119 protein-coding genes and 1 pseudogene (1 of these 120 only partly in view) are annotated in these 108,842 nt (G+C 62.3%); 41 read left to right on the top strand and 79 right to left on the bottom strand.

The window, feature by feature from the left end; translation table 11 throughout:
* Positions 1 to 50 precede the first annotated feature (50 nt).
* The 3 genes from JLDANKMP_RS09250 (at position 51) to JLDANKMP_RS09240 (ending at position 1,587) form a co-directional block, all read left to right on the top strand.
* On the top strand, positions 51 to 818 hold the full coding sequence (locus JLDANKMP_RS09250) for an NAD(P)H-dependent oxidoreductase (RefSeq protein ID WP_212560940.1): 768 nt from the start codon (positions 51 to 53) through the stop codon (positions 816 to 818).
* Between the two features lie 68 nt (positions 819 to 886).
* Positions 887 to 1,324: an acetyltransferase gene (locus JLDANKMP_RS09245; RefSeq protein WP_212560939.1), complete on the top strand. Its 438-nt coding sequence runs from the start codon at positions 887 to 889 to the stop codon at positions 1,322 to 1,324.
* A 56-nt stretch (positions 1,325 to 1,380) separates the two neighbouring features.
* Complete coding sequence (locus JLDANKMP_RS09240; RefSeq protein WP_005410107.1) at positions 1,381 to 1,587, top strand: hypothetical protein; 207 nt, start codon at positions 1,381 to 1,383, stop codon at positions 1,585 to 1,587.
* Between the two features lie 22 nt (positions 1,588 to 1,609).
* Here the strand turns inward: JLDANKMP_RS09240 and JLDANKMP_RS09235 are convergent, their stop codons facing one another.
* Positions 1,610 to 2,116 carry an N-acetyltransferase gene (locus JLDANKMP_RS09235; RefSeq protein WP_012480627.1) on the bottom strand — a complete coding sequence of 169 codons (507 nt, stop codon included), beginning with the start codon at positions 2,114 to 2,116 and terminating at the stop codon, positions 1,610 to 1,612.
* A 274-nt stretch (positions 2,117 to 2,390) separates the two neighbouring features.
* On the opposite strand from JLDANKMP_RS09235, the gene JLDANKMP_RS09230 reads away from it, so the two are divergent.
* From JLDANKMP_RS09230 to JLDANKMP_RS09220, 3 genes are read left to right on the top strand one after another with little or no spacing between them, the layout of a single operon-like run.
* Entirely contained in the window at positions 2,391 to 3,047 is a 657-nt protein-coding gene (locus JLDANKMP_RS09230) for a hypothetical protein (protein ID WP_249336833.1), read from the top strand.
* A gap of 43 nt (positions 3,048 to 3,090) precedes the next feature.
* Positions 3,091 to 3,744, top strand: coding sequence for a hypothetical protein (locus tag JLDANKMP_RS09225; RefSeq protein ID WP_005413833.1), 654 nt, complete (start codon positions 3,091 to 3,093; stop codon positions 3,742 to 3,744).
* Positions 3,741 to 5,069 (top strand): XVIPCD domain-containing protein, encoded by a 1,329-nt coding sequence (locus JLDANKMP_RS09220; RefSeq protein ID WP_005410111.1) that lies wholly within the window; start codon positions 3,741 to 3,743, stop codon positions 5,067 to 5,069. Before JLDANKMP_RS09225 ends, JLDANKMP_RS09220 begins: the two co-directional genes overlap by 4 nt.
* A 49-nt stretch (positions 5,070 to 5,118) precedes the next feature.
* On the opposite strand, the gene JLDANKMP_RS09215 is transcribed toward JLDANKMP_RS09220, so the two are convergent.
* From JLDANKMP_RS09215 to JLDANKMP_RS09125, 18 genes are all read right to left on the bottom strand, one after another.
* Entirely contained in the window at positions 5,119 to 6,219 is a 1,101-nt protein-coding gene (locus tag JLDANKMP_RS09215; protein WP_212560937.1) for a hypothetical protein, read from the bottom strand.
* A gap of 97 nt (positions 6,220 to 6,316) precedes the next feature.
* Positions 6,317 to 7,321: an XVIPCD domain-containing protein gene (locus tag JLDANKMP_RS09210; RefSeq protein WP_099588500.1), complete on the bottom strand. Its 1,005-nt coding sequence runs from the start codon at positions 7,319 to 7,321 to the stop codon at positions 6,317 to 6,319.
* A 57-nt stretch (positions 7,322 to 7,378) separates the two neighbouring features.
* Positions 7,379 to 7,915: a hypothetical protein gene (locus tag JLDANKMP_RS09205; protein WP_005410114.1), complete on the bottom strand. Its 537-nt coding sequence runs from the start codon at positions 7,913 to 7,915 to the stop codon at positions 7,379 to 7,381.
* A gap of 317 nt (positions 7,916 to 8,232) precedes the next feature.
* Entirely contained in the window at positions 8,233 to 8,769 is a 537-nt protein-coding gene (locus tag JLDANKMP_RS09200; protein WP_249336832.1) for a DUF4189 domain-containing protein, read from the bottom strand.
* Between the two features lie 1,109 nt (positions 8,770 to 9,878).
* Complete coding sequence (locus JLDANKMP_RS09190; protein WP_223846428.1) at positions 9,879 to 10,397, bottom strand: DUF4189 domain-containing protein; 519 nt, start codon at positions 10,395 to 10,397, stop codon at positions 9,879 to 9,881.
* 14 nt (positions 10,398 to 10,411) lie between these two features.
* Positions 10,412 to 11,569, bottom strand: a complete 1,158-nt coding sequence (locus tag JLDANKMP_RS09185) for a type IV secretion system protein (protein WP_099484038.1) — start codon at positions 11,567 to 11,569, stop codon at positions 10,412 to 10,414.
* Positions 11,570 to 11,643: 74 nt separating this feature from the next.
* Positions 11,644 to 12,444: a hypothetical protein gene (locus tag JLDANKMP_RS09180; protein ID WP_123958716.1), complete on the bottom strand. Its 801-nt coding sequence runs from the start codon at positions 12,442 to 12,444 to the stop codon at positions 11,644 to 11,646.
* Between the two features lie 51 nt (positions 12,445 to 12,495).
* Entirely contained in the window at positions 12,496 to 14,943 is a 2,448-nt protein-coding gene (locus JLDANKMP_RS09175) for a VirB4 family type IV secretion/conjugal transfer ATPase (RefSeq protein ID WP_024958424.1), read from the bottom strand.
* 84 nt (positions 14,944 to 15,027) lie between these two features.
* Positions 15,028 to 15,336 carry a VirB3 family type IV secretion system protein gene (locus JLDANKMP_RS09170; protein ID WP_012480639.1) on the bottom strand — a complete coding sequence of 103 codons (309 nt, stop codon included), beginning with the start codon at positions 15,334 to 15,336 and terminating at the stop codon, positions 15,028 to 15,030.
* Positions 15,329 to 15,751: a TrbC/VirB2 family protein gene (locus tag JLDANKMP_RS09165; protein ID WP_212560935.1), complete on the bottom strand. Its 423-nt coding sequence runs from the start codon at positions 15,749 to 15,751 to the stop codon at positions 15,329 to 15,331. Before JLDANKMP_RS09165 ends, JLDANKMP_RS09170 begins: the two co-directional genes overlap by 8 nt.
* Before the next feature lie 73 nt (positions 15,752 to 15,824).
* Complete coding sequence (locus JLDANKMP_RS09160) at positions 15,825 to 16,790, bottom strand: lytic transglycosylase domain-containing protein (protein WP_012480641.1); 966 nt, start codon at positions 16,788 to 16,790, stop codon at positions 15,825 to 15,827.
* 3 nt (positions 16,791 to 16,793) lie between these two features.
* Complete coding sequence (virB11, locus tag JLDANKMP_RS09155; protein ID WP_012480642.1) at positions 16,794 to 17,837, bottom strand: P-type DNA transfer ATPase VirB11; 1,044 nt, start codon at positions 17,835 to 17,837, stop codon at positions 16,794 to 16,796.
* Between the two features lie 14 nt (positions 17,838 to 17,851).
* Positions 17,852 to 19,105, bottom strand: coding sequence for a TrbI/VirB10 family protein (locus tag JLDANKMP_RS09150; RefSeq protein WP_012480643.1), 1,254 nt, complete (start codon positions 19,103 to 19,105; stop codon positions 17,852 to 17,854).
* A complete protein-coding gene (locus JLDANKMP_RS09145) occupies positions 19,102 to 19,881 on the bottom strand; it encodes a TrbG/VirB9 family P-type conjugative transfer protein (RefSeq protein WP_012480644.1) in 780 nt (259 codons plus the stop codon). The genes JLDANKMP_RS09150 and JLDANKMP_RS09145 overlap by 4 nt, the downstream gene beginning before the upstream one ends.
* Complete coding sequence (locus JLDANKMP_RS09140; protein ID WP_043034645.1) at positions 19,878 to 20,924, bottom strand: type IV secretion system protein; 1,047 nt, start codon at positions 20,922 to 20,924, stop codon at positions 19,878 to 19,880. Before JLDANKMP_RS09140 ends, JLDANKMP_RS09145 begins: the two co-directional genes overlap by 4 nt.
* A gap of 89 nt (positions 20,925 to 21,013) precedes the next feature.
* On the bottom strand, positions 21,014 to 21,460 hold the full coding sequence (locus tag JLDANKMP_RS09135) for a hypothetical protein (RefSeq protein WP_012480646.1): 447 nt from the start codon (positions 21,458 to 21,460) through the stop codon (positions 21,014 to 21,016).
* A gap of 424 nt (positions 21,461 to 21,884) precedes the next feature.
* Positions 21,885 to 23,564, bottom strand: coding sequence for a type IV secretory system conjugative DNA transfer family protein (locus JLDANKMP_RS09130; RefSeq protein WP_212560934.1), 1,680 nt, complete (start codon positions 23,562 to 23,564; stop codon positions 21,885 to 21,887).
* Positions 23,565 to 23,600: 36 nt separating this feature from the next.
* Positions 23,601 to 23,858, bottom strand: a complete 258-nt coding sequence (locus JLDANKMP_RS09125) for a hypothetical protein (protein ID WP_005410128.1) — start codon at positions 23,856 to 23,858, stop codon at positions 23,601 to 23,603.
* 130 nt (positions 23,859 to 23,988) lie between these two features.
* Here JLDANKMP_RS09125 and JLDANKMP_RS09120 point away from each other — a divergent pair, with 130 nt between their 5' ends.
* Both JLDANKMP_RS09120 and JLDANKMP_RS09115 read left to right on the top strand, forming a co-directional pair.
* On the top strand, positions 23,989 to 24,408 hold the full coding sequence (locus JLDANKMP_RS09120) for a phosphohydrolase (protein WP_212560933.1): 420 nt from the start codon (positions 23,989 to 23,991) through the stop codon (positions 24,406 to 24,408).
* Between the two features lie 126 nt (positions 24,409 to 24,534).
* A complete protein-coding gene (locus JLDANKMP_RS09115; protein WP_005410130.1) occupies positions 24,535 to 25,746 on the top strand; it encodes an MFS transporter in 1,212 nt (403 codons plus the stop codon).
* Between the two features lie 16 nt (positions 25,747 to 25,762).
* Here JLDANKMP_RS09115 and JLDANKMP_RS09110 read toward each other — a convergent pair whose 3' ends face one another.
* On the bottom strand, positions 25,763 to 26,242 hold the full coding sequence (locus tag JLDANKMP_RS09110) for a MerR family transcriptional regulator (protein ID WP_212560932.1): 480 nt from the start codon (positions 26,240 to 26,242) through the stop codon (positions 25,763 to 25,765).
* 89 nt (positions 26,243 to 26,331) lie between these two features.
* Between JLDANKMP_RS09110 and JLDANKMP_RS09105 the strand changes: the two genes are divergently transcribed.
* From JLDANKMP_RS09105 to JLDANKMP_RS09075, 7 genes are all read left to right on the top strand, one after another.
* Complete coding sequence (locus JLDANKMP_RS09105; RefSeq protein ID WP_212560931.1) at positions 26,332 to 27,570, top strand: NADH:flavin oxidoreductase/NADH oxidase family protein; 1,239 nt, start codon at positions 26,332 to 26,334, stop codon at positions 27,568 to 27,570.
* Positions 27,571 to 27,664: 94 nt separating this feature from the next.
* Positions 27,665 to 28,141 carry a membrane protein gene (locus JLDANKMP_RS09100; RefSeq protein WP_005410133.1) on the top strand — a complete coding sequence of 159 codons (477 nt, stop codon included), beginning with the start codon at positions 27,665 to 27,667 and terminating at the stop codon, positions 28,139 to 28,141.
* A 133-nt stretch (positions 28,142 to 28,274) separates the two neighbouring features.
* On the top strand, positions 28,275 to 28,919 hold the full coding sequence (locus JLDANKMP_RS09095; protein WP_212560930.1) for a hypothetical protein: 645 nt from the start codon (positions 28,275 to 28,277) through the stop codon (positions 28,917 to 28,919).
* Positions 28,920 to 29,005: 86 nt separating this feature from the next.
* Positions 29,006 to 29,275 (top strand): hypothetical protein, encoded by a 270-nt coding sequence (locus tag JLDANKMP_RS09090; RefSeq protein ID WP_005410135.1) that lies wholly within the window; start codon positions 29,006 to 29,008, stop codon positions 29,273 to 29,275.
* A gap of 124 nt (positions 29,276 to 29,399) precedes the next feature.
* The gene (locus JLDANKMP_RS09085) at positions 29,400 to 29,645 is read left to right on the top strand and encodes a hypothetical protein (protein ID WP_005413847.1); all 246 of its coding nucleotides are present in this window, start codon (positions 29,400 to 29,402) and stop codon (positions 29,643 to 29,645) included.
* 97 nt (positions 29,646 to 29,742) lie between these two features.
* Positions 29,743 to 29,991 carry a hypothetical protein gene (locus JLDANKMP_RS09080; RefSeq protein WP_005410137.1) on the top strand — a complete coding sequence of 83 codons (249 nt, stop codon included), beginning with the start codon at positions 29,743 to 29,745 and terminating at the stop codon, positions 29,989 to 29,991.
* 181 nt (positions 29,992 to 30,172) lie between these two features.
* Positions 30,173 to 31,876, top strand: coding sequence for a PAS domain-containing sensor histidine kinase (locus JLDANKMP_RS09075; RefSeq protein WP_212560929.1), 1,704 nt, complete (start codon positions 30,173 to 30,175; stop codon positions 31,874 to 31,876).
* 8 nt (positions 31,877 to 31,884) lie between these two features.
* Here JLDANKMP_RS09075 and JLDANKMP_RS09070 read toward each other — a convergent pair whose 3' ends face one another.
* The gene (locus tag JLDANKMP_RS09070; RefSeq protein ID WP_212560928.1) at positions 31,885 to 33,408 is read right to left on the bottom strand and encodes an FAD-dependent monooxygenase; all 1,524 of its coding nucleotides are present in this window, start codon (positions 33,406 to 33,408) and stop codon (positions 31,885 to 31,887) included.
* A gap of 82 nt (positions 33,409 to 33,490) precedes the next feature.
* Here JLDANKMP_RS09070 and JLDANKMP_RS09065 point away from each other — a divergent pair, with 82 nt between their 5' ends.
* The 3 genes from JLDANKMP_RS09065 (at position 33,491) to JLDANKMP_RS09055 (ending at position 36,721) form a co-directional block, all read left to right on the top strand.
* Positions 33,491 to 34,135 (top strand): TetR/AcrR family transcriptional regulator, encoded by a 645-nt coding sequence (locus JLDANKMP_RS09065; RefSeq protein WP_212560927.1) that lies wholly within the window; start codon positions 33,491 to 33,493, stop codon positions 34,133 to 34,135.
* A 73-nt stretch (positions 34,136 to 34,208) separates the two neighbouring features.
* Complete coding sequence (locus JLDANKMP_RS09060) at positions 34,209 to 36,362, top strand: TonB-dependent receptor (RefSeq protein ID WP_212560926.1); 2,154 nt, start codon at positions 34,209 to 34,211, stop codon at positions 36,360 to 36,362.
* A gap of 161 nt (positions 36,363 to 36,523) precedes the next feature.
* The gene (locus JLDANKMP_RS09055; protein ID WP_005410142.1) at positions 36,524 to 36,721 is read left to right on the top strand and encodes a hypothetical protein; all 198 of its coding nucleotides are present in this window, start codon (positions 36,524 to 36,526) and stop codon (positions 36,719 to 36,721) included.
* 110 nt (positions 36,722 to 36,831) lie between these two features.
* Here the strand turns inward: JLDANKMP_RS09055 and JLDANKMP_RS09050 are convergent, their stop codons facing one another.
* From JLDANKMP_RS09050 to JLDANKMP_RS09040, 3 genes are all read right to left on the bottom strand, one after another.
* The gene (locus tag JLDANKMP_RS09050) at positions 36,832 to 38,154 is read right to left on the bottom strand and encodes an XVIPCD domain-containing protein (protein WP_212560925.1); all 1,323 of its coding nucleotides are present in this window, start codon (positions 38,152 to 38,154) and stop codon (positions 36,832 to 36,834) included.
* A gap of 18 nt (positions 38,155 to 38,172) precedes the next feature.
* A complete protein-coding gene (locus JLDANKMP_RS09045) occupies positions 38,173 to 39,036 on the bottom strand; it encodes a hypothetical protein (RefSeq protein ID WP_212560924.1) in 864 nt (287 codons plus the stop codon).
* 151 nt (positions 39,037 to 39,187) lie between these two features.
* The gene (locus JLDANKMP_RS09040; protein ID WP_005410145.1) at positions 39,188 to 39,535 is read right to left on the bottom strand and encodes a helix-turn-helix domain-containing protein; all 348 of its coding nucleotides are present in this window, start codon (positions 39,533 to 39,535) and stop codon (positions 39,188 to 39,190) included.
* Between the two features lie 101 nt (positions 39,536 to 39,636).
* On the opposite strand from JLDANKMP_RS09040, the gene JLDANKMP_RS09035 reads away from it, so the two are divergent.
* Both JLDANKMP_RS09035 and JLDANKMP_RS09030 read left to right on the top strand, forming a co-directional pair.
* Positions 39,637 to 40,626 carry an MDR family oxidoreductase gene (locus JLDANKMP_RS09035; protein WP_024956405.1) on the top strand — a complete coding sequence of 330 codons (990 nt, stop codon included), beginning with the start codon at positions 39,637 to 39,639 and terminating at the stop codon, positions 40,624 to 40,626.
* A gap of 146 nt (positions 40,627 to 40,772) precedes the next feature.
* Positions 40,773 to 41,093: a hypothetical protein gene (locus tag JLDANKMP_RS09030; protein WP_005410147.1), complete on the top strand. Its 321-nt coding sequence runs from the start codon at positions 40,773 to 40,775 to the stop codon at positions 41,091 to 41,093.
* An 88-nt stretch (positions 41,094 to 41,181) separates the two neighbouring features.
* On the opposite strand, the gene JLDANKMP_RS09025 is transcribed toward JLDANKMP_RS09030, so the two are convergent.
* Entirely contained in the window at positions 41,182 to 41,574 is a 393-nt protein-coding gene (locus JLDANKMP_RS09025) for an ankyrin repeat domain-containing protein (protein ID WP_212560923.1), read from the bottom strand.
* A gap of 298 nt (positions 41,575 to 41,872) precedes the next feature.
* Between JLDANKMP_RS09025 and JLDANKMP_RS09020 the strand changes: the two genes are divergently transcribed.
* Positions 41,873 to 44,626 (top strand): UvrD-helicase domain-containing protein, encoded by a 2,754-nt coding sequence (locus JLDANKMP_RS09020; RefSeq protein WP_212560999.1) that lies wholly within the window; start codon positions 41,873 to 41,875, stop codon positions 44,624 to 44,626.
* Between the two features lie 518 nt (positions 44,627 to 45,144).
* On the opposite strand, the gene JLDANKMP_RS09015 is transcribed toward JLDANKMP_RS09020, so the two are convergent.
* From JLDANKMP_RS09015 to JLDANKMP_RS09005, 3 genes are all read right to left on the bottom strand, one after another.
* Entirely contained in the window at positions 45,145 to 45,612 is a 468-nt protein-coding gene (locus tag JLDANKMP_RS09015; RefSeq protein ID WP_212560922.1) for a tetratricopeptide repeat protein, read from the bottom strand.
* Positions 45,605 to 49,900 carry an RHS repeat-associated core domain-containing protein gene (locus tag JLDANKMP_RS09010; RefSeq protein WP_212560921.1) on the bottom strand — a complete coding sequence of 1,432 codons (4,296 nt, stop codon included), beginning with the start codon at positions 49,898 to 49,900 and terminating at the stop codon, positions 45,605 to 45,607. The genes JLDANKMP_RS09015 and JLDANKMP_RS09010 overlap by 8 nt, the downstream gene beginning before the upstream one ends.
* A 939-nt stretch (positions 49,901 to 50,839) precedes the next feature.
* A complete protein-coding gene (locus tag JLDANKMP_RS09005; RefSeq protein WP_005410150.1) occupies positions 50,840 to 51,634 on the bottom strand; it encodes a M15 family metallopeptidase in 795 nt (264 codons plus the stop codon).
* A gap of 253 nt (positions 51,635 to 51,887) precedes the next feature.
* On the opposite strand from JLDANKMP_RS09005, the gene JLDANKMP_RS09000 reads away from it, so the two are divergent.
* Complete coding sequence (locus tag JLDANKMP_RS09000) at positions 51,888 to 53,339, top strand: adhesin (RefSeq protein WP_005410151.1); 1,452 nt, start codon at positions 51,888 to 51,890, stop codon at positions 53,337 to 53,339.
* 308 nt (positions 53,340 to 53,647) lie between these two features.
* Positions 53,648 to 53,824, top strand: coding sequence for a hypothetical protein (locus JLDANKMP_RS08995; protein ID WP_005410152.1), 177 nt, complete (start codon positions 53,648 to 53,650; stop codon positions 53,822 to 53,824).
* Between the two features lie 114 nt (positions 53,825 to 53,938).
* On the opposite strand, the gene JLDANKMP_RS08990 is transcribed toward JLDANKMP_RS08995, so the two are convergent.
* Positions 53,939 to 54,721, bottom strand: coding sequence for a hypothetical protein (locus JLDANKMP_RS08990; protein ID WP_139338722.1), 783 nt, complete (start codon positions 54,719 to 54,721; stop codon positions 53,939 to 53,941).
* A 139-nt stretch (positions 54,722 to 54,860) separates the two neighbouring features.
* On the opposite strand from JLDANKMP_RS08990, the gene JLDANKMP_RS08985 reads away from it, so the two are divergent.
* Positions 54,861 to 55,316, top strand: coding sequence for a GIY-YIG nuclease family protein (locus JLDANKMP_RS08985; protein ID WP_046272095.1), 456 nt, complete (start codon positions 54,861 to 54,863; stop codon positions 55,314 to 55,316).
* Here the strand turns inward: JLDANKMP_RS08985 and mobF are convergent.
* From mobF to JLDANKMP_RS08930, 11 genes are all read right to left on the bottom strand, one after another.
* Positions 55,306 to 58,134: a MobF family relaxase gene (gene mobF, locus JLDANKMP_RS08980; RefSeq protein ID WP_099539816.1), complete on the bottom strand. Its 2,829-nt coding sequence runs from the start codon at positions 58,132 to 58,134 to the stop codon at positions 55,306 to 55,308. The two genes, JLDANKMP_RS08985 and mobF, sit on opposite strands and share 11 nt — an antisense overlap.
* Positions 58,135 to 58,196: 62 nt before the next feature.
* On the bottom strand, positions 58,197 to 60,068 hold the full coding sequence (locus tag JLDANKMP_RS08975) for a helicase HerA-like domain-containing protein (protein WP_049402576.1): 1,872 nt from the start codon (positions 60,066 to 60,068) through the stop codon (positions 58,197 to 58,199).
* Entirely contained in the window at positions 60,046 to 60,804 is a 759-nt protein-coding gene (locus JLDANKMP_RS08970) for an ankyrin repeat domain-containing protein (RefSeq protein WP_228354638.1), read from the bottom strand. The genes JLDANKMP_RS08975 and JLDANKMP_RS08970 overlap by 23 nt, the downstream gene beginning before the upstream one ends.
* A gap of 107 nt (positions 60,805 to 60,911) precedes the next feature.
* A complete protein-coding gene (locus tag JLDANKMP_RS08965) occupies positions 60,912 to 61,139 on the bottom strand; it encodes a hypothetical protein (RefSeq protein ID WP_005410158.1) in 228 nt (75 codons plus the stop codon).
* A gap of 227 nt (positions 61,140 to 61,366) precedes the next feature.
* Complete coding sequence (locus JLDANKMP_RS08960) at positions 61,367 to 61,570, bottom strand: hypothetical protein (RefSeq protein WP_005410159.1); 204 nt, start codon at positions 61,568 to 61,570, stop codon at positions 61,367 to 61,369.
* Between the two features lie 137 nt (positions 61,571 to 61,707).
* The gene (locus JLDANKMP_RS08955; RefSeq protein ID WP_005410160.1) at positions 61,708 to 62,232 is read right to left on the bottom strand and encodes a hypothetical protein; all 525 of its coding nucleotides are present in this window, start codon (positions 62,230 to 62,232) and stop codon (positions 61,708 to 61,710) included.
* Between the two features lie 87 nt (positions 62,233 to 62,319).
* Complete coding sequence (locus JLDANKMP_RS08950; RefSeq protein ID WP_049402578.1) at positions 62,320 to 65,301, bottom strand: TraM recognition domain-containing protein; 2,982 nt, start codon at positions 65,299 to 65,301, stop codon at positions 62,320 to 62,322.
* Between the two features lie 21 nt (positions 65,302 to 65,322).
* Complete coding sequence (locus JLDANKMP_RS08945; protein ID WP_012480689.1) at positions 65,323 to 65,655, bottom strand: hypothetical protein; 333 nt, start codon at positions 65,653 to 65,655, stop codon at positions 65,323 to 65,325.
* Between the two features lie 65 nt (positions 65,656 to 65,720).
* On the bottom strand, positions 65,721 to 66,779 hold the full coding sequence (locus JLDANKMP_RS08940; RefSeq protein WP_076739290.1) for a hypothetical protein: 1,059 nt from the start codon (positions 66,777 to 66,779) through the stop codon (positions 65,721 to 65,723).
* A gap of 61 nt (positions 66,780 to 66,840) precedes the next feature.
* On the bottom strand, positions 66,841 to 67,476 hold the full coding sequence (locus tag JLDANKMP_RS08935; RefSeq protein WP_049402580.1) for a hypothetical protein: 636 nt from the start codon (positions 67,474 to 67,476) through the stop codon (positions 66,841 to 66,843).
* Positions 67,477 to 67,504: 28 nt separating this feature from the next.
* A complete protein-coding gene (locus JLDANKMP_RS08930) occupies positions 67,505 to 67,906 on the bottom strand; it encodes a hypothetical protein (RefSeq protein ID WP_049402581.1) in 402 nt (133 codons plus the stop codon).
* A 765-nt stretch (positions 67,907 to 68,671) separates the two neighbouring features.
* Between JLDANKMP_RS08930 and JLDANKMP_RS08925 the strand changes: the two genes are divergently transcribed.
* From JLDANKMP_RS08925 to JLDANKMP_RS08915, 3 genes are all read left to right on the top strand, one after another.
* The gene (locus JLDANKMP_RS08925; protein ID WP_049419590.1) at positions 68,672 to 69,763 is read left to right on the top strand and encodes an HNH endonuclease; all 1,092 of its coding nucleotides are present in this window, start codon (positions 68,672 to 68,674) and stop codon (positions 69,761 to 69,763) included.
* Between the two features lie 5 nt (positions 69,764 to 69,768).
* Positions 69,769 to 70,665 (top strand): HNH endonuclease, encoded by an 897-nt coding sequence (locus JLDANKMP_RS08920; RefSeq protein ID WP_049419589.1) that lies wholly within the window; start codon positions 69,769 to 69,771, stop codon positions 70,663 to 70,665.
* Between the two features lie 118 nt (positions 70,666 to 70,783).
* Positions 70,784 to 70,930 (top strand): hypothetical protein, encoded by a 147-nt coding sequence (locus JLDANKMP_RS08915; RefSeq protein ID WP_157804755.1) that lies wholly within the window; start codon positions 70,784 to 70,786, stop codon positions 70,928 to 70,930.
* A 40-nt stretch (positions 70,931 to 70,970) separates the two neighbouring features.
* On the opposite strand, the gene JLDANKMP_RS08910 is transcribed toward JLDANKMP_RS08915, so the two are convergent.
* The 5 genes from JLDANKMP_RS08910 to JLDANKMP_RS08890 form a co-directional block, all read right to left on the bottom strand.
* Positions 70,971 to 72,008, bottom strand: coding sequence for a hypothetical protein (locus tag JLDANKMP_RS08910; RefSeq protein WP_226053563.1), 1,038 nt, complete (start codon positions 72,006 to 72,008; stop codon positions 70,971 to 70,973).
* Between the two features lie 71 nt (positions 72,009 to 72,079).
* A complete protein-coding gene (locus JLDANKMP_RS08905) occupies positions 72,080 to 72,649 on the bottom strand; it encodes a hypothetical protein (RefSeq protein ID WP_226053562.1) in 570 nt (189 codons plus the stop codon).
* Between the two features lie 35 nt (positions 72,650 to 72,684).
* Positions 72,685 to 73,281, bottom strand: coding sequence for a ParA family protein (locus tag JLDANKMP_RS08900; protein ID WP_049419587.1), 597 nt, complete (start codon positions 73,279 to 73,281; stop codon positions 72,685 to 72,687).
* Between the two features lie 114 nt (positions 73,282 to 73,395).
* The gene (locus tag JLDANKMP_RS08895) at positions 73,396 to 73,860 is read right to left on the bottom strand and encodes a hypothetical protein (RefSeq protein WP_049419586.1); all 465 of its coding nucleotides are present in this window, start codon (positions 73,858 to 73,860) and stop codon (positions 73,396 to 73,398) included.
* Positions 73,851 to 74,024 (bottom strand): hypothetical protein, encoded by a 174-nt coding sequence (locus JLDANKMP_RS08890; protein WP_158229327.1) that lies wholly within the window; start codon positions 74,022 to 74,024, stop codon positions 73,851 to 73,853. Before JLDANKMP_RS08890 ends, JLDANKMP_RS08895 begins: the two co-directional genes overlap by 10 nt.
* A gap of 165 nt (positions 74,025 to 74,189) precedes the next feature.
* On the opposite strand from JLDANKMP_RS08890, the gene JLDANKMP_RS08885 reads away from it, so the two are divergent.
* Complete coding sequence (locus tag JLDANKMP_RS08885) at positions 74,190 to 75,977, top strand: type II secretion system protein (protein ID WP_099562641.1); 1,788 nt, start codon at positions 74,190 to 74,192, stop codon at positions 75,975 to 75,977.
* Between the two features lie 161 nt (positions 75,978 to 76,138).
* Here the strand turns inward: JLDANKMP_RS08885 and JLDANKMP_RS08880 are convergent, their stop codons facing one another.
* The 13 genes from JLDANKMP_RS08880 to JLDANKMP_RS08820 form a co-directional block, all read right to left on the bottom strand.
* The gene (locus JLDANKMP_RS08880) at positions 76,139 to 76,900 is read right to left on the bottom strand and encodes a hypothetical protein (RefSeq protein ID WP_080355003.1); all 762 of its coding nucleotides are present in this window, start codon (positions 76,898 to 76,900) and stop codon (positions 76,139 to 76,141) included.
* Complete coding sequence (locus tag JLDANKMP_RS08875; protein WP_049402588.1) at positions 76,897 to 77,811, bottom strand: hypothetical protein; 915 nt, start codon at positions 77,809 to 77,811, stop codon at positions 76,897 to 76,899. The genes JLDANKMP_RS08880 and JLDANKMP_RS08875 overlap by 4 nt, the downstream gene beginning before the upstream one ends.
* 88 nt (positions 77,812 to 77,899) lie before the next feature.
* Complete coding sequence (locus tag JLDANKMP_RS08870; RefSeq protein WP_049402589.1) at positions 77,900 to 78,340, bottom strand: DUF6573 family protein; 441 nt, start codon at positions 78,338 to 78,340, stop codon at positions 77,900 to 77,902.
* Between the two features lie 260 nt (positions 78,341 to 78,600).
* Positions 78,601 to 79,074 (bottom strand): hypothetical protein, encoded by a 474-nt coding sequence (locus JLDANKMP_RS08865; RefSeq protein ID WP_049402590.1) that lies wholly within the window; start codon positions 79,072 to 79,074, stop codon positions 78,601 to 78,603.
* Positions 79,075 to 79,133: 59 nt separating this feature from the next.
* Complete coding sequence (locus tag JLDANKMP_RS08860) at positions 79,134 to 79,319, bottom strand: hypothetical protein (RefSeq protein ID WP_049402591.1); 186 nt, start codon at positions 79,317 to 79,319, stop codon at positions 79,134 to 79,136.
* Between the two features lie 349 nt (positions 79,320 to 79,668).
* On the bottom strand, positions 79,669 to 79,902 hold the full coding sequence (locus JLDANKMP_RS08855; protein ID WP_049402593.1) for a hypothetical protein: 234 nt from the start codon (positions 79,900 to 79,902) through the stop codon (positions 79,669 to 79,671).
* A 359-nt stretch (positions 79,903 to 80,261) separates the two neighbouring features.
* A complete protein-coding gene (locus JLDANKMP_RS08850) occupies positions 80,262 to 80,750 on the bottom strand; it encodes a hypothetical protein (RefSeq protein ID WP_139338757.1) in 489 nt (162 codons plus the stop codon).
* Positions 80,743 to 81,102, bottom strand: a complete 360-nt coding sequence (locus JLDANKMP_RS08845) for a hypothetical protein (protein WP_139338756.1) — start codon at positions 81,100 to 81,102, stop codon at positions 80,743 to 80,745. The genes JLDANKMP_RS08850 and JLDANKMP_RS08845 overlap by 8 nt, the downstream gene beginning before the upstream one ends.
* Before the next feature lie 13 nt (positions 81,103 to 81,115).
* The gene (locus JLDANKMP_RS08840; protein ID WP_024956690.1) at positions 81,116 to 81,337 is read right to left on the bottom strand and encodes a hypothetical protein; all 222 of its coding nucleotides are present in this window, start codon (positions 81,335 to 81,337) and stop codon (positions 81,116 to 81,118) included.
* A 38-nt stretch (positions 81,338 to 81,375) separates the two neighbouring features.
* Positions 81,376 to 81,876: a hypothetical protein gene (locus JLDANKMP_RS08835; protein ID WP_049402596.1), complete on the bottom strand. Its 501-nt coding sequence runs from the start codon at positions 81,874 to 81,876 to the stop codon at positions 81,376 to 81,378.
* Positions 81,877 to 82,172: 296 nt separating this feature from the next.
* Positions 82,173 to 82,655 (bottom strand): hypothetical protein, encoded by a 483-nt coding sequence (locus JLDANKMP_RS08830; protein ID WP_049402597.1) that lies wholly within the window; start codon positions 82,653 to 82,655, stop codon positions 82,173 to 82,175.
* 59 nt (positions 82,656 to 82,714) lie between these two features.
* Positions 82,715 to 83,077, bottom strand: coding sequence for a hypothetical protein (locus tag JLDANKMP_RS08825; protein WP_049402598.1), 363 nt, complete (start codon positions 83,075 to 83,077; stop codon positions 82,715 to 82,717).
* Positions 83,074 to 83,946, bottom strand: coding sequence for a hypothetical protein (locus tag JLDANKMP_RS08820; protein ID WP_049402599.1), 873 nt, complete (start codon positions 83,944 to 83,946; stop codon positions 83,074 to 83,076). Before JLDANKMP_RS08820 ends, JLDANKMP_RS08825 begins: the two co-directional genes overlap by 4 nt.
* Before the next feature lie 125 nt (positions 83,947 to 84,071).
* Here JLDANKMP_RS08820 and JLDANKMP_RS08815 point away from each other — a divergent pair, with 125 nt between their 5' ends.
* Positions 84,072 to 84,455, top strand: a complete 384-nt coding sequence (locus JLDANKMP_RS08815) for a helix-turn-helix transcriptional regulator (protein ID WP_049402600.1) — start codon at positions 84,072 to 84,074, stop codon at positions 84,453 to 84,455.
* 96 nt (positions 84,456 to 84,551) lie between these two features.
* On the top strand, positions 84,552 to 84,848 hold the full coding sequence (locus tag JLDANKMP_RS08810) for a hypothetical protein (protein WP_139338755.1): 297 nt from the start codon (positions 84,552 to 84,554) through the stop codon (positions 84,846 to 84,848).
* Here the strand turns inward: JLDANKMP_RS08810 and JLDANKMP_RS08805 are convergent.
* Together JLDANKMP_RS08805 and JLDANKMP_RS08800 are read right to left on the bottom strand one after the other, a co-directional pair.
* Positions 84,845 to 85,633, bottom strand: a complete 789-nt coding sequence (locus tag JLDANKMP_RS08805) for a hypothetical protein (RefSeq protein WP_049429066.1) — start codon at positions 85,631 to 85,633, stop codon at positions 84,845 to 84,847. The genes JLDANKMP_RS08810 and JLDANKMP_RS08805 overlap by 4 nt on opposite strands.
* Positions 85,634 to 85,730: 97 nt before the next feature.
* Positions 85,731 to 86,330: a uracil-DNA glycosylase family protein gene (locus tag JLDANKMP_RS08800; protein WP_223224643.1), complete on the bottom strand. Its 600-nt coding sequence runs from the start codon at positions 86,328 to 86,330 to the stop codon at positions 85,731 to 85,733.
* A gap of 175 nt (positions 86,331 to 86,505) precedes the next feature.
* On the opposite strand from JLDANKMP_RS08800, the gene JLDANKMP_RS08795 reads away from it, so the two are divergent.
* The gene (locus tag JLDANKMP_RS08795) at positions 86,506 to 87,612 is read left to right on the top strand and encodes a hypothetical protein (RefSeq protein WP_139338754.1); all 1,107 of its coding nucleotides are present in this window, start codon (positions 86,506 to 86,508) and stop codon (positions 87,610 to 87,612) included.
* Between the two features lie 144 nt (positions 87,613 to 87,756).
* Here the strand turns inward: JLDANKMP_RS08795 and JLDANKMP_RS08785 are convergent, their stop codons facing one another.
* The 4 genes from JLDANKMP_RS08785 to JLDANKMP_RS08770 form a co-directional block, all read right to left on the bottom strand.
* On the bottom strand, positions 87,757 to 87,954 hold the full coding sequence (locus JLDANKMP_RS08785; RefSeq protein ID WP_046272122.1) for a hypothetical protein: 198 nt from the start codon (positions 87,952 to 87,954) through the stop codon (positions 87,757 to 87,759).
* The gene (locus JLDANKMP_RS08780; protein ID WP_046272123.1) at positions 87,951 to 88,130 is read right to left on the bottom strand and encodes a hypothetical protein; all 180 of its coding nucleotides are present in this window, start codon (positions 88,128 to 88,130) and stop codon (positions 87,951 to 87,953) included. The genes JLDANKMP_RS08785 and JLDANKMP_RS08780 overlap by 4 nt, the downstream gene beginning before the upstream one ends.
* On the bottom strand, positions 88,120 to 88,488 hold the full coding sequence (locus JLDANKMP_RS08775) for a hypothetical protein (RefSeq protein ID WP_046272124.1): 369 nt from the start codon (positions 88,486 to 88,488) through the stop codon (positions 88,120 to 88,122). The genes JLDANKMP_RS08780 and JLDANKMP_RS08775 overlap by 11 nt, the downstream gene beginning before the upstream one ends.
* Positions 88,489 to 88,710: 222 nt before the next feature.
* Entirely contained in the window at positions 88,711 to 88,878 is a 168-nt protein-coding gene (locus JLDANKMP_RS08770; protein WP_153643641.1) for a hypothetical protein, read from the bottom strand.
* A gap of 241 nt (positions 88,879 to 89,119) precedes the next feature.
* On the opposite strand from JLDANKMP_RS08770, the gene JLDANKMP_RS08765 reads away from it, so the two are divergent.
* Entirely contained in the window at positions 89,120 to 90,565 is a 1,446-nt protein-coding gene (locus JLDANKMP_RS08765) for an EAL domain-containing protein (RefSeq protein ID WP_046272226.1), read from the top strand.
* Between the two features lie 478 nt (positions 90,566 to 91,043).
* On the opposite strand, the gene JLDANKMP_RS08760 is transcribed toward JLDANKMP_RS08765, so the two are convergent.
* The 3 genes from JLDANKMP_RS08760 to JLDANKMP_RS08750 all read right to left on the bottom strand — a co-directional run bounded on the left by JLDANKMP_RS08760 (position 91,044) and on the right by JLDANKMP_RS08750 (position 92,711).
* On the bottom strand, positions 91,044 to 91,250 hold the full coding sequence (locus JLDANKMP_RS08760) for a hypothetical protein (RefSeq protein ID WP_153643642.1): 207 nt from the start codon (positions 91,248 to 91,250) through the stop codon (positions 91,044 to 91,046).
* 564 nt (positions 91,251 to 91,814) lie between these two features.
* Complete coding sequence (locus JLDANKMP_RS08755; RefSeq protein WP_032971128.1) at positions 91,815 to 92,429, bottom strand: hypothetical protein; 615 nt, start codon at positions 92,427 to 92,429, stop codon at positions 91,815 to 91,817.
* 48 nt (positions 92,430 to 92,477) lie between these two features.
* Positions 92,478 to 92,711, bottom strand: coding sequence for a hypothetical protein (locus JLDANKMP_RS08750; RefSeq protein ID WP_106468504.1), 234 nt, complete (start codon positions 92,709 to 92,711; stop codon positions 92,478 to 92,480).
* Positions 92,712 to 93,760: 1,049 nt separating this feature from the next.
* Here JLDANKMP_RS08750 and JLDANKMP_RS08745 point away from each other — a divergent pair.
* The gene (locus JLDANKMP_RS08745) at positions 93,761 to 94,282 is read left to right on the top strand and encodes a response regulator (RefSeq protein ID WP_050559897.1); all 522 of its coding nucleotides are present in this window, start codon (positions 93,761 to 93,763) and stop codon (positions 94,280 to 94,282) included.
* Here the strand turns inward: JLDANKMP_RS08745 and JLDANKMP_RS08740 are convergent.
* Both JLDANKMP_RS08740 and JLDANKMP_RS08735 read right to left on the bottom strand, forming a co-directional pair.
* Positions 94,246 to 94,674: a response regulator gene (locus JLDANKMP_RS08740; RefSeq protein WP_065427813.1), complete on the bottom strand. Its 429-nt coding sequence runs from the start codon at positions 94,672 to 94,674 to the stop codon at positions 94,246 to 94,248. The genes JLDANKMP_RS08745 and JLDANKMP_RS08740 overlap by 37 nt on opposite strands.
* A gap of 15 nt (positions 94,675 to 94,689) precedes the next feature.
* Complete coding sequence (locus JLDANKMP_RS08735; protein WP_139338728.1) at positions 94,690 to 95,625, bottom strand: PAS domain-containing protein; 936 nt, start codon at positions 95,623 to 95,625, stop codon at positions 94,690 to 94,692.
* Between the two features lie 119 nt (positions 95,626 to 95,744).
* Between JLDANKMP_RS08735 and JLDANKMP_RS08730 the strand changes: the two genes are divergently transcribed.
* From JLDANKMP_RS08730 to JLDANKMP_RS08715, 4 genes are all read left to right on the top strand, one after another.
* On the top strand, positions 95,745 to 96,269 hold the full coding sequence (locus tag JLDANKMP_RS08730; RefSeq protein ID WP_032971133.1) for an EAL domain-containing protein: 525 nt from the start codon (positions 95,745 to 95,747) through the stop codon (positions 96,267 to 96,269).
* Positions 96,270 to 96,838: 569 nt separating this feature from the next.
* Positions 96,839 to 97,315, top strand: a complete 477-nt coding sequence (locus JLDANKMP_RS08725) for a chemotaxis protein CheW (protein WP_046272126.1) — start codon at positions 96,839 to 96,841, stop codon at positions 97,313 to 97,315.
* A gap of 117 nt (positions 97,316 to 97,432) precedes the next feature.
* Positions 97,433 to 97,666, top strand: a complete 234-nt coding sequence (locus JLDANKMP_RS08720) for a hypothetical protein (protein ID WP_032971135.1) — start codon at positions 97,433 to 97,435, stop codon at positions 97,664 to 97,666.
* Between the two features lie 39 nt (positions 97,667 to 97,705).
* Positions 97,706 to 97,984: a hypothetical protein gene (locus tag JLDANKMP_RS08715; protein ID WP_125892001.1), complete on the top strand. Its 279-nt coding sequence runs from the start codon at positions 97,706 to 97,708 to the stop codon at positions 97,982 to 97,984.
* A gap of 212 nt (positions 97,985 to 98,196) precedes the next feature.
* Here the strand turns inward: JLDANKMP_RS08715 and JLDANKMP_RS22405 are convergent.
* A pseudogene (locus JLDANKMP_RS22405) lies at positions 98,197 to 100,426 on the bottom strand (methyl-accepting chemotaxis protein).
* Between the two features lie 147 nt (positions 100,427 to 100,573).
* On the opposite strand from JLDANKMP_RS22405, the gene JLDANKMP_RS08695 reads away from it, so the two are divergent.
* On the top strand, positions 100,574 to 100,783 hold the full coding sequence (locus JLDANKMP_RS08695; protein ID WP_139338727.1) for a hypothetical protein: 210 nt from the start codon (positions 100,574 to 100,576) through the stop codon (positions 100,781 to 100,783).
* A 96-nt stretch (positions 100,784 to 100,879) separates the two neighbouring features.
* On the opposite strand, the gene JLDANKMP_RS08690 is transcribed toward JLDANKMP_RS08695, so the two are convergent.
* The 6 genes from JLDANKMP_RS08690 to JLDANKMP_RS08665 all read right to left on the bottom strand — a co-directional run bounded on the left by JLDANKMP_RS08690 (position 100,880) and on the right by JLDANKMP_RS08665 (position 104,868).
* Positions 100,880 to 101,263, bottom strand: a complete 384-nt coding sequence (locus JLDANKMP_RS08690; protein WP_032971140.1) for a response regulator — start codon at positions 101,261 to 101,263, stop codon at positions 100,880 to 100,882.
* A 183-nt stretch (positions 101,264 to 101,446) separates the two neighbouring features.
* Positions 101,447 to 101,920: a BLUF domain-containing protein gene (locus JLDANKMP_RS08685; RefSeq protein ID WP_006375647.1), complete on the bottom strand. Its 474-nt coding sequence runs from the start codon at positions 101,918 to 101,920 to the stop codon at positions 101,447 to 101,449.
* 61 nt (positions 101,921 to 101,981) lie between these two features.
* Positions 101,982 to 102,257 (bottom strand): hypothetical protein, encoded by a 276-nt coding sequence (locus JLDANKMP_RS08680; RefSeq protein ID WP_032971143.1) that lies wholly within the window; start codon positions 102,255 to 102,257, stop codon positions 101,982 to 101,984.
* Positions 102,258 to 102,350: 93 nt separating this feature from the next.
* A complete protein-coding gene (locus JLDANKMP_RS08675) occupies positions 102,351 to 102,785 on the bottom strand; it encodes a BLUF domain-containing protein (protein ID WP_006375649.1) in 435 nt (144 codons plus the stop codon).
* A 1,184-nt stretch (positions 102,786 to 103,969) separates the two neighbouring features.
* Entirely contained in the window at positions 103,970 to 104,347 is a 378-nt protein-coding gene (locus JLDANKMP_RS08670) for a hypothetical protein (RefSeq protein ID WP_006375651.1), read from the bottom strand.
* 2 nt (positions 104,348 to 104,349) lie between these two features.
* A complete protein-coding gene (locus tag JLDANKMP_RS08665) occupies positions 104,350 to 104,868 on the bottom strand; it encodes an H-NS family nucleoid-associated regulatory protein (RefSeq protein WP_032971149.1) in 519 nt (172 codons plus the stop codon).
* A 222-nt stretch (positions 104,869 to 105,090) separates the two neighbouring features.
* Between JLDANKMP_RS08665 and JLDANKMP_RS08660 the strand changes: the two genes are divergently transcribed.
* Positions 105,091 to 105,465 carry an HNH endonuclease gene (locus JLDANKMP_RS08660; protein ID WP_076739360.1) on the top strand — a complete coding sequence of 125 codons (375 nt, stop codon included), beginning with the start codon at positions 105,091 to 105,093 and terminating at the stop codon, positions 105,463 to 105,465.
* A 290-nt stretch (positions 105,466 to 105,755) separates the two neighbouring features.
* Here the strand turns inward: JLDANKMP_RS08660 and JLDANKMP_RS08655 are convergent, their stop codons facing one another.
* Complete coding sequence (locus JLDANKMP_RS08655) at positions 105,756 to 106,355, bottom strand: relaxase domain-containing protein (protein WP_076739359.1); 600 nt, start codon at positions 106,353 to 106,355, stop codon at positions 105,756 to 105,758.
* 10 nt (positions 106,356 to 106,365) lie between these two features.
* Entirely contained in the window at positions 106,366 to 107,064 is a 699-nt protein-coding gene (locus JLDANKMP_RS08650; RefSeq protein WP_158229329.1) for an ankyrin repeat domain-containing protein, read from the bottom strand.
* Positions 107,065 to 107,247: 183 nt separating this feature from the next.
* Between JLDANKMP_RS08650 and JLDANKMP_RS08645 the strand changes: the two genes are divergently transcribed.
* Entirely contained in the window at positions 107,248 to 107,529 is a 282-nt protein-coding gene (locus JLDANKMP_RS08645; RefSeq protein WP_032971158.1) for an ankyrin repeat domain-containing protein, read from the top strand.
* Between the two features lie 25 nt (positions 107,530 to 107,554).
* Positions 107,555 to 108,127: a hypothetical protein gene (locus JLDANKMP_RS08640; protein WP_006375657.1), complete on the top strand. Its 573-nt coding sequence runs from the start codon at positions 107,555 to 107,557 to the stop codon at positions 108,125 to 108,127.
* A 506-nt stretch (positions 108,128 to 108,633) separates the two neighbouring features.
* Here the strand turns inward: JLDANKMP_RS08640 and JLDANKMP_RS08630 are convergent.
* On the bottom strand, positions 108,634 to 108,842 hold the final stretch of the coding sequence (locus JLDANKMP_RS08630) for an abortive infection family protein (protein ID WP_099539936.1). It continues 550 nt past the right edge of the window; the window shows 209 of its 759 coding nt (coding positions 551-759); its start codon lies beyond the right edge, outside the window — the gene reads right to left on this strand; the stop codon is at positions 108,634 to 108,636.

Raw genomic sequence — 108,842 nt, 5'->3', positions numbered from 1 at the left:
GCATGCCGGCACCGCGAGGATGGTCGCACACTCCTCGAACACCTCGCCCCATGCGCGCCCTGATCCTGCTTGCCCACCCCGAGCCCCGCTCCTTCAATGCACATCTGGCCGCTCAAGCCGCCGAGCAACTGCGGCATGACGCGCTGCAGGTGGACGTGGTCGACCTGTATGCGGAGGGCTTCGATCCGCTGGAAGCGGCTGACCACCATCCGCATCGCCTGCATCCCGGCCACTTCGACGCCCAACGCGAACAGCGGCACAGCGCCGAGCAGGGCCAGCTGCCCGTCGATGTGCAACGTCACCTGAAACTGCTGCGGGCCGCAGATCTGCTGATCCTGCAGTTCCCGCTGTGGTGGTTCGCGGCGCCGGCCATCCTGAAGGGCTGGCTGGATCGCGTACTGGTGTACGGGCCGATGTACAACAGCCGCCTGCGTCACGAGCACGGAGCGATGCGCGGCAAGCGTGCGTTGCTGAGCGTCACCACCGGCTCATCGGCACGGGCCTGCGCAGTCGACGGCCGCGAGGGAGATACCCGGTTGCTGCTGTGGCCCTTGATGTACAGCCTGCGCTACGTCGGCTTCGACGTGATGGAACCGCACGTGGTGCACGGCGTGCGTTCCGGGCTGGCACCGGAGCGCGTGCAGGCCCACGACGAGGCACTCGCTGCAGCAACCCACCACTACCGCGAACGCCTGGCGCAATGGCCGCAGTGGCCCACCGTGCCCTTCAACGACAGCAGCGATTTCGAGGACGGCATTGCGCTGCGCGCGGAGGCCACTACCTACAGCCCCTTCATCCGCCATCGCAACGCCGGATGAATCCACATCTGCGCGCTGGATCGGGACGCGCCATACTACGCACTCTTTGCAAGCACCTTGGCGAACCCATGACCACCCTCCGCCCCTCTCGCGCCGACGACGGCGCCGCTCTTGTCGACCTCTGGCGCCGCGCCGTCGACGCCACCCACGACTTCCTCAGTGCCGAAGACCGCCAGGCCATCGATGCCGAAGTCGCCGGTTTCCTGCCGCAGGCGCCGATGACCATTGCTGTCGATGCGCAGGATCGGCCGCTGGGCTTCATGCTGATCGATGGCACGCACATAGAAGCGCTGTTCATCGATCCGGACGTACGTGGCACCGGCATCGGCCGGCAACTGCTGCAGCGCGCACTGGCCCAGCATCCGCAGCTGAGTACTGACGTCAACGAACAGAACGCACAGGCGGTCGGCTTCTACCTGCGCATGGGCTTCGTCGAAACCGGACGTTCACCGCTGGATTCGCAAGGCCGTCCCTATCCGCTGATCCACCTTCGGCACAACGGCTGACATCCGTCGGCAGCAGCCACGTGCTAGCGTGGCTGCTTTCGACCAAGGAATGCCGCATGGATGGTGCAAAAGCCCTGTTGACCCTGTTTGCGCTGGGCATCAGCCTGGTCTGGATCCTGGTGCCGTTCGCCATCTTCGCCGTGCGCAACCTGCTGCGTGAAGTACTGGTCGAGCAGCGCCGTACCAATGAACTGCTTGAACACATCGGCGGTTACCGCATTCCGAAGCCGCAACCCGAACCGACCGTCTGGCGCGCGCCCTGAGCAGAAACGTGCCAGGCCCGGATCAGGCCGTCGCCTCGAAGGCCGGTGAGTACTGCACTTCGCCCTGTGCCAACGGAGGCTGCAGGCAAAGTGCCTGGAAGTACTCTGGCGGCACACCCGGCAGCACCAGGCCCGGCTCGGCACAGAAGCCGAAGCGACCGTAATAGGCCGGCTCGCCCAGCAATACACAGCCATGTGCGCCCTGCTGACGCAGTGCTTCAAGTGCGGCATGCATCAGGGCCGCGCCGATGCCCTGCCCCTGCCAGGCGGGCAATACCGAAATCGGCCCCAGGCCAAACCAGCCCGTGCTGCCATCGCTGATCGTCACCGGCGACACCGCCACATGGCCGATCACCTTCCCGTCCATCTCGGCCACCAGCGAAACGCTCAGCTCCCCGCGCGCGCGCAGGGCGTCGACGATGAACTGCTCGGTACGGCTGCTGTGCGCAGCGTTCCGGAATGCGGCCTCGGTGAGTGCATGGAGGGTGGCGTGATCATCAATGGCTTCGGCACGGATGGTGTAGTTCATGGCGTAATGCTCGCTTGCGTGAGAGTCGCGTGAATTGGCGACCGTTGTCACAAATTGGCGGCGAAATGTCGAACGCGAAGCGCAATCGCCTGGCCAACCCCGAATCGCCTGTGCCGCAATCGATTCGGCGACGCTCCCGAACGCTGAATGCGTCAAAATTCCGTCACCGACACCTTGCCGTAGCTGGCGCCAGGTTTCCAGAACACTCCATAATCGATAAACCTGTCACCAGGGAAGGATATATGGACACGGACGCACGATGCAGGATGCCGCCATGGATGTAGCCACGCCGACACGCGATGGACGCCATCTGGTACCGATGGGCCTCTTGATGGCGCTGACGGCCTGCTCGCCTTACGCGGACGCAGAGCGTGACGTCGCCGCAGGTGGACGCGGCCTGGCCAAGCTCAACCCGTCACCGCAGCAGGGCTACGAGCTGGTGCTGACACTGAAAGACGCGCCGGGCCCGTTCGCAATGGTCGAGGGCGTGGCCCAATACGACGCCAGCAACTATGCAGCGTGTGGACGGATCGTGCCTGCAACGGGCACTGCGGGCCGCATCACCAGCCAGGAACCTATCGCGCTGCGCCAGGTGGGCGAGAACGAGTACCGCGGCACGTTCTACCTCGACCGCATGCAGGACGAGGACTACTACGGACGTGGCGTCTGCCATTGGATGCTGACGGGTGTCGGTGCGATGTTGCGTGCGACTGGCGACACCGCAAATACCCGCTTTCTGACGTTTCTCAAAAAGGATCGCATGGACGCAGGTTCACCGTTGACTCTCCACTATCCGAAGGTTGCCTATCCTCGCGCGGCGCTTGCTGCCAATTACCCTGCCAGCGGCAGGGAGAGTCCGTCGGAGTACAAGGAAGAGCTGCGCGACGCGCTGTTCTCAACCACAACCACTGTGCGGCAGCTCTCGCCGTGAGCTGCCAGTGCCACATTTCCCCCTACACACCAGGAGGCCGACATTGCGCCACAAGATGATCCCGTGCCTTGCTCTGCTTCTACTGACCGCCTGCAACCCGGAGACCGCCATGAACCAGGAACGTGCCGCTGCTGAAGCCGATGTCGCCCAGGGTGGGCGCGGCCTCGCCAAGCTCAACCCCAGCCCGCGCAAGGCCTATGAACTGGTATTGCGCCTGAAGGATGCACCCGGCGACTTCGCACTGGTCAAGGGCGTAGCGCAGTACGACGTCACCAACGAGGATCAGTGCGGCCACATCGAGCCGGCCACCGGCACAGCTGCACGTATCACCAGCCAGGAACCGGTGGAGCTGCGCAAGGTCGCTGAGGGCGAGTACCGCGGCACGCTATATGTGGACCGCATGCTGGATGAGGACTACTACGGTCGTGGCGTCTGCAAGTGGGAGTTCACCGGTGCCGGGGCAATGCTGAAGGCGACGGGTGCCGAAGAAGAGACCCGCTTCCTCACCTTCGTCGACGCCAAGCCGCTGACCGAAGGTGGCGCCCATACGCTCTACTATCCGGATCTGGTCTATCCGAAGGCAGATCGCGTTCCCAACTTCCCAGCCAGTGGCGAGCCCGATCGCAGCAACTACGCCGCTGATCTGCAGGACAAGCTGTTTACGATCACCCTCTCCGCAAGTGAGGTCGCGCCGTGACCATCACCTCTCAGGACTACGCCGCGTTATCCAATGACGCCTACAAGGATCGGGCCGTCGGCCGACGTGAACCCGGCCAAGAAGAAAAAGTCACGTTAAACGGCCATGAGTACAAGATACTTGAGCATGTCAACAATCGTCTCAACGGCTATCAGGGCACCGTCTATCAGCGCGTAGACACCAAAGAGATCGTCATTGCGCATCGTGGCACCGAGCAGATCGCTCGCGATGCGATTCTGACCGACGGCGGCATGGTGGTTGCGCGCACCAACGTGCAGGCGCCTGACGCGATTGCTTTGACACAGAGGACGCTCGAAGGCGCCGCGCTTCAATCCCGCTTGAACGGTGTGCCCGCGCCCCAGGTCACCGTCACCGGTCACTCCCTCGGCGGCGCTCTTGCCCAGATCACCTCGCACCACTTCAACGTCAAGGGCGAAACCTTCAATGCCTACGGCGCGGTCAGCCTAAGCTATCGCATTCCGGAAGGCGGCAACACCATGATCAACCACGTCATGGCCTCCGATCCGGTCAGCGCCGCGTCACCGCATTTCGGCCAGGTACGCATCTATGCCAAGCCCGACGAGATCAAGACGCTCGCGGCAAACGGCTTCAGCAATCACGCCCTGCGTGATCTGATTCCGGACCGCCCGATCATCGCGGCCACCAGCTCGTTCGGTGCGCACAAGCTGGGCAACTTCCTCAACGAAGGCTCGGTGCTGAAGCACCCGGAAACGCAGAAGCTGGCGAAAGACAACGCCAAGATGATCGAGGAGTATCGCGACGACGTCGAGTCACTGCGTCGCGGCGTCACCCGCGCTGCACGCGGCATCCCGGGCGGCGCCATCGATCTGTACGACCACATCCGCGGCCCGCTGCAGCCCGGTGAACCGGCACGCCGCGAAGCGGAGAAGAACGGCCATCACACCAGCATGCTGCGCATGGACGATGCCAACCATCTGGGCAACCCGCTGTTCAACGACGCGATCCGCGGCGTGCACGCACATGACGTGCGCGTTGGCCGCGTGCCGGACGTGATGAGTACGCAGCTGGCGGGCAGCCTGGCGGCGGAGATGCACGCTGCAGGCGGCAAGCGCATCGACGAAGTGGTGATGAACGCCGATGCCTCGCGCAGCTTCGCCGTGCAGGGCCAGGGCGGTGACCCCGCCCACCTTCGCGTGTCGGTGGATACGGCAGTGGCGATGAACACGCCACTGGAACAGAGCAGCCAGCGCATCGACCAGCAGGCTGCAGGCCAGCGCCTTGCGCTGGAGCGCGACCAACAGCTGGAACAGCAGCAGCATCAGACCCGCAGCCTGCAGGCCTGATGGACAGCGCGGGAGCCGGTCATTCCGGCTCCCGCTTCAGCACTGCGCCTCAGGGGCTGGTGGTCGCGACCGGCGCAGATGCACTGGCGGTCACGAACAGATCCGGCCCGGAATCCGGGAAGCCGCCGCAGGCGCGATCGCCCGGCGCGACCGGATCACACGGCCACTGGCTGCGCGGGACCTTGTCGCGCAACTCGAAGCGATCGCCGGTCCAGACCACGAAGGCAAGATGCTCGCGGTTCCAGTCACTGAACGCACGCGCCCCACCCTTCGGCACCGTCTCCGGATACTGCACGAACCAACGCATGGCCGGCCCGAACTGCAGCTTGCTGTGATCCAGCGTGATCCTGCCCCCACGCGCCAGCTGGCGTGCGCGATCCGCCTCGGTCACCTGTGGCATGGCCGGCATCGCCTCGGCGGTAACATCCCTCGGCGGCGCATCGCCACGCACCTGGTACACACGCTGGCCCACATAGGCCTCGCGGCAGCTACCCGCTGGCACACGTACCGGCTCCGCGCTGAACTCATCGCGGTTGGCGACCTGGTCGCTGCAGGTGAACGGCGCGGACACCAGGTAGAACGTGCTGTCGGCGTCGCGCCCTTCCAGCGAGCGCACCCAGACGTCGCCCATCCGCACGATGAAGTCCGGGCGCTGGCCGTACCCAGGCACCGCCTTGAACCAGGCCTTCTGCTGTACCTCTCGCTCGCGCCAGTTGCGCGGCAGGTGGATGTCCTGCTCGGGCAGCGCAACCAGCAGAGCGGCCAGATGCGCCGGCATGGTGCCCTGGCAGGCGCCGGTCAGCAGGTCGCCCTGGGTCGCCAGTCGCCCGGCCAGATCCACCGGGCAGCGGGCACCGAGCGCCCGCTCGGTCGCCCGCTCGGGCGACAATGGCACGATGGCCAATGCGGGCGGTGCGGGTGATACCGCCGGAACGGTTGGCTCGGCGGTAGCAGGCGGTGCCGTTCCTGCGGGCGCATCAGCGATCGCCTGTGCCGCGGCGGGCGTTTCCGCGACGGGCGGCGCTGTCTCCTGAGCCTGTGCCGAGGCTGCGGCAAGTCCAAGTGACAGCAGCCAGAGCGGCGGCAGGCGGCGCGCGGATGCATTGCAGCGGGCCGCGGCCTGCCGGGCATTCAAGGGAACGATTCGCATGTGGTGTCCTTACGGGTGGGTATCCATGTCGGCGCCACAGGGCGCCACGCGTCGTACGCAAAACAACGGCGGGCACCCTGCCCGCCGGCATCAAGTGCTACAGGGATCGGGAACGCTGCTCCTGCTCGCGGGCGAGCGCGGCCGTCGGATCCTGCTGCGCAACGCTGGCCGCCAACTGCTGGCTGCTCTGCGCCAGTGGCTGCTGGGAGGCCTGCTCCCGGTCAACAGACGCACGCAGCATGGCCGGATCACCCAGCGCGCCCTGCACTGCAAACAGCGTACGGCCGTCGTTGCCCGCCAGCAGATGATCGATGCGCGACAGGCCGGCCTTCTGCGCCCCCAGCGCCAATGCGCCAGCGGTATTGTCGAGCTCCTGTGCACTGCGCAGTCCACTTTGTGGCCCCATCTGCTGCAGGTGCCGGCGCGCATCCTCGAACAATGCGTTGCCGGGCTCACCGGCATGCGACATGTCGCGTGCAACGGTCTGCGCCGGCGCACCGACTTCGCCGCGATCCAGTCGCGCCATCACGTCCGGCGTCAACTTCTGCTGCCAGACCTCAAATCGTTGCCGGCGCGCCTCGATGCCATTGAGCGCGCCGTTGAGCGCATAAGTTGCTTCGCGCACATCATGGCGCGCCCCCTCCGGCACCCGTGTCTGCCACTGCCATACGGCAATACGGCCTGCGTGCTCGGGCTGCGCTGCCAGCTCCGGTTGATTCACCAGGTCCAGATCCAGCGCCTTGCCGGCACGCTCGTAATTCTCCTTGCCGACCAATGGCAGATAGCCGCGGCCGTGGTACTTCAGCGCGTCACCAGGCGCGTCGTTGCCCATGCGCCCGCCGTACATCAGCTCAGCCAGGTTTCCCGGGCGACCACGCAGCGCTTCCTGGCGGGCGCTCTCCAACGCGGCGTTGCCATTGCGCCACGCAGCCTCCACCGGGATCTGCGAGATTCCCCGGGTGAAGTTGAAGCTCTCGTTGAGCCGGCTCAAGCCGCGCGACTCGTGCCCTGCCTGGGCCATGAAATTGGCCAGTTCAAGCGGGGAGTCGATGCCGGCTTTGGTCGCCTGTCGCAACAGCTGCGACTCTCTATCGGTCGACACAGTGCAACTCCTGAATCTTCATCAGCGCGGATTCCCTTCCGCCGGTTGGAGCTTGGCTCATGGAAGCGACACCTCGGCAACACTGGATGGGTCGAAGTCCTCGAACCTCACCCTGCCCAGCTCCGCCGCCGAGTAATCCCGGATATTGGTCGCTTCGGTCTCGATATCCACGACCTTGCGTCTCACCCCGTCAACCCAGCAGGCCTTGTCCGCGGGCGCATAGCGGAACCGGTAGGTGCTGCTCCAGCGCTCGCGGCTACCGCCGTTGGTGATCACGCTGAAGGTGCCCTTCTCGACCATTGCATACGCAAAAGGGTCGCCGGCCAGGCCACCTCGGGTGGAACACGGCACCAGCTTGTCGTTGCGCGCGGCCAGCTGCCAGCGCCCGCGCCCATCACCGCGCAGCAACAGCAGCACCCGGTTTGGCCCGTGCTGGCCGGGCACCAGCCCTTCCGGCGTCGGCTGGTCGATGACCAGCAGCTGATACTCGATGCCATCGCCGTTGAGTTCGCCCCTTACGGCTTCCAGCAGGTTCGCACCGGACGGAACAAATGCCAGGGCATCGTCCATGTGTGCGCCAACCCTGTCTTCCATCCCCTCCCACTCCTTCAATGTGGTCATGCCGATACCCGCCTCCCTGCCCAGCCGGAACGCGTTCCGGCTTATCCGCGCCTGCGCGGACAGGAATCATAGCCTTGCGTACGGCAAGACCGCGATGATGGCGAGCGTCACCCGACGCAGGGGCTGACAGCGTCCTCATTGGACGGAAGAACCCCTGCATTCGGCGGCACTGGCGCGTCATTTTCATGACGCGTGGGGAGCTTACCGCGAGGCGTTCTGCCGCGTCGAAGTACGAGGAAATCGAAAAGCGGAATTGATCACAGAAAACGGGGCTTAGCGTGAATGGCGCCTTACCTGATGAACAGATCCGCCGTGCAGGCCGTTCTGGCGATCCCGCATTGTCCCTGCGGCAGCTGCTTCCATGCCGCCTTCGCGTTGCATTGCTGCATCGCGACAATGACCGCCCCCTGTTCGGACATGGCGGTGGCAACGCTGGTGGTTTCAGTGCCCAGACCCGCGTGTGCGACTGCCACGCATTGCGCCTGGAACAGGGTCGCCAACGTGCATTCGCCCTGCCCGAACTCCCTGCACTCCTTCATGGAAGCACGCTTGGCCTTGCCCCGCGAACGCATCGAGTTGCTGATGAAGGTATCGCCGCGGGCATCCATTGCCACGCCGCGCACGGTCTGCGCCCAGTTGGGGCGATTGTTGTACGGGGAGCCTGAGCTGCTCACCGGAATGGGCGCACAGCCCTGTACACCCTGACCACCGATGGGATACATGCCCTGCGGGCAGTTGCCTTCGGCAAGCGCGGTGAACGGCAGCAGGCCTGCAATCAGCAGGCACGGGAGAAAAGCGAGGTGGATTCGTTTCATGGGGAGACCCATTCCTTTGCCCATTGTGAGAGGTGGGACGACCTGAGCGGACGATCGTTGCCCACTGTCGATGCTGGAGCCAAGAGAACAAACGGAGCTGCGCCCAAACACATGAAGCTTTCCGCCGCCATCGCGAGTTACAGTCCTCGTATGCAACCTGACACGCCCATCCACCGGTGTCGACGCACGACTGCTGGGCAAACTTCCGCGCTTCGGCGGCGTCCTCGGCGCTGGCCAGCAGGTCCGGGTTCGCGGGCAGTTCCCACTGCTCCAGGAACCGGGGCATACCCGCCAACCCCTTGATCGCCGATGGGTACTGGCCCGCAGGGCATTGGCCCTCCGCACAGGCGTTGCTGGCAACAAGTAATGCAGCAAACAGCAGAGCAGAAATTACGAAAGCTGAATCACCGCGCAAAGATCTGAAGTCGGCCCTTGCCTTGAATCTCCGTGTGATGTCACAACCGATCAGTCTTGCTGGAAGAAAGGCTTGGTACAGTCAGAATGGAAAACGGAGCAAGCCTGACTTCCCAAGTCCTTGCAGTCCTTGGTTGCCCGCTCCTGCGCTTGTTCTTTCGTCGCCCCGGTGTTGAATCTCATGCCATTGTCCGGTCGTGCAGCCCGGACAACCGCATAGCACTGGTTGTAGTAGGTAAAAACGACTGTGCAGTCGGTAGCTCCGCCCTGCCGGCATCGCTCGACGGCTTGGCGCTCTGCCGAAGCCTTGGCCTGATGCCCAGTGGCAGAACCTGCATCTCCTCCAGGCGAGCTGGCGACAGCACCCCATGTCTTGACCCAGTACCCGGGATTCTCCTGCGGGGCGCTCTGAGCCGCGCCGGGTATGGGTGCGCAGCCACCAACGCCCTGGCCGCCAATCGGGTACTGGCCCCCAGGGCAACGACCTTCGGCATTGGCATTTTCAGTAACGACGAGCACGGCAAACGCCAACGTCAAAAACCCAAGAAATGTTACCCAAATGCTCGAATCCGGCCATTGCCAAGACTTTTGGGACATCACTGTTGATCACTCGGTGGTCTGATGCTCCGCACCCGTCATCTTCCTTGAAGCCTTCCGCAGTGCTTCAAGCGACATCCAAAGAACGGGAGGCAACATGATTCGCCATATCAGCCCTCCTGAAAGAAGGGCTTGGTGCAGTCCGAGTGGACGAACGTGCACTCCTGGCTTCCCGAATTCCGACAATCCTGCGTCGCCCTTTCCAGCGCCTGTTCCTTGGTAGCACCCGCGTTGAACATCGTTCCATTGTCCGGCCGGCCGGTTCTGATGGACGCATAGCACTGGTTGTAATAGGTGTACAGAACCTTGCAATCAGTTGCTCCCCAGTGACCGCAGCGCTCGATCGCCTGTCGCTCGGCCGAGGCCTTGGCCTGATGGCCAGTCGATGCACCCGCATCGCCATTCATGGATCCCGCAACGGCTCCCCACGTCTTAACCCAGTGCCCGGGATTCTCATCAGGCGCGCTCCGGCCTGCCCCAGGGATGGGAGCACAGCCGCCCACTCCCTGATCGCCGATCGGATACTGGCCCGGCGGGCAGCGACCTTCTGCTAACGCAGAATTGATGTATGCAGAACCCATAAACACGAAAGACAAGCAAAGATATTTCAGAAAACCGTTGGCGCTCATCGTCAGTCCAGCCTCTAATTTCCTTGATTGGCGTTCGCCGCGCCACGTTGACCAGGTGTGGTTCCTCCCGCCCCGCCCGTGCCGTCAAACACTCGGCCCAGACTGTTCTGAGGATTTGCTGCATTGTGGCCCGACGCGGCCTCCGGAGCCGCCGGCGGCGGAGCCGACATGCCCGGCGGACGACCATCGGCACTCGGCGAGGCACTGGCACCACCGCCTATCTGCGAATATGCCATGAAGGTGCCCAGGGTGCCCTGGAAGAACATCGCTGCCATTGGGGGTGTAGTCAGGATCAACGCGGTGAGGATCAGGCCCATGCCTCCCTGCTGCATCGCCTGGCTGGTCATGCCGTCGGACATGCTTTCCTTGAGGATGAATTCCTGCACCAGCGCTGTGGTCCAGAAAGTGGCCGCCACACGTACCACCATGTCCAGTGCGATGGAAACCATCGCTGCAAGTACGGCCATGGAGAACATCGTGCCGATGCCGTAGAACAGCCAACGTTGGAACAACTGCTTGGTCTGGTCGAACAACAGGCAGAGGATGAACAGGGGGCCAAAGCCGATGAACAGCGCCATGGCGATTTCATACAGCATCAGCATCGCACCAGCGGTGATGGCTGGACCTGCGGTGCCCATGCCGATGAAGAACAGTGCCCGCTTCTTGTCCTCCAGCAGCTCCCCGTCATTCATGATCTGGATGGCGTCGATACTGGAAAGCGCCACCTGCATCCATGCCAGGCTCTTGTCGATCTGAGCTTCGGGTGACTCGTTCGAGCCTGTCACGACCTTCGTGATTTCTGCCTTGACGTCGTGGGTGAGGAAGCTCTGAAGGTTGGTGCCGAAAGCGCCCATCGTGGTGGCCGCGCTGACGATCAACGCCGCACGCGCCATATTGGTCACCAATACCATCATTGAGTCCCGGCTGCGGCCGGTCACGATGCGGAAGCCCTGCACCAGCACCCACAGGGTCATGAGCGTGAGGGCGATGCCGCCGACCCACTGCATCATTTCCCCCATCATGTCGATGCCGAACTTGTTTATCTTGCTTCGCAGGAAGTCGAAGATGAACTTGAAGAACACGAAATCCCCGATCGATTGGACACGTGCAACGTGCCCCATCAAATCCTGGAATCCGCCATTGAAATCAAAATTGGCAATCGACCTGATCATTTCCGCAATCCCTTGATGTATCCCTACCGGACAACCTCGTGGAGCGGGTGCCTATGCACCTGCCCCAAGCGGCGTCAGTCGACGTGCAAAGCGCGTTCCAATGCAGCCGTCTTGACCAGCTGCGAGATGACGCCCGGCTTGCCCTTCAATGCCACGCGCGCCAGCACGCGCTGATTGGCCATCATTGACTCCTGATAGGCGTCGTAGGACCGCATGCGCGCCTCCCACTCCTGCTGCAGCTTGGAAATATCGTTTGCCGTACGCAGGGAGTCACTGTTCACGGCCGAAAGAGTTCCCGCAAGATTGCCATCGGCGCCGCCTCGCCAGCCCATGATCTCAGACAACGACGCGTTGATGCTGGGAATGGTCTTCTCGATGAAATCCACCGTCTCGTTGCGCTTCCGGTTTTCCATCATCTGGATGTTGACGCACAGCTGCTGCTGCTGCGCGTAGAGATCACCGGAGGTATCCAGCACAAACTTCTTCAGCAGGCTGCCAGCGCTGAAGCCCGCCGACGTACGGCAGAGGTCGGCGACCATATAGTCGTCTGGAACCCGCTCCAATGTGGCGCCTGGCGGCAAGCCGAAGTTGTTGATCATGCCCTGGATCTGGACAAGCGCATTTTGGTACTCCTGGAACGTCCTTCTCCACCGAGTTACCTGAGCCGCGTACTCCAGCCCGTCAGCCTTCATTTGCGCCTTCCCTTGGGCAAAGTCCTTCAGCGCCTGCATGAGATTACTGAGGTCGAAGACAGGGTAACCACCGGCCGAAACCGACGTGGTGGAGAACATGACCATGCTCCCCAGCAGGATGGCTGCCAGGCGCTTCTGACGCAGACCGCGGTGGCGCTTGTGATTTCGGGATGTCATGCTCATGTTCTTCTCCAGGGGAATGGATTTCATTCGGCGCTGTCTGATCCAGGGCTTTCAAGCCGCATCGGTTTCGGCAGAGGCCTTGGCTTTACCAGAGCCCTTTCGGTTCTTGTAGAAGTCCTCCAGCCACTGTTCCGGCGTGAGTTCGTCCACGGTGATCCGATTGCGGACTGCAGCCGTCTGCAGCACCCGATGCATGATGTCGATGTTGTCGGTCGAGGCCGAGATCACCGACAGGATGTCGTCCATGCCACGCAGGTTGAGCTGGCAGACACTGGAAGCATGGCCCTGCTTGACCAGGAAGCAGCGCGAGCGCTCGTCCAGTGCCGTGACCACCTTGAACTCCGCCTCGGTCAACTTCAGGCCGTCCATGTAGTCGCTCTTGCTGGCGTTCGGGTTCGGCAGCAGGATGAGCGTGGCGGTCTGCTCGATCAGGGCAGCGGAGATATCACTCTTCAGCGCGTCTTCCGGGCTCTGCGTGGCGAAGATGCCCAGGCCGTTCTGCTTACGGATGGTCTTCTGCTTGTTCTTCGCGAACTCCTTCAGGCCACCCTCGCCGTCCAGGATCTTCCAGAATTCGTCCATTACATAGATCAGCGGTCGACCGTCGATCAGCGATTCCAGGCGGTGCAGCAGGTAATTGATGACCGGCACGCGCACTTCGGGATTGTCGATGATGTCGGTGTAGTCGAAGCCGATGATGTTGGCCTTACTCAGATCCACCGTATCGATCGGATTGTCGAAGACCCAACCCAGCGAATTGCCCGAAGTCCAACGGCGCATGCGCGCATAGAGGCCGTCGTCGCCCATGTTGGGCAGGCTCTTCTGGAAGTTGGTCATGCTGCGCAGGTGCATCGGCGTATCGAGCATGCTCTCCACCGCACGGTAGATGTCCTCTTCCTCGCGGGCGCTGTACTCGCGCTTGCCGGCCAGCACCTTGATCAGGTCGGCCAGGAACTGCACGTTCGCTTCGTTGTTCTCGCACTGGAACGGGTTGAAGCCGGTCGGCGCACCGTTCTCCAGGGCCAGATAATTGCCACCGCAGGCACGCACGAAGATCTCCGCACCACGGTCCTTGTCGAAGAAGAAGATGGTCGGTGACGGCTCGTACTTCTGCACCTGACTGAGCAGGAAGTTGATCAGCGCGGTCTTACCGGTACCGGACTTGCCGATCACCATGGTGTTGGCGATGGCCTTCTCACCCAGCGAATTCTCGGATGGATGGGTGGCATGGAAATTGAAGTAGTACGGCTGGCCGTTGGTGGTCTGCAGCGTGGTCACGCAGTCGCCCCACGGGTTGTTGTGCTGCTTGCCCGTGGCGAAGTTGTGCAGCGGCGACAGGCCGAGGAAATTCAGCGAGCTGACGTTGGCCAGCCGCGTGCGGAAGCGCCAGTTGGCCGGCAGCTGCGAATAGAACGACGAGGTGACTGCCAGATCCTCCTTGGTCGACACGAAACCGGCGTTGGACAGCTCGGCACGGGTCGAGGCCACGTTCTGCGACAGCTTCGCCTGGCTGTCGCCATACACCGCGATGATGAAGTGGTATTCGCCCAGCACGAAGTTGCCTGACGACAGATGATCCATCGCCTGGTCGAGTTCGACGATCTGACTGACCGCCTTGTCGCCCGAGGAGATCATCATACCCTTGGTCCGGTCCAGCACCTTCAATGCGTCCTGGCGCCCCATCGGGCTGAACGAATGGGTGATGACGTACTCGTAGTCCAGATACTTCAGACCATTGAGGATGCCCGGATAGGTCCCCTCGGCATATTCCTTGATATTCAGGATCGCGCCGAAATGGTTAACGCCATTGGGCGTATTGATCACGAAATCGCCGGTCTTGGCCGAGAACATATGACGGCTGACCGGAAGATAGTCTTTCACAGGCGCCGACAGCACCGGTACCGGCTCATCGATGCGGTTGATCAGGTAGCCGAACAGCTCAAGCGTTTCGGAAAACACCACGCCGTTCTTGGCTTCGTACATACCGAGCCGGTAAGGCGCGTAGTCGCGGATCACAGCCTCGACGTTGCCGGCGAGCTCCATCAGCTTCTCGACGGCCTGCTCCTGCTCGGCGCGCAGCTTGTCCACGTTCGCGGACTTCTCCACGAAGCGCTTTCCCGCCACCACCGGGCGATAGATCATCGTCAGGTACAGCTCGTTCTGCATGATGCGCTGGGAGGACAGCATGCCCATGTACTGGTCGGACACATCCTGGTTGAAGCGCTGCTTGTAGTAGCTCTTTCCCTTCAGGGTGCGACGGCGCCGGATGTCATGCACCCAGAAGGCAACGTTGACGAAATCCGGTGCGCGCAGCGTCTGCAGCAACCGGTTGAAGGTGTTGTGCCGATGCTCAAGCTCCCATTCTTCGCGCCCCACGAACGGCAGCCCTTCCAGGTGCCACGTCAACAGGTAGTCGCCGCCCGTGGTCTTCACCACATTCGGAGCCACGTGCGACGACAAGGGGATGAATTCGCTGATGGAGGTATCTGGGTTGAACATACGACTGCTTCCAAAAGGTACTGCCGACAAAGATGCGGAGTTGGCCAGGCGGGCGCTCAACGCCCGCCTGGCCGGATCCAGCCCTCAATCCCTGGGGGCTGGCTTGTTGCGGTAGTGATTCGGGTTGAACACCCACATGCCATCATGCTCCTGCACGTTGCGCACCTTGAGCTTGAACATCAGGCGCAGGCCCAGCAGGCGGAAGATCATCTCGTCACGCTTGGCCATCTGCCGCATGATGAAAATGGCCACCGGGATGGTCAGCAGAAACCAGAAGTTCGTGTACATGCTCAGCAGCAACAACCCGCCCGCCACCATGAAAAATGGCAGGTAGGGAACGCCCAGGAACATCGCTGGGCGCGTGCATCCCCGGAACAGGACGTTCTTATGCACTGTAGTACTGGACGGCGTGCTTGATCATTTCAAACGCCATGCCAGCGCCGTCGCCACCACCGACCTTTTCGCAGCTGCCAGCCTCCTTGCCGAGCAGCATGCGCGCGATCTGGCCTGCTGCGCCGATCAGCACACCGCCGATGAGGATCGGGGCCACGTCACCGATGCGCTTGTGGGCAAACGCAATCTGGTAACCGGCGAAGATCACGGCGATCGTGACCACGGCGATCGAGGCCATGTTCAGCAGACCGTTGATGTTGGAGAAGAAGCCGCAGACCTTGCCATCGGTGCCGCCGAAGTCGGTACCGCCTGCCAGGGCCTGGGGAGCGAACACAGCACCTGCGAATGCGACGGCCATCAGCATGGTCTTCAGCGTGCGCTGGGCCTGGACGAGGTCGAGATTGAATCGCTTCATGGATTGATTTCCTTGTTGATGGACTAACACAACTGAATCGACCAGCCGGGGGACCGGTCGCACCACGACTTCGTCAGAACACGAAGGCCGCATCCCCTGCGGGAATCTGCTGCACCGGCGCACGGGGCGCCGGTGCGTTGTAGAAATTCTGGGTGTCCGCTGCCGGCGCGTTACGCTCATTCCACGGGCGCAGCATCACCGGCGCGTTCGCGCCGGCAGCCATCCCGGGAAGCTGTTGCGGCATGGCTGCCCCGCCCTGCGCCGCACCAGGCTGCTGATACGGCTGTGGAGCCTGCTGCGGCATGTCGTTTCCACGCTGTGCCTGTGGCTGCATCATTCGATCGACCGAGCCCAGCACCACGCGCGATACCGCCTGGTCGGCGATGTTCAGCAGGCTGCCGCGGGCCATCGCACCGGTGGATGGGTAAACGGTGTAGGCCCGGGCCGGGTCATTGGACGGCACGTACACCGGCGCACTGGCCTGGGCGACGATGCGTGCCTGGGCCGGCGAGGCCGTCTGCGGATGATGTTCGACCCTGACCACCCGACGCTCGCCGCGGCTGACCACGTCAATCGGCGCGACGCCGTTGCTTGCGACCTGCTGACCGCGGCGGATCGAGTCGTAGATCTTCTGCACGTACCCGTGACGGAAGCCGGTCTCGAAGTTGCCCGAGTAGTAGCAGCTGAACGACTTGCCCCAGTCTCCACCGGAGCGCTTGTAGCAGTCGGCGAGGATGCGCGAACCAGCCTGCAGGTTCGGGCACTGCTGGAAGGCCTTCTCATAGGAATCCAGCCCGTACTTGCCCAGGTTGTAGCGGTTGACCTGGGCCAGGCCAATGGAGAAGTTGTAGCCCTTCTCCTCCAGCATGCGAACGGTGGCCAGCGCCTCGTCGAGGGCCTTGGGCTGGCGCACCAGGGCGCCGCCGACCACGCCGATGGCATAGGGGTTGCGCGACGATTCCACGTTGATGACGTGCTGCATCACGTCCATCGAGACGGCCATTTCCGGGCACGCCATCATTTCCAGTCCTGGCAGCATTGGTCAGCCCTCCTGCCCCTGGGCACGCCCAGGATTGAAGTCGATGCCGGTGATGTAGCGCGAGCCGGCATGCGCCTTGATATGCACGACGATGTCGATGGTCATCATCAACAGTCGCTTGATCACGTTGAACTCCAGGCCCGAACCCTCGGCCGAGGCCTTCACCATCAGCGCCAGCTGATCCCAGGTCTGCTCCGGGCTACCGGCATGGCAACTGGTGATCGAGCCCGGGTGGCCCGATGCGCAGTTGCGGATGAAGTAGAACGCCTCGTCACCGCGCAGCTCGGCCAGGATGATGCGTTCTGGCTTCATGCGCAGGCAGGCTTCCATGCAACTCTTTGCGCTGACATTGCTGGTGCTCTGCCCGCCCTTGGAGTACAGCAGGTGCACTACATTCGGTTGGGTCAGAAACAGCTCGCGTGCGTCCTCGATCGTGACCAGGCGCTCGTTGTCCGGGATATGATTGACCAGCGCTTTCATGAAGGTGGTCTTGCCGCTACCGGTCGCACCGGAGACCACGATGTTCTTGCGGTACATCACCGCACGACGGAAGAACTCTGCGTACTCGCGCTGCTGGCGCAGTTCCAGCAGCTCGCGGTCCTGCTCGCTCAGACTGCCATCCTGTTCCAGGATCTGGTTGAAGAAACCATCCTCGTGGTACTGGGTGAGCGACTTGGTGTGCTTGGACGGCAGGCGGATCGTGATCGAAACCTTGCCGGCATCACAGGCCGGCGGAATCACAAACTGCGCGCGCTGGCCGGTGGGGAACGTGAGCGAGACGACCGGATCGGCATCGGTGATGCGCTGGCCGGTGTTGCTCTCGTTCACCACTGCCGTGCAGAACTGCCGGGCCCGCTCGAAGGTCAGGCCCGGCACATCCACCCGCTGCCACCCGGCCCGGGTTTCCAGGTACAGCTCACCGGGACGGTTGATGCAGATTTCCGTCACTTCCGGGGATGTCATGTACTCGGCGATGCCCAGCACTTCGTACTGATAGCGCAGGAAATCGCTGGAAACGAGGGCGAGGGGTGACACTTCGGCGTCCATGGTTGTTCTTCGGGTTACCGGCGCGGGTTGAGCACGTTGGTGAAGTCAACGTCCTTGGCGACGTAGACGTTCACGATGGTGCCCTGGTTGATGGTGACAGTCGGCGGGCGATTCGAACTGGTGAGGGCTTCGTTGGCGAGACGCTCCATCGTGCGCGCGGTGGCGCTTTCATAGGGCGAACGAACGGCGAAACCATTGCTGGAAACCGTCGTCGACTCTGGGCCATGTTCGGCTGCGGCGTACTTGAAGGCGTCGGCGATCAGGCTGATCATCAACGCCGATGCAATGCGACTACCCCAGTGCGCGCTGTACTGGCCAGGATGACCAGCACCACCCAGCTGATCCACGCCCGGGCTGGACATGGCCACGTCGATGCCATTGGGCGTGGTGATGCGATCCCAGATCACTTCCACGCGCTTGCCCTTGGGACCGCCACCGTACGCACCATAGATCTTGGACCCCTTGGGCAGCAGCAGGCTGCGGCCGTTGATCGAGTAGACCGGCTCGGTCAACAGGCACGACGTATATCCTGCAAGATCGGTGATGATGCGGGTCTCGAGTACACAACGCAGATAGGTGCCACGCACCAGCAGCGCGTCGGGGCTCCGGATGTAGGAAGCATTGGACACATCCTCCACATCAGGCCCGCGGCGCACCTTGGCCGGCGGAGCATTGCCGTTCTGCGCCTGCAGCGCAGCCAACGTGGCCTGCATATAGGGATCGTCGTTGTCCCCTGCTGCGGCCTGGCCGCCAGCGTCGCCCGTGCCCACGCCTGCGCCACCACTACCGGCAATGCGGCGATCCAGCAGACTCGGGCCACGCTCGACCTCGCGCTCGGGTTCGGCACGAGGAATGAACGTCGGGCCCATCGTTTCCTGCGGCGGTGGCGGCAGCATCGGAATGGGCTCGGCGGCTTCCCGGGCGGCCTCGCGAATCGCCGAGGGTGCAATGATCGGCAGGTCGGGGGTGCTCGAACGTGCAACCTGCGGCGGCGCCTTGGCTTCTTCAGCGTCTTCCTTGCCCTTGCGCAGCAGCAGGAAGCCCATGGCCAGCAACAACACCAGGATGCCGCCGAGGAACAACAGCGCCTTGCGGTTCAAGCGCTGCTCTTCCGCAGAGCGAAGCTGTGGGGCACTGGCATCCAGATCCGGCGCCGCCTCTGCCTGCGCGTGCCCGTAGTAGGGGTTCGCCGATGGCTCCTGAGCCGCAGGCCCCTGTCCGTACGGAGACGGATTCGGATCGTTTTCGGGAGTGTTCTGCTGGCTCATTTCTTCACGTTCCTTCGCAGGCCGACGACGAAGTCGCCGTGGCGGATGACCAGGTACGGGTACGTCCCGTGCACGATCAGCGTATTGCCCTCAACCGTGGTGTTGACCACGAAATCCTCGCCATACTCCTTCTCGCGACCGAATACGGCCGGGAAGATACCGGTCTTGTACTCGGGCGAGTTGGGCAGTTTCAGATAGGTGAAACGGCCATCGTCGTAGGCGTTGACCGGGACCAGCCATCCCATCTTCTTGGCCTTGCTGGTCGAATAGGAGTAGTTGAAGTTGTATTGGCGATCCTTGGCCAGCTCGGTACTGAGCAGCGGCTGCGCCTCCTCCTCGACCGCCGACTGGGCAGGGCCGAACACAGTGTCATTCGGATAGACGAATGCGATCTTGTACTGCACGCCGGCGCGACGGGCCTGCTCAAGCTGGCGCCAGTCGGTGGCAACGACCTTCAGCTCGAAAATGTACGAATGGGTCTCGGTACGCACCATCATGTTGGTGTCGACGTCGACGTTCTTCGGCTTGAGATAGAACACGTTCTCGCGACGGGTGAGTTCCCAGCCGCTGCTGAAGCCGGTGCTGTAGTCGAGGATCTTCTCGTTCGGGCTCAGCTCGATCTGGGTGGTGAGGCCCAGGCCGGTGCGAACCGGGTAGATGCGGTCCTTCTCATACTCGTAGTGGTCAACTGCCTGTGCCATCGCCGCGCTGGAAAACACCAGCGACAGCAACGACAGCAGCGCCCACGCGCTTCCCCTGATTTTTCGACTACTCATCGGTTGCTTGCTCCATCAGCATTTCCGGTGGAATGGTTCGGTGCCGGCATCATTGCCGGCTGTCCCGGCGCGCCCTGCCCCGGCATCGGCTGCCCCTGGACCGGCTGCCCCTGCATGGGCGCACCCTGCATCGGCTGCATCTGCCCATTGGCCGGCACTGCGACAGGCTGACCGGTGGCGGGATCGATCATGGTGGCAGCGGCCGGATTGTTCGGAACGTACATGCCCTGCGCCTGCTGCGCGGCGAGCTGTGCCTGTTGCGCGGCATCCTGGGCCTGCTGCTGCATGGCACCGTCATCCGGCACGGGCACGCCGCGCGCATAGTCGTTGTCGACACGGTACTCCGTGACCTGGAACGCCAATGGGTTGAGCACGCGGTCCTGTTCGGAGAGCGCCAGATTCTGGTTGTACTGGAAGCGCATGGTGACCAGCTGGTTGTCCAGATAGGTCGATGCACCGCTGCGCTTGTCGAGCAGGCTGCGCTGGATGCGCACGGACGCGCCACGGAAGCTGCCGTTCGCCTGCACGCCCAGCGGAGTAATGCTGAGGATCTTGACCCTGATCGCCTTGCCCCGGCCGTACATCACGAACGGATTCTGCGGATTGTTGCTGGCATAGCGCTGCTTCATGCTTGCGGCGACGGCATCACTGGACATGACGAACACCAGCTCCCAGTCGCGCAACCCCATCACCGCGGAGTCGTACGACTCGCGCGCCAGCACGTACTGGGCGACATTGCTGCGGTTGACCGCTTCATTGGTGGTGATCGTCTCGCCCTGGAACGTGCCCCTCAGGCGCGCCACCGTAGCGGTACCCGTGTAGGCATCGGCCATCACCAGGAACGGCACCTTCTCCTTCAGCGGCAGCATGTAGTAGTAGCCGCCCGCCAGGGCGAGCGACATCAGCAATGAGCCGGTGGCGACCCACCAGGCGCGGCGCTCACTGCGACGCGCCATGTCGGCCACGGTGATCTCGTAGCTGACCGCCTTGGCGACCGACTGCTCGACCTTGGGACTATTGCCGGGATCCTTCTTGCGGAACATGGATTCTTCCGTACTGCTGAAACATCAATGGGCGTGGCACCCCTGCGACAGGCGCGGGGAGCGGCACGTTCGATGATTTCGAGGTGGACTCAGGTGCCGCTGTTGGAATCAGCGCCCTGTGCCGACGCGGTCGGCGTCGAGCCAGCGCTCTGCACAACGATCTGGTTGCCAACGATGGAGACGGAGATGCCCTGCGCTGCATAGGCCGCCGTCAGATCGATCACGGCCTGCTGAGCGTTGGTGGTGTCGATGTTGGAGACTGCGCCGTACAGGGTGAAGTCCGAGCTCAGGCGGTAATCCAGCGTGCGTCCGGAATCCTTGGCCCAGCGCTCGAGCATGGCTTTGAGCGTGCCATCCATCGGCGAGGCCTGGTAGACGTAACTGGAGTAAAGCGGGATCTCGGTGGTTGCCGCAGCAAAGCGGTTCACCGGCTTCCAGCGGCCTCCGAAATCGGGAGCGGACTTGGTGGCGCAACCGGCCACCATCAACGCCGCCACTGCGGCGATGGACATTTTCGCGATAAACGCCTGATTCATACGGGCTTCACTTTGACGTACGAAAAAGCAGTCCCGAGCATTGGTCCCCTGGTCGTCCGGCGCTGCGTCGCGCACGCCGGAATCGGAGCGACGCACTGACTGGCAGCACACCCACTCCGGCTCCCCTGCAGCCAACGGCTGCCAACCAAGTCGCGGGGCCGCCAGACACTCCCGGCGACACACCCGCATACCTCACCAACGTCGAAACCATCCATGTTTCATGGCACAAACTCCTGGCCACCCTGCTCTACAACATCTGCCATCCATCACACATTTCTGAACGGCATGCACAGGGTCGCACAACCACGCGTCAATTCCATGTCAGACAAGTCTGAAAATCCATGAACAAATGCCGAATTCTTGACTCAAATCACGTTTTCACGTCAATGAATATGAATATACGTCACAAATTTAACGACATGAATTAGACGTTAAGCATGGGAACGTCGACTTTCGGCAGCAGCCGCGAGGTGAAGTAGCGATCCTTGTAGTAGCGGATCTTGTCGCACTTCACCGGATGCGGTATGCCCTCGTACAGGAACACTTCCTTGTCCGGCCCCATCGCCTTCAGCTCCTGCGGCAGCATCAGTGCCCGCCGCTCCTCGGTGAAGCTGTGGGTCTTCTCGCGGGCGTGCGTGACGTTCTTCTTGCGAATGGTGGTGTAGCCCAGCATGTCCGAATAGTCGTTGGCGTCCTGCTGCTCGCGCGGCGCGTACAGGATCTGCAGCGCGTGGTTGGTGATGATCGTGCGCGAGACTTCCCGGCCGTAGGTGGCATCGAGCTGGGACATGCTCTGGATGATCGGCAGCAGGCGGATGTTGTAACCGGCCATGTAAGACACCGCCGAGGCGATGATCTCGACCTTGCCGATCGAGGTGAATTCGTCCATCAGCAGCAGGCACTGGTACTTCAGGTCCGGGTTGGACTTGGGCAGTTCCTTGGTGTTGAGGTTGATCAGCTGGCTGAAGAACAGGTTGATGATCAGCCGGCTCTCGGCCAGCTTGTTCGGCTGGATGCCGATATAGATGGTCATCTTCTTCTTGCGCACGTCGGTCAGCAGGAAGTCGTTGCTGCTGGTGGCCTTGTCCAGCACCGGGTTGATCCAGGGATTGAGCGGTTCCTTGAAGGTGCCCAGGATCGAGGCGAAGGTCTCGTCGGCCTGGGACAGCATGTTGGCGAACGCCGAACGGGCGTTGCCACTGAGGAACGAACGCTCCGACAAGGCCTTGAGGTACTTCTTCAGATCGGTGCCATCGCCCGATGACAACCGGTAGACAGAACCCAGCGTCGGCGTGCCCGAGCCGCCCGGGAAGCCGCTGCTGCGCTCGTCGTCCCAGTTTTCGAACAGATACAGGGTGAAGGCCATGAACGCGTTGCGCGCCTGGCTGACCCAGAACTTCTGGTCCTCGGCGCCGTCCGGATACAGCATTGCTGCGATGCTCATCAGGTCCGACACCCGGAATGCCGGATCATCGGAGACATAACTGAGCGGGTTCCAGCGGTGCGTGCGCCGATCCTCGGCGAAGGGATTGAACAGGTAGATCTCCTGGCCCTGGCTGGCGCGCCAGCCGCTGGTCAGGTCGAAGTTCTCCTGCTTGATGTCCAGCACCACCAGCGATTCGCCGTATTCCAGTAGGTTCGGGATGACCACGCCCACGCCCTTGCCTGAACGGGTGGGTGCGGCAAGGATCACGAACTGCTGGCCGTCCAGCCGCACCAGTTTGCCGCCATGGCTGCCGACCACGATGCTCTGGCCGGTCTTCTTGAACATGCCATGCCTGGACAGGTCGGCGCCGGTGGCGAAACGCGCGTCGCCATGCAGCGAGCGCTTGTCCTTCTTCAGCAGCAGCACCAGACCGGTCACCAGCAGGACCAGCAGCGGCAGGCCGAAGCCCACGTAGCCGGCCCACTTGATCTTGCCCACGAACGGCGCAACCTGCGGCTGGCCGATGGCGTGGTAGTACTGGTAGTACGTGTTCCAGGTGAACAGCTTGGTGTCCAACCCCAGGAACAACAGGGTCAGGTAGCCGGAAAACACGAAACTAAGCAGCAGGGTCGCCAGCGTGACGATGGCGATGAGCAGATACTTCTTACTGGGCAACACCCGAATCCTCCATGATGCGCACGAGGGCGCGACGGCCTAGCGGCGGCGCCAGCGCGACGCCTTCTTCCGCAGGTTGTTTTCGTTCTCCAGCCCGGGCTCTTCGCCCTCTTCACGCACCCGCTGCAACAGCAGTTGGCGCGCTTCGGCCAGTGATACCAGGTCGGTCAGACGATCCCCATCGTCGGCGACGACCGCATGGCCGACCACATCGCCCGGAGCGTACACCGGCTCGTAGGACACTGCTACCAGCTGATAGCGGCCACGGGTTTCCAGCACATGCCTGAATTCCTGCATCGCATTCCTCCTTGTCGGGGCAACACTGCGTCCCCTGCCCCGCCATGATGCCCATCGCAGTGTCATCGGCGTATGCACAAGCGCTACGGTTTCTGCGCGAAACTGTGTGCGGATATCCAAGGAGACTGCAATGGACTGGGTAGCACTTGCACGCACGCTGGCCACCGAGGCCCACACGGGCCAGACGGACAAGGCCGGCCAGCCTTACATCTGCCATGTGGCGCGGGTGGCGGCCGCGGTGCGCGGCGACGATGACGCCGAAGTGGTGGCCTGGCTGCATGACGTAGCCGAAGACTGCCCGGCGTTTGCCGCACGGATCGAGGTCTTTCCCGCCCCGCTGCGCGAGGCGGTGCAACTGCTCAACCGCGACGCGGCCCCCGACGCGGACAGCTACTACGCGCGCATTGCCGCCCACCCGCTGGCACTGAAGGTGAAGCAGGCCGATCTGGATGACAACGCCGATCCGCAGCGCCTGGCGATGCTCGACGCGGCGACGGCCGGGCGCCTGCGCGGCAAGTATGCACACGCCCGGGCAGCGCTGGGCCTCTGATCGCGCCGCGCGGTGGCGGGTGGGCGAACGTGTCACCGATCAAACGCTGATTTACCCTGAGTGCTGCTGCCCCTTGTTGCGGTGCAGCAGTACAATGACCGGCTCCCCGCCCCCATCGCGCCCCGCATGAGCCCCAACTCTTCCCTGGCTGCGCGGCTGACGCCCCGTCAGCGCACCCTGATCATCCTTGCCCTGTCGCTGGGCGGCTTCGCCATCGGCACCAGTGAATTCGCCAGCATGGGCCTGATGCTGGAGATCAGCCGCGGCCTGTCGATTTCCGAAACCCAGGTCGGCCACCTGATCAGCGCCTACGCCATCGGCGTGGTCGTCGGCGCCCCGATCCTCGCCTTCGTCGGCGCCAGCTTCCCTCGCCGCAAGCTGCTGCTGGCACTGATGGGCTTCTATGCCGTCGGCAACCTGGCCAGCGCACTGGCGCCGAACTACGGCACGATGCTCATTGCGCGTTTCGTCGCCGGCCTGCCGCATGGCGCCTACTTCGGCGTGGCGATGCTGGTGGCCGCCGCGATCAGCCCTGCCGGCCAGCGCGGCCAGGCGATGTCGCGCGTGTTGCTGGGCCTGTCGATCGCGATCCTGGTCGGCAATCCGCTGACCACCTGGCTGGGCCAGCAGCTGAGCTGGCGCACCGCCTTTGCCCTGGTCAGCGTGCTGGCCATCGCCACCGTGGCGATGATCGCGCGCTTCCTGCTGCCGGACCCGGACGAGGTTCGTACCTCGCCGATGCGCGAACTGCGCGCCTTCAACACCACCCAGGTGTGGCTGGCGCTGGCGATCGGCGCCGTTGGCTTCGCCGGCATGTTCTGCGTGTTCACCTACCTGGCACCGACCCTGGTGCAGGTCACCGGCGTGGCCGAATCGTGGATGCCGCTGGCGGTGGGCGTGTTCGGCATCGGCGCGATCATCGGCAACATCGCCGGTGGCTGGCTGGTGGACAAGTTCCACTTCAAGGCCGCCGCGGTGGTGCTGCTGTGGTCGATCGTGATGCTGCTGCTGTATCCGCTGGCCGCGCAATCGGTGTGGACGATCGGTCCGATGATCATCACCGTCGGCACCATGGGCGCGCTGGCGGCGGTGCTGCAGACGCGCCTGATGGACGTGGCCGGCGAAGCACAGACCCTGGCCGCCGCCTCCAACCATGCCGCCTTCAATACCGCCAATGCGCTCGGCCCGTGGCTGGGCGGCATGGCGATCAGTGCCGGCTTCAGCCCGGCCAGCACCGGCTATGTCGGTGCCGCCACCGCCATCGGCGGCCTGCTGCTGTGGTGCGTGGCGGTGATGCTGGACAGGAAGCGCAAGACAGCCGGCGTGGGCAGTCACTGACCTTCGCGCCGGATCGTCAGCTGCTGCCCGCGCGGCGGCGGCGATCCGGCCGCAGCAACGCCGTATCGCCGGCCGCAAGTGTCGGGCGCGCCAGCTCACCGCGCTTGACGCGCTCCAGCACCCGCCGCGAGTTGGCCGCGCAGTCGATGCCCTCCGGCCGCGCCTGGATGTCCTCGATCAGGGCCAGCAGGTGCGCCCGGCTCTCTGCCAGCCGCAACTGCAGCGCCTCGATGTCGGCCACCTTCTGCTGCAGCATCGAGGTCAATGCGTCGTGCTGCCACTGGCCCATGTCCGGTGGCAGCAAGGCGCGTATCTCCTCCAGGCTGAAGCCGGCGCGCTGCGCACCGGTAATCAGCTCCAGCAGCAGCACCGCCTGCTCCGGGTAGTCGCGGTAGCCGTTGGCCTGCCGCTGGACGACCAGCAGCCCAGCCTCCTCATAGAAGCGGATGCGTGACGCCGCCAGGCCCGTGCGGCGGGCCAGCTCACCGATCTTCATCTGCCTGAATCCTCGACATCGGAACCCATTGACCTTCAATAAAACTTGAAGGTTAGCGTAGCGCCATTCCCCTGTCCTGGAGCTGTCCCATGTCGCTGTTCTCGCCCCTGGCGCTGCCTTCCGGCGCCCTCATCCGCAACCGCATCGCCAAGGCGGCGATGGAGGAGAACATGGCCGACGCCGACCACGCCCCCTCCGAAGCGCTGCTGCAGTTGTACCAGCGCTGGGCCGACGGCGGCGCCGGACTGATCATCACCGGCAACGTGATGGTTGATGGCCGCGCCATGACCGGCCCCGGCGGCGTGGTGCTGGAGGACGATCGCCACCTGGAGCGTTTCATCGCCTGGGCCGACGCCGCGCGCTCGCGCGGGATGCAGATGTGGATGCAGATCAACCACCCCGGGCGGCAGATGCCGGCCGCGCTCGGCCAGCCGGCATTGGCGCCTTCGGCGGTCCCCTTGGACATGGGCGCACTGTCCAAACAGTTCGCGCCGCCGCGGGCGATGACCGAGGCGGATATTGAAGACGTGATCGCCCGCTTCATCCGCAGTGCCGAGCTGGCCGAGCGCGCCGGTTTCAGCGGCGTGGAGATCCATGCCGCGCACGGCTACCTGCTCAGCCAGTTCCTGTCGCCGCTGTCGAACCGCCGCGATGACCGCTGGGGTGGCAGCCTGCAGAACCGTGCGCGCCTGCTGCTGGAGATCGTGCAGGGTGTGCGCGCGGCGGTGGCGCCCACGTTCGTGGTGGCGGTGAAGCTCAACTCCGCCGATTTCCAGCGCGGCGGCTTCTCGCCCGAGGACGCGCGCGACGTGGTCGAGATGCTGGCGCCCCTCGGCGTGGATCTGGTCGAACTGTCCGGCGGCAGCTACGAAGCACCGGCCATGACCGGCGCCGCACGCGACCAGCGCAGCGTGGCCCGCGAAGCGTACTTCCTCGAATTCGCGCGCGAGATCGCCACGGTGGCAACGATGCCGCTGATGGTCACCGGCGGCATCCGCCGCCGCGAAGTGGCAGAGCAGGTGCTGGCCAGCGGCATGGCCATGGTCGGCATCGCCACCGCGCTGGCGATCGAGCCGGATCTGCCGCAGCACTGGCAGCGGGGCCGCGATCCGGTGCCGACACTGCGCGACATCAACTGGCGCAGCAAGCCGCTGGCGGCCAGTGCGCACATGGCCGCAGTGAAGTATCAACTGGGCCGGTTGAGCCGGCGCCGCCCCACCGCACCCACGGTCTCACCGGTATGGGCACTGCTGCTGGCACAGGCGGCCGCAAAGTGTCGGACCCGCCGCTACCGGCGCTGGATCGGCGCCCGCGCCATGGCACACTGAGCCGCGCGGTCTTCTCATCGTCGCAGCGATGCTCCACCATCTGCAGGATCGGCGGCAGTTCCGCCGCCGGTCGCAGCATGGAGATGGAGCCCACGTGGCAGCAGGATCGACCAGGAACCGCGAGAAGCTGCTCGATGACCTGCTCTCGCTGGGCCGTAACTGGGCGCTGGCGATCGCCATCGCAGGTGCCGGGGCAGCAGTTCACTACAGCGAGTCGGTGTACGAAGCAGGACTCTGGCGCGGCCTGCTGCCCACGCTCTGCTTCCTGGTCGCGATCATCTGGATCGTGCTCAGCATCATCCGCTTCGACCTGACCCTCCAGCAGCACTTCGAGCGCAAGCGCACGCGCTGGCTCAGCCGCCTGCTCTATGTCGTACTGCTGGGTACCGGCATCACCGCCGTGTTCTTCGTGACCGAACTGGCGTCCAACAACCATATCGCAAGGATGTGCGACGCCGTGGCCAACGAACCGGCCAGCCGGATCCACCGGTCCGCCGAGTGCCAGCGCCTGTACCAGCATCGGGCGGCGTACCGGCAACGGCTGGAATCGGCCGAGGGCGAGTTCGACTGAGCAGATGCGTGGGCGAAGGTGCACGAGGACTCACACAGAGGTCCAGCAAGGGTGGATTCGGAATAGTTGTATGGACTTTATTGCAACGCGACGCCACGCTTTCTTGCCGGAAAGCCGTGATCGAACGCAGTCCATGAAGTCACCCACCGCCCGCTCCCGTCTCCCCGCCCGGCCGCGGAAAATCGGCAGCGAAGTACGCATCTTCAGGCGCTATCACCAGTACGCCATCGTTGCCGCCGGAGCCGGACCACTGGCAATACTCCTGCTTGCCGTCGCACCCGAACTTGGGCCGCTTCCGGCACTGGGCGCGGCAGCGATTTTCACGCTGTCGCCGCTGATTCTCGGCTTCGTTGTCTATTCCCCACAACGGGACCGGGTGGTACTGGAACAGGATCGTCTGGTATTCCAGCACCGTCCTCCTCTCCCGTTCAAGCAGATCCGGTCCTACAACCTGGACGATCATGTCGATCTGATCCTGATCGATGGACCGAGCGTGCTGCTGCAGCGCACGCGGGCATCGATGCATGATTTCCCAACCTTCCGGGACGCACTGGCAGAGGCGCTCGCAGATCGGCCCGCCAACGCTGCCGCGGCTCCGCAACGTCGCCACTTCTTCGGTGCCTGGCCCGCACGCGTTTGGGGTGCGGGCCTGTTGCTGGCGACGGCGGCACTGGTGATCACGGGCGTACTGCATGGCTGGCCGTTGTACAAAGCACCGATGCTTGGGATCGCGCCCGTGGTGGGCATTGGGCTATTGCTGTCGCGCCGCCGTCACTGATCGCGCCGTCGGCGAAGTACACATGGCGTGGATGTGTATTCGGGCACAGTACGCGCGCCGCTCACGCTTGGAACCATCCAGCCACCATGCTCCACGCGCCTGCCCCCGCACATCACGATGCCATCGCCCTGCAGGCGGGCGTGCTCGGCAGCGTGTTGGGCGTGGCTCTGTACAAGGCCATCGCGTTGTCGGCGCTGGCGACCGGATCCTTGATCGTGATCGGGCTGTGGCTGCTGGCCTGCGCGCTGCTGGCTGCCTGGGCACTGGCCGCCTGCCTGGCCTGCCTTGCGCTGAGCCGGCGCGTATTCGTGCTGATGCTGGCGCTGAGCATGATCCTGATGATCTGCGTCGCCTGACAGCAGCAGGCGACGGACTATCGCGCATCTGTTACAGAATAACAAGTGCGGTTGGACGGATTGCTCGTGCCCGGGGTCACGGATTTGAATTCCATGGCCAGCCCGGCACCACCCGAGACTCTCCATGATCCTGCAGCCCCTGCTTCGCGCCTCCCTCACCGCCATTGCCCTGGCCACGCTCAGCGCCTGTGCCACGTACGACGACAGCAACATGCACCAGGCCTGCCAGGAGTCGCCGCATCTGAAGGACCTGCCACCCGAAGTGGCTGCCCGCGAGAGCCGCTGCAACAAGAGCATGGAAGTGTGGTCGAGCGAGCGCAAGGGCAGTGACAGGCCGATCGACCTGAGCGGCAAGAAGAAGGATCTCTGATCCGCCGGGCATCTTGATCGTTCCAATGCATGCGGATGACCAGCCCGTCACGATCGGGGGGGCAGGATAAGGCCTCCCCATCACGACGACTTTCCCGATGCCGGCCACTGGTCACCCTGTCATCCATGCCTTTGAAGCTGTGTTCGACCTGTCTGGCGGGGTGGAGCGCATTACGGCGCTCACTGTCATCTGCCGGCATTGCTCTGAAACCCGCTCGGCCAGCGAAGACAATCTGGTCCAGCTGCCGGGCGGCGCCTTGTTCCGCTGCGACGGATGCGGCAGTCATCAGGCGGTGAGCCATGCGCGGGTTGCCGATTGGCAGGTGAATTCGCTTCTGGGTGTCTGAGGCTGCAATACGACGGTGCCACGACGCAGGCCGTTGGCGCAGGGATGATGGTGCAGTCAGAGGCCGCCCCGTGAGCCACCTCGTCCGCCCGAAGGGCCGATGACGGCCGGGGCAAAGGAACTGTGCAGGGCGCAATGACATCACCTCGGCTAAGCTGCGGCACCTTTCTTCGCGCACGGCCATGCATCCCTTCCCCCTTCCTGTCTCGGCACCCGATCAACTCGCCTACCGACTGCTGCAGGACAGCGACTGGGCCCGTTCCACCGACGCGATCAACGCTCCTCCCGAACTTCGCGCTCTGCTGGCGATGATCCTGGATTCTCCGGAGCCGCTGTGGATCGCATGGGGCCGCGACAACAAGGCGTTCTTCTTCAACGATGCCTACCTGCCGATGCTGGGCGGCAAGCTGCACGGCGCCATGGGCAGCCGATTGGAAGACGTCTGGGCGGACGTCTGGGCCGACGTCGTCGATGCTGTCAACGACGCCTTTGGCGGCACGAGCCGCAGTTTCAAGAACATGCCGTTGATGATGGACCGTGATGGCACGTTGCGCGAGACATTCTGGACGTTCTCCTACTCGCCGCTGCGTGCCGGTTGCGGAGGCGTGGCCGGCATCATCTGCATGGTCAGCGAGCAGACCGAGCGGGTGATCGAACGCGACCGGCACACCCGCCAGGTAGCGGCCATCACCGAGCAGGCACGCGAGGCCCATCTTGAACTGGTACGCGCCCGCGAACAGCTGCGGCAGTCGCAGAAGCTGGAGGCCATCGGCCAGCTGACCGGCGGCGTTGCCCACGACTTCAACAATCTGCTGCAGGTCATCACCGGTTCTGTGGACATGCTGCTGCATACCTGGCCGGCCGAAGATGCGCGCCTGCGCTATGTACAGGCGATCGAAACCGCCGCTGACCGCGCCACTCGCCTGACCGCCCAGCTTCTGGCGTTCTCGCGCAGGCAGAGCCTGTCGCCGCAGGTATTCGACCTCTGCGAGAGCGTACGCGCGCTTTCAGACATCATCACCACAGTGCTGGGTGCACGCATCTCCGTGTCGGTGAACCTGCCCGACGCCCCGTTGCCGGTGCTGCTGGACCGGACCCAGCTCGACACCGCACTGATCAACATCGCGGTGAACGCGCGCGACGCCATCGACGGCCACGGCAAGGTGACGATCGATGTGGAACAGCTGACATCGGTGCCTTCCGTGCGGTTCGCGGCGCCGATGAAAGGCAACTTCGCTGCGATCAGCGTCAGCGACACCGGTGCCGGTATCGATCCGTCCGTGGTGGACCGGATCTTCGAGCCATTCTTCACCACCAAGGGAGTGGGCGCGGGCACCGGGCTTGGCCTCAGCCAGGTGTTCGGCTTCGTCAAGCAGTCCGAGGGCGAAGTGGACGTACAGAGCCAGGCCGGTGTCGGTACGCGCTTCACGCTGTATCTGCCGCTGGCGCAGGCAAACGCCTCCATCGAGCTGCAGACCGCGCAACCGGGATTGCTGCATGGTCACGGATTGTGCGTGCTGGTGGTGGAAGACAATGTGGATGTGGCCGAATTTGCAGTCGGTGCGCTGCGCGAGCTTGAGTACAACGTCGTACTCGCGCGCAATGCCGACGAAGCACTGGCGGAGCTTGAGCGCGACGCTGCCCGTTTCCACGTGGTGTTCAGCGACGTGGTCATGCCCGGGACCAATGGGCTGGATCTGGCCCGCACCATCCGCAGCCGCCTGCCCGATCTTCCGATCATTCTCACCAGTGGCTACAGCGAACTGCTGGCCCGCGATCCAGGCCACGGTTTCACGCTGCTGCGCAAGCCCTACTCACTGAAGCAGCTGGCCTTGGTGATGACCGAGGCCAGCTGTCGCTCGCAGACGATGGTGACTGCGCATTAGCGGGCAGATCACCGGGTCGGACCGGTCCAGGAAGCAAGCGCTGAATCGAGGCTGGACATATCCCCCCGTGTGCCACAGGCCCAGGCAACGATGCCATCCGGGCGCACCAGCACCGCCCCCAGGCCCGACGCCACATCCCCGGTATCTGCGGCGCAGGCGATGGAAGGCTGCCAGCGTTGGCCATGCTGCGGCGGCGAAGACGCCGGGTCGAAAACAAGCAGCGCCCCCTGCCCCGCTCTCAGCAGTTCGCCCAGGCGGCGGCCATCGACCAACCGGAAGTCCGGCGCGCTCCTGCCGACCAGCGGGTGGTCTCCGTCAAGATCCAGCTGCTGCGAAACACCCCAGATCCGCTCGGCCAGATACGTGGCCCCATCGCGGGTGCCGGCCAGGTCGGCCATGATCGCTGCCAGCGCGCGCGAACCGGCCCCGGGTCGCATCAGCGCAACCTGCGCGCGCGACCAGTCCAGCACCTTGGCACCCACCGGATGGCGCTCCGCCTGATAGCTGTCCAGCAGCGCCTCATCGGCCTTGCCCCGCGCTACGGCGGCCAGCTTCCAACCGAGGTTCATCGCATCGCCGATGCCGAGGTTCAGTCCCTGGCCGCCCAACGGCGAATGCATGTGCGCGGCATCACCTGCCAACAGCACACGTCCGCTGCGATAGGCCGTCGCCTGGCGCGCAGCATCGGTCCATGTCGTGGCCAGGTGCAATGCAGTAATCGTTGCCTCGCGGCCAGACACCCGCCGCAGCAACGCTTGCGCGGTGTGCCGGTCCAGTGGCGTGCGATGGCCGGCGCCACCATCGAAATCGGCCAGCGCCAGCATGCCTGGCGGGTTGAAATTGCACATCCCGTGATCGGTGAACTGTCGGCCCGGTGTGAGTACACCCCCATCTGCCAGTTCGACCAGCAGCGTGTAACCGGTGAACTCCGGCCCGGTTCCAGCGAAGAGGAAGTCCGATTGCTTGCGTACCGTGCTGCGGGCCCCATCACAACCGACCAGCCAGCGGCCGTGGACCCTGCCGGAGCCGGTGTGCACGGCAACCTGCGCCTCGTGCGCATCCACCGCCTGTACCGCACGCCCGCGTTCGATGCGCACGCCCAGCGCAGTCGCACGTTCGGCAAACACCGCTTCCAGGGCCTGCAACTCCACCGCCATCTGGGTGCCCACCGGTGTCGGCAGGCGCCAGCTCCAGCGCGCCTGGTCCACATCGTCCAGTGCAAATGGAATACCCGCGAAGTGCCCACCCAGCGCACGCGGCTGCGCCAGCCAATGGGCGGTGCCGGGCGGCGGCGCGCCCTTGTCGGGCTTGAGCACCTGCGTCGCGGCGACCGCGTCCAACAGGCCGCGCCGATCCAGTGCCTCCAGCGTGGGGGCGTTAAGGCCGCGCAGCCCGAATGGCAGGCGCTTCAACGGCGAACCGGCGGACCCGGCCTGTTCCAGCACCAGCACCGAACACCCGGCCAGGGCCAGTTCGCAGGACAGGAACAGGCCAACCGGGCCAGCACCGGCAATGACGACGTCGTACAGCATCGAGATTCCTTGTGAGCGCCGGGTCGGCGCTCTGGCGGACCAAATGTTACACTCGGTGTACGTTTTCACAAGTGCACCGCCCATGACCCCGCCTCCTGGCCGCCGCGAACAACGCAAGGCCGTGACTCGACAAACGATTTCGGACGTCGCCACCGAGCTGATCATCCGGCGCGGCTTCGAGGCCGTCTCCATGTCCGAGATCGCCGAAGCCGCGGGCGTCTCACGCAAGACGGTCTTCAACTACTTCGCCAGCAAGGAAGACCTGGTGTTCGACCGGGATGAGGAGGCGCGCACGCTGCTGCGCGAGGGCATGATGGCGCACAGCGGCCTGACCCCGCTCGCGGCCTTCCAGTCGCTCGTTCGTGAGCTGCTGGAGGCTGGCCATCCGCTGCTGCGCATCAATGCCGGCGCTGTCGCCTTCTGGGGCACCGTGGCGGAGAGCCCGGTACTGGTCGCGCACGCGCGACGGCTGCAGGCGCAGTTGACTGACGATCTGGCGCGATTGATGGCCCACGCTGTCGGCCGGCCCGAACATGACGCCGAAGCGCGACTGGGCGCGGCCATGCTGCTGGCGTCGATGGTGGCGGCCTATGAGAAAGGACTGGCAAGCCAGCTGGAGGGCGAGGACCCGCGTGAGGCCATGCGGCAGCTGATCGTGCGCGGTGCCACCGGGGTACTGGTGGCCTTGGCGGGCACCCCGTATACGGACCCCGGCGCGCGTCCATAGCGCATCCGGGGAATAGGCGCCGAAGTATCGCAAATGCTAATCTTTCTCATTTGCAGACACGTGACCCTCCCCAATGCCCCTGCCCACGCCCCTGCCCACGCCCCTGCAACGCACCCTGTGCCTGACACTGACCCTGCACGTGGCGACCCTTGCGCATGCAGCTGAGCCCTCCGCTGCCGCACCCAGGGATCTGGACAAAGTCGAAGTCCGCGGACGCGCACAGACACTGTATCGGGTAGACGATGCCGCGGTCGGTACCCGCACGGATACGCCGCTGGAACTGGTCCCACAGTCGATCCAGGTCATCCCGCGTGAACTGATCGACGACCAGGCCGCGCGCCAGGTGACCGATCTCTATCGCAGCATCAGCGGCATCAGCTATTTCAGCTATGCCGGGGTTACCCTGCGCGGCTTCCGCCAGGAGAACGTGCTGTATGACGGTCTGCGCGGTGACCCGTATGCAGGATTTTCGGTGCCGCAGCTGTTCAACATCGAGCGCGTGGAAGTGCTGAAGGGGCCGGCAGGTGCACTGTATGGCGGGGGTGATGCGGGCGGTGTCATCAACTACGTGACCCGCAAGCCGAAAGCCAGCGCCGAACGCCGCATCGAGGTCCAGCTGGGCGACAAGGACTTCCGTGCCGGATCGATCGAGGGTACCGGGCCGTTGAATGCCGCCGGCAGCGTACGCTATCGCGCCGGGCTCTATGCCGACAGTGAACAGGGCGTGCGCTGGAACACCGACAGCGAGAGCGTGATCGGCGACGCCTCGCTGGCCTTCGACGTCGGCCAGACCGGCGAACTGGTGCTGCAGTTCACCGACATCACCCAGAACCTTGGCGGCAACCGCCTGCGTGGCGTGCCGGTCAACGATGCAGGCACGTTCCTGACCGACCGCCGCTGGAACCACAACGAGGCCAGCGACTTCCTCGACATGCGCGCCAAAGTGGCGCTGGCGCAGTACCGTTTCGCGCCGAGCGACACTCTGGACCTGGACTTCGCTGCCCGCTGGTTCAGCAACAACGAACACCAGATGTACCACGAGCCGATGGGCCTGATCGATCGTGACCGCGATGGCGTGGCCGAGTGGATGACCCGCCAGCTGCGCAACCAGATACGCGACAACGAAGCATTCACTGCCAACGGCAATGCCGTCTGGCGGGTGACCACCGGCGCGGTTGAGCACAAGGTGCTGTTCGGTGCGGACGTGTACCAGCTGGATGCGGATTTCACTGCACAGACCGCCAACAGCGCTGACCTTGCACGTGGCGCCGGGCCGGTGCGCGGCATCGACCTGTTCAATCCCGTGTACGGCGCCAGTACCTGGCACGACTACAACCTGGCGGCCCTGCCCTGGCGCAGCACATCCACCCGCAGCAAGCGCTCTGGCGGCTACCTGCAGGACGAACTGGCACTGGGCCCGCGCTGGCATGTGCTGGCCGGGGTGCGCTGGGATGGCTTCAAGGATGAGGATCGCATCACTGGCAACAGTGTGGATGGCAACGATCTCAGCTGGCGGCTGGGCAGCACGTTCACCGTGCGCGAGGGCCTGAACGTCTACGCCAACGTCGCCAGTGGTTTCGTGCCGCAGAGTGCCACCAACCAGAACCCGGCCGCTGGCGGACCGTTCGATGCCGAGCGCAGCAAGCAGTGGGAAGTGGGCATGAAGTCGCTGCTGGCCGACCGTGTGGCCTTGAACATGGCGGCCTACCGGATCGACCGCAGCAACATCGTGCAGGCCACCGGCGAGGTGATCGGTGGCGTGAACCAGTTGGCCGCGCTGGGCCTGGTACGCAGCACCGGCATGGAGCTTGACCTGCTGGCCGACCTCAGCGAGCGCTGGGTGCTGAATCTGACGTACGCCTACAACGATGCGCGGGTGAAGGACGCCGGACCGAATGGCATCACCAACGCCTCAGGCGACCGATTCGCCAATGCGCCGCGCAACAAGCTGGGGTTGTGGACGCGTTATGACCTGCCGGCGATCGACTCCGCCATCGGTTTTGGCGCCGATCACGTCGGCGAGCGCGTCAGCCTGGATGGGCAGACCGTCAAGGCCTACACCGTGTTCGACATGAGCTGGAAGACCACGTGGAGGCAGTGGCAGTTTCAGGCCAACGTCAAGAACCTGTTCGACAAGGTGTACGCGGCCAGTGGCTTCATTGAACGCAACGGGCATTTCCCCGGCGAGCCACGGCGGGTGTATGTGCAGGCGGCCTACAGCTTCTGACCGGAAGCACGTGTAGCGCTGATCCACTGCCGGCAAGCAGATCGTTGCCTGGCACTGCTTCACACATGTCCAAAACCGTCGGCACTTCCAGTCACTTGTGCACGATCTCCTCCGCCTGTAGCGTTGCCGTTGCCCAAGGAGGGCTATCAACGGAGTGAAGCATGAAGATTGGATTCAAGCTGTCTGTTGCTATTGCGGCTGCTGCACTGACCCTGGGAATCGGCAGTGCCTCCGCGCAGTCCCGCTGTACCCCTTGCTACACCGCGTATGACGCGTGCCTGGCGGCGGGTAATGGCGAGAAGGTCTGTTACCCGGCGTTTGCTCGTTGCCTGCGGAACAGCGGCTGCACCATCCCGTAAGCCACGCACTGCCGTGATGCGTGCCGGCCCCCATTTCGGGGGCTGGCATTGGCTGGCAGGCGCTGCGCCTTACTACTGAAAAGGTTCCATACGCGACTGGCGGTGTGATTTCATCCCATCCGCATCGCATGGTTCTCGCGCGCCTGCACATCAATTTCCTGCTGGCGTTGCCCGGCAGTCTGCTGGCGCTCCAGGTCGACCGCTTTCATCTGCTGCAACGACTGCGCAACCGGCGTCTGTACTGCTATATCCGTGGGCATTGAAACGCGCAGGTGGGCGGGGTCGGTCATCTCGCCCTGCACCACGAACACGTTCCGCCCTGCGGGAGCGTCGGCCGTCTGGGCGCTCAGCAGCACGTGATCGGCGCGTTCAAGCTGGTTGCGGCGGGCCAAGGCCATCACGCTCGCCACAAGACGCTCACTGTTCTCATCGTGGGTACGTCCCGCGCTGGCATCGATCGCGGCCACGCCTTCGCGCACCTGCTGCAGCAATGTGTACTCACGGTGGCCAGGACCAATGTCGGCCAGACGGGTCGGCGCCTGTGAGGGATCCGGCACGTCGTCCACCGCTGCGGTCAGCGGGCTGCGGGTAATGGTCCGATACGGGTCGTCCGGGTGGAACTGGGTACGTTTTTCCTGGCGCTCCAGACGAACCTCGCGCGCGTCGTTGAGTTCGGCGATACGTGAGGGATCGGTGATCTCGCGCAGCGACATGTGACCGCCGCCCGCACTGATGCTGGCCCATTTCCTGTCCGCCTCGAAGTACATCGCGTAGTAGCTGTTGCCACCGATGACGTTCGGATCGACCGCCGAGCGCCCTTCCAGGGCCTGGGTGGCTTCCAGCACGCTCAACCGGGTGAGGTACTGGCCGCCTTTCGTCCATCCCATCTGGCTGATGGCATCGACGCTGGTGTTGCCTACACGCGGGCCTCCGGCGTAGTCATTGTTGAGCATGTTGGTCCAGATCTGTTCCAGCTTCGCGGGGCCGCTCTTCTGCTCAGCCGCCTGCAGCAACACGCGCGGCGTCCAGCAGTTGGGATCGAGTTCATGCCGTTCAAATGCACGGTCGTGAGCCAGCATCACATCCTTGCCGGGAAGATTCAGTGCCAGGTCTGGGCGGCCCTGCTCCATCCAGTACAGGCGTCGCTCCAGGTCCTGGCGCAGAAGCGTCTGCCCAAACATCTCCCATTGGCGCTCGCTCAGCTGCGCATCGGGAAAGCCGGAGCCCTTGCCCCCCTGATCACGGGCGTAATCCTGCGCGTAGCTGTTTGCAACGCGGCCTGGCAGGCTGTCGTTGCGAACAACACCCAGCGCAAGCGTGCCATAGCCATCCGCATCTGGCAGCTGCGACAGATAGTTCCAGTACAACTCGCGGTTTCCGGCCTTGGCATAGCTGGCCAGAATCTTGAGATTCTCTTGCGTCAATCCACTCATAGCCTGCTCCTGAATTCACTACCGGACGCGGGAGCGCGCGAGAACATCCCGCACCGCATCTTCCATCCGCTTCCAGTCCGCCAGGAAGGCCCGCTTGTAGTTCAGCGAGATGGAAAGCTTGTTCTCCACATCCGAGAAATAGTGGAAGCACCCCGCGGCGGCTTGTCCTTGCTCACTGATGACCTGATCGCCCTGCAGGCGAATGCCATCCCCCCGGAACGCCGTGCTTTCGCATTTGATGAATGTGGTTAGGCCGCCGTTGGGAGCGCGCGCGATGTACCAGTCATCTTCAAAGGCAGGATTGCGCGTGGGCGGTTTTCCATAGCGTGCTTCGTATTCCTTCGAGAAAACCCCCATCCTCGTTTCATCGATGGCGTAAGGCGTCAGGCCCATGACGTCGGGCCGCGCAATACGCAGATCGAGCCGATCCCGAGGATCCCCTCGCTCCACCGATCCTTCCTCGGTGGATGCCTGATTAGAGGACAATCGCTCCAATGATGTTTCGATTGGCGCGCGATCGATGTAATCGATCGCCACAGCAATCTCCTTCCGGAAATCATTCGTACGCGGATTCGCCCGCGCACCCGGCGGTGTCGGCTTCATGTCTGGCCACTCGATGACCAGCGTCACGCCCTCGCCCGGCCACGGTGCGATCTGGCTGTCCAGGTAGTTGGCTGGAATGCGGAAGGTATTCGGCCCGAGCTTCACGTCCACGGGCGCATCGGTATAGGTGTGGCCGTTGATCGTGCGGCCGGTCTGGGTTGCGCCGGACATGGCGGGATTCCTTTCGTGTTCGTTGGACGGTGGCCGCGCACAGGCGCCGGCACTCACTGCAACGGCAAGTGCAAGCGTCAGACAGCGGCTGGGGGACATCACGTGCATGGGCATTCCATTGCAGGGTTCCAGCGCCACTATAGGCAACCGGGCGTCCACGGAACAGGAACCGCATCGCAGCCCTTCATGAAACCAGGCTGCGCGCCACATGCGCTGCCTGCAGTACTGCGGATACTCCTTCGGCACTCCACTCCAGGTCTCAGCCATTGCTGTCCGTGCCTTTATGGCCGCGATAGGTTTCACCCCACTCGCGCATGGCAAGCAGCACCGGCACCAGCGTGCGACCGAATTCGGAAAGCTCGTACTCCACCTTCGGCGGCACTTCCGGGTACACGTGGCGGATCACCACGCCGTCAGCCTCCAGTTCCCGCAGCTGGCTGGTCAGCATGGACTGGGTGGCGTTGGGCACACGCCGCGTCAGCTCCATGAAGCGTCGCTTGCCTGTCATCAGGTGAAACAGAATGATCGGCTTCCACACGCCGCCCATCACCGACAGCGTGACTTCCACCGCGCAACCGCTCTTGCCGTCCCAACGCCTGCTACGCATGCATACTCCGGAAAACCATAGTACCTACGGAAAATCATCGTTCTTGTTGCGATAACGGTGCGAGCCTAGCATGGCCCCATTCCTTGAATGTGAGGCCCAGCATGACGTTCAAAGCACTGCTCACCCGCAAGACGAACAACCAGGTTTCGACCGAGCTGGTCGATTTTGATGAAGCCGATCTAATGGACGGCGATGTTCTGGTGGACGTCGAGTACTCCACGCTGAACTACAAGGATGCGCTCGCCCTGACCGGCAAGAGTCCGGTCATCCGGACGTTCCCGCTCATTCCCGGCATCGATCTGGCAGGTGTGGTGCTGGAATCCAGTAGAGCCGACTTCCAGCCAGGCGACCGCGTTGTGCTCAATGGCTGGGACCTGAGCATGGGACATCACGGCGGGCTGGCCCAGCGCGCGCGCGTGCGGGGCGAATGGCTCAACCGGATTCCCGGCAACTTCAGCACCCGCGACGCCATGGCCATCGGTACCGCAGGCTATACCGCCATGCTGTGCGTACTGGCCCTCGAACATGCGGGGCTGACGCCCGAAAAGGGCGATGTGCTGGTGACCGGCGCCAACGGTGGCGTCGGTTCGATCGCGGTGGCGATCCTCTCAAAGCTGGGCTATCGCGTGGTGGCTGCCACTGGGCGACCTGAACACGCCGAGTATCTGCACAGCCTGGGTGCCGCCGAGATCATCGACCGCGCGCGGCTTTCAGAACCGCGCGAGCGGCCGGTGAGCGCCGAACGCTGGGCCGGGGTGGTGGATGTGGCCGGTGGCCCTACCCTCGTCAACGCCATTGCCGAGACGAAATACCGAGGCGCCGTGGCCGCCTGCGGGCTGGCGCAGAGTGATGAGCTGCATGGCTCGGTGCTGCCCTTCATTCTCCGCAACGTGACGCTTGCCGGTGTGGATTCGGTGAATGCGCCGCAGGACATCCGACAGCGCGCGTGGGACCGGCTTGCCACCGACCTGGATCCGCAGAAGCTCGAAAGTACCGTGCAGTTGATCGGGCTTGCCGAGGTGCTGGACGTCTACGACCAGATCATCCCGGGCAAGGTGCGTGGGCGGATTGTGGTGAATGTGAATGCGTGAGGAGATAGTCTGGATCAACTGCATCTGATGCAGCTTCCATGCTGCGGCGAATGGTGAACATGCAGTGAAACGACGCGGGCGGTGGTGTCCCCAAGCCACTGCCGCTCGCATACGCTCGGGTTCCCATCGCTGCCTGGACACCCGACATGCCAATGACCGCGTTCGCACTTGCCGCTGCGCTTTCGGGCCTGCCCGACATCACCTGGGAGCGCGAGCGCGCCGAGGATGCGCACCAGCTCATGCTGTGCCAGATCCATCGCGATGCGCTGAAGCAGAACGAGGGCAAGGACGATGCCTATCCGCGTGCCAAAGCGGTCTGCGACCTGCTGGCACGCGAGTACAAGGACAAGTGGGATTTCGATGCGCAGGATGCCCTGGCCGCTTCGGCGGTGGATCTGGACGAGCTGATCCGACGCGGTGATGTGGTGGAAGTACCGCCGACGAAGCAGGATCGCGCCTACGAGTGATGGCACGCGATCCTAGCGCCGTGATCTTCTCGGCCTGCCCCAGATTGCGGAGCCACGAGCGCGCCTCAGCACCCACACCTCGCCCACCTCAAACCGCCCCCGGCAGCTCGCTCTCGATCTGCTCAACCAACTGATTGAAGACGGGTCTCATCTTCATGATATCCAGCACCGAATCGCCCACTTCATCCAGGATCATGGGGTCCGCACCACGGGAGAGAAGGTAGACAACGGCCTCGAGGCTTTCACTAATCACGGCGTTCGCCATCGGGGTCAATCCAATATCCCCGAGCACGTCGATATTGGTGACGAACGGCATCAACTCTTTGAGTAGATCCACGTCGTTATTGAACGCCGCTATATGCAGCGGCGTATCGTCGTCGATCCCATGGCTTTCCGGACTGGTCAACTCGCAGCCTTCGAAGGTGTGGCACTCATCGAACCTTGCCAGCAACCTCTTTAATTCCGGATCCACTGCATTCATCGGGGCATTCCCTCCCAGGCTTTTCTCCAAGCACTGCTTCCACTTAACATGCAGTGAGCCGCCAGATCGTGGCACACCATTGCACAGGTGCATAGTGGCACGTACGGAGCCCGCATCCGGGACGCACGCGATAAACGCGGCACCCCGCGACTCCACCGACCACTTCCCGCGCACGCGAAGCCCGTACCGAGGTCAATCCGCGAGCTGACGACCACAGGCAGCTTCCAAGCCCCTTATCATGTGGACTTAGGGGCTCAATAAGCCCTATTGACGCTTGCAAGGCAATATCTGGATGTCTATGGAATGGCGCCCCTCGGGCTGGGGCCGACGCGTGACCCGTTCGCCCCATTGGTCGTTGCGGCTTGATGGCGAGTACGTTGAACTCAGTGTCTCCGGCCAGCAGTACCGGCTGCGCGTGGATGATGATCAGCAGGTGCAGGTCCATCGAGGGGTCTTCTGGTCACGGGTCGAACTGCAGACCGGCGATGCTGCCGGGCTGTGCGTGGACGGGCTCCCCAACGGACCAGCGTCCCGGCTTGCGGGGGCCCTGCAGCACCTGCTCTTTGCGCGAACCACGCGTGGACGCAAGGCCCTGTTCGACACGATTCTGGAGCAGATCCAGTCCTGGTTGAGCGACGCGGATGCCCTCATCGATCGGGGCAGTGCCGGCCGCCGCTGGATCACCCATGAGCAGCAGCAGGCGCTGCTGGCGAAGCGCTCAGACCTGCCCCTGCAGCCGCCTGAGCTGGAGCAGCTGTTCCGCGATGAAGACGTGCATGAAGATCTGCATGCGGACAGCCATCGCGCAGCGCTGGACGCCCTGCGCGACTGGAACCTGGATTGGCCCGCTGCCTGGGCCGAAGCCAATGAGGCCATGACCCTGCGCGAGCTGGTGTTGGCCAAGGGCGTCCTGGGCCGTGTCGAGAGCAAGCCGCTGACCGAGGAACAGGCCCGCGCCGTCATCTGCTTCGACAATCGGGTGCAGGTCGTGGCCGCGGCCGGCTCCGGCAAGACCTCCACGATGGTCGCCAAGGCCGCTTATGCCATTGACCGCGGCTTTGTCGAGCCCGAACGCATCGTGATGCTCGCCTTCAACAAGGATGCTGCCAAGGAACTGGAGGAGCGTGCGCAGCGAACCTTCGATCGACTCGGCATGGGCAACACCGTGGTTGAGGCCCGGACCTTCCACGCCCTGGGCCTGGCCATCATCGCCAAGGCCACCGGCCGCAAGCCCGACATCCCCGAATGGACCATTGACGCCACGCTGGGCTTCAACAAGCTGGCCGAACTGGTGGACGACCTGAAGGATCGCTCGATCCACTTCCGCACCCAGTGGGACATGTTCCGCCTGGTGTTCGGGCGCGACCTGCCGCCATTCGGCACGGAAATGGAGGCCGATGGCTACGACCGCGATGGCACGCCCTACATCCGCACCCTGCAGGGTGAGCGGGTGAAGAGCCTGGAAGAATGCGTGATCGCCGACTGGCTGTTCTACAACGGCGTGACGTACGACTACGAGCGACGCTACGAGTTCGATACCGCGACGGACACCCATCGCCATTATCGCCCGGACTTCTACTACCCGGACGCCCGGCTGTATCACGAGCACTTTGCGCTGGATGCCGATGGCCAGCCGCCAGAGCAGCTTCCCGACTACGCCGAAGGTATGCATTGGAAGCGTCAACAGCATGCGGCACGAGGCACCGCCCTTGTTGAAACCACCTCGTTTGGTCTGCGCAGTGGATACGCCCTGCGGGATATGGCCGAGAGGCTGGGGGGGGCGGGTATCGAACTCGACCCCAACCCCGACCGCGAGCTGCCCGAGCAGGGCGCGAAGCCCATGCCGGACGCGGACCTGATCGGCTTGATGCGCACCTTCATTGCCCATGCCAAGAGCAACGGCCTGACGCTGGACGATATGGCCGAGCGCCTGCGACAGATGCCCGAAGACCAGTTCAAGGAACGGCATCGGCGCTTCCTGGAAATCGCCAGCCCTGTTTTCCAGGCCTGGGACAACGCACTGGCTGACGAGCACGGCATCGATTTCGAAGACATGCTCAACATGGCGGCCGGACTGCTGGAACAGGGCCGCTATGAATCGCCCTACGAACTGGTGATGGCCGACGAATTCCAGGATGCCTCGCGCGCCCGCGCCCGGCTCTGCCGTGCCTTGGTCAGCCGCCCCGGCCGCTATCTGTTTGCGGTGGGCGATGACTGGCAATCGATCAATCGCTTCGCCGGTGCCGACGTTTCGGTGATGACCGGATTCCGCGAATGGATGGGGCATGGCCAGGTGCTGAAGCTGGAGCAGACATTCCGCTGCCCCCAGGCGCTCTGCGATGCGTCCAGCCGTTTCGTCAGCCGGAATCCAGCGCAGATTGCCAAGGCGGTTCGTTCTGCCGCACCGGCAATGGGGCCAGTGCTGCAAGCGTTCCAGATGAGTCGTCGCGAGGAGCTGCAGGATGGCATTCGCCAGTACCTCGCCAAGCTGCATAAGCAGTTGCTGTCCGGGGCAGTGCCGCAAGGGCGCAAGGGACGCGTGACGGTCTTCATCCTGGGCCGCTACCGCGCGGACCGCAGCGCGATGCCTTCGGATTGGAAGACAGTCTTCGGCAGCACGATGGACGTGGAGTTCCTCACGGTCCATCGGTCGAAGGGACGCGAGGCGGACTATGTGATCCTGCCAGGCATGGTCAACCGCAGCTTCCCGAGCCTGCGCTCGGATGACCCGGTGCTTTCCCTGGCAATGCCGGAGGGTGATACCTACCCGCTGAGCGAAGAGCGGCGGTTGTTCTATGTGGCGCTGACGCGGGCGCGACGCTCGGTGGCCATGTTCACCCTACAGGGGAAGCGTTCGCCGTTCCTGGACGAGCTGGTGAAGGACGGAGCAGTGGAAGTGACCGCGATTTCAGGCGCGGCCATCCACGAAGAGCGCTGTCCGGTGTGCAAGATCGGCGTGTTCGTGGACCGCAATGGGCCGCATGGGGCGTTCCGGTCGTGCTCCAGTTACCCGTTGTGCCATAACAAGCCGAAGGGTGGGCAGCGGAGATGAGTGCGTACGCACACCACGCACTTCGCGACGTTTAGCTCGGCGCGGGCTAGGGTGCCCCCGAGATGGAACAGGACGCCGCTACATCAACAGTCCAACGAAGTAAAAGAAATTCTGCAGAAATGAAGAATACACGCGCTGCCACAATCGAGATGTGTAGCTGCACCTGATTCAGCCTGTCAAGTTCAACCAGAACGCCCACATTGGGAGATTCAAAGTGCCATCGTCGCGACGCCTCTCTCAATACGACTTTGGCGCTCTCAATCTTCCCGAACAACCAATTTGACTGAACCCAATCTCCATTGCATCGCCCCTCCAAGATCACGAAATTTGCGCAGAAGAAAATAATTCACGCAACAATCAACCACCCTCTTCAGATTTCCGCCTCTTGACCACCCGCCTCGTGGCGCACACCAAGCCGAGTTACCCGCAAATACGAGCTTCCGACATCGAGCCGATAGCCAAAAATATGTGAAATCATCCATCAATAAACAGCGAGTATCGACAAATAAAAAAAACCTTTATGCAACACCGGCCAAGAATTCAACTGCGGCAGCATCTCCTTCCTCAGCTGATCGCCTGATCCAGCGCATACCCTCCGCGGGTTCACGCTCAGCGCCTTCACCATGAAGGAGCGCCAATCCATACTCATACATTGCTGGAGGAAAGCCGGTTATCGCAGATTTCCTGAATAGATCCACCGCCCTCACAACATCCTTGTCAAGAAAGTCTCCAAACCGCAGATAGCAGCCAAGTCTAAATTGTGCAGGCGCATATCCCAATGAGGCAGATTTACAAACCTGCTCCAGACTACGCTTCTCGAAGTCCGACAAGGGCTCGGCAGAGCTGCTTATGGTCGAAGAAAGAAACAGCGCCTCTGCCAGCCCCGCCCTCACCCCCTCAGCAATAGCCAATGCAGCCCCAGCCAGATCACCAATCTCAACCAGTGAATCAAACTCGGTCGTCAGCAAAGTCGGCAAATTAGCCATGCGGAATAATCCTATCTCCAGTTGGGCTTACACATCTACATTGAACATGGTGAGTCGATTTTGCCCCAAGATTGTCCTTCGCATCTTTTTCAGCCATCCTTTTCGCCTCAGATACGCTCCTCCCAAAACCGTACCCAAACGCGAACTCTTTGTCATCAATTGAGCAATTGCCCTCACTACGCCCATCCCTATTCGCGCGACAGACGCAAGCATACCCCCCTCTTTTTCTTTCTGGCCAAGGGACCGAACGCCCGTCTGTGGATGACGAGGAGAAGGCCTGATTAAGAAGCGCGCCCGCGACAGCTTGATTAACGCCATTAGGGTTCACCCAACCAGCGGGATTTGCCAACTGCCCCATTCCCGCCAACGTACTCAACGTGTCAGACGTCGATGCCCCACCAGGCGAGTAGTATCCACCCTGAAATTCGTTGCCAGCAAACCCTGAAGCTCCGTTCGCGTGGTAGTTGCCCAGCACCCTAACCCGTTGCTGACCAAATCTATCGGTGAACGACGTCGGCGCTCCACCAACATAGCCGTATGTGGAAACGCCCCCAGCAAGCCCAATCGGATCGCTTTGGGAGTAGCGCCCCACTGCTGGGTCATACTCACGTTGATAGTTGTAGAACAAGCCGGTCGCTTCCGTCGCCTGCTGCCCGGGGAAACGAAGTGGAAGGTCGAATGCCACGCCGTCTCCATCTGGATCCATATTCGGCATCTGATTGCCGAATACTTCGCTCTTGCTGCTCCATTCCCATATGGCAGTGTTGCGGACAGGATCGACCACAACGCGCGGCGTTCCGAGGTGATCGGGCTGGATGTAGACCAACTCCGGAGAACCAGCGTCTGCAGAGCTGATCAATGCCACTGGATAGTCATCAAGCCAGATCGCCTGCTGCGACCGACCTGATTCAAAGTGGTCGCCCAGCCATTGCCCGGCTTCGTCATAGAGCGTGATCTGCTTATCACCGCCGAACGGAACGCGAAGAATGCGTTCCCCTAGGTGATTGTATGCGTAGCCCTCAAGCACATTCCCGTCCTGCTTCACCGCTGCCATGCGATTGGCGTCGTTGTACACGTATTCCTTGCCTTCCACGCGAACGGTGTTGCCGGAGGCATCATGATCGCGCCCCACACCATCCACAGCCGTCAGGTGATGACTCGTCGCGGGATAGGTGTAGAGCGAGGTGCCACCTGCGGTCTTCAGCGACGTGCGGTTACCGGTGGAATCGTATGCATAGGTTTCGATGGGCGTTGCGGTGAGCCCATCCTGAGTCTGCGTGAGGCGCCCCAAGGCATCATAGGCATAGCGGGCCATCACCTGCGAGCCACTGCCATTCTTCAGCGCAACGATGGAGCCAACGGGATCGTAGCTGTAGCTCTGGGAGAGCCCCCCGGGAGTCGGATCATTCACAGCCTGTGCGCGATAGTCGAGATCCAGAGGACGATCCAGCCGCCGACCATTGCCATACGTCCAGCCGATCGCCGGACCGAAGGCGGCGTAGGCTACGTCCTTCACCACGACCTGCCGGGCCTGACCAGGCTGGGTCAGGCCGATTTGATTCACACGATCAAAGCCATCCCGGACGTAGTCGACAATGCTCCCGTCCGGGTACACCAATGTCGCAAGGTTTCCGGATGGACTGTAGGAGTATCGCACTGTCCGTGTCAGACCATTGATCGTCTGCACCTTCCGGGTGATCTGGCCAAGCCGACCGTAGCAATACAGCGTACTGCCGCCAGCATGCTGCACCTCGCCGAGCCTCCCCTTTGCAAACCGCTCGTCGGCAGGGCACGACTCTGGCGCCAAGTCATAGCTGTAGCTCACGTCAAGACTGGTATCCGGGTAGGCAATTCCAATCACCCGATCCAGAGCATCGTACCGATACGAAGCAGTAACGCCACGGGCATCGGTGAACGTCCGACGGTTACCGCCGGAGTCAACCGTGTACTGACTGGCACCGCTGTCTGGACTGACTTGCCCAGTCAGGTCGCCGAAGCCGTTGTAGGAATAGGTTGTAGACAGTCCCTTGGGATCAGTTACCCGGGTGACCTGATCCATGGCGTTGTAGTGCGTACGGACTTCCACACCCAAACCGCCAACGTCCTGAAGGGACAGCACAAGGCGATTCAATGGATCGTATTGCTGCCGGCTCCTGCGACCCAGAGCATCGGTCCAGGAAGCTATGTTGCCGTTGGCGTCGTAGGAAAAATCGGTGGGGTTGGCGCCGGAATCTGCCTCTGTGGTCAATTGCCCGAACTGGTTGTAGATCCGGCTGAGCGCTCGCTTCAGCTCGCCATTTACATCCCGCGTCTCTTCCGCGACGCGATTCCCCGCATTGTCCAGGACGAAGGTGATTGAGTTTCCTTGGCTATCGGAAATCGCTGTCAATCGGTGAGCTACGTCGTAGGAGTAGGAAACAGAGGATCCATCTGGCTGCGTTACCCGCTTGACGAGGCCTGTGGGCCAGTAGTCGAGGCGGGTGGTGCGTGCGCCGGCGCCGGACGCGGAATCAAATCTGACGATGGTTGGCCGGCCACGTGGATGGTACGCAATCTCGGTAACGATGCCATTTGGGTCTTTGACAGACGTCGGTCTTCCAGCCCCGTCATAGGCAAGCAGCTCGAAGATGTGACCCGCTGCATTGATGACCTTCCAGAGGTCGCCTTTCCTGTAGAGGCATGAGCCGGAGCCCGTGGCGCAGCCTGCATCATTGCTGGGATAGTAGATATAGGACGTCGCGTCAGTGACATCCAATCGGGGTCCGTCGACCTGAGTAAGCAGACCGAGCAATGGGCACCGCCCTGCGGCCACATCATCCGCTTCGCAGTAGGTGCTCGTTGTGGTTCGCGCCTCGCCCGTCGCCGGATCGATCTGCGTGGCAGCGAGCGCTTGCCCCCGTGCGTTATAGGTCCAGGTGGACCTGGATACCAATACGTTCGCCGCATCAAGAATGCGGCGCTCGACCGGCACCCTCAAACTGGGATGCCAATCGGTCTGCACGGTTCGCCGCAGACCTGTTGCGTCGTTGGCAGCTTCGACACGCTGGACTTCGAGCAGGCGCGCGTTGTGACTGAATGTTGTCTCGTTACCGGCAAAGTCCACCGATGACTGCACCATGCCATTCCCATCATAGGTCTTGGCCCTGGCGGTGTTGCTGCACCCCAGACACAGCTCATCGAGGGACGCGAGCCGGGCGACACGATGCTTCACATCGAAGCCATAGTGGCGCACCTTCCCCAAGCTGTCGGTGACAGTCGTCGTGCCATCGTCATTGAACGCTAGCAAGGTTCTATCGATGGTACCCGTCGCGTAGTCACCGTGGACACTCAAAACACCACGCCGATAGCCATCGTAACCCCAGCTCGCGTAGCGCTGACCACTTTCATCGGTGATGCCCGTCAACGTGTGGGGCTGGGAAACACCAGTCGTCTGATCCAATTCGTTGTAGTGGTAGCGACGGACGGACTCACCGGCTGGCGCTTCCGGATAGGAAACGCTGACCAGATCCCCATCGGCGTAGCCATATCGGATAGCACGCCCGGTTGGCAACGTAACCGATGCGACCATTCGATCCTTGTACGTGAAGACCAGACTTCGCCCTTCGGGGTCGGTTACCTTCTCCAGCCTCTTGATGCCATCCGCATAAGCATTGGACAGTACCTGTCGATGACCGCCAAGATCGGTGATCGATGTGAGCAGACCATCACGATCATAGGTTTCTACAGTGCCGTCGCCGCGCGAATAGGTGAACGAGCTGAGTGCCCCTCCACTCATGAAAACACTGATCCTACCTGCAACATCTGCATCGCTCAGCCACTCATCGCCAACGCGAGTGAAGCTCTGCCGCGCTCCATTTGAGCGCCGCGCAATGATCCGATACATCACATAGTTGCCATCCGTCACCGGATAAAGGCGTGCTGAGTACGAATGCGTCCAACCCGCCCCCATCGGCAGAGGATCACCTTCAAGCGCCCGACCGCTGTTGTATGTCCTCTCCAGGCTCAGCGGGAAGACGCCCGCACCAACAAAGTCGACTTCATGCTGCCGCTTGTTGCCGGTGGCGCTGTCAATGGGATTGCTTCCGTTGCCTCCCGCAATGAGACAATTGCTGTCGCATTTCGGTGAGCCGTACTCGCCAGTTTCAGGATCCTCGAGACCGGGAAGCGGATACTCGGGTGGGCCGTCTTTCTGAACGCATCGCCCTGCGCGCCTGCTCCACTTCTCCTCGGAAGGACACCCAAACCCCCAAGCTGCCACATGCAATCGTGACTGCCCCACAGGACGCATGAAAGCGTGAGGTCCAGGCGGGTTTCCGATCCAACCGACCCCATATCCAGGTGCGCAATAGTTGTGCCCAGCGTATGCAGGCAGTGTTGCCTGGCATGTAGCCATTGCCTGCTGCATAGACGTGTATGCACGCGCTGCAGGGGACATCGCACAGCCCGCCACAAAGAGAAGCGTAATCATCAGCCGAGCGGCAAGCCAGCTGATACCTGCTTCAGAAAGAAATGTACCCGGACTTCCCCGTCGGATCTTCCTCATGACCTTACCTCTTCCTTGAAATTGCCGATCGAACTTGCCTAGCAACAGCATTTCGCAGCGGGTACGGAGGCTTCGACATGTACATAGGACCATATCGATGCAGCGCTGCCCGTCGCTCCGATCCAACTGTGCTGCTATCCATTGCTAACCATCAGCCGATGCTTCCAGTCGGCAGGCGGGGCAACAAGCTTCTTGAGGAAGCTACACGATGCCCGCATCAATGACATTGCCCATAAGCGTCAACTGAGACAATTGGCATCGAATCTGGGCATAGCCGAACGAGATCGACCCACCAGTTCGTGCAGCAATATCCGGCACAACCGGAGTCAGACTGATGACACGAGCCCTCAACTGACGGCATTCGCCCACGAGATCCTTCTCGCACTGTCCGGAAAAACAAAAGAGCCCCTGTTTCCAGGGGCTCTTCTGAACCTCTTGGCGGAGAGAGTGGGACTTCCTTGAGAAGTGCCCTCCCCCCTTGGGCGGCTTGGGTTTCACCAATCTGGGAGGTGCCCTGGAATGTGCCCGCCACGAGCATACCCCTTGCGGTGCAACGGATCCAGCCGTTTTTGCCGCCCTTGGGAGCGTCAATCTCGATCCCCTCCGAACCTGCGCGATCAGGGCAGATGACCCGCTCGCCCTCACTCTCCGCCGAAAAGGGAAGCAATCCGGTGGACCGCTTCCTCATGTGTGCCTCAGGGCAATTGGGGCCATGGGACAGGACGCCTCAGCAAACGGTTCTGGACGGAGTCCTTTCAACGGCGGCCTTACGCCATAGCTCCAGGCCCGGCTCACAGTCGCCCAAGACACACTGCAAAGAACTGACTCGCAGGCCCAGTCCGGCGCCAGCTCAGAATCAACACTCCAAGCCCATCGAGGTGCCTTCGGTGCGTCAGAGACTGACTCCGCCTTGGCAATCACTGTTTGCATTGATCGGCGGGGGGCAGATCCGCCACGAATGGCCACCAGGCACTCGCTGCGCATCTCGACGTGGGGCATGTCCTTGAAGTCTTTCCAAGCGCCGCCCCACCTCAACCCCGCCTGCTGGGCCAACTCCCCGTAGCGCTGGTAGCCCTGCCGCACTTGTTCGTCCTTTAGGTCCCAGGATGGACGGCCGCGCCTGTAGATAACCATATCCGCCGCCCAGCCGTGGTTGTGGCAGCTGCTGCCTGGCCCCACCTGGGTCACGCCCTTTTGGCTAGCGAGCAGCGCGGCCTGGCGCTTTTCAGACCGGTAGCCCTCCATCAGCCGCAGGTCGTAGCCCTCGCCCTTCATCTGCAAGGCGATCCGTTCCAGCGTTGAGCGAAGCTCGGGCTGGACACCGTCCCACTGCGGGGCGTCTTTGTGGCGGTGGAACAGGCGTTTGAAAAACCCTGGCTTCTTCCCGTGGACCTCAACGGAATCGGTGGCTGGCGCGTGGGCGTGAACCATGATGGGAGCGCTGGCCAGTGCCAGCGCAAGCAACAAGCGTTGAATCATGAGTAGGCCTCCTTACTCACATGAGCGATACATCCATGCAAGCGGAGAATCGAAAACGCGCAAGGGGGCTTGTGGAATTTTTTCCCTGTCGTAGAAGAACAGGGGTGGGGAAAAGTCGGCCCCACCGCTTCCCGGCGCAACGGCCCCTCCTGCCGTTGCGCCGGGAAGTTTCGTTGGGGGGCTTGCGCATTCCAGGATCTGATCTATTCGTGAGTGCACACGCTCACTCATTTCAGACCCAGGAGGCCGCCCCATGAAACGCTCCCTCATCCACTGCGCTTTGCTGGCAGGCCTTGTTGCTGGCACGGCGCAAGCCCAGGTTCAAGTGGGCAACGGTGCAGATGCGAGTGAGTTAGGTGCCACGGCAGTGGGCGATCTGGCCGGTGCAAAAGGAGGCGGCAACACCGCGCTTGGCTACTCCGCAGATGCGGATGGTGGGCCCACCCCTACTGGCCACTGCATTGGTGCGACCGCAGCGGGTGCTTACGCCTCTGCACAAGGGTGCAATACCTCTTCTTTTGGGGCTTTTAGTCGTGCGACGGTGGGGAACTCCACGGCCGCGGGAGCGTATGCCGAAGCAACCGCGAGCGACGCTGCGGCTTTTGGTCAGTATGCGAAAGCAACGGCACTCAGCACCTTGGCGGTTGGTGGACACGCCCTTGCTGCTGAAATTGGAGGCACCGCCGTAGGCCCCGGCAGTCAAGCCAACGCAGAAAATGCCGCAGCCTTTGGGCTCAGCGCGAAAGCCAACGCCAAAGGCTGCGTCGCCTTGGGCACGGGCACGACCTGCGAACAAGAGAACACGGTTGCTGTAGGTAACCGACGCTTGACGCAAGTTGCCCTGGGGCAGGCGAACAACGACGCCGTGGTCGTCAGCCAACTGCGGACCGCCGTGGAAACCTTGGGCGCTGGCGCTACCGTAGTAACCGGTGTGATCGTGGCTCCGAATTACCAGCTGATCAGCGGGAAACATTACAGCACCGTTGCCGGCGCCATCTACGATCTCGATGGGCGCGTTCACCAACTGGAGCAGAACCCTGGCAGCGGTGGTGGCGGCACCGGTCCACAGGGACCCGCCGGTCCGCAAGGCCCAGCAGGCCAGGACGGTAAGGACGGAGGAAGCAGCACCACGGTGGCCGGGGCAAACATCGAGGTCACGGACAACGGGGACGGCACCCAAACCGTTGCCTTGAAAGACACCATTGAGCTTTCCGAGCAGGGCTCGGTCCAAGTGGCCAAGGCCATCCACAACAGCGACGGCTTCACCGTCCAGGGCGGCCCATCGGTCACCCGATCCGGGATCAACGCCGGCAACCAGCGGGTAACCGGGGTGGCTGCAGGAGCGATCGCTCCAGGGTCCACGGACGCGATCAACGGTGGCCAATTGTGGGATTACCAGCGGGAGCAAGACGACCGCTGGAACCTGACGGACCGCCGTTTTCGCCAGCTCGGCAAGCGGGTGAGCGGTGTGTGCGCCATGGCCCAAGCCAACGCCCAGATGGCCACCTCGACGTCGGCTATCCACGGAGAAAACCGAAACCGCCTGGCCGTGGGCGTCGGTGGCTGCAGCGGCCAAGCCGCCATTTCCATCGGCTACACCCGCGACGTGACCACCCCACGCGGATCCCCATCGGCTTTCTCGATCGGGGTTTCCCGCAGCGGGCAGGACACGGCCGTGGGCGCAGCCTGGGCCATTGGCTGGTAACGAATCAAAGAATGTCAGCGGCGAAAGGAGGTGATCGTATCTCGGCAAGGGCCCTTCGGGGCCCTTGTTCGCGAACTCCAAGCACAAAAACAATTCAAATACAATTGTTTTCGTTGAAAAGCTTCCTCTTTCGCCGTATAATCGCCTCATCCGAATTTGTGGACAGTTCCGGGTGCGAGTCCTGGGTTGTCGCAATGGTCGTAACGTCGTTTGCCATCGCTCTGAAAGCCCTCAGACGATGGGTGGTTAACCTAAAGGCAAAGGAAGAAGTCAAATGTGTTGATAAAAACAATTACAAGGAACCAAAAATGAAAAAGAAGAATGTTGTAAGAAAGACAATTGAACGCTTCAAGAGCACGATTTATCGCTTAAAGAAGCATCCGCTTGGTGTCGCTATCGGCGTGGCACACGAAGTGGTGTATCAGACGACCATTGCGGTAGCGGCTAGCCAGCTGCCCACCGCACACCCGGTGAACGCGCGTTGAGCCACGCTCCCCGTTGACCGATATGAAAAGCCCGGGCCCAGCCCGGGCTTTTTCTTTGGAACGCTGCTGCTATCCGCAGCGCCTCCGCTCCGGAAGAGCCAAAACCGCCCAAACCTAGCCCCGTCTTTTCTCCGTTGCCACGAACGCACCATCGGAATGAAGGACCGCGAACGTATTCCCCTGGACGTGCTCTGGCCAAACCTGTCCCGGCAGGCCCACGAACTCCAGCGGGAGGTTCGCCTCTTGGTCTGGTTCGAACCCAGCGAACGGGTCAAAGCTCTGCGGCTGCCAGTCCTCGAACTGAAAGTCCCTGTTCCAGACCATTGCAAAGGCCAGCGGATAGGCCTTCAGGACATAGATCGCCGAACTGCCTTTCCCGCCCAAGATGCCCAGTCCGAAGTCTCGAAGAACCGTTCGACCGCTGTAGGGATACACCCAGTAGTGAAGCCGAACCTGGCGTAGAAGATCTGACCGGTCATCGAACAGGTGCTGGCTGTGGCGTTCGTCGTAGCGATTCAAGCCCACCGATGACATGTGGCCCAGAACTCCCCTTGCCACAAGCTGCGGCTGGATGCGGATGCTCTGGTAGTAGGTGACCTTGCTTCGATCACGCAAGATCTCCGTCACCTGTCGACTCATCGATACAAGCGCCTTGTCGTATCGAGAAAGCACCGAGCCGTTGCAGGTCCTGCAGATACTCCTGAAGCAAACACCATTGGGCATCTTGTGCGACCGCGGCTTCTTCTCTCCACTGATTGCATCGGCGACGCTGGACACCCTCAGAGCGATGCCTTGAGCCCACGCCTTGGGCGGCACGTGGTTTTCGGTCAGGTCGGTTTCCTGCCCGCATATGTTGCAACGTCCCTTGGAAGGTCCAACCGGGAACTTAAAGGTCACTCGCCCGCCCCATGCTCGCCATGAACTGCGAAGAGATTACACGCAAGCGACGTGTGGCCTCTCACGTCCTTCGCAGCAGGCTTGCCAACTTCAAATTCTGATCTATTCGTGAGTGGGTCGTCTTACTCACGGAGAGACCATGACCCAGCACCACAACCTGGGACGCAGCGAGAAGTATCACGCCCTGCCCCGCACCCTTTACGCCCTGTTGTTCGACGACGGGGGATGCTACGTTGGCCAAAGCTCGAACCCGCAGCAGCGGGAGAAGCAGCACCGCTCCCCCAAAGGCGGCTGGCACCGTCCCTTCCGGTTCCATGCGCTGGAAGTGGTGACCGCCACCAGGGCGGAAGCCGAAGTGTATGAGCAGGCGTGGCGGGTGAGGGCCTCCCGGGAGGGGTGGCGCATCTACGCCAAGCCACCGGGGATCGTGGTCAACCCCCACCGGCGGGCCACGGCCCACGTGCGCGGGTTGGCCCACCAACGGCGGTGGCAGCTGGGAACACCGGTGAAAGCCCCCTCCGAACACGTGGGGTGGTGGCCGTGGATTGCGGTGGGGGCCATTGTGTTGCTGCTTGCTCGTTGCGTCACCGGGTAAGCGCGATCCCGCGTTGTTTCACCGCTGGCACCTGAGGTTGCGGTTTCAATCCTGCCAACAGCTCTTCTACGTCCTGGACCAGGTTGCGCACCGGAGCAGCCTGGGTCTCGGACAAGCCGACGCTCAGCGCCATTTCCTTGTGCCGTTCGGTGCCCAGCCGTTCGGCCATGCGCTCCATCATCTCGTCGGTCGTATACATGCGGTAGCTGCCCTTGGTGAGGCGGGTGAACGCCACCAAGGCCGACTGCTGATCGAGCATGCCCATGTTCGTGGCCAAGTGGTAAACCTCGGATTTCCCCTGTCCTTGCGCCTTGTGGACGGTCATGGCATACCGGTGGGCCAAGGCATTGTGTTCGCTCGTGTTGAATTGCACGATGCGCCCATTCTCCTTCGGATTCGAGCCCTCGATGCGCACCACCACGTCGTAGCCGCCGGACTTGTCCTTTCGAATGCTCTCCACCGTGCCCTCGGTGCCGTTGATGACACCCAAGTCGTTGTTGGTCGCGGTGAACATCACCCGGTCCCGGCGGGAGAGCGTCAGGTCCTCCCACTGCCCTTTCACGATCGAGCGGAAGGTGAATTCCTCCCTGTCCAGCACGCCTTGCTCCTGGAGCCCCTTTCGGATGCCCGTGGTAAGGGCTTTGACTTCAGAGCGCGTGTGGGCCAGAACCAACTTCTCGTCCATCGGGGTGGGGTCTTTCAGGTAGTCGTCCACCAACGCCTTGATGGCCTGCTTTTCCGTTCCGAAGTCGTCGATGCAATTTCCCTCCTTGAGATTGCGAAGGGTCTGCGCACCCATATCAAGGGTGCCTTGGCGGCTGCGGTGCCCGCGGCGCATGTCCTTGACCTTCCCCTGGTGGTCCCGCTCGTAGAAACTGTTGGCGGTGATCAGGTCACCGGCGTTCTTCTGCCGGCGAATCTCGGTCAGCTTCTTGTCCCCCAAGGCCATCTTCGCCAGCTCAAAGCCGTTGCCCGCGGCGATGGGCTGAAGCTGGTCACTGTCTCCTTGCAGGATCAGCTTGGCGCCCACCCCCTGGCAGTAGGTCATGAGCTTCAAGGTGTCATCGGTAGCCACCATGCCGGCTTCATCGAGCACCACCACAACATTCTTCGTCAGAGCAACCTTGCCCTGCCGGAGCTGGGAAAAGAACTTTGCAACCGACATGCAGGGCATGCCGGACTCTTCTTCCAGCTTAGCCGCGGCTTTACCCGACACGGCCAAGCCCATCAACTGCTTTCCTTCGGCTTCGAAGCACTGCTTGTAGACCTCGGCCACGGTGGTCTTGCCGGTGCCAGCCAACCCCGACATGACCCCCACGCCGGCAGTGCCGTGGGTGAGGTGACCGATGGCGGCTTTCTGCTCCTCTGTGAGGGTGAACCCCTTTCGCTTCTCATAGGCGGCGATCTCCCGGTCTACGGTGGAGCGGAACAGCTTCAGGTCCGTCTCGTTCTCCCGCTCCTTCGAGCGACGGATGATCTCGGCTTCCCATTCGACCATCCAGGTGGCGCAGAAGCGATCCTCCCGGTGCTTGCGTGCCAAACGAGTGCCACGGTCGTCTTTGTGGAGGTGTTCGGCTTTCACGCGCACCAGGTCGTCCTGTTCGGTGAACTCCTTCACCATTTTGAGGATCTCCTCCGCGTTCTTTTGCCCGGCGAACTCCATCCCCAGCTCCCGGACCAGGTCATGCTCGCAGAACATCGCCTCGTTCTCGTGCATGCGCTGCAAGACCTCGTCAAAGGTATGCGGGTCCAGGTGCTGGCCTTGGGTCTGCTTAAGCGACTGGGTGGTCGGAACCAGGTCAGGCCTTTCCTTAGCAATGTTGGCGAAGGTTTGCTGCCAGTCCTTGACCACCTGCTCGAACGGCGGTTCTTCCTTCTTTTTGCGGGTGGCCTTGCAGGCCTCGTCGTGGCTGGCGTTGGGGTGTTCTTTGACGTAGTCCAAGATTTCCTGGCGGCGGGTCTTCGTCTGAAGCACCAGCTCACGGTCGATGCCGGCAATCGTGGTGAGAATCTGGCCCGTCTCGCGCCCCATCACGTCCACCTCGCGCTCCCGCTGAATCCCATAGCCCAGCGCTTTCATCGCGGCGTAGAGCTCCACTTTGTAAAGGTGATCCGCGGCGTGGCGGTGGCGGTAGATCTCGATGGCATCGAACGTGCCCCACTGGCCATCCTCCCCCTTGGAGATCCCGAAGGCCAGGTGATGGGTGTGCAGGTCGGGTTCCACGTTCCGGTTGCTGACATGATCGGCGGCTGTCCATACCAATCCCGCCGTGCCTATAACGTCTACGCCTCCTTGTCCGCGCCGGGTCTCCACTTTGCTTTCGATGTAGCGCATGGCCACGGCGCAGGCCTGGCGGTGGGCCTCCAGGATGGCCAGCTTCTCGCGATCATCCGCCAGGGCAAACGCCACGCTCACGTCCCCGGGGGCGGAAATGGTCAGATCGAACCCCACCCGGTGGCCGCCCTCCCACTTCTCCATCGGCTTGCCGTCGTCGTCCAACCGCACGTTTCCCCAGCGATCCGTCTTGATGACCAATCGGGCCTCCTTGCCCGCGTTTTTGCACAACGGCCTTCCGGTGGGTGAAAAGCCCTTCCCCAGCTTTTCCATCACCTCGCGGGTAACCGGCTGCCCTTCCAGGCCGAGTTCGGCGGCAAGGCTGCCGCCCCAATTGAGCGTCTGCCGCGGATCAGGACCGCTGCCGGCGTAGTAAGCCACGGCGCTATCGATGGACAGGCGCTCGGTGGCCAGCATGTAGTCGAACATGTTGCCGTTGCGCTTGTTGTGGCCGCGGGCATCGATGCGGGTGCAATTGATCACGGGGACCTCCTGGAACGTTGATGGATCCAAGGTCCCAGAAAACGGAGAGTTGGCAAGGCCGATCACCGCTTGAAAAGCGCGTCGATTTCCTCGGGTGTCATGGTCAGCACCCGCTGGACCGTGTCGATGCCTTCTGCGGTGGTTGGGAAGGCCAACGCGTCACCGGTCAAAGGGGGCAATTCAGCTTCTCCCACCACACCGGCCGGCTTGGTGGTCCACGCGGCGGCCACCTGCCCTTCGCGAACCGTTGGATGGCTCCTGCCGGGCCACGTCAGCAACAGCACGTCCCCGCCCATTTGGACGATCGCCTCGATGCCCCACTTCTCGGAACCGTAGCGATTGCCTTTGCGGAAACCCAACCGGTCGGTGAGCTCACCGCTGGAAACCAACGCGCGGCTCTCTTCGTGAATCTGGGCCTTGTCTTCGTGCCCACGCCAGGCGATTTTCCGCTTGCCGAGCTGGCTGGCCAGCTTGTCCCGGGTCGCCCCCATCTGCACTTGGCACACCACGTGGGTGCCCACCAGCGATGAGAAGGCCTGGGCGGTCTTGTCCCCATAAACCAGCTCAATCTGGGAGTGATCCTGGACCGCCATGATGGCCACCACGCCTTTGCTGCGTCCCAACGCCAACAAGGGATCGATGTTCAAGCGCCCGGCGCTGGTCAGCTCGTCGAACACGAAGTAGAGCCCACGCCCGCCCTCGTTGTCCGGCAAACCTGGCCCAATGAGATCTGGCACGGCCACGTTGATCATGGCGGCGATGTAGGCCTTCGTCAGGGTTGGGTCGGGTCCGGATTGAACGATGACCTGCTTGCGCCCGGTGTAGTCGTCCCGTATCCACTCGGTCATCGAGAAACGGCGCTTGCCAACCTTGGGCCATGCGGTGGCCAGGTCGTCGATGAGGCGGGTGAAGCCCCCGAGGGAAGACAGCACGCTGGACGTGGTTTGGCTCTCCGGATCACGCACCAGTGCGGCGCCGCGGGGGTAATGCGGGCGCATGCCTGCGGCCATCTCTGCAGCCGGGCGGCGCACCAAGGCCGCCAGATCGGGCCACCCCCACTGGCCAGGCCGGGTGTTTTGGAGCTCGCGCACGCACCCAATCAACAAGTCCTGGGCGGCCATGCTCCAGAACTTGGCGTTCCCATCGCCCTCCGGAATGATTGAGGCAGCGAACGCCGCCGCATGGGTGGGGGTCCGCACGTCAGCGGCAACGTCCCACACGTGGGACCGCGCATCGAAGGGCGACACGATGATAGGCCTTTTGAAAATCGACGTGAAATCACCCTTGATGTCGTAAAGGAACAGCTTTGCGCCCCTCTTTCGCGTCAGTTGTTCCAGGATGTGCTTGAGGATGACGCTCTTGCCCGACCCCACCGAACCGGTGATCAAGACGTGGCGCGCCCAATGTTTTTTTGGCAACAAAAGATCGGGGTGGAGGGACAGGGCAAAGGGATCCGCCTCTGCTTCCTTGGGTGTCATCGAGCGGTGCCGGGCTTCGTCAACGGCCTCTTTTCTTTCCAGCAACCGCGATCCGGACAGGTGCCAGGTGTTGCTCACCGGCTCGGCTGCCTTAAAGAACATGCGAAGGCCAAGGCCCGTCGCCAGCAGAAGCGACACCCCTATCCGGATCCACGTCTCCGCGGGGTGGTGGTAGGACACCAGTTCGATGAACTCCCGTGCCGGAGCACGTGCCGAGATGCCAGCGGTCAGGAAGTGAAAAGCGGTCACCAGACCACCGTTCAAGGCATCTGTGAAGCGGATGAGCGAGCCATCGGGATTCGGGACGAGCCAGGCAACACCCATGCTCCCCACGTAGGCCAAGCCAAAAACGAATCCGCCGACAAGAACGGCGCGGTGCCAGTAACGGACCGGCTGGGAAGGCGCAACGCTGCCGGGCACGTCACCCAGCGCATCAAAGGGCTTGGATTTGCCCATGTCGGTGCATGCGCGTTGGGGTCCGCCCTCGCCACCCTGGCTGATCAGGATTGGCGCCGTGGGCCATCAGGTGGAGGCAGACCCGGGCGTGCCTGTGAAGCGCGGCAAGGTGGAGCGGTGCCCACCCGAGGGCGTTGAGGGCCGCCACGTCGGCGCCGGCTTCGACCAGCGGGGTGACCAGCGAGGCATGGCCAAACCGGGCCGCATGATGCAGTGGCGTGTTACCGCTGGCATCGGGCAGCCGGGCGTCCGCGCCCATGCCGATGCAGGCCAGCAGTGCCGCTTCCTCGCCCGCCCGGGACGCCCCCACGAGCCAGGCCTGCCACGGTGCGTTCTCCCGCAACCGGTTTGCATCCGACCGCCGAGCCCGCGCCTCCTCTACCGCCATCGCCATGCCTTGGAACAGCGAGGCGTGCTCTGCCATGGACAACCCAGCCACCCTCTCTGCCAGGGTGCTGTAAACCATCGGCTCGTCACGGTCTGCCAAGCGCCTCTCGTAAGCACGCACCAGGTCCCGTGTGGACGCCCGCATGGGCGCGTCGAACCCCAGGCGATGCAAGCCCCAGCGCAGGTCCACTTGCGGTGCCCCATCCTGCTCCCGCTGGCGCACCTGCCAAACCAGATCGCCCAACCGACCCTCAACAGGGGCAACGCTCAGTGCGTGGGCGCGCGCCAACACTTGCGAATCGTGAAAGCCTTTGGATGCGCCGGCTTCGCGAGCGAGTGCGGCCGCCAAGGCCTCCGCTCGTTGGAGGCCCAGGGGACGCAAGAGGCACAACAGAGATTCTTGGATGTCCATCTCTATTGTTGTAAAGCCGAATCCGCGATCGTCAAGAGAACATGTTAGCTGTTGAGGCGAGTAGCCACCGCAACACTGAAATGCCGAAGAATCTCAGTGTCATGCCAGAGCTTCTGCCCTGGGCTACTGCTGTCCAGTTCCTGAAGCACATTGTCCAAGCTTCTTCCAGCCAAGACCTGGGAATCCACATACCCGCCGACCAAGGCGAAAGAACTCAAATGCTCGGGAGCAACGTCGGGAAAACGGTGGAAGTTGGTGTTGTTAATATTCATCTGGTCCTCCTGCAGTGGTAAGCCGATGTGCCTCATCGGAAAGGTCCAGCTCGATCGCTGGTAAACTAACGGGCTAACGCGCTAAACGCTGTCGGGTGGGCCAAGGACGATCCAGCCCAACATGCAGAAAATCAGTGCGGGATAGAACCAGAAATCAAACCCCTCCCAGTCAAACCGGCGCCAACGCTTCCTGCACCTTGCACGCAGCTTGAGCCAGCGCCGGCTGCTCACCGGAAGGAACTCTGGACCACCACCCCGATGGTCACAAAGCCCGCCACCGCCATGGCCACCACTTTGAGCAGAACCGGAACGGCCGGGGGGTAGACGAGAACAGCCGCTGCGAAGGCCGCGGTCAGCAGGAACAAGCTGGTCAGCAGTGGAACCGCGTTTTCGAAAGCGAAGTCTTTGAGGGCATTGAACAACGTGGACATGGTGGCTCTCCTTTTGGCTTTATGAGTAGGTCTACCTACTCTTTACAAAACCAGTAAAGCACCATCAAACTGGACGTCAAGACGCAAAAATGCCCGATTTTGCGCAGAACCGGGCAGATTTGAACATCGATGAAAAGTTACTGTCGGAAGACGTTCGGTTGGGCCTGCTTCTGGTGCTTCTCCCAATCGTAATTGGCAGCGTAGTCCTTCATGAAAGCCGCCTCCTTCAACGAACTGCGGGCGTAATCGGCGTATCCCAGGCGCCCAGGTCCGTTCTCCATCCGCTGCTCACGGGTCAACATGGGAGGGGTCTCCTCCCGCTGGGCCCCGCGTTGCTGCCGCCACTGCGCAACGGTCGCATGAACCACCTGCTCGTGCTTGTCGTCCGGCTTTGCATCACGAACGGCTTTGTCGGCCTCCTGGATCTTTGCCTGGAGCGCGGCGATCTGATCGGGCGAGGCCTTCTCTGCCCAATCCAGAACGCGCTGTCGGCGTTGCTCGATGGCGTCTTGGTCTTGGACCACGTTCTGCTCGAAGTCCGCCCGTGCCGCGCTGTCCTTCTGGGGCGGTGGGCGATCGCCCAGAAGCCGCTCGTTGCGCTGCGCCTGGAGTGCTCGCAGCTCGGTCATTTCTTCGATGGGTTGGGAAAGGGTGTCGCTCATGTTTGTTTCCTCCGCTGGGGTGAATGGGTTCATCGTTGATCAATCCGTGGGTTTGGCAAGGGGGGCGAGCCCCCTTGCCTATCCGCATCAATCCGCATCGGGCAGCAGCTCCGCCAAGTCGATTCGCTTGATGCCGGCACGGTTCAGCGCCACGATGGCGTGACCACGGGGCTCGAGAAGGGCGGAGTATTCTTCCTGCAGGAAGAGCGGCTGCACCTCGCGCTTGCCCCCGGTGGGCATGTCAATGTCGCGCGCGATCTCGTCTTGGCCCAGCGTGTCCTCCGATCCAATCCGCCAGCGGCGGCCCGTCACGGCGTCGATGCGCGAGGCCGTCAATCGCCCGGCCCCTTCCATGCGCATCTTGTCGTAGGCGGACGCGTAGGCATGGTCCGGGTCGTTGAGCACAGAGTGGCGCCAATTGTTCATGCCGCCTTGGTAGTCGATGCCCCGGGTGCGCTGCTTGAATGTGGTCAACGTTGCCTGTCCGAACCGCTTTTCCAGGTATTCGTGGGTATTGTGCGAGCACTTCAGCGCGATCACCGACTGCATCGTATTGGCCATCAGCTCAGCCTCGTTGACCGACCCAAAGGCGTTGACCAAGCTCTCAAACCCTTGCGTTGCAAGCACGGGCATCAACCCCATCAAGCGCGAAACGGAGAACAGGTTGATGTCATCGGCCGTCAACAGCAGGTGGGCCTCGTCCATCATCAACATCACTTCAGTTTGCCCAGGCAACACTTCGCGCCACTTGTCGCCGAATGCACCACGCGCTTTGATTCCGTTCATGACCCGCTGTTTGAGCAGGCGCATCATCATTTCACCCGCTTCACCGAATTGGGTCGGGGGCAAGAAGAGGCCTACCATGGCTCCATAGAGCGCGTCGGACACATCCACCTCGCCCGTCTCAATCGAATGCCAAGGCATGTCCGTCTTGCTGTCACGCAGCTTTTCGCCTCGCAAGAGCTTCTCCAGCAGCCCTCGTGAGTTGAGCGTGAAGGATTGCCTCTGTTCCGGATGCATCGCGGGAATCTCCAGGAACGCCCATTCCAGCGAGCTCTGCAGCTGAGACATGGGACGGAAGAGATCCGGGTGGATGGTCTGCGGAGCGGTCTCTTGACGAAGGCGGTGCTGTTGCAGGTAGGCCGCGTAGGCCAGCCGCCCTTCTTCGTCATGGCTCGTGTCCGCCTCTTCCAGGCCCAAGTATTTCACCACCTCCATCAGCTTTGCATTGGCACGAGGCGCGGGGCTGGCGGGAATCACGCGTTCCACAATGGACAACAACTTGGCGTGGTGGAATGGCGTGTATTGCCATTGCCTGTCGTCGCTCACAGGGATTCGATGGATGGCGATCTGTTCGGCGATCCGCTCGAGCAATGCCTCAGTCTCGGCCACGTCCTCGTCCAGCTTGCGCTGTTTGACCAGCTCAAGCTCCGCATCCAACTGTGCACGCTCCAGCCCTTCCAGCTTGGCCGAACACCAAGACCTGTAAGCCATCTCGTGATCCACGAGCGCACGAAGGATGATGCCGGTGTGGTAGAGAAACGCGTCACCGCCGTCCGTCCAAAGCTTGGATTTCTCGTCCACTCGCCCACCGGCTGCACCGCGCAATGCCCGGACGATCTGATCGGGCGCCAACCCTTCGTATGGCGCCACCCGCATCCCGGGTTTGACGACGATATCGAACAATCCTTCCAAGTCCGAGATGATCGCCCCGTCCTTGCCGTCGGCGATGAGCGCGCCACCGCCGGCAAGCTTCTGCTGCTTCAAGCGCTCCCTTGCATCTGCGTGGCCTGGCGCCGCACATGCCATCGCCAAAGCGGCTCTACGGAACCGACGAGCGATGGGTCTGAGCGCGGCGAAGGATTTGCCAGATCCGATGGCTCCGAACACGAGCAGGCCCTGCTGACAATCCCTCCACGAGAACATCATCACGGTGCCCAGGTCGGGCGAGTAGCCATAGCCCTTGTCGGAAAGGTGTCCCGTCGCGCGCCCAATGGTGATCAGCGGGGTCTTGTCCCGCAGTGCCGCCTCAGCTTGCTGTTCACGCGCCTTGACGTGCGCGTTGATCAGCGCCCCCTGGGTGGCCAGGTTGTTGTCGTTGTTCTGCAGGTAAAGCCGGGCGGCGTTTTGGACAAAGTTGCCTTCGGCGTATTGCATCGCATACATGCATGCCAGCACGTAAGGCGCCGCCTCGCCCAAGCCAAATGGCAGGACCTTGCCGACCACCAGTGTGGCAAAGATGAGCCCCACCCACTTCATCGCTTGAATGAAGCGCGCGGCTGTCCCGCCAATGACGCCCCGGTGCGGGTGCGAGGCCGCCGCCACAAAGCAAACCACAAACAGGATGCCGACCAAGCCAAAGGCCCACCACAGGTAGGTCCTGGCGATCTGGGCATACACAGCCATGCCGCCGGCTTGCATTGCCACCTCGGTGCCGCCCTTGCTGTCCCCAACCACGAACTGAAGCGCCATCGGAACCCATTGCAGCAGCACCAGGGCTTTCAGGGCCTCCTTCATGCCCTCGCCTTGCTTGAGAGCAATGAAATAGGGAATGGTCAGCAGCAGAGCGGCCCAGCCTGCCCAGCCGATGAGGCTCACCAGGAAGGTCGCCAGAACGCCGATCACGGGGAAGGCGAGATACATCAAGGGAGTGGCCAGGCTGTCGCCGCCCTGCCCCATGTCGTTGCCCTGCAGGAAGCCCTCGGCACGCCGTCCAAGCTTCGTCGTGATGATCCGCGATTGGGTGTCGCGCAGATCCTCCGGAACCTTTGGCCACCACTCCTGGAATTCGTCCTCGCTGCGTCCGTCGGGCACCTTGAACACCTGGGCGTTCTCGTCCCAGACGGCGCCGCACTCCAGCGCGAAATCCCGGTCAGCCTCCGGCACATCGAGCTCTCGACTGCGAACGCGATCGGTCACGTCAAAGCGCCCCACCAGGTTTTCATACTCCTCGGCGGATTTGACGATGATTTCTTCCTTCACGCCCGAAGGCTCGCCGCTCTTCCGGCGGAACTTGCGCCCCAGGCCGCTCGTCCAGTCCAGAACGTTGAACAAACTGATTGCTGCCATCTCTGTTCCCCCCCTGTTAAATCAACGAAGCCAATGCGCCAAGACGGCAAGCACCAAGCAAAGCGGCGCGCACGCCAGAAAGCCCGCTTTGGCCACCCAGCGCTCTGCGACCTGCTCAACCTTGCTCGCGTAGAGCCGATCCTTGGTCCATGCGTCATACGCGGCGTCGTCTCTGACCGGCGGTCTGCGATCGGCGCGCAAGTAGTAGAAAGTGCGGCGGACGCCTTCGCTCAGGTGGCCCATGCCAAACGATTCAGGGCTGCCAAGGAACAAGCGTCCGTGCAGGTTCAGCCACTTTGAGCCGAAATGAAGTTTTCCGGGTTCCCGGTATTGCGTGAACAGCCACTTGAACATGATTCCCCCTTATTCGTGAGTAGGTCACTTCTTTCTAGATCGAATCCGCGAATGCGCAAGGGGGATCATTCGATGCCTGACTTCTTCGCCCAGGCGTCCAGGTCTGCGTCGGCTTTTTGCTGCCAGTCGTTCCTTGGGTCGGCGGCTGGTGCGGAGGTCATCCTCGGCAAGGGGGCGGTCGCACGTTTCTGCGCAGGCTTGGGCTGGGTCGCAATCGGCGCTGACGCTTTCACATGGAGAGTGGCGTCCGGTTCTGGCTTCTCTATCGCAGGTTCTGGCTCGGCCTGCTCTGGAAGCACTGCTGGAGCAGGCGCAACCACGGGGGCTTCCACCACCTCGGGCAACTGCTCGGGAGCGGCTGGAGTGGCTACCGGTGCCACGGGCTGCGGTGTGCTCGGTGGCACCTGATCGCCTTTCCCATGTAAGAAGTAGATCGTCCCCCCGACCAATGCCACCGCCACCACGCCGGCCACAACCAAGGGCCAGCGAGAGCGGGGAATGGAATGCAATGTCGCTCGCGCTGCCTCTGAAGCCTTGGCGTCGGGTGAGGGGCCAAGCTCCTCTGCGGCAATGGCGGCCAACTCTCCCTGTCCTGTCGAAATGTCATCGGTCACCTGCAGCTCATTGACAGCATCTGCTGGCTGATACGATGGGGCGTCCGCCTCCGGTGCAAATCTGGGCGCTTCCACGACAGGCGATTGTTCCCTCACTCTTGGCTCAAGATTCGCTTCGCTCACGTCAACCGCTTCTGCTTCGACAGCAATTGCCGCTGGCTCCCGGGCGGACAACGCACCGACCAGGTCCTCGGCTTCCGTCGGCTGGACGGTGGGGCCAGACTCGGCTTCTGTTGCCTGAACTCTTCCCTCTGCGCTTCTTGCCCGCTTGGCGTCTACGGTCGCCTTGACCTCCTTCGCCTTCTCGGCACCGGCAGCAACGCCCTTCTGGGTCAACTCGGCAGTGCGTTTGCTGATCACCCCCGCCCAGTGACTGGCAGCTTTCAGGTTCTCTTTCATGCCGTCGGAGATCAGCCGCTCTTCCTGCGTGGGCGAAGCGGTCGGGGTTGCTTTGGCACGCTTCAGCCACTCGTCCCGCTTGCGCTTCTGGATTTTTTCTTCTGGGGTCATGTGGGCTCCTGGGAATGGGGGAGGGAAGCCCGGGCTTCGCAAGACACCCGGGCGATTGGCGTCAGCGGACGTCCGGCACCGGGGTCACGACGATCACGGGCTCACCGCTGCCGCAGCGGTCGTCCACCGTGACCTTGGACAGCGCGCCACGCTTGGCCAGCTCCACGATGGGCACTTGGCAGGCGGCCTTGTCGGCTCCTTGGAACACCACCGTCAAACCGTTGCTGGACTTGTTCAAAAGACCCGCGAACTTGTCGAGGAAGGCCCGTGTATCGCTGTCCAACCGCTTCATGTCGGTGGGGTTGTAGTTCAAGCGCAACGAATCCAGGACGGCTTCCTGCTTGCCCTCCACGGTTTCGGTCTTGGTGACCACTTCGGCCTTCATGCCAGCCGCACGGGCGGCCTCGGCGGCCTGCTCGGCGTGCTCCCGCTGCTGCTTCACGTAGGACGCGGAAGCCCCCACGGCAGCACCCGCGGCGCAAGCACCCAGGGCTTTGTCTTTCTTGCCCGTGAGCAAGGCGATGGCTCCGCCGGCCACGCAACCGATGCCACCGGCTTTGAACAGGCGCTTCTTATCGGCCTTGGGCTTGCCATCGTCCGCCGCGGCATGCACCGCATCAGGGGTGGCCTGGGCGGAAACCTGGAGCGGCATGCAAGCCACCAGGCAGAGAGTGAGAGGAAGGGAAAAACGTTTCATGGGATGGATCTCCTGCTGTGGGGGAAAGTTAGGTGCGTGGAGCAGTCATGGGTCCGGCTGCGGGCACCTTGGCCGCACCAGAACCTTTGGGAGAGGGTTGCGAGAGGGCCGCCGTCACCACCTTGCGAAGCGCTTCTTCGTAGCGCTGGATGGCGCTGTCCTGCGCCGCCTTCGTTTCGTCTCGCAGCCGCCGCAGGTCCTCCTGGAGCGCACTCCGGAACAGCGCGTTCTCTTCCCGCAGCTCGTCGATGAGCTGCTCCAAGTGAGCGCTGGAGTTCTCCAACACGCTCACCACTGACGTGGCGGTGTTGTGTCGCTCCAGCGCCTCTCGCACGTAAGCGCTGAACCCACTGCCCGATTCACGGGCAAGCCGCTGAGCAAGTTTCAGCTGCCCACGGTCGAGGTTTACGTTTTGACGAACGAACGCCATTGGTCGAGTAACTCCGTTTCGGGATTACTCCACCGATACCGCGAATCTCGGAGTTGGCAAGGCCCCACGTCATGAGCCTGAAAAACATGGGCCAAACGAGCTAACAAGCACTGACACTGTCTCCATTCGGTGGTGACATGGCCAGGCCTTGATTGCATTGAGGTTTCGGCAGGCGTTACAGCGATTCTTGGGCGAAAAACGCACTCCCACTTCAGTGCGTCATGTGTATGACGACTCTGGGGAACCGTCCGGGCTCCTGCTTCTCTGCCACTGCCGACATTGCTTCCACCCACGTTGGGCTCTTGCAGTTGCTTTTCGGCGGCCCCTTGCGTGTTGCCCCAGGTGCGCTATTGGTGGTCTACGCCCCCTCGCCCCACAGGACCACCACCCACGCCATGCCCACGCAACGCTCCCGCTCTTCCACCCCTCACGCCCACCGATGCCCCACCCCGGGAATCCGTGCGGAGTTTTCCAGCCCACCGTTTCGCATTGCCCCCAATCCCCAGGACAGGTTGCCCTCGCCCACCCGCAGCACGCCCCAAGAAACCCAAATCACATTGGTTTTAGTCAAACGTGTGCAGTGCCCTTGGATACACCCACAGCGCGTTTCCCGAATCACAAGTGGGGAGCCAAAGAACCCCTGGAAGGAAATCGCAGATCCCTCGCCGCATTTCGTTTTAGTCAAGCGAGGGTGCGCGCCATGGCCTTCATTCACCGCCATTGGCCAATCAATGATCCACCTGCTTTCGTTTCAGGAGTGCTCTCATGAACACCGCTGACCTGGACGCGTTTGCCCGTCGCGTGCTGGCCTTCCATGCCGCCCGTGGGCCTGCCACCCCACGCTGGGCGCTGGACGTGGCCCGCCGCTCTGAGAACCCCGCGTGCGCTTTCTGCACCGCCCCTTTGAACGTGGATCATCGCCATTCGTGGGGGCTTTCACCCCTCGTTCCGTTGAACCAGGGCGGCCCGGCGGACACCGAAAATCTGCTCATGGCCTGCAAACGCTGCATCGCTGAACGCGGCAGCCGAGACCTGTTGGCCTGGCCCGAGTTGAGCCAGCGGCTGCCACCAGAACCCTTGGACGCCCTGCTGGCCGACCGGCTGCTTGTCCTCCAGCGCTCCGACAACCACCTGGTCGAGGTGGGGCGCTTTGCCAAGCCAGCCACCGTCCTTGCCCAGCTCCAAGAGCGCTGGATACACCCCCGGTTCGTCGTTCACGCCCAGAGGCATTCGGACGGCTGGATAGTGGGGTGGCCACTGGCCCACCGTGCCCATCTGACGCGAAACGACTTGGCCGCGCTCTTGCGCAACGTGCACCAAGGCGAATGGCTGGAACACCCCGAGGTGGTGGCCTTCCGGTTGACCGAGGATGTTTTTCAATCGGCGGTGTGGCAACTGATCGCCCTCCACGCGTTGGTCGTCCCCCTGCATCTGGGGACTGACACTCCTTCCGACCGCTCCTTTGAGAACCGGTGGATGGCCCGGTATCCAAGCCTGCGCCAGATCCGACTGCGGCGACAGGGCACGCACGAAGCACCGTGGCCTAGCCAGGCCAAAGACCACATTCCGGCTTACAGCGACAAGCCCAACGCGGTTCGCATGCGGACACAGCGCCAAGCCGCTCGTCAGGAGGAAATCAAGGCACAGTGGCTCAATGCCCGGCGCCGTTTAGCGAACCGGGACGCTGGGGTGGCCAGTGGGACGTTGAGGGCATGGCTGCCTGGGGAACGGTCCGCGCTGCAGGCCGACGTGGACGATCTGGCGGCGGCGTGGTTGAAAGCCCGCAAGCGCCAGCCGAAGGGGCGCCCGGACACCAGGTATCCCTTACCATTGAGGCAAGCTCAGACAACCAATTGACCGACATGGACGAAAAGGATCAGGACAAGGGAAGCGACAGTAAGGCTAACCGGAGCCCGTCGAAGCCTCAGCGGCGAAAGAAGAAGTGGAAGGAGCAATTTAACAAGCCTTTCAGCAGCCTGTTCACCATTCGCGATAACGAAGATGGAAACCCGCCGGAGCTGGAGGAATACCTGGTTCGTCAACACCTGCAAAAAGGGCTGAGCCACCTCCGGATGAGCAGCCGTGATGTTAGGTCAGCGCTAAAGGTCTTGAGCTTGGGCGAGCTGAACCAACTTTGGAGCATGCGCGAAAAGAAACTCAAGTATGTGGAGGACGCCGCCCTTCTGTTGGCGCACATCCGGCACCGGTCCGGGATTGACCTTCAGTTGCGCTCGGCATCGGAGCTTTTCAGTCACGATGTGATCCAAGCCCTTCAGGGCGTCCTTGAGGAGAGCGGGCGATTAAGGCTAGAAAAGCCACTGCCGCCGGCTCCTGATGCTGTCGCAGCAGAGGGAAAGCGAATGGAGCAGGTCCTCCGGGTGATCCGAGAGGGCCAGGCCGAGTTTCGCAAGCGCCTAGTCGCTCACTATGGAGCGGTGTGCATGGTCACCGGGACCGCCCTGGCCAGCGTTATCGACGCCGCTCACATCGTCCCTTACAACGGAGCTTCCACCAACGCTCTGAACAACGGCCTATTGCTACGAAAGGACATACACGCGCTGTTCGATGCAGGCCTGTTGACCATCGGGCCGGACCTGGTCGTTTACGTCAGCTCTGGGGTAGACGATCCGTTCTACCGTTCGTTGGACGGAAAGGAGCTCACGCTGAACGCCCCGCCCAAGATGTCCAAGGAGGCGCTGAGAAAGAGGCTGAATGGGCACGAGTCATCCGAGTTGAGCAACACGTCCCTACTGAAGTGAAACCCTGTCTTGGCCCTGATGTCTCAGGAGCTGATCAAACTCCCAAGATTTCTAACCAACTGTCCTGGCTCTCCCTTCTAGGCTGACCGCTCACCCAGCCTCCTGGAAGGAGAACACAATGAGCAGCAGCAAGAAGACCCCAATGACACAGGCCGCCCAGCGACGCATCCAAAGCGCGGTGGATCGCCAACCCAACCCCTCTCCTCAACAACGTGCGTTCAAGGCCAAAGCAGCCTCAGTTGTTGCGAAGCGGAACGGCAAGTGAGCCATGGCGGCTTTACCTCGAAATGAGGGGAGCCGCTTCATCACCTGCTTTGCGAGAACTGGGACCAGTAGGGTTGGACCCATGGGGTCTTCACCCGCCCCTGGTTGCACAGAGCGTTCCACCATTGGTTGTAGCGCTCACCGGCCAGCATTACTGCCTCCACACCCTGCTCTTCCACCCGTCCCCAAGCTTGGGCGGCGACATAGAGACGTCGCATCGTCCATGACACGTCTTTCCCCGTAGAGTGTCCGACATGCGCGATCACCGATAGCACATCCTCTTCTCGAAGCGCTTTGGTTCCATTGCGCCAACGCACCACCCAGGACTGGCCACCGGATTCGGGCGGGCCGCCCATGAGCACGCCCTCAATCTCTCGGACCTTCGGCAAGCTCTCTGGCAGGTCACGCCCGGCCGCAGCAAGCGCCAGGGCGTAATAGATGTCCAAAAGTCGGTGCTGAACCCGCTTCCTCGCCCCACTCCCAGGCGCATCAATCAACAGTGCCACCAAGCTGTTGATCTCACCCGCGTTAGCCATCAGAGGAGTGGTGAGGTCGTGATCCATCTGAGCCAATAGCAGGAGCAACGCATCCAAGCCTGGATCCAGCCGACTATCCGGCTGCATAGCTCCCGCGGGCAGTCCAACCACTTCTGCTGCCGCTTTGACCACTGCCGCTGACATACTGTCCCTGGACAACCGCCCATGCAGGACGTCGGCGGAAACCTCGTCGAATGCAACCGCCAGTGCTTCCAGCCTATCTCCGCCTGCGATACCAAGCGTGTGGTGGAAGAAGTTACACGGGGGGAGCGTTGGATGTTCGGACAGAGCGCGTGCACCTCGCTCCATCGCACGGGCTTGGCGCTCCGCACACTCCGGCATCAGCTCAGCGTGGCTTTGCCGGACGTAAGCAACCAGGCCATCACAGACCTGCTGCCGCTTCTTAGGCCTGCGCGGAATCCCAGCCTCCCAAGTTTTGGCGGACACCTTAAAAATCTTGATTAACCGATCGGAAAGCGTGCGCTTGTCTGCCCAGATTCCCGTCGAGTGAAGCAGCCAACCGGTCAGCGGTTGAGCCGTCATGCCTGGGACGCGCCAGATTTTGGCCCAAATGGCGTGCTCTTGATCAGCAGTCAGAGGGCCAAGTGCCACGCTCAGTAGATCTTTCCGTTCTTGCTCATCCCCAGATTCCGCACCGCCACCCTGGCGGCCTTGCGGTCCTCCGCGTGTTCGTCCTCGGGCGAGCTCACGATCAACAGCGTCTTGTCCTTAATGAGCGACGCGGCCGCGTAGTCGGCCAACGCCACCATGGCGGTGGTCAACGCGACTTCACTGCCGGCGTCCTCCGAATCGTCAAAGCCAAACAGCTTGGCGATGTTCTCGCGGAGCTTTGGCGGGATCGTCACCATGGCCCGGTGGTGGCGCAGCCCGTCCTCCCGACGGCGGTAGTCGTGCAGGGTGACCGATCGGGGCATGACCATGTGAACCCGCTTGCCTCCCACGCTTCCCGCCTTCTGGCTGTCGTCGTAGTCAAAGTAGGACTTGCGCTCCGGGTAGTCGCCCGGCCCCAGCAACAGGTGCTCCGGGATGCGGGCAATCGGAACGCTTGCCGCTTTGCTGGCCCGGCGGGGCTTGGCATGGGTCACGTCCTTGACGTCATCCAAGGTGCGCTTGACGGCCTTCTTCGTGGCAGCCTTCTTGGCAGGAGCTTTGCGAGTGGCCATGGGTAGGTCTGGGAGGGAAACCAAGGGAAGCTCCATCATGCCGCAGCCCTCCGGCCTGCACCAGCGGCCAAGGTATCGCGCACCCGGACAGCCAGGGCGTGAATCTCCTCCTGGGCCACCCGGGCCCAGCGGCCGTTGGCGTCGAACACGGTCTTTCCCTCCTCGTAGCAGTCCGCAAACAACGCACGATCCCGCACCAGGATAGCGCCCGACATCTTGGGGTGCTCCAGGCGGCGGCGATGGGCTGCCCGCTTCTCGTTGGTCCGGTTGGCGATGGGCAGGTAACGCTTTCCCTTCTTTTCAAGCACATCCACGGTTCGCAGGAAGATGAGAAAGCTGGCCCCATCGAGCAACGTGGGCACCAGGTAGAGATCGGCCTCGGGGATCACTTCGTTGTCCGGCAGACGCGGCGGGGTGTCGGTGATCTCCACGTCGAAGCCAGGGGAGCGCGATCGCCCGACACTGAACGGTGTTTCGTCCGACAGTGAGGCAAACGCGCAGGCCCCGCCTTGGGGGTCCCGGTCATTGACCAGCACACGCAGGCTGGGGTCACGGGCATAGCACCCGGCTAGATTCAGGGCCAGCGTCGTGCGGCCGACGCCACCCTTGAGTGAGAAGTTGCACAGTCGCATAGGGCATCCTTTCGTGAGTAGATAGGGGTTCCCTCCGAATCTACCCCGACGCTGCCATTGCGCAAGTGTATGTTTTTGCAACCCTTTCGGGCCGTTCAGCCCTTGGATTCTTTTCTATCCTTCCGACAAGGCGGCTGGACGACGGCAGTCCCACCGCAGCGTGTGGGCGGTGTTTGACGCCGAGCAATGCAGATCGAACGGCTGAGAGGCCATCCATGCTTTGACAGACGGTGGCGCAGCGCCATGCAGTGCTTCGATGATCGTCCAGCGTTGTTTTGCCGGACCGAACTCCGCGAACACGTCCGCCCCTGCTTCGGCCAGCAATCCGGCCATCTTGTCGTAGCACTGCCGCTTGGCCGGGTCATCCTGGTTCACGTGCCACGCCATGCAAGCGACGTGGAAAGCGGTGATTCCGTTGGGCCCCACCGGGTGGTCCAAGGACGGGAAAGCCGTCAGGCCCCTCCACGCCTTCAGACGTGCCTCGCGGATGGCCGCAATGGTTCTCTTCAAAGCCTGTGTGTTGCGGTGCTCGATGGCATCCAGAAGCCGCTGAGCACGCCGGTCGGTGGTCATTTCCATTTCAGCTCCTTGCGCAGCTGGCGCTCGAAGTGGCGTTGCTCGCGCGCCAGGCGGGCTTGCCGGCGAAGCTTGCCTTCGGGCAGGAACGCGGGAACCGTGGGAGGGATGTGCGCGAAAGGAAGGCCAGCGATGGGGCGGGCCGAGCGGGTGGGGCTTTCAATCATGGCGACGGTCTCTTGGGTTATTTAAAGCGGTCTTCGTGAGTAGGTCGCCCCACTCCCTTAACCCCATGCAACCAGACCACCACGCAATGTCAAGATGAAAAATCCAACTTTTTTTGACTAAAAACAGGGGCTTGCGGAATCCCAGGTGCATCGCATGCTGAATGCATGACGCACACGACCCGCCCCCGCTGCTCGCCTACCCTCACCCGCCTTTCCAAGGGCGTGCGCAGCGCGCTGGGCTTCACCCTCACCGAGACCTTGCTGGCGCTGGGCGTTGTGACCGCCGCCACGGGCGCGATGTTCCTGTTCTTCGGGCAGGTCGATGCAAAGGCCAAGCTCGCCAGCGAAACGCGCAACCTGCGCGAGCTGTCCCGACGCATCGAGAGCAGTTTTGGGATGGTGGGGACGTTCCGCGGGGTGAGCACCACGGCCATAGTGGTCGATGGTTTGGCCCCCGAATCCCAACTCGGCGTCGGGGAAAGCGTCTTGACCAACGCGTGGGGCGGCGCAGTGAACGTCCAGTCCTACACCGTCGAACGCTTCGGGGATTCGTTCTCCGTCAGCTACGCCGGCCTTCCTCGCCAAGCGTGCGTGGACCTGGTCGCGGCCAACGCGGGCGGGGTGTGGGACGCGCAGGTGTCGGACGTGTCGGTGATTCGAAACACCGGCGGCCAGCTCGACGTGGGGTTGCTGGGTAGCACGTGTGCGGACAAATCGCGCGTGGTCTTCGTCTACCACAGCGGATTGTTGGGGGGCGAATGGACCGGATCGCCGCTGGTGTTGCCACCCGTCACCCCCTCGGTCACCCCGCCCGTTTCTCCACCCGTGGGAACCCCAGTAGGGCCCGTGGGGCCGGTCGCGCCTTCCACGCCGGTGTCGCCACCATCCGCCCCGCCGCCTAGCGCCCCACCTGCTACACCCCCACCGACCACTCCGCCCGCTCCTCCGGTGAGCGTGACGCCTCCGGCCCCGCCCACGTCACCGCCGGTCACGCCGCCGCCGACAAGCACGGTGCCGCCGTGTCAGGAGTGGAGCGAGAACCGAACCATCAACTGCCCATTGGGCCAAGTGGGCCAGGTGTTCCAGAACCGCCGTCACCACTGCGGAACCGATCCGAGCGTTTACGAGGCGTGGGCTGGCTCCACGACGGCCGGCAGTTGGACCACGACCAACAGCACCTGCGCGCCGTGCCCTGCTCCCGAGACCCGCAACGTGGGATGCCCTGCAGGTCAGTTTGGCTCGATCGGCCAGCGGCGGACCTTCTCGTGCACGGGCACCGGTTCGTGGAGCACATGGACCCAGACCAACACCACCTGCGCGGCGTGCCCAGCGCCTTTCCCACAAGCGGAAACCCAGTGGATCACCACGGCGGCCGCTTGCCCGGCAGGCCAAATTGGATCGCACACGTGGCAGGCCGAGCAGCGGCGGACGAGGACCGGGTCATACAACTGCCCGGCCACCACGTGGTCGCTGCCCAGCCCGACGTTCACCACTTGGACAAATTGGGCGGAGACTGGGGTTCGTCGCAACGAGGCCATTACATGCACCCCCAACGCACCACCGCCGACGTTTCCCGAATACACCGGGCGATCTTGGCATTCGTGGGGAGACGGAGGGCACTACGGCTGGGCGATCTTCTGCAACGCTCCCCGGACCCTGGCCGAGCTTCAAGCCACCTCGTTGGCCTGCACTTGGCAATACGAAACGAACGACACCCCCACGTTTACGCCAGAGCCACCTGGCGTGACCCGCCCAACACCGGCTTTGGAAGCCTGTGTCTACGCGCTGCGCGCCAACTTGACTCCGATGCCAGGTTACGGCTTCGTCAACCACCCAGGCACCGCGGTTTGGCCGGCGGCTTGCTCGTGCAGCGTCGTGGGTCCAGGCGCGCGGTTCTACTGGCAAGACCTGGGAGCGAGCGACTGGGTGGGCTTTGAATTCAAGTGCCCTTGACGGCAAAGAAGGCGGGGGCATCCCTCACGTTGGAAGTGGCAAAGCTTCGGATTTCCAAAACCGACCGGAGGCGATGCCCTCGCACCAAGCGTGCTTTCCAGAAGGCAGGTGGCTTGGCCACCTGCGGCGGCTTCTGGGCTCTTCGCTGTTGTGCCTCGAAGTCAAACCCCAGCCAAGGTTTTCCACATCGCCTTGCCCTGGGCTTCGTGAACCGATGCGTATTGCTGTGGATCCCAGCTGGTCCCGGTCAGCAGCAGCCCCAGCTCTGCCACGATGGCCTGACAGCGATCGCCAAAAGCCAAGACCTCATTGAAGGTCAACCCAAGCGTGTTGATGTCAAACGCGCCAGGCTCCTCGTCCAGCTTGCGCATTTCCAGGTGGGCATGGTGCTTGTCCCGGAGGGTCTTGATTTTCGCTGCTACGGGATCAGCCGAAAGGATCACCATTTCATTGGAGACCCTTTCCCAGCCACTATCGAAGCGCGAGTAGTTCTCGTCCCGATCGTTCTGTCTGAACTTCTCCTGGAAAACAGCCGAGCTTTCGGGCGGCAGGTCACTGATCGGTTCGTCGTGGAAGTGATCGAAGATGCGACCGTAGCGCTCCCGGTAGTGCTCCCTGATCGCGGGATCTGCTTGAAGCTTTCGCCAGAGGTTGGTCAGGCTACCGGACCGCCAATGGTTGTCGAGGAAAAGCCGAGACTGATCGCGCACCAGGTCTTGCCCAAGAAGCGGAGCCAAGTGGTTCCACGCATTGGCGCCGGGGGTCTTATCCAGTTTGGCTTTGAGCCCTGCCTGGATCGCGGGGTCTTGAATGAGTGGGGACAAAATGTGCCGGCGCTCGTCGAGGATGTGGCACTCCTGCGTGAGCACCCGAACGAATCCATCGATTTGGCGAATACGTTGTTCCAGTTCCTCAGGCTTCATTCTTGCTCCGCCTCCAGCGGCACCTGCTGGAAACGCACCTGCAGCCGCTTGATGAGCGCACGGGTTTCCGCGTTCGGAGCGCGCGTGGACACCAGCACCGCCTCCCCGTTGGGCACGTGGCGGATGGCCTTCTGCTCGGCCCGGAGAACGGCGCGGTATTTCACCGCTTGGTATACGCCTCGCTGGAGTTCGTCTTCGCTGCACCGGCTGGTCTTCACCTCAACGGCTAGACGGTGCTTGCCGTTGTCGAAGTGGGCATCCAACCGATCACCGGAGCTCAAGAGCTTCTCGTTCGTGCCCGCGGTGAAGTCGCCGTAGTCCATGAACTCTTCCGGATGGTTGGCCACCCAGCGCTTGAGGGCTTGATGTTTGGCGCTCTCTGGGCCGCCTCCCTGCTGGACCTTGGGGAGCGGGATGACGCGCTGCGCCTCGTTCTGAGGCTTCTCTCCAGCATCAGGCTCCACAACGGGGGCGCCCAAGGCGCGGGCAACCCTGTCCCAGTGTGGGTAAGTGAAGACATCCTGCTTGGCTTCTTCAAACTGCGCCTTGCGATCTTCTTCGGTCGCCATGGGCTTGCCATCGAAATACGCCGGAACGATGGTCACCGCCCCATCGCCCGGAACTCCCTTGTTCTTGTTGATCACGATGGCATGCAAGGGAGGAATGGGCTCCCCCCATTGCTTGCTCAACCATTCGATGGCTTGCGCCACCCCACCTGCCACCCGCCCGTAGTTCAGGACGTGCTTGATGGAATGGCCGTTGCGGTCGTGGAGCTCACGCGCCAGATCGGTGTAGGTGTGGTCATCGCCTTCCTTGGCCCATCGCAGCAGGATAGGAAGTGCGTCAGGCACCAGCGGTCCCAGCTTCTCGCTCTGCGCCAACGGAATCAATTTCCAGCTGAACTTCTCCATCCCCTACCCCTCCCCTGTCATCCCACCATGGTAGCGGCGGGACCAGCACGGGAAAACGATGAGGGCCGGTGTCCTGCCCCCTCCCTTCTCAATCCTCGTTGGGCAGCATGATGCTGACCACCGGTTCCAAGGCGTCCCCGGGCCCGCACAGCGCTTTCAAGGTGATCTGGCGATGGGTCGACCGCGTCAGGCCCGACCCGGTCGCCGGGTGGGCTTCGTTCGACAACCAGTCGCCGGCGTCGGGCAGAGCCACGTGGAGCTGGTAGTGGATCTCCGAACCGTTGCCCTGCTGCCGCTTGATGGCCACGTGGAGCATGAAAAGCACGTCCCAGAGCCGGCCGTCCACCGACTGGCCGCGCAGTTCCAACCCTCTGGGCACTTCCACGTAGCGAGACCACGCAGCGCGGGTGATGGTCACGGGAAGCTTGAAGCCGGCTTCTTTGGCCACATCGGACACGTCCACCAGGACGCCGTCCTCGATTGCCTGGGCGCGGGTGTAAGAATGGATGAGGTCGGAAGGCTCGAACATGTTGTTCCTCGCTTGGTAAGTGATGGCCCGCCCAGGGCATCCGGTCGGGATGTCCTGGAATGGGAAACCCACCGCCCCACCGCTCGGCGCGGTCAAGGGAGGAAATGGAAGGGCTGGCGCGGCCCGCAGCGCAGCGAGGACACGGGCCCTGGAATGGCCCTTGACCGGAGGAGCCGGGAGATGGGGCCGCGCGGAGCGCATGAAGCTTGATGACGTGCCGTGAACGGCACACCGATTCAGGGTTGAACTTGGGAATGCCGTCAGGCCTGGGTGCAGGCCACAGGGACCCGGTCCATCCACGCGCTCTGGCCTGCCGATGCTTGAGCGGTGAGCGGGCCCAAACCTCGGATGAAGCGAAGAGACGCAAGTTGGACATCGTCTTGGGGCCAGTAGGGACCATCCGGCGAAAACACGAAGTGGTCCCCTTGAAGGGCCCCGCAGGTGGTGCAATGGTGGGCCAAGTAGGTTTGCCCTGACGTCCGGGTGGCGTCGAAGCGAAGCCAGGCCGCGTGGCCCGCCACGAAAGCGGCAGTGTTCTCGTCCAAACGCTCGATGTAGCGCAACAAGGCACCGTCCCCCTGATCTGCCATACCTTCGTCGTCGTGCTCCTCGAACGAGGGCACCCAGACCGCGGCGGTGGGGGTCGAGGCGTGGCAGAAATGGCACTCGGTCCGGCCGAGCAGCAGGCCGTAGGCCGGGGCGTGGAGGATGGATGGAGGGGCTTCATGGGTCATGGAGCCATTTTGCCCTTCCGCTGTGTCAGACGGTGAGACGTATTCCGGTCTGCTTGGCATTAGAGGCGCACACGCGACTGAGGGAACTGCACACCCTCTGAAAGCACTTCATCCAGGCGAGCTTGATGTGCTCGACGAGCGGCCTCCTCTGTGAAGGCGCGGATATCACACGAGTAGTCACTCTTGACTTCATGCACGACTGAATCCTTCAAGTTCCAGCCGATGTCATGGACGAATTCAGCCATCGCTTTGCCTTAGCGTGAACGAGGGCCTTGGTAGCGATAGTCGGCGAAGTGGCTCGCACGGACTTCAAACGTCTTTGCGTATCGGTGACTGGCTCGCCCCAACCTTTCCTCAAACTCCCACGCATTGGATAGAGAGAGATAGCCGGTCTTAAGGAGCTCCTTGAGCACCTCCTCTCCTCTCGACAAGTCAAAACGAATGAGGGAAAGGAAGACTGGAATACCGCGATCCTCGCACATCGCCCTTACTTCAGCGATAGCGAAGACTTGATTTCCATCTGTGGCAATGTGAAGAATTTTCATAGGGTCCAGATTGTAAATGGGGGAGTAAATTCGCCGCGCAGCTGAGTGTCTAAGCAACATCAGCTTGCCTGACCATCGGACGGTTCGCGCCCAGCCATGCCAACTGTTTGTATTCGTCGCTGCTGAGCAACTTGGACACCCCTAGCCACTGCACCAGGTGGTAGTGCGCGATCGTTCGTGGGTAGCGCTGAATTCCCTCGTGCAACAGTTTTGGCAGGTAACACACAGAGCCATCGCGGCGCTCGTATGCGTAATAGCGGTGGCGGGCGGCACGCGAGCTCATGGCGTTTTCCTCAGTGCGCCCAGAGGGCGCGGTCGATACAGCTTTCAAGGCGCTGTGCCAACCAAACGCTAAGTGGAAGGGCGATGGGGGCGGCGATGGCGAGAAGAGAAAGGGTCATGTCGGCGGTTCCAGTCGGTGGAAAAAGCGTTGCGTTCTTCCTGATCCCAAGGTAGATCGCCCTAGAGATTTGTCCACGGTTGCAGTGGACAAAATCTTGACTAATTTCTAGAACTGCGGAGCTAAGACCGCAGTTATTCCTAACATCACTTCTCGCGCCGAAGGCGTCACCTGCTCTTTTCCACCCCTGCTTTTACAGAAACCGGCGCGCAGCGACCGGTGGCGGCGCTGGGCCGTTGGCTCTACAGCCTTGCCCGCTTTGCACCGACACTTCCCCGGGCTGCCCACGCCTGTTCCAGGTGGATCGCGCGTTGTTCGGCTTCCACCCTGGCCACCACGTGCGGCATCGCCGCCTTCAGCGATGGCGTGTTCCAGAACGGGCTGCCTCGGTGAGGGTTGCCGCCCAGCCGCAACAGCAGCAACGCCGTCTGCTCAAATCGGCTGCGCTCGTCGGGGTCGTCGCTCAACTGGTAGTCCGCCGCCAGCTTTTCCAACGGGCGCTCGCACCAGTGGTTCCTCTCTTGAGGGTGCGCCCCAGCTTGCAGGAGGGCTTCGACGATGCGGGGCCAGGCAAGTGCGGAATGGAGCGCGGGGCCTTCGTTGAGACGCCACGCGTTGGCGTTGGCGCCCTGCCGCAGGGCCTGTAGAACGCCCAAAAGGCTTCCTTCGACGCACGCGTGAATCAGCTCAGCGCTCGGGCTTCCAGCCGGTGGTGGGCGGCGGTCAGCCATGGTGGCTGCCCCGAACGTGGTTCCGTATCAGCTGTCCTTCGACGTAGTCACGGATGATCTGGCGCACCGCTTCTGCGGTGGAAATGCCCGCGTTCACCGCGCCGTGCTCCACCGCCTCCAAGACGCTGCGCTGCAGCGGAAGGTAGGCCAGCCGCACGTCCCTCTCCCCACCCAGCCGACGCTTGCTCAGTGGGTAAGGTTTGGCGGCATACATGGCGAGGACTTGGCGCACGGCTTCGTTGCGCGTGACCTGCGCGCGTGCGGCGGCCGCCTGCAAGCGCTCCAAATCACGGGAGTAGCCACGGGAGGACGGAAGGGTGACAAGTTTTGGGGAAGGGACAGGTTGAAGCACGTCGCGCTCCGGCTTAGGACGCCGCGTCCAACGGCTTGGCGGCCGCCTCTCGAACCACCGCGATGGCACGCCAACGGTTGATCGCAGCGCCGGCGAAATACAAGGCGTCCACCAGTTCTTGCGCGGCCCCCTTCTCAAGCAGGGCCCGGTTGCAGGAGGCGAACCCTGCAAGGATTCCGTAACGGTCCGCGTCGTCTTTGGCTTTGTTCATGGCTTCCGCAATTTGAACGTTCATGTCGAATCTCCTGATTTTTGCTGGTGGGTGATCGGCGGTTACAGGCGCACGCGCTGACGGGGAGCTTCGAGAACAGCCGCCGGAGCTTCGCTGTGCGCCTCTTGCCGTGGGTTCCAGACCTGCCCACCGATGACCATGCTCGGACCGCCTGCAGCAGGAAGGACCTGCGAAAGCCTGGCCTGCTTCGCCGCGGCGTTGATCGCACGCACGGTGCCCTCTTCCATGCCTTTGGCTTCGTAGATCACCTGCCCCTCCAGGTGATCCCGCGCTTCGTCCACAAGGGCGGCAAGGGTTCGACCGAACTTTGACTTTGGCCCCTGGTTGCGAGCATCGACGTCCCAACGCTCGATCACTTCGAACGACTTCTCATGACGGTGGCCAGACCTGTTGAGCTCGCCAAGCGCCGCTTCAGCATCTTTCACGTTGAAGCGAATGGCGGAGAGCTTCACCGGGTGCATGTAGTGCCCACCCCCACTCGACGCAGCTTCAGTGATAGCGACCGCTTGGTTTCCATCGCTAACGAGGTGATGGATTTTCATGTTGATTTCCTTGATGGTTTTCGGAAGGCGCGATTGCCTATCCACAAATTCAAGGTAGATCGCCCTGTAAATTTGTCCACGGTTGTAGCGGACAAAATCTTGACTAAAAGTAAAAACTGCGGGGCTAAGGCCGCAGTTTTTCCTAACATCACTTCTCGCGCCGAAGGCGTCATCTGCTCTTTTCCCACCACCGCTTTTACAGAAGCCGGCGCGAAGCGACCGGCGGTGGCTCTGGGCTTTGCTCTTTGCACAAAAAAGGCCCCCTCGCGGGGGCCCCAAAGGACATGGATTTGATCTTACAGGCTGGTGGAGCGCCACAGCTTGCCTGCGATGCCACCCACGATCAGCGCCACGGGCATGAGCGCCGTCAGAGCCATCGGGGGCACGGAGGTGAAGAAGTTTCGCTCGCCCTCTTCCAGGCCCGGGTAGAGCAAGCCGATCGCGACGCTGACCAACTGCAGGGCAACGACGAAGAGCAATCCCACCAGGGCTCCCTTTCCAAAGCCACCTTTGCGTGGCGAAACCAGGAGCCCGCTGGCCCTTGCCGCGCGCACACGGGCCGCTCGCCAGTTCAACACGTAGAGCAAGGCCAGCAGGAGCAGCACGGCCGCCCCACCCGCAGCAACCAACCCGGCCTGCCAGCCGTAGCCCACGTTCTGGCCGATCTCTTGGGCCCCGGCAAGAAACAGCAGGCCCGCGCCCCCAAGGATGACGGTGGCCGGTGCCAGCAAGCCCCACTGCATGTGACCGCCCGGGGTGTGGTGAGCGTTGTAAGACATGGGACCTCCTTAGATGGGTGTTCCCTCAATGCATAACGCGATTCCTAGCCTTGGCAAGGTCAGCCCTTCTTCTGGGCTCCGGCCGGCACCCAGCCGGTGGGTTGCTTCTCGAAGATGAAGTCGTAGGCCGAAGGCACGGGAACGGGATCGGGCTTCAACTGCTGCCCGCCCTGGAACCCGACCACGTCCAACGTTCCACCGGTCACGCACGTGGCCCGCTGGGGGCCGCTGGGCGTGCAATCCGCGGTGAGGTCTTTCCAACCCCGAACCTCGATTCGTTGGCCCATTTCGCTGGAGAGGTTGGCATTGGCATGCGCCTCGTAAGCTTGGGCGACCTGTTCGATGGTGGGCAAATCCGCCTTGCTGCTACAGGCGGCCAACCCTGCGGTGATCAGGGCGAAGGAAACGAGGGATGCTTTCATGCCGGAGCTCCTTGCGTATGGGTCAAATCAACGTCGATGGTTTCGTCGCGGTATCCGAGCCGAACCTTCTCTATCGTCACGTCCATCTTCGGCACCGTGCCCTCCACCCAGACCCGGTTGACGGAGAACACCACCAGATCGTCTCGGTAGCTGCGACCTTGTCGTGCGAGATTGGCGGCCTCTTGGGTGTCCATTCGGACCAGCAGGTGGAAGCGGCCGGCGTTGGGTGGGCTGCCCCCCCCCGTGGAGGTGCGGTGAACCCACGGCACAAAGCCCTTGCCGGTGACGCTTTGTCCCGCCGCGGACACCTGAGGCATCGGGATGAACCCTTCCAGCACGCCACGGTCGGCCCGATAGGTGACATCGCCCAGGGCTTGGAACGTGGGACGAAGGGCGAACCGCCGGATGCCCTTGAAGCGCTGCAGGCGCGCGTCGAAAGCCGGCCCATAACGGCGCTCGATGGCGGCCGGATCATTGCCCGAGACGCCGTTGGCGCCCTGGGCCTTCGTGTCCATCAGCCACCACTGCCTCAGGCACCATTGGCGTTTGTCGGCGTCGATGCGATAGGTCGAATGGGCCATGGCGAGCAACTGCATGTCGCAGGTGTCCACGCCCCCACCCCCGACAGCCGTCACCCCGGCCCGCAGGTGCTGAATCCCTTCCAAGCCATCCTGGTCCAGATCCCAGTAAGTCCCGGCCGGCTCGAGGTAAGGGCTCCGCGTCCTATCGCCGACCACCTTGGGCGAGCCTTGGATGGCTCGGCCGATCTGGCGAAGCAGATCCGATCCGGCCCCCGATTGCGCCTGCGCTCCAGCCGCCGCAGTCAGGGCAAACGCCCCGGTCAGCACGGCCCTTCTAACTCCCTTCATGGAACCCCCTGTTCCCACCGATTGATTTGGGACCTTGCAGCCAACTTACGTGCCACGTAGAGTCTACCCGGGGCGTAGCCTCTGGGTCATCCTGTCCGCATGCCTGCATTGCATCCGTTCAGCCAGTGACCTCTGCCCCGCCCGCTCCCCGAGCCGTGGTGGCCGCGCGTTTGCGCCAAGCCCGCGTCCTGCGGGGCCTTAGCCAACGCGAGGTCGGAGTGCGGATGGGGATGGACAAGGACGCAGCGTCGGCCCGCATCTCTCGGTATGAATCCGAGGGCATGTCGATCAGCCTGGAAGCCCTCTTCGAGCTGGCCCAGGCCTTGGAAGTGCCCCCGGCCTATCTCTTGGCGACCAGCCCGGCGATGGCCGATGCGATCTTGGCTTTGGGGGAGCAGAGCGCGGCTCAGCAGGAACGTTTTGCCGAACTGCTGGGCGCTTTGGGTGAGCTGCCGTCGAAGAAGCGCAACGCACTCATCGAACAAGTGTTGTCGCCCACCAAGGACTAGGACATCGGCGAACAAGGACGAATCGACCCCATGTGGACATGGATCACCCACCTCTGCCGCCGCAATAGGACGGAGCCCACCCGGTCCGCCATTGCCATGGCCGCGCTGATCGAACTGAACATGCTGGAGCTCAACGCAGCGGAGGCCCGCAACCGCGTTGAACTGGACCCACCGGGGCATGAAGCAGCACTTCTTGAGAGATTCAAGGCATCGGCCCAGCTGATCCTCAACGAAAAGCCTCCATTCGACGCCGCAGACTCAACCTGGGAATCCCTTGGACAGAAGGCACGCCGCCTAAACCGAGGATTCGCAGACCTCCGATTGCAACTCTCCCTGCCAGCGATCGTTGGTGGGGATACAGAGCGGCGCGACAATACGCGTCCGGTCCTTTAAGGCGGCCAGGCCAGCTCTTCCATGCGGGCTTTCCTCCGTTGCATGTAGTGCAACATCCCGCTGGCGCACTGCTCAACAACGGGGCTTTCCTCAAAGGCCCCAACCCCAACCGCCGTCAGTGCTGCAATGACGCACAAGTTGGTGGTGGCCACCGCGTTGACGGTGGTCTGAAACAGAATGGCCGCCGGCACGTGCGCTCCGATCTGTCCATTGGGATCTTGATACATCACGCGAATGGCCTTCCCGCCATGGACCAGCCCGCAAAGAGGGTCCCACGAATTGGTCACCGTCCGAGCCAGCTTCTGAGGCTCATCGTCCTGCCCGATGCGTGCAATGGCCTGCTCCACGTCCGCGGCCAGGTCTTTGAGGGCAATAGCCACCCACTTTCCTTTCTCGTTTTTCCTTCGAGGGCCCCGATCTTCCTGGAGAAAGTCCGCCAGCTGTTCGTCGTCGGCAAGGAACTGGACAAACACCGCGCGCAGGAATTGCTCAATCTGGGAGCGGTGCATTGCCAAGGCCACCGCTGGAAGATCGATGGGATGGGTTTCCAACAGGAACAGCAACGCACGCCCGTAGTCCATCGAGGCCCTCAACAGTTGGAAAGCCACCCGGTGACGCTCGCTGCCGGCGGGAACAGTGATGCGGGCCATGCAGGACATGTTCGATTCCAGGCTGGCCTTGGCCTCTCTGGCCTCCTGTGCGATGTCCAACGCCGTGGGCTGCCGCGTGGCAGCACGCGGCTCCAGCGCATCGCGGATCGCATCCTTCAACGAATTGTGCGTCATATCCTTTGCCCTTCATTCGCGTATTTCAAAAGATGCCTCAGAGCTGCGGCACGATCTTCCCAGCAATCTACGTTCCAAGATGGATGGTAGACCCAAGTCATCCACGCCCCCCGTTGCCATAATCGAGAGACCATACGTGGCGCTCCTCCAGATAGCGCCGCCTCCTGCCCTCTGAGTTCGCATGGCGAGCATGGAAGGTAGGCTGGTCCGACCGCTTCCCGTGATCGAACATTCGCCAAGCGGTGCGGCCGAGCACCAGGATCACCTCTGGCCGGAGCAGAGGGAGGATCACCTCTACCAACCACTTCCCGCCTTGACTGAAGTCGGTTCCTGACGGACGGTGTCCAGCTCTCGTGCCGGCAAAGCGCTGGGACAAGTTGCAAAATGCAACGTGCTGCCAGGCGTGGGCGGCATCCACAACATTTGGGCTGCTTTGATCAGTCAGCAGGCGATCCAGCTCATCAAAGAACTTGCCACCGCCTTTCCTGTTGCAAGTCTGCATGTCGCCAAACGTTTCACGGGTGAAAGGACGAGTGACGACGGGATCGTCGGTCCACCCAGCCTCCCGGTAGTGGGACTCGCCCAGTAGCAAGACGCGGCGCCCTTCAACTCCCTTCCAGTAGCCGCGGCCGACGTAGGGCACGAAGGCCACCTCAGCCGGCCACGCTTCCATGTTCAACTCAGCCGGATCATCCATGCCATTGACCTTCGTATGATGGTGTCAGGCTACTCCACACCGTGCTGCCATGCAGCTATTGCACGCCATCCCATGCCATCCCATTTTTCCGCCACATTTAGCCGACAGAAAGCTCTTGCATACCGCTCGCACGTGCTTTAACTGTATGGGCCTTCAAGGATCATGCGGAGGCCCCATGACAACTCACCACGGCTGGCAGGCGTGCCGCGCATGCCATGCACCAGGACTTGATGTGCGTGTAGAGGGAGGCTGGCACCTCCGTGCCAATCCCGGCTACTGGGGAACCAGCGTCCCTAAAACCTTGGTCCTGGGGTTTTCCAAGGGGGCCACCCAAATTGCCGCCGCCCAACACGGGAGCTTCGATGGGGTCGCATTCGCGGGTGCTATGCGCCCTCGCCTCGCAGCCGTGTTGCACGAGCTTGGGATCGATCTGGGTGGGCAAACGATCAACGACGCCCTGACCGCCGAAAGCCGCCACATGGGCGCCGCCTCCTTGGTACGCTGCGGGTTGTCGGTGATGGACAACGGCAAGCTGGTCAGCAGTGGCACCATCATGCCCAAGGCCATTCGTTCGTCGTTGCCTTTGGAAGCCATGAAAACATGCGTGGCACGCCACCTGGACCCGTTGCCTGACAGTGTGGAGCGCGTGGTCTTGTTGGGGACCACCGATGCCTACATGAAGGGGGTCAAGGCGCTCATGCGCCAGCAATTCAACGACTTCCGAGAAATCAACGAGGTAGCCTTCAGCGCCCAACGCCGGACATGGGTGTTTGCGTCGCACCCCAGCCCGGCCAACGGGACCTTTCAAGCCTGGATCGACGGTGACACCGCCACCGAACCGGGCCGCAAGAAGCAGCTGGCGCGCCAAGCGTTGGGTCACAAGGCCCCAGCGCAGCCCCTCTCAGCTCCGCCTCGCCCGGCACCGGCACCGGCACCGGCACCGGCACCGATCCAGCGTGCCACGCCGCCTGACCCGATTTCACCAGCTAGGGCGTCCAACGGCGACCGTTTTGCCCGAGCCTTCCACCTGGTTCGCCACGATGGAAGGGTGATCGTCCCGGTGCGGATGAGGGACCGAGACACGGGAAACGTGGCGTTCCGGGTGGCCAAAATGGGCAACACCAAGGATGGCCAGCGCGAGATCCACGACGAAGCTGAGCTGTTGCGCTTGTGCGAGAGCGGGCAATACCAAGTGCGCGCCCAACCGTTGGACAAGTCCACACCGGCCAACTTTATTCGGCCGCTGCGAAACCACCGGATCGTGAAGACCCCTGCCCGTTGATCGCCGCACGGCGCGCCAATCCCTCACAAAGCAACAAGCGAACCATCTCGCTGACATGCAGCCCCTCCCGGGCTGCCGCCTGTTCCAGCCGGTCTTTCAGCTCCTGTGGCACGCGAACGGCCATCTGCACGTAAGGTGGCCGGCTCACGTGGACAGCCTCGCCAGGGTGAGCACCCACGCCAGCACTAGCCCAGCCAGGATTTGGGCACGCAAGCGGTAACGCACACGAAGCGCCCCGCTGGCGTGCCGTGCATTGACCCAGAAGATGCCAGCCAGGCCCAACACGGTGGCCAGGAACGCTGCAGCCAGGACGGCGGCCAACACCGCGCCCACGGTGGTCATGCCAGCGCCCCTGCCATGGTGGCCAGGACGAACCACTGTCCAGCGATGAGGCCGTAGCCGATGAGCAATCCCTCCAAGCCCGCCCAGCGTTGGCCGGGGGTGCGCAGCAGCGCCGCGCTGTCGTTGAGCAAGGACCACCCGGAGAGGATGGACAGCCACTCAAAATCAATGGTCATAGCGGTCATAGATCGAGCCCTCCCCTCCAGCGGAATTGATGGTGGAGGGCAACATGACCTCCTCGTTTTTCACGCGTCCGAACACGCTGGCAAACACGTCCATCAGCGAGGTGCTTTGGGCCGCGTCCCGTTCGGCCTGGCGCGCATACTCGTCCAACCCAGACGGGACAACCTGGCGTGCGCCGTTGACGGCGCCGCGCAACCCGCTGGCGTTGGGCATGCTCGCCCCAAAGGTGCGGTTCCACGTGTCGGAAAACCGGTCCAAGCCGTCCATGCCCATAAACAGCAATCGCGCCAGCACCAGGACAACCACGGCGTTGACGACAAGCCGCGTCGTCAGTCTGAATCCAATGAACATCTTCCCCCCTTTCGTTTCGTTGGTCGGTGTCAGACGCACGCATCGCGAACGCCATACGTTTGGGATACACCGGCACGCGAAACCCACAAGGGGGTTATTTTGACTAAAGCTAAAAATTGGGAGAAAAGCCCAATCACGCTGCAGGCGCGGCTGCACTTGCCCGTCAGCCGGCGCTCGACTGGGGCATTGCGTTGAACGGTCCGAGTGACCAAATTGGCAGGGCTAAATCGGGCCCAAGTCTTTGACCACCGCCTGGCCAGGCTTCAAAAAGCCCAATAGCAACCGTCCGCCGGCGACGGTCCGCCCCATGCTGGCGTTGAGGTATCGAGCCTGGAGCTGCGCTGCCACCAGCAGGTCCTGGGTGGCCATGCTGGCGATCGCCGGGCTCACGGCCTGCTGCTGTACAGTTCAGACGCAGATGCATGGTTGTTCGATCAAGGCTTGCAAGCCAGTGGAGCTGGGGCTGAAGTTCATGGAAAGCTTGCCGATAAACCTGTAACAAGGTAAATGAGGCGAGAAGCCAAGCGAAGCGATGGCGCGTTTCAGATCGGGGGTTGCTTTGAGCGTTCGAGAAAATCGGCTTCGCTACGTCTTGACCGTAATAGGAGCCACGGCGGCGTGCGTCTTGGCGATGCTCGCGGTCGCCCAAGCCATCCTCTACGTGCGTGACAAGGAAGGGGCGGAGGCAGTGGCGGAAGCCGCGGTGACGCGCTCGGAGGCTTTATCCCTTGCAAGGCGCGTCGCGGCCGAACAAGCCTCTCGCATTGGACAGCCGCCTTGCTCCGCCACCGACATTGACTCACTGAAAGAGATCGCGTTCCGCTCCAGCTACATGAACGACATCGGTCGCATCCGAGACGGACGCCTTGTCTGCAGCGCTCTCTGGGGGCGCTCGCGCCCCTACACCCTCCCCGCCCCACGCTTCTCCAGCGGCGCTGTCCGGCTTTGGCACGCATCGGATCTCGTTGGCTCCCCCTACACCGGGTCCAATCTGATCGCCCAAGGCGACACATTCACCGTGTCCTCCCCGTCTGCCTTCGAGAGCTTGGACCCTGCGCGCAGCAGCTCCATCAGCATCGAAACGAAGGACCGATCGTTTACATTCCGCACCTTGTCCCCGACCAGCCGCGTCGGCACCCCGTCTCTCGTCCAAGCTCAACATTGCAGCCGGGTGGCCGACGTTTGCGCGTTCGTTACCAGCCCTAGGCACGTGGTGTCCGAACTGCCCTCGGCGTTGCTCACCACCATCCTGTCAGCGGGTGCCTCGGTAGGGCTTTTGCTCGCGTTCTTGCTGATCAAACACCAAATCACGGCTCGGCAAACCATCCAGCAACGGTTGGTGCTTGCACTGAAGCGCAGCGAGATCGAACTGGCCTACCAGCCACTGCGTCGAATTGGCACGCGGGAGCTCGTGGGATTTGAAGCGCTCAGCCGCTGGCGCCCGCCGGGAGACGATGAAATCCCGCCGGCCATCTTCGTGCCCATCGCCCACCGATTCGGCCTGAGTCCTGATCTTTTTCGATACGTGCTGGCCCGTGCCATGAATGATCTCGCCCCCGCGCTGAGGGAGCATAGGAACCTCTACGTAAGCATCAATGCCGAGCCCGTGGACATGGCCCAAGAGTGCGTCGTTCGCTACATCGGCAGCGTCACCAACGATTTTGGCGTGTTGCCAGAGCAAATTCGCATCGAGATCACCGAGCGGGAAGAACTCGTGTCCGCTGCCGCAAAGAGCAACATGCAGGCCCTCTCAGTTCTGGGATACCGGTTCTTGATCGACGACTTCGGGACCGGCAGCGCCAACTTCTCCCGCCTCGCCCAATCGCCGTTTCGAGGAATCAAGATCGATCGCATGTTCGTGGCCGCTATCAACGAGGACTCCCCCCTGCGGCCCGTTTTGCCAGGGATGTATCGCATCGCACGTGAGCTTGGGCTGGATGTCATCGCAGAAGGCGTCGAATCAGAGGCGCAAGATTTGCTGCTCTACCGGATTGCTCCAGAGGCTATTGGCCAAGGGTGGCACTATGGCTGCCCTCTCTCAACCAAAGACGCGCTTGCCGCCATCCAAGTTGGGTAGCCCTCGCGCACGGGTCGACCCGAGCGCGTTCACTGGCGCTTGACGTTCGCCCTAGCAAGATGTCCGTGCGTCCGATGGACGCGACAATCGTGAAAATCTCCGCTATGGCGCTGACCCCAGTTGGCGCCGCCGAACCCAACGGGGTGACTCCCCCTCCCCTAGGTGACGCCCCGGCAGTTCAGGGCATCGTCGTGATCGGCCCCCCTAGCAGGCGGCCTCTTTAGGGCAACGCGCGACACACACCCTCAGCAGTGGTCCGCAACCGACTGGCCGCCGGTCTGGCCTTTTGCTGGTTAACGAACTGGCTCAGCGCTTTCCAACAGCGCCGCTCGGTTACTTCCCTGTGCCTAAGGCTGTCGCCGTGCAGCCCGCCTCTTTATCATGCTCCTGCGACGGCAATAGAGGGATCGGACAGCGGTATCTGGCGTGCGGACTGCGCGGACGACCCCGTAGATGAATTCTTCAGAATCCAATTGTCTCATCTGGTTCCGGTGGGGTTGTCGCGGTGCATCATATGCATTCCGCTCTGTTCAGCTTTTTGTTCATCTTCATGCCCAACATTGGACGTTTCTTCATCGATCAGGTTGAGGGTGTGCGGCGGGCCGACGGCTCGCTCTTGCAGGTCACGCGGATCAGTTGCGCTTGTCTGGAATGCGGCCGCCAACTGCGATTGGTTCCAGGGCATGGCCTGCTGGACTTGGACGGCGCCGCCGTGCTCACTTGCCCGCTCTGTGACAACCGCTAGGCGGTGGCACGCGCGAGGTTGGAAAAGCTTTGCCCCCAACCTAACCACCCGCGCATGGCGAGTCTTGATTGAAGAGTGGACCGCTGTGTGCTGGCCCGAAAGGGCCGATTGACGGTGCAGTCAAGCGGAACGCTCACCGGTTTCCAACGCTTGAGCTTGGGGCCACCCTGCTGCCAGACCGCGATTCGGTGGCCAGCCAATGGAGGAGGGGTATGCACAAGGCTGAGACGGAGGCGTTGGTCAAGTTGGAGCTCCGCCTGAGCGAGTGCGAGAGGCGCCTGCCCAACGCTGAGGGCGAAACCAATGCCTTGGAGTATGCGGTCAGGGCTTTGGTGGCCAGTTCTGCCAATCCCACCGCGGTGCGCCTTGCATGGGCCCACCTGATGCCCATGATCGTCGACATCCATGTGCCTCCCCAGCCAACGCTCCAATGCGGACTTTCTGCTTGGCTTGCGTCATGGACTGAGGTCCGTGGCCGAGCAAATCGACGCTTTGCCCTGCCCCCTAGAGACCTCCCAGATCGAGAACGGTTGCTTGGCCCTTTGAGAGAATTGCTGCCAACAGACGACCGCCCGCTAATGGCCGCTCGCTGTCGCCGTTGAGGTAAGCGGCTTGCAAGCGTCCTGCTGCCATCAACTCCGCCCGTCCCATGCCTGCTGGCTGATTCCGCAAGGGCTCTCCTGGCGACGCCAAGCCTCCCACCAGCGCTTGGACCACGGCGGGACGGCCATCTTCGGACTTTGCATAAGCGGTGGCAACCATGCGCTGGGCGTGCGCCGACCAGCCGCCCAAAACCAACTCGGTGTGCATAGCGCTGATGGGTATGCCAGCGGCTGCCGCCGCGCTCACGTAGTTTGGCCAGAGGCGATCAATCACGCCGCCAAGCTCGCCGGACAGCCGCTCTATCGTGAAGTCTGCTCGAAAACTGGCTTGGAGACAGAGCTCGTAGATTCTTAGGAAGAACTGGGCCGACCCACGCGTGGCCAAGACGGCGTTGTGCTGAGGCAGCAGAAGCAACTTGGCGCCCTCTGAGTGCGCCCCGGTTTGAGCATCTTGCGCAAGGGTATCGACGGTCACAGCCAAGTGATCGGCACTCAGCAACACGTTCAAAATGCTCATCTGCCGTCCTTGGGATCCATTCCGTCGATTGAACCTTCCAACGCCAATTCAGCCATAGGGGTTGTTGAGAATCTCAGACGCAATCCGCTCTCCCGCGTCCAACGCATGGAGGCACGACGACGCTTTGATGCTCAAATCCGAGCGCCCTCCCACGCCGTGGACCTCGACAGCGAGAAGAACCCAACGGCTTTCACTGAGCCGCCAGATCTCGGAGGTGTAAACGTGCTCTCCCACCGACAAGGTGACCCGTTCTAAATCTTTGCCCGGCTTGGAAGTACCCATGGCCCTCGAACCCTGACTGTTCAAAAGCAGTGTGCACGCGAACGCCGCTGGCCTCAACTGATCGCCTTCCTGCGACGCGGGGAGTCACACTCAAGCGAAATGCCCCCCGATGGATCAGACCCAGTCCTCATTGGATGCCGGCGATGTGACCGTGACCTGCCCAACCTGGGGTGGCCGTCATGGCGTTGAAAGGGCGGGACATAGTGAGGGGGCCGCGCCCACCGCGTTCGGGGCATCTCCGGCCGACTCCACCGCTGAAATGGGCCCGATCTGCAGCAGAGCCAAGGCCGCCAAGCACGCCTGCCGACTGGCGAACGTCTCCCGGGGAGCCATCAAAACATGCCCGCGTGGCGCCACCAGCCGCCAGCGCCAACCTTCCGCCCCGGTGATCCCGGCCCAAAATCCCACCCGGTGGTATACCTCAACGTACATAGCTGCCTTGCGTGATCAATCTGCGATGCTAGCGCGATCGAACCGAGCTCGGCCTATCTTCCGGCCGGGCGTTTAACTCGTCTTTTGAACAACGCGCTCAGGCGTGCGTCGCTAGAGCCTGCTCCGGCCCCGGGACGCCCCGGCTCACAGGCTCATCCAGCAGGTTTGAGCCCCCAGGACGTCCGGGAAGAGACCGCAACAATTGACTCACCCTGTGGACGCTTCCTCCCCTACCCCCCTCCGCACCCAGCACGTAGAGAACCCGCCCCTCAAACTGGGCGGATACCAGCTCAAGCCCCTCCACGTCTGCCAACTTCTTCGTCAGAAGAGCTCGCCACGACGCGGGCGGTTCGGATTCAAATTCGACGATCACCGCGGTATCACCGCACTCCAGCGGCATGATTTCGACGCGAAGGGCGTGGGGCGACGCTGCCGGCAAATCGGGGGCGGATCGGGCCATAGTGGGAGTGTCCAGGCGGGAGGGGTGGGGATTGAGTATCCAGCCCTCGCGGCAAAACCGCGTCAAGGCGCGACGGCGCCCTCGCCTTCCCGTGATTGCCGTCATCACAGGGATGCACCAGCGCTTTACTCCCAGTCCTGCATGATTCCTCGAATTTTTGATCAACCAGGTTTGCTATGACTGCCTCTCGTACCCTCGCATCCTTCTTGTAGAGCACGACGTCGCCATCCGCGAATCGATGCAGGACGTTCTCAAAGACAGCGGCTATGACATCACTGCGGTCGGAGACGCTGAAGCGGCTGTGGAGCGCTTGGCGCAGCAACCCGCCTTCGATCTCCTCATCTCCGACGTGGGCCTGCCGGGGATGAACGGGCACGATCTCGCCAAGCACGCCATGGCACGCCACCCTTCCGTGACGGTCCTGCTGGTCACCGGTCACGGGGGCGTTCCCGGCGCAGACCCACACTTCCTCGAAAACGACGTTATGCTGCTCAAGGAGCTTTCACGCTGCTGGAGTTGCTGGGAACGGTTCGTTCGACGCTTTGACGGCTTCCAGCAACAACTCGGTCACTCTTCTTTCCAACTCCCCCGCGGCGAACGGCTTGGTGAGTATCTCCATGCCAGACTCAAGCTGGCCGGCTCCTACCGCGACGCTTGCTGCATAGCCGGTGATGAATAACACCGGCGTGTCGGACGGCGCTGCCGGCCCGCGTCCGCCACCTGCCGCCCATTGAGCGAGCCCGTCAGGCCCACGTCCGTAATCAGCAAATCAAAGTGCTTTTCGCTGGCATGCACAGTGAGGGCGTCGCTGCCGTTTGCAGCCGCCTTCACGCGGTGGCCCAAACTGCTCAGCACCTCTTTCACCAGCGTGCGCATGGCGGTCTCGTCTTCTACCAGAAGGACCGAGCGACCAGGCGACGTGGCTGGGGGAAGCGCGGGCGTTTCCTGGATTCGGTCATCGGTATCAGCCGTGCTTTGCGGCAAATAAAGGTGCATCGTGGTTCCCACCCCAGGGATGGAGTCAACCGCCACCTGACCGCCGGATTGGCGCGTGAATACGTAGATCGGCAAGCCCCACCCCGTGCCCTACCCGATCGGCTTGGTCGTGAAGAAGGGCTCGAACACCTTTTCAACAACGCTCGCGTCCATGCCGGTTCCCGTGTCTCGGACCGACAAGCGAACATAGGGTCCAGGCGTCAGCACCAAACGCTCCGCCAGTCCGCCATCGACGTGTGAGAGCTCGGCCTCAATCGAGATGCGCCCTCCATCCGGCGTCGCATCGCGCTCGTTGATGCAAAGGTTGAGAAGGGCGTTTTCCAGCTGCGGAGCATCCACCCGCACGACGTCCTCCACTTGATCCGACCGCGTCTCGATCTCAATGGAGGGCCCGATGGAGCGGGCCAGGATGTGGAGCGTCCTGTTCACCATGGCCGACACGTGGATGGCCGACGGTGCCAACGTCTGCCGGCGAAAGAACGCCAACAGTCGTTGGGTTAACGCTGCAGCTCGGTCGGCCCCCGTTCGAGCCATCTCCACGTAGCGACCCAGGTCCTCCAAACGGCCTTGGCCAACGCGCATCTCCAACAGCTCCAAGCCCATGGAGACCCCGGTGAGCATGTTGTTGAAGTCGTGGGCAATGCCGCTGGCCAGTTGGCCGGGGGACTCCATCTTCTGGCCCTGTCTCAGCCGTTCCTCCATCGCCATCAGTTCGTCAGTGCCGGCCTGCACCCGCTCTTCAAGCGTTGCGGTCAACTGCTGCAAACGCTCTTGAGCCACGCGGCGATCGGTGATGCCGGAGGCTGCACCGAACCACTCGCTCACGTTGCCTTCGCTGTCCATCAACGGGACTGCCCGCAACTGTATCCAGCGGACGGAGCCGTCTGGCAACAAGGCGCGGTGTTCTACCTCCAACGGCGACGCCAACTCCGCGGCATGAGCAATGGCCAATTCCACCGCGGGCCTGTCCTCGGGGTGGATCAGCTGTTGACGCCAGTTGCCCCCAGTGGCCTTGAGCTCGGCCATGTCCCCTTGGCGATAAATCTGCTCCTGCTGCCAATCGGGGGAGATTGAGTAACGCGACTGGGTGGCCGCGGCCACAAATGCCCCCAGGGGCCGCTCGCTTGCGCCTAGGATTGGCACAATTGGCGCAATGGAAGCGTGCTGGCCTTGCGTTGAGCCTTTCCATCAACCTCTCCGCTCGGAATGTCGCGCGGCAAGGAATGGCCGATGAACTCGTGGCCAAAATCCACGCGCAGGGGTTGGATTGCCAGGACGTGGAGGTCGAGATCACCGAGGGAGAATGGCTGCGGGTCAACTCGCTGCCGGGCGAGCAACTCAAGCGGATGGCCTCGTCAGGCATTCGGCTCGGGGTGGATGACTTCGGCAGCGGCTACAGCAATTTCGGGTACCTGACCGAGTTGCCCATTCACACGCTCAAGCTCGACAAGTCGCTGATAGACGATATTTCCGAAGACCAACGCGCATTGCTCAAGGTCCAAGCGATCGTCGGTCTGGCCCATGATCTGGGCTACTCGACCGTCGCTGAAGGAGCCGAGACGAACGGTCAGGTCGCCAAGCTCCAAGGCCTTGGGTGTGACGAAATTCAAGGTTTCGCGCTTTCCAGACCCATCAGCGCCATTGAGTTGGCCGAGCTCCTTGCGCCCTGACCCGAGGGAGTTTGATACTCGGTCTTCCAGCCGACGAACCGTCCCGGATGGAAGCACGCGGAAGGATCCTGCAGCGTGCGTATCGCTTTCAGGAAGTCTGCGAGATCGCTGAGGCCGCTGACTGCCTCTGGCCTATTTCAGGACCCTACCCGTGGCTAATACCGGCTTTTATTTTGCTTCGCTTTGTCAATGGAGAACTGACCTCCGACGGCGCTCTGGCGCGTCTGCATGCTGTTGAGGCCACTTGTAGCAGCTGTGGTCTCACCTCGCTGCTAGCACCGGGCGAGGGCCTGACGGACTTGGAAGGCGCCGGTGTGATGGTGTGCCCACACTGCCAGAACCACCAAGCGGTGAGCCGGATGAGGTTGGAAGAGTTCATGAAGCGAATGGCCGGCACGAACGCTACAGCCACCGCTAACCCATCGTCTTCGGACGACGGGCAGGTCTTGTCAGAGTGAGGCCCTTGGCCTGCCAATCTGAACGCCTCGGATTTCTTAGGGCATGAATTGCCACGGTGGACACATTAAGGGCATGATGCGATCGCCCTTTGGTCTTTGCCCACAGAAACCATGACCGTTCCCCTGCCTTATGATCCATTTCTGCAGGCCTCATCAGAGCCATTGCTGGAGCTGGTGATTGTGCGTGTGGGCTGCGATTTGTTCGGTGTGGATGTCGAGTCGGCCGTGGAAATACGCGGACCAGAGACGCTGACCCGAACCCGGGACCGCCAGTTTGTAGTCTCGATCAGAGGGCAAGACGTCCCTGTGGTTGATCTGGGCTTGATCACCGGAGGCGATGCAGTCGGGACGGGTTGTCCAGCAATGCTGTTGGTTCAATCCGCGGTTCAGCTGTTCGCCCTTGCAGTGGACGAAGTCTTGGTCATCGAGAGCCTGTCTGCCTGGCGTGCCGAGCCTGCCGCTCACAGCGACCGATTCGCTGAGCTCTGCCCGCAGGGCGTGCAGCTGGGAAACGGCAAACGCGTCGCCGTCATTGACCCTGGTCGTGCCCTATCCATTCAGCAACGGCTGGAGATCGATTCAGGTTGATTGCCCAATGCTGCACGGTGCTGCCGCTTTCAGTTGCAACCGATTCGCGCGCGTTCCAAGTTCCACGCTTTGCGGTAATCTCTGGCTGACACCGCGATTCCGTGCATGAGGCGCTCGATGGAGAAATTCGACGGAGCAACGTGGTTCCCACTGGACAGGTTTGAAGTCGGCATTGACGCCGAAACAGCAGTGGTTGCACTCGGGCTTTACCAAGTTCGCAACGCGGCCGGTGACTCGACCATGTGCGGCTCGACGATGACTCCGACGCAAGCGGAGCGAACTGGCAATGCCCTTTTGATCGCCGCCAACCGTGCTCGCCTGACGATCCCGGGCTCAAGCAGCAGCCACTGATCCTCTTCTGTGTTGATGTGCCTGCTCGCGGAGGGCTTGGTGAACGACGAGGTCAGGGACGCATTTTTGCGTCTTCAAGAAGCAATGAATCGCATGCATATACGTGTTGCGGCGCTGGAAGCGGCCACAGTGCTCCTGCTTCGCACGAACGCCGGCAACGCCAACGTCGCAGACGAGTTTGAGCGCAGCATTCGGCACTACCTCCAAGGGATGGACCAGCACCGGGACCATGTCTTCGCGTTCGAGGAGATCGTCGAGCCATGGCTGGGCATCCTGAGGGAACCATTGGCTGGCATTCCCCCGTCTCCGAGCCGCTGAACTGCCAAAGCGGAGCGGCCATCGGGCGGCCGTAACCTCGGCCAATGCCATTGCCGCCTCGCCGCCTCACGGCGCAAGGCGCCGAGCTTTCGGCGCGCTTGCGGGTCTGAGGCCGCCATCCAGGCGGCCTCACCCACGGTGACTTCAGCGGCAACTTCGGTCAACCATGCCCTGCGAGCGACCATGCGTTCGCACTGGCCTTGGAAGGGCGGTTAGAACTCCTGCCAGTGCGCTGCGTCCGCAGATACCTGCCGTGCGGGACGAGCTGGCAATGCCTTCGGCGGGGTTGGCTTGCCCGCGTAGGCGGTTTGAGAAAGGCGGGAGCCGTCCACAGCACCTGGCTTGGTCAAGCTTGCACTGGCCGTGGCTGGCGTCTTTCCCTGCGCGCGTTCATTCACCTTGAAGACCGCGACGGCGGTTGCCAGCTGTACCGACTGGTCTTCCATGGATCGGGCAGCGGCGGTCGCTTCTTCCACCAACGCGGCGTTCTGCTGGGTCGTTTCGTCCATCTGAGAAACAGCCTGGTTCACTTGCTCGATGCCCGACGCCTGCTCCTGAGAGGCGGCAGATATCTCACCAATGACGTTGGACACGCGCTCAACCGAGCTGACAATCTCAGACATCGTCTGGCCAGCCTGGTCAACCAGCGCCGATCCTTGAGCGACCTTGGCCACAGAGTCCTCGATTAGCCCCTTGATCTCCTTGGCTGCAGAGGCAGAGCACTGTGCCAACGTGCGCACCTCGGAGGCCACCACGGCGAACCCTCGACCCTGGTCCCCGGCTCGAGCCGCCTCCACGGCCGCATTGAGTGCGAGGATGTTGGTCTGGAAAGCAATGCCATCGATCACGGAGATGATGTCCCCGATGCGGCGCGACGAGGCTTCGATACCCCCCATCGTCTCCACTACTTTCCCGACCACTCCACCGCCCTGCCCGGCCACGCGCGAGGCCCCACTCTGGCCAACTCGCTGGCCTGGCGTGCATGCTCGGCGTTTTGGCGCACGGTGGAGGTAAGCTCCTCCATGGACGCCGCCGTCTCTTCCAAGTTGGCCGCTTGTTGTTCGGTGCGTCGCGACAAGTCGCCATTGCCCGCGGCAATTTCCGTCGACGCGGTATTGATTGCCGTGGATGCCTGCTGGATGCGGGAGACGATATCGGTCAGCTGAGCCACGGTCGCGTTAGCGTCTTCGCTCATCGTCGCAAAGACGCCGCGGAAGTCGCCTTCCATGCGGTGGGTCAAGTCGCCAGAGGCAATGGCCTGAAGCAAGGTGGAGACGGCGCTGAGGCTGTGGTCAGCTGTCTCCATCAGACGGTTGAGGTCCGAAACCATCAATTCAAAGTCGTGCTGGAACGCAGACGTGTTACCGCGGGCGGAGAAGTCGCCGTCGGCAGCCGACACTGCCAACCGCTTGATCTCCGTGTTGATCGCCAGCAGACTTGCTTTGGCAGCGTCCATCGATTCGTGGAGCACGCCCGGGAGCCGGGCAGGCGTCGCGCGTCACGCCGCAGGTCACCGGCCGCATACTCGTTGAGCACTTGGATGGCATCCAGGATGGCCTCAAGGTGCTCGAACACCATTGTGTTCATGCCCTTGGCCAGCTCGCCGTAGACACCGGGCAGGTCCTCCGGAATCCGGTGCGAGATGTCTTCGGCCTCGTGAAGCTTGACCATGACCTTGGTGTCGTTCGAAAAACGCTCCAAGGTGGCAACCATTTGACGGAGGGAGAGCAGCATCTGGCGCGCCTCATCGCGGCTCTGGTAGTCGGTTCGCACGTTGAGGTCGCCATTGGCCACGCTGCGGATAGCGGGCAACGCCTCACCAATGGGCCGGGTGACCGAACGGCTGATCGCCCACCCCAGCACGCTTGCGACCAAGTACAGCACCGCCAAGACCAAGCCTGTGATCGACATCAGGTTGTTGAGGCTTGCTGCGTTGGTTGCGAGTTCAGCCTTCATGCCGCGAAGGTTGTATTCGCTGACTTTCTCCATGGCGTCGAACAGCGCCACGCGCTTTGCCCTGGATTCTGTCACCGAGATCGTCTGCGCGGCCTCGGCATCGCCAGCGAGGAGCGCAGCGTGAAGCTGATCGTGGATGACAAAGTAATCGCTCAACGCAGCGCTGACCGGCTTGAACAACGCGGCATCTTCGCCATCGGCGAAGGACCGCAGGTATTGCTTCACCAGCTCGTTGATCTTGGCCTTGCCCGCCACGATCCGCTGTTCGTATTGCTTGACGGCCTCAGCGGAAGTGGCTTCGCTGACCTGGGAGGTTTCGTAGATGCGGAGATCGCCGAACTGCGCACGCATCTCTCCGATGGCATAGCTGCCAGGCGCCCAGACGGACTCAATCCTGGACAACTCCTGCTTCGAATGTGACGCGCGGACAATAGTGAAGATGCCCAACGCCAAGGTCATGCTGGTCGTTATGGCGAATGCCAGCATCAGTTTTTTGGAGATGCTTCCGACGTGGCTTCTTCGGCGCACAGGAAGAACACGGCGTCGCCGTGGCTTGAAGCACTCAACGCGCTATGAATGGAGATAAGCGCGGCGAAAGGAGACCTGACGAAGGCCTCCTGGTAACTGTGGCCTTTGATCTCGCTCGCCGTGGCCAACAGCGCGCTTGGCCTGCTCCGCTCGATCAGAAAGCGGCCGATTGCTGGAGTCGGGAAATCCAATGGCGAACGACGTATTCAGGAGCCAGTTCTTGAACGCTGTCTGCAGGACAACGATCTGGTCGCCGTCTTGAAAGTGACGGTGCTGAACGACAGTGCTTCTGATGATGCAAGTAGCGCGCATTGATGGGCAGCAGCGACGTTCGCTTCCAGCGTATCCACTGTAAAGAGGAAGGCTTGCGGTCCAATGCACTCCAAAGGGCGGATGCATGTTGCCAGTCAGCTAGCGCACGTGCGCGCCTGCCGGTTCGCCTCTGCAATCTTTGCCAAGCGCCTCGATCCAGGAAGCGATCTGTTTGACGCCGTAGGGCTTGGACAAAACACCCCGATCCCGGTGCCGGCTGATCACATCGTTCGGATGAAGCGTGGAGGTAAAGAAGACAGCGATGCCATCGCGCCGAAGTTCGTCTGCCAACTTGTATGCACTGCGCCGGGCGTCAGGGCTGGCGGGCACATCCAGAATGACGACGTCGACGTGCCCCGCTTGCGCTGCGCGCAAGGCTCCTGAGCTGAATTCCAAGCATTCGACGTCATAGCCGAGCTCTCTTAGTTCGACTCCAACCACCTCACAGATGGAGGTTTCAATGTCCACGAAGAGAACGTTCATGTGGATTGCCGTTCCACAAGGTCGGGTCAAATTTTCCACACGGTCAGCAGCTGGTTCAAGCTAGTTGGGACGACTTCTGCTTTCGGCAGACGGAATCTGCTCAGCTTTGCCAACGCTTCATCGGGAGCGCGAGAGGAGCTCCCAGCATCCTTCCGCCGGGTGACAGACCAGTCGCCACGATGTTCATTTCGCCTCCCCTTCGCTGAGTGGTTTCGAGAGGGGCCCCACGTAGACTGAGGCAGACGGCCCTCCCGTGAAGCGCACAAGGAGATCCATCGCCGTTGCATTCATTGCGTCCGCATCGCCCCGCTGAGAGAAGCTGGCCCAGTCTGCCATCGCGATGCTCTGCAGCTGGCCCTCCTTGGCCAAAAACAGCCGCATAGGCCACCGCGGCAGCCGACGTTGCGAGACACGCCCGCGTGCCAACTCGATGAAGTTCAGGTGGCTGCGCGCTTCGGATGCCCTGGCGTAGGCAACGCGAAGGCCATCCGGTGGACCCTCCAGGTAGGACAGGAACCGGGCCCCGTCGTACAAGGTCACCCCGGTCACGCCGGCCTGTCTGTTGAACCGCTCCGCGTCGGCTATCAACTCAACCAGCCGCCCAAGGCTAAGGTAGGGGCTGGCCTCACTCACAAAAACCACCGCACGGTTTGGCATGACACGCTCCTAAGATTGCTTCAGACCCAACAACCTGACGGGTCGGGAAGAGCAACAAGTGCTACACGGCAACCTTTGATTTTGCCTTCCAGGCGCCTGTTTCCAGATCCTTCCGCAGCACCCAGTCCTTCGCCGGAATCTTTGCCCCACGGGCGGTCAGGTAGTCCGGCATGAATAGCATGATCTCCCCCCCTTGAATCAGACAGCTGGTCGAGAGGACCACGCCGTCACTGAGCTCGACCAAGCAGGTGGCTCTCTCGCCCAGTTCAGCCTGCTCGCCTGTCAGGGACGCGGTGGCCCCTGGGTAGATGTGGCTGTGAGTAAATTCCAACCGCATGGCATGCCCCTGTCGAATGCCTCAAATTCATGACTCCCCTGCTTCCACTGTGCAACGTGAATCGGGCGGCCTACAGAGGAAATCCGTTACCCATCACTGCGGAACGTCATCGAGACGATTGCCGACCAATGCGGCAAGCCGCTCCATCCCCGTTTCTGGGATGAATTTCCCTCCGAAGCGTTGGGAGAAATTCACCCAGTTCGACCTCATCAGTGCTTTGAGCTCGGCTTCTGAAATCCGCAGGAAGAGCAATGCATGCGCAGGGAACCGCAACTGCTGGATGGATCCCCGCGCCAGCTCAACGATTTCGGTATGCAGGGTGAAGGACTGGGTGTAAACGGAGCTCGCAGCCACCGCACTCGCTGTGCCTTCCAAATATGTTAAAAACCTGCTGCCGTCGAAGCATACAACTGCACGCGAGCCGCACTTGGCATTGAACTCTCGGCCTGCACGCATGACTTCGGGCAAGCGCTCCTCACCGATCTCTTCCACAGCCGCGCTTACGAACACCACCGCACACTTAGACATTACGGGCTACCTTTCACTCGGCACCAGTGCAAGCCGGCCAACGTGGATCAGCTGTGTACAAAACGCAGGCCAGCTTGAATTTCAGTTTTCAGTTGCGCTATTCCTGAACCTTTAAGAGTGCACCATGGCTAGCCCCGTCCCCGACTCAAGTTGGCTGCAAGAGCGATGACCTCGCTAGGGATCACGGCCCCGAGGTGCGCGAGAACCGCGGCTTGGACGACCTCTGTGTTGCAGAGGAAGAATATCCCGTCTCGCGGCCCAGCCGACGTCAGAGACCGGTTGACACTGATCACCGAAGCTGGCACATCGCTCACGAACACTTCGTGAAACTTCGACCCCGCAAAGCGCGCTTCGAGGGCTCTCCGACTTGCTTTCGTGTCCTGCCGTAGCGCCACACCGTATTTTCCAGACAATCCGATGCCACTGGCGGTAAATACGTAATGATCTTTAAACGAGGTCAACCACACCAGAATCGGTCCGCCCTCGGCGAGAACGCGTCTGTGAGCAAGCTTGCTACGTATCATCGGGCTGCTCGTTGTTGGCCTGATTGATCGATTCGCCCCTCTTGTGGCTCCGTGGGCGGCGCGAATTGCGAGCTACGAACGATGGACAGGATCAGTATCCGACAGCGGCAGAGGTGAGGGCAACGCCTGCGCGCCGCCCTTCATTTCGGCCGTCCGGGTAGATGGGCTCACCGCACCACAAACGGCCGATCTGTAAGCGAAACAAACCGAGCGGGCTGTGTAGGGCTTAAATCCTTTGGCGGCCCGCCAGGCTCAGCCGAAGCGCTCATTGCTCCGCCGATTCATCCCCCCCCGGTGCACGCGAGACAAACGCCATCCACGTGCGACCTGAAATAGCCGGTGTCGCCCGTCAACGAATAGCGGACTCCGGCCCAAATCGATGTCGCTGTGGGGCTGTGCCAAGCGCGAGTCCTCTGGCAGGCGTGGCGAAACGAACGTATCATTTCGCTCTCCTGCGGCGCAACCATTCCCGGCAGGACAGCGCCTTGAAGAGCGCGATTACAAGTTGGAGCAGCGCCAGACCAGTTGCGCAGGCCAAGATAACCATAGCAAGAGGCAAAAGTAGCTCCATGATGGGATCCTACAGGCCCGCGGGTTGGCAGCAAGTCAAGGCGCCCGGGCCATTGGCGCTCAGCAATCTCCTGTTCGCTTGGGGTGAGATCACCACAACCGCGTGACAGTGGCGTGAAAGTCGTGTGGCGATCGCAAGTAGCTGGCGCATAGCGAGCTGCCGTCCGAACGCAGGTTGGCTCCCGTGTGCGCCGCCATGACGGCAGCCCCCAACAGGTGCACCTGGGTGCGCCCGTTGTCCTGCCACCCTTTGGGCAGCGATTCAATGGCCGCCAAGGCTTCTTGCCCTGACAGGCATTGGATGCAGGTCAGGTAGGACCATTGAAGGCCCACTTCCTCGCGCAAGCGCCTGCCGGCGGCCTTCTCGTCCAATCGGCCCTCGGCACTGTCCAGCAGCACGTGGGCGGCCGCAATGGCTTTGCCTTGGGGCGAGAGCCGGCTCTTCTTCTTGGGGAACAGGCCGCGCATGATCAGGCCTTCTTGCTGGCCTTCTTGGCGACGGCATTCTTCGCAAGTTTCTTGACGGCCTTCTGGGCGGCCTTCTTCACCGGCTTGCCCGTCTTCTTGGCCACCCTGGCGGGAGCTTTCTTCACCGTCCCATCAGCCGACGGGAACTTCGCTCCGGGGTTGGCCTGAGCCCACGCCTTGCCCTCGGTGGACTTGGCCCACGCGGTGAAGACCTTGGGGGCCAAACCCCGACCGGCCCACGTCTCACCGGTTGGGAGGCGATACTTCGGCGCCACCTTGCCAAGCTTGCGGCCCTTTCGGGGTCCCGGGGCAGCCTTGGCGGCACGCGCCGGCTTGGCGTCGATCGTTTCCCCGATGAGCTTGGCCACCTGCCGCCGCTGGGCCGGACTGAGGACCTTCGCATACTTCTGCAGGACCGCCAGGGCTTTGGGCACCTCGCCGTCGCGCTTCTCCACCAGCTTCTTCTGGGCTTCGAGCTGTTTGATTTCGGCGTTAAGGGATTTCAGGGTAGTCAGGGCCAAAGGAGCACTCCGGTCGGGAATCCAACGGTTATAGCCCATCGCTCCGGGCATGGCCACCCGAATGGGCCCCATCTTGACACCCACCAGCCTGGGGCGCGATAACTCCCTTGCCGCGAGGGGAAATGCCCCCGGCGTATTGCCTGCTTAGCTCAAGGCAACAGGTCCCGATTCGATCGCACAAGCGACGACGGGATGGTTTTTCCTGTCTTTTGAGATCTAAGCATGCCCAACCTCCAACGGTTGAGAACCGAGGCTTTCCTCGCCCAGAAGGGCCGGTGCTGCTATTGCAGCGTGCCGATGTGGAACGCCTCTCCCGATGAACTAAAGCCGTTCGGCCTGCGCGCCAAAACGGCCACGCCGCTTCGCTGCACCGCCGAGCACCTGGTGGCCCAGCAAGAGGGCGGAAAGGACGTGGCCGGCAACATTGCTGCCGCCTGCTGGCTCTGCAACACACGCCGGCACAAACGCAAATCGCCGCCCTCCCCCGAGGCTTACCGCGCCTTCGTGCAGAATCGCCTGGCGAAGGGGAAGTGGCACCCGCCGAGCGTGGCCAAGTTGCGCCTCAGAACGTGTGGAACGCAACCACCCGACGGATGAGTTCCGCCACGCTCACATGCTGCCGCTGCGCCTCGTGGCGGGCGCGGTCGGCCAGGTCTCGGGAAGCCCGGATAGGCGGCAAGCGGTCGTCCCTGCGGCCGGCAACGGGAGAGCGCAGCAGCGGGGGGCGCGCAAGGTAGGCGGTGAGCCATTGGCGCACGGCTTCGCTCTCGCTCACCCCGGCTGCTCTAGCGCGTGCGGCCAATGCCTGGCGCAAGGTTGAAGAAAGGGACACTTTCGGCAGCACGGCCGTCAAGGGAGGCTTGGACGTCAGCGTCACAGCCTCTGCCTCAGTCGGCCCACGGGGGCTGGGCGGAAGAAGCGCTCCAATCGTTTGGTCTCCAGCAACGCTTCCATGAAGGCCCCATGGCGTGGGTATAAGCGTCCTCGCTGGCCGCCAACCGCAAGCTCAGCGCAAGCCGTTCCCACTTTCCGTTCGGTGCGCATGCGATGGCGAACAACCAGTGGTGCGTCCAGTCATCCTCCAACCGATCGGATGCAACGAAGAGCACCCGGTGATCACGCTGGAACGGCAGGGACGACAGCGCCTGGTCAACCGCATGGCGGTGGGCAGCCTGTAGCCGTGCCCTCTCCTCGCCGTCGGTATCCAGCAGCGCGGCGAACCCTTTTGGCAGGCGCAACGAAACGCGGTAGCCCGCCGCCCGGGCGTGGTGGCCCTCGCCTTCCCACAACCGCGGCTGCCCATCGAAATCCTGGCCCATAGCGAAGCGCCGCATGGCCTCCTCGGTCACTGGCCCACCGGGCTTCAACTGGGTCAACCACGCACCACCCCAGCGCAACGCGGCCAAGGGCGCCTCCAGCAGTTCTGCGAAGGCGAACCCATCGGCGAACACGTCCTCCCGGCAGAGGCAGGTGAGTTGCAGGTTCATGGGATCACCCTCATAACCGTGCCCTACTATTCGGAACGGCTTTCGTTGCGCCAGGGAGAGTCGCATCCAAACGCAGGGCCTCTTGTTCCGTTTCCCATCTCCATAGGCGATCGCGTATTTGCGGACGTTGCTGTTCGAGCCACGCATCGGGACGTGGCTCTGCATTGACAAACTGCAACCAAGCCTTCGAACGCGGATTGGCCCCTGCCTGCAACAACAGGTCGAGCAGCTCCACGTTGCCCGCCAGATAGGCGAAATAGATTGGTGACCGCCTTATCTCGCCACAGTCGTAATCCGCGTCCGGATCTGCGCCAGCTTCGAGCAGCACGCGACAAACCTCGAGCCACCTTCGCCCATTTTCTTCCCATGGACTGTCCTGCATAACAGCAAAAATAAGTGGCGTTTTTCCATCTTTTCGCTCCCGAGCGTTCACATCAGCGCCATCTGCAATCAACTGCTCAAGCTCCCTCAGCTGGAACCCTCCTTCGCGCTCGAATAGCTGAAAGATGGGTGGCATCCGGCGATGTCTCCTCCATTTACCCATGCGTTTCTCAATGACATAGCGGGGGATCAGGATTGGAGACAGCAGCGTCAATACAAGGAACTCCACGCGAACCTTCCAGATCGGCTCTTGAAATAGATTTGGTGGGTCACGCAAATTCTTTAACCATCCCCGCACACCCTTTTTGATACTTGCCACGAAATTCATGTCAGCCCCCATGGAATACATTTGTATCCCTTCAGATCCATGCAAGCAGAAAGGGACATTCTGTCCAGAGGGCTTTACTGACTAAAGCGAAAAAATGCTGGGGTTGCACGACAGTTTGCCAAACTGTCACCCTCCCCTTGCGCGTTTCCGCTACAGCGGAAAATCAGTGGGTCAGGAGGACGCATGGCCAACACCGACTTACTCGCTGCAATTCGACAGCGCAACCCCGCCCAGGTGGACCTGGCGATCGGGCGCGGGGCCCAACCCAACGCGCACGACGCCCGTGGCTACTCGCCGTTCCACGTCGCCCTGCTGACCGCTGACGCACCAACGGTTCGGGCGTTGCTGGACAGCGGAGCTGATCGGTTGGTGAGCACGAAGTTGGCCCAGGCCCGGAACATGGGCGCCAAGACCTTGGTCGCGTATCGTCACGTGCAAGCGCGGCCGCGGGAGGCTGCGTGGTAGCAGGAAGCTGGACTAAGATGAGTCCATGCCCGTATCACCCGACAAAGCCTATCGGCTATTGAAAGCCTTCGGAATGCTTGAGTTCCAGCTTAAGCAGACTAGCGAATTCTTTCAGACCAAGACCCCAAAACCGCCCATCTGGAAGGTGTTCAAGATCGGCTCATTCGAGATCGATGTGCGTCTCAGCGCCTTGCCAGCACCTGCCCCCGTTCCCGTGGTAGACGTGGACTGGAACAAGGTGGATCGAGCGGTGGCGCGCTTGGGGCAAGCATTCGTCGCACTCGTTCCCCTTCCCACTCAGAGAAAGCTGCTTGCTCCACCACGCAATCGGCCGAAAAGGGAGCGCATTGAGTTTGACCAGACGGGCCGACCACGGGCGACCTACCAGCCCGTCAACCTGCCCCATAACGACGCCGAAGCCTTGGTCGTTGCGATGCGACGCGTTAGAAACAACCTTTTCCATGGCGGCAAGGAAGACCCGCTGGAGGAGACGTATTTCGGAGAAGACAACGATTGGGCGGTGGCCGCCGCAGATGTTGCGGATGCTCTGTTGGATCTTCTCGACCGCCAGTTGCTCCGACCCGTTCAAGCGCCCTGACCCACTTCAGTCTTCCTTGGTCGGCGGGCAACGTGGGAACCGACTGCAGGAGTGGAACACCTCCTTTGTCGCACGATAGACGCGCTCCACCAGCACACCTTGACCACACACCTGCAGGCTTAGCGGCTTCCCATCGTTGGCCTCCGGCGGCTTGTCGTAGAGAGACTGGATGTAGAAGTTCAGGCATCAGGGAATAACCTCGACCGTTGGCAGTACCACCACTCTCGCCCTCGGCCTCGATAATGAGTTACTCCCTCACTCACGTCGACTTTCATCAAGGGAACCTGCTCGCTGGCATCGACTTGCGCGCTCAGGCGCTCATGGGGGTCATGGACCGGGCAAATGGGAAGTCTGCGCGGGGCCCATAGGCATGGCCTCGGCTGCACGCCGGATGCGCGGGGGTGTTGCACTACCCCAACTGGGCCATGAACCAGAAAAATTCGTCTCCCGCCTATGCCACCCGGTGGAATCATGTGGTGCGGGCACAATGGCAAGCCTGAAGGCAATTAAAACGGGATGTCAGTATCCTCGGGGAGAACCGTTTCTTGCCGCCGCGCCAGCTGCCATCGTTCCTCACACGCCTTGATGAATCGCACAGTGCTGGCAACGTTGCTAGCGATCAGCAGCGCCTCGTCGTAGGCGAGCACTGGATTGTCGTGAGCCATCGTGTGATTGTTCCGAACGTAGTCGTATTGGCCGAATATCGAAGTCGCGC

This window comes from Stenotrophomonas sp. PE591 (genome assembly GCF_018320795.1).
Lineage (GTDB): Bacteria > Pseudomonadota > Gammaproteobacteria > Xanthomonadales > Xanthomonadaceae > Stenotrophomonas > Stenotrophomonas maltophilia.
This window is presented reverse-complemented; position numbering and strand designations above follow the sequence as displayed.

Bases quoted from the DNA above. Each gene is read 5' to 3' on its own strand.
- JLDANKMP_RS09000 (WP_005410151.1), top strand. From the start codon at position 51,888: ATGAAACGCTCCCTCATCCACTGCGCTTTGCTGGCAGGCCTTGTTGCT.
- JLDANKMP_RS09200 (WP_249336832.1), bottom strand. From the start codon at position 8,769: ATGGGTCTCCCCATGAAACGAATCCACCTCGCTTTTCTCCCGTGCCTG.
- JLDANKMP_RS08880 (WP_080355003.1), bottom strand. From the start codon at position 76,900: ATGAAGCCTGAGGAACTGGAACAACGTATTCGCCAAATCGATGGATTC.
- JLDANKMP_RS08925 (WP_049419590.1), top strand. From the start codon at position 68,672: ATGAACACCGCTGACCTGGACGCGTTTGCCCGTCGCGTGCTGGCCTTC.
- JLDANKMP_RS09230 (WP_249336833.1), top strand. From the start codon at position 2,391: ATGGATGTAGCCACGCCGACACGCGATGGACGCCATCTGGTACCGATG.
- JLDANKMP_RS09180 (WP_123958716.1), bottom strand. From the start codon at position 12,444: ATGAGCATGACATCCCGAAATCACAAGCGCCACCGCGGTCTGCGTCAG.
- JLDANKMP_RS08755 (WP_032971128.1), bottom strand. From the start codon at position 92,429: ATGAGCATTTTGAACGTGTTGCTGAGTGCCGATCACTTGGCTGTGACC.
- JLDANKMP_RS08660 (WP_076739360.1), top strand. From the start codon at position 105,091: ATGCCCAACCTCCAACGGTTGAGAACCGAGGCTTTCCTCGCCCAGAAG.
- JLDANKMP_RS09125 (WP_005410128.1), bottom strand. From the start codon at position 23,858: ATGCAGGAATTCAGGCATGTGCTGGAAACCCGTGGCCGCTATCAGCTG.
- JLDANKMP_RS09095 (WP_212560930.1), top strand. From the start codon at position 28,275: ATGAAGTCACCCACCGCCCGCTCCCGTCTCCCCGCCCGGCCGCGGAAA.
- JLDANKMP_RS09120 (WP_212560933.1), top strand. From the start codon at position 23,989: ATGGACTGGGTAGCACTTGCACGCACGCTGGCCACCGAGGCCCACACG.
- JLDANKMP_RS09005 (WP_005410150.1), bottom strand. From the start codon at position 51,634: ATGATTCAACGCTTGTTGCTTGCGCTGGCACTGGCCAGCGCTCCCATC.
- JLDANKMP_RS08655 (WP_076739359.1), bottom strand. From the start codon at position 106,355: ATGAACCTGCAACTCACCTGCCTCTGCCGGGAGGACGTGTTCGCCGAT.
- JLDANKMP_RS09050 (WP_212560925.1), bottom strand. From the start codon at position 38,154: ATGAGTGGATTGACGCAAGAGAATCTCAAGATTCTGGCCAGCTATGCC.
- JLDANKMP_RS09145 (WP_012480644.1), bottom strand. From the start codon at position 19,881: ATGAGTAGTCGAAAAATCAGGGGAAGCGCGTGGGCGCTGCTGTCGTTG.
- JLDANKMP_RS09250 (WP_212560940.1), top strand. From the start codon at position 51: ATGCGCGCCCTGATCCTGCTTGCCCACCCCGAGCCCCGCTCCTTCAAT.
- JLDANKMP_RS08975 (WP_049402576.1), bottom strand. From the start codon at position 60,068: ATGGGCAAATCCAAGCCCTTTGATGCGCTGGGTGACGTGCCCGGCAGC.
- JLDANKMP_RS09010 (WP_212560921.1), bottom strand. From the start codon at position 49,900: ATGCGTCCTGTGGGGCAGTCACGATTGCATGTGGCAGCTTGGGGGTTT.
- JLDANKMP_RS08875 (WP_049402588.1), bottom strand. From the start codon at position 77,811: ATGGAGAAGTTCAGCTGGAAATTGATTCCGTTGGCGCAGAGCGAGAAG.
- JLDANKMP_RS08720 (WP_032971135.1), top strand. From the start codon at position 97,433: ATGGAGAAATTCGACGGAGCAACGTGGTTCCCACTGGACAGGTTTGAA.
- JLDANKMP_RS09140 (WP_043034645.1), bottom strand. From the start codon at position 20,924: ATGTTCCGCAAGAAGGATCCCGGCAATAGTCCCAAGGTCGAGCAGTCG.
- JLDANKMP_RS09135 (WP_012480646.1), bottom strand. From the start codon at position 21,460: ATGAATCAGGCGTTTATCGCGAAAATGTCCATCGCCGCAGTGGCGGCG.
- JLDANKMP_RS08950 (WP_049402578.1), bottom strand. From the start codon at position 65,301: ATGGCAGCAATCAGTTTGTTCAACGTTCTGGACTGGACGAGCGGCCTG.
- JLDANKMP_RS08750 (WP_106468504.1), bottom strand. From the start codon at position 92,711: ATGGGTACTTCCAAGCCGGGCAAAGATTTAGAACGGGTCACCTTGTCG.
- JLDANKMP_RS08855 (WP_049402593.1), bottom strand. From the start codon at position 79,902: ATGAGCTCGCGTGCCGCCCGCCACCGCTATTACGCATACGAGCGCCGC.
- JLDANKMP_RS09240 (WP_005410107.1), top strand. From the start codon at position 1,381: ATGGATGGTGCAAAAGCCCTGTTGACCCTGTTTGCGCTGGGCATCAGC.
- JLDANKMP_RS09205 (WP_005410114.1), bottom strand. From the start codon at position 7,915: ATGGAAGACAGGGTTGGCGCACACATGGACGATGCCCTGGCATTTGTT.
- JLDANKMP_RS09015 (WP_212560922.1), bottom strand. From the start codon at position 45,612: ATGGCTAATTTGCCGACTTTGCTGACGACCGAGTTTGATTCACTGGTT.
- JLDANKMP_RS08935 (WP_049402580.1), bottom strand. From the start codon at position 67,476: ATGAAACGTTTTTCCCTTCCTCTCACTCTCTGCCTGGTGGCTTGCATG.
- JLDANKMP_RS09040 (WP_005410145.1), bottom strand. From the start codon at position 39,535: ATGCGTAGCAGGCGTTGGGACGGCAAGAGCGGTTGCGCGGTGGAAGTC.
- JLDANKMP_RS08870 (WP_049402589.1), bottom strand. From the start codon at position 78,340: ATGTTCGAGCCTTCCGACCTCATCCATTCTTACACCCGCGCCCAGGCA.
- JLDANKMP_RS08890 (WP_158229327.1), bottom strand. From the start codon at position 74,024: ATGATTGAAAGCCCCACCCGCTCGGCCCGCCCCATCGCTGGCCTTCCT.
- JLDANKMP_RS09165 (WP_212560935.1), bottom strand. From the start codon at position 15,751: ATGAAGCGATTCAATCTCGACCTCGTCCAGGCCCAGCGCACGCTGAAG.
- JLDANKMP_RS08675 (WP_006375649.1), bottom strand. From the start codon at position 102,785: ATGTCTAAGTGTGCGGTGGTGTTCGTAAGCGCGGCTGTGGAAGAGATC.
- JLDANKMP_RS08680 (WP_032971143.1), bottom strand. From the start codon at position 102,257: ATGCGGTTGGAATTTACTCACAGCCACATCTACCCAGGGGCCACCGCG.
- JLDANKMP_RS09115 (WP_005410130.1), top strand. From the start codon at position 24,535: ATGAGCCCCAACTCTTCCCTGGCTGCGCGGCTGACGCCCCGTCAGCGC.
- JLDANKMP_RS08865 (WP_049402590.1), bottom strand. From the start codon at position 79,074: ATGACCCATGAAGCCCCTCCATCCATCCTCCACGCCCCGGCCTACGGC.
- JLDANKMP_RS08830 (WP_049402597.1), bottom strand. From the start codon at position 82,655: ATGTCTTACAACGCTCACCACACCCCGGGCGGTCACATGCAGTGGGGC.
- JLDANKMP_RS08795 (WP_139338754.1), top strand. From the start codon at position 86,506: ATGACAACTCACCACGGCTGGCAGGCGTGCCGCGCATGCCATGCACCA.
- JLDANKMP_RS09080 (WP_005410137.1), top strand. From the start codon at position 29,743: ATGCCGGCCACTGGTCACCCTGTCATCCATGCCTTTGAAGCTGTGTTC.
- JLDANKMP_RS08820 (WP_049402599.1), bottom strand. From the start codon at position 83,946: ATGAAGGGAGTTAGAAGGGCCGTGCTGACCGGGGCGTTTGCCCTGACT.
- JLDANKMP_RS09025 (WP_212560923.1), bottom strand. From the start codon at position 41,574: ATGAATGCAGTGGATCCGGAATTAAAGAGGTTGCTGGCAAGGTTCGAT.
- JLDANKMP_RS09090 (WP_005410135.1), top strand. From the start codon at position 29,006: ATGCTCCACGCGCCTGCCCCCGCACATCACGATGCCATCGCCCTGCAG.
- JLDANKMP_RS08785 (WP_046272122.1), bottom strand. From the start codon at position 87,954: ATGACCACCGTGGGCGCGGTGTTGGCCGCCGTCCTGGCTGCAGCGTTC.
- JLDANKMP_RS08985 (WP_046272095.1), top strand. From the start codon at position 54,861: ATGACCCAGCACCACAACCTGGGACGCAGCGAGAAGTATCACGCCCTG.
- JLDANKMP_RS08955 (WP_005410160.1), bottom strand. From the start codon at position 62,232: ATGAGCGACACCCTTTCCCAACCCATCGAAGAAATGACCGAGCTGCGA.
- JLDANKMP_RS09055 (WP_005410142.1), top strand. From the start codon at position 36,524: ATGAAGATTGGATTCAAGCTGTCTGTTGCTATTGCGGCTGCTGCACTG.
- JLDANKMP_RS08995 (WP_005410152.1), top strand. From the start codon at position 53,648: ATGAAAAAGAAGAATGTTGTAAGAAAGACAATTGAACGCTTCAAGAGC.
- JLDANKMP_RS09150 (WP_012480643.1), bottom strand. From the start codon at position 19,105: ATGAGCCAGCAGAACACTCCCGAAAACGATCCGAATCCGTCTCCGTAC.
- JLDANKMP_RS08725 (WP_046272126.1), top strand. From the start codon at position 96,839: ATGACCGTTCCCCTGCCTTATGATCCATTTCTGCAGGCCTCATCAGAG.
- JLDANKMP_RS08670 (WP_006375651.1), bottom strand. From the start codon at position 104,347: ATGCGCGGCCTGTTCCCCAAGAAGAAGAGCCGGCTCTCGCCCCAAGGC.
- JLDANKMP_RS08930 (WP_049402581.1), bottom strand. From the start codon at position 67,906: ATGGCGTTCGTTCGTCAAAACGTAAACCTCGACCGTGGGCAGCTGAAA.
- JLDANKMP_RS08960 (WP_005410159.1), bottom strand. From the start codon at position 61,570: ATGTCCACGTTGTTCAATGCCCTCAAAGACTTCGCTTTCGAAAACGCG.
- JLDANKMP_RS08915 (WP_157804755.1), top strand. From the start codon at position 70,784: ATGAGCAGCAGCAAGAAGACCCCAATGACACAGGCCGCCCAGCGACGC.
- JLDANKMP_RS08765 (WP_046272226.1), top strand. From the start codon at position 89,120: ATGCTCGCGGTCGCCCAAGCCATCCTCTACGTGCGTGACAAGGAAGGG.
- JLDANKMP_RS09175 (WP_024958424.1), bottom strand. From the start codon at position 14,943: ATGTTCAACCCAGATACCTCCATCAGCGAATTCATCCCCTTGTCGTCG.
- JLDANKMP_RS08775 (WP_046272124.1), bottom strand. From the start codon at position 88,488: ATGTTCATTGGATTCAGACTGACGACGCGGCTTGTCGTCAACGCCGTG.
- JLDANKMP_RS08810 (WP_139338755.1), top strand. From the start codon at position 84,552: ATGGCCGCGCTGATCGAACTGAACATGCTGGAGCTCAACGCAGCGGAG.
- JLDANKMP_RS08650 (WP_158229329.1), bottom strand. From the start codon at position 107,064: ATGAATTTCGTGGCAAGTATCAAAAAGGGTGTGCGGGGATGGTTAAAG.
- JLDANKMP_RS09060 (WP_212560926.1), top strand. From the start codon at position 34,209: ATGCCCCTGCCCACGCCCCTGCCCACGCCCCTGCAACGCACCCTGTGC.
- virB11 (WP_012480642.1), bottom strand. From the start codon at position 17,837: ATGGACGCCGAAGTGTCACCCCTCGCCCTCGTTTCCAGCGATTTCCTG.
- JLDANKMP_RS09075 (WP_212560929.1), top strand. From the start codon at position 30,173: ATGCATCCCTTCCCCCTTCCTGTCTCGGCACCCGATCAACTCGCCTAC.
- JLDANKMP_RS09245 (WP_212560939.1), top strand. From the start codon at position 887: ATGACCACCCTCCGCCCCTCTCGCGCCGACGACGGCGCCGCTCTTGTC.
- JLDANKMP_RS08645 (WP_032971158.1), top strand. From the start codon at position 107,248: ATGGCCAACACCGACTTACTCGCTGCAATTCGACAGCGCAACCCCGCC.
- JLDANKMP_RS09045 (WP_212560924.1), bottom strand. From the start codon at position 39,036: ATGCACGTGATGTCCCCCAGCCGCTGTCTGACGCTTGCACTTGCCGTT.
- JLDANKMP_RS08905 (WP_226053562.1), bottom strand. From the start codon at position 72,649: ATGGCCACTCGCAAAGCTCCTGCCAAGAAGGCTGCCACGAAGAAGGCC.
- JLDANKMP_RS08835 (WP_049402596.1), bottom strand. From the start codon at position 81,876: ATGAAAATCCATCACCTCGTTAGCGATGGAAACCAAGCGGTCGCTATC.
- JLDANKMP_RS08840 (WP_024956690.1), bottom strand. From the start codon at position 81,337: ATGAACGTTCAAATTGCGGAAGCCATGAACAAAGCCAAAGACGACGCG.
- JLDANKMP_RS09235 (WP_012480627.1), bottom strand. From the start codon at position 2,116: ATGAACTACACCATCCGTGCCGAAGCCATTGATGATCACGCCACCCTC.
- JLDANKMP_RS09190 (WP_223846428.1), bottom strand. From the start codon at position 10,397: ATGAGCGCCAACGGTTTTCTGAAATATCTTTGCTTGTCTTTCGTGTTT.
- JLDANKMP_RS09020 (WP_212560999.1), top strand. From the start codon at position 41,873: ATGGAATGGCGCCCCTCGGGCTGGGGCCGACGCGTGACCCGTTCGCCC.
- JLDANKMP_RS09085 (WP_005413847.1), top strand. From the start codon at position 29,400: ATGATCCTGCAGCCCCTGCTTCGCGCCTCCCTCACCGCCATTGCCCTG.
- JLDANKMP_RS09105 (WP_212560931.1), top strand. From the start codon at position 26,332: ATGTCGCTGTTCTCGCCCCTGGCGCTGCCTTCCGGCGCCCTCATCCGC.
- JLDANKMP_RS09160 (WP_012480641.1), bottom strand. From the start codon at position 16,790: ATGCTGCCAGGACTGGAAATGATGGCGTGCCCGGAAATGGCCGTCTCG.
- JLDANKMP_RS08910 (WP_226053563.1), bottom strand. From the start codon at position 72,008: ATGACGGCTCAACCGCTGACCGGTTGGCTGCTTCACTCGACGGGAATC.
- JLDANKMP_RS08885 (WP_099562641.1), top strand. From the start codon at position 74,190: ATGACGCACACGACCCGCCCCCGCTGCTCGCCTACCCTCACCCGCCTT.
- JLDANKMP_RS08805 (WP_049429066.1), bottom strand. From the start codon at position 85,633: ATGACGCACAATTCGTTGAAGGATGCGATCCGCGATGCGCTGGAGCCG.
- JLDANKMP_RS08800 (WP_223224643.1), bottom strand. From the start codon at position 86,330: ATGGATGATCCGGCTGAGTTGAACATGGAAGCGTGGCCGGCTGAGGTG.
- JLDANKMP_RS08895 (WP_049419586.1), bottom strand. From the start codon at position 73,860: ATGGAAATGACCACCGACCGGCGTGCTCAGCGGCTTCTGGATGCCATC.
- JLDANKMP_RS08920 (WP_049419589.1), top strand. From the start codon at position 69,769: ATGGACGAAAAGGATCAGGACAAGGGAAGCGACAGTAAGGCTAACCGG.
- JLDANKMP_RS08690 (WP_032971140.1), bottom strand. From the start codon at position 101,263: ATGAACGTTCTCTTCGTGGACATTGAAACCTCCATCTGTGAGGTGGTT.
- JLDANKMP_RS09035 (WP_024956405.1), top strand. From the start codon at position 39,637: ATGACGTTCAAAGCACTGCTCACCCGCAAGACGAACAACCAGGTTTCG.
- JLDANKMP_RS08685 (WP_006375647.1), bottom strand. From the start codon at position 101,920: ATGCCAAACCGTGCGGTGGTTTTTGTGAGTGAGGCCAGCCCCTACCTT.
- JLDANKMP_RS09030 (WP_005410147.1), top strand. From the start codon at position 40,773: ATGCCAATGACCGCGTTCGCACTTGCCGCTGCGCTTTCGGGCCTGCCC.
- JLDANKMP_RS09070 (WP_212560928.1), bottom strand. From the start codon at position 33,408: ATGCTGTACGACGTCGTCATTGCCGGTGCTGGCCCGGTTGGCCTGTTC.
- JLDANKMP_RS08860 (WP_049402591.1), bottom strand. From the start codon at position 79,319: ATGGCTGAATTCGTCCATGACATCGGCTGGAACTTGAAGGATTCAGTC.
- JLDANKMP_RS09065 (WP_212560927.1), top strand. From the start codon at position 33,491: ATGACCCCGCCTCCTGGCCGCCGCGAACAACGCAAGGCCGTGACTCGA.
- JLDANKMP_RS08945 (WP_012480689.1), bottom strand. From the start codon at position 65,655: ATGTTCAAGTGGCTGTTCACGCAATACCGGGAACCCGGAAAACTTCAT.
- JLDANKMP_RS09185 (WP_099484038.1), bottom strand. From the start codon at position 11,569: ATGATCAGGTCGATTGCCAATTTTGATTTCAATGGCGGATTCCAGGAT.
- JLDANKMP_RS08760 (WP_153643642.1), bottom strand. From the start codon at position 91,250: ATGCCCTGGAACCAATCGCAGTTGGCGGCCGCATTCCAGACAAGCGCA.
- JLDANKMP_RS08780 (WP_046272123.1), bottom strand. From the start codon at position 88,130: ATGACCATTGATTTTGAGTGGCTGTCCATCCTCTCCGGGTGGTCCTTG.
- JLDANKMP_RS08965 (WP_005410158.1), bottom strand. From the start codon at position 61,139: ATGAATATTAACAACACCAACTTCCACCGTTTTCCCGACGTTGCTCCC.
- JLDANKMP_RS08735 (WP_139338728.1), bottom strand. From the start codon at position 95,625: ATGGCCGAGCTCAAGGCCACTGGGGGCAACTGGCGTCAACAGCTGATC.
- JLDANKMP_RS08900 (WP_049419587.1), bottom strand. From the start codon at position 73,281: ATGCGACTGTGCAACTTCTCACTCAAGGGTGGCGTCGGCCGCACGACG.
- JLDANKMP_RS08850 (WP_139338757.1), bottom strand. From the start codon at position 80,750: ATGGCTGACCGCCGCCCACCACCGGCTGGAAGCCCGAGCGCTGAGCTG.
- JLDANKMP_RS09110 (WP_212560932.1), bottom strand. From the start codon at position 26,242: ATGAAGATCGGTGAGCTGGCCCGCCGCACGGGCCTGGCGGCGTCACGC.
- JLDANKMP_RS09215 (WP_212560937.1), bottom strand. From the start codon at position 6,219: ATGCGAATCGTTCCCTTGAATGCCCGGCAGGCCGCGGCCCGCTGCAAT.
- JLDANKMP_RS08940 (WP_076739290.1), bottom strand. From the start codon at position 66,779: ATGACCCCAGAAGAAAAAATCCAGAAGCGCAAGCGGGACGAGTGGCTG.
- JLDANKMP_RS08640 (WP_006375657.1), top strand. From the start codon at position 107,555: ATGCCCGTATCACCCGACAAAGCCTATCGGCTATTGAAAGCCTTCGGA.
- JLDANKMP_RS08825 (WP_049402598.1), bottom strand. From the start codon at position 83,077: ATGAAAGCATCCCTCGTTTCCTTCGCCCTGATCACCGCAGGGTTGGCC.